This is a genomic window from Pseudomonas sp. TE21435 (assembly GCF_056279265.1).
In genome coordinates this window covers 1-113203 of sequence record NZ_JBWBQZ010000001.1, presented here as the reverse complement: position 1 = coordinate 113203, position 113203 = coordinate 1, and the positions used below count along the sequence as shown (strand labels likewise).

The following is a 113203-nucleotide window of genomic DNA, read 5'->3' as shown; positions in this document are numbered from 1 at the left end:
GTTCATGCTCGGCATTGCCGCCTGGTGCGCGATCAAGGACGCGGTGGCGAGCATCGCCGACTACCGCGTGCAGCCAAACATCGACGCGCCGTCGACGCCGGAGCGGGTGTTGTGGGGTTGCGAGCAGATGCGCAAGGCGGTGGCTGCGGCGCAGCCTGCCGAACAGCAACTGGAGCCCGTGACGCACTGACGCCGCCGCCCCTGTAGGAGCGGCTTCAGCCGCGAAGCTGACACCGCGGTGCCTGGCAGCCGCTTCGCGGCTGATCGCGGGTGAACCCGCTCCTACAAGGACCGAGTCGTTTGATAGAGGATCTGAATCATGCACCAATGGATCAACGCCCTCGCCGACCACCAAGCCCGTGGTGAGCCCTGCGTGCTGGTAACCATCATCGAGGAGCGCGGCTCCACCCCGCGCAACGCCGGCTCGAAAATGGTGGTCAGCGCCAGCGCGCTGTACGACACCATCGGCGGCGGCCACCTGGAGTTCAAGGCCCTGCACATCGCCCGGCAGATGCTCGCGGAACACCGCAGTACCCCGCACCTGGAGCGCTTCAGCCTCGGCGCCAGCCTCGGCCAGTGCTGCGGCGGCGCCACCGTGCTGCTGTTCGAGCCGATGAGTGGCGTGCATGCCGAGATCGCCGTGTTCGGCGCGGGCCATGTCGGCCGCGCTCTGGTACCCTTGCTCGCCGCGCTGCCCTGCCGGGTGCGCTGGATCGACTCGCGCGAGCAGGAGTTCCCCGCGCTCATCCCCACCGGGGTAAGCAAGATCGTCAGCGAAGAGCCGGTCGACGAAGTTGCCGACCTGCCCGCCGGCAGCTACTGCATCGTCATGACCCATAATCACCAGCTGGACCTGGAGCTGACCGCCGCGATCCTCAAGCGCAACGACTTCACCTGGTTCGGCCTGATCGGCTCGAAGACCAAGCGCGTCAAGTTCGAGCACCGCCTGCGCGAGCGCGGCTTCGACGACGCCCTGATGGCGCGCATGCGCTGCCCGATGGGCCTGGCCGAGGTCAAGGGCAAGCTGCCGATCGAGATCGCCGTGTCCATCGCCGCCGAAATCATTGCCACTTACAACGCCTGCTTCGGCCAGCACGACGCTGCCGCCAATTCAGGCCCCATCGCCCAGTTGCTGCCGTCCTCGCGACGCAGCCAGACCCTTTGACGAGAGCCCCATGAGCGCAACCCGCAAAGCCTACCGAGCCGCCATCCTGCACAGCATCGCCGACCCCGCCGAGGTCGGCCTGGAGGCGTCCTGCGAATACTATGAAGACGGCCTGCTGGTGGTCGACGACGGCCGCATCAGCGCCCTGGGCCATGCCAGCGAGCTGCTGCCGACCCTCGACGCCGACATTCCGGTGCAACACTACCAGGACGCACTGATCACCCCGGGCTTCATCGACACCCATATCCATTTCCCGCAGACCGGCATGATCGGCTCCTACGGCGAGCAGCTGCTGGACTGGCTGAACACCTACACCTTCCCCTGCGAAAAGCAGTTCGCCGACAAGGCCCATGCCGACCAGGTAGCGAAGATCTTCCTCGCCGAACTGCTGCGCAACGGCACCACCACCGCGCTGGTGTTCGGCAGCGTGCACCCCGAGTCGGTCAACGCCCTGTTCGAGGAGGCCGAGCGCCTGGACCTGCGCATGATCGCCGGCAAGGTGATGATGGACCGCAACGCCCCCGACTACCTGACCGATACCGCCGAGTCCAGCTACCGCGACAGCAAGATGCTGATCGAGCGCTGGCACGGCAAGGGCCGCCTGCACTACGCCGTCACCCCGCGCTTCGCGCCGACCAGCACGCCGGAACAGTTGAGCGTGGCCGGCCAGTTGCTCAAGGAGCACCCGGGCGTGTACATGCACACCCACCTGTCGGAGAACCTCAAGGAAATCGACTGGGTCAAGGAACTGTTCCCCGAGCAGAAAGGCTACCTCGACGTCTACGACCACTTCGAGCTGCTCGGTGAGCGCTCGGTGTTCGCCCACGGCGTGCACCTGTGCGACGACGAGTGCCAGCGCCTGGCCGAAACCGGTTCGGCCATCGCCTTCTGCCCGACCTCCAACCTGTTCCTCGGCAGCGGCCTGTTCAATCTGCCCCAGGCCGAGCGCTTCAAGGTCAACGTCGGCCTGGGCACCGATGTCGGCGCCGGCACCAGCTTCTCGCTGCTCAACACCCTGAACGAGGCGTACAAGGTGATGCAGTTGCAAGGCGCGCGCCTGCACCCGTACAAGTCGCTGTACCTGGCCACCCTCGGCGGCGCCCGCGCCCTGCGCCTGGAGGACCGCATCGGCAGCCTGCGCCCGGGCAATGACGCCGACTTCGTGGTGCTCGACTACAAGGCCACCCCGCTGCTGGACTACCGCCTGCAGCAGTCGAAAAGCATCGAGGAGACCTTGTTCGTGCTCACCACCCTGGGCGACGACCGCACCGTGCGCGAGACCTACGCCGCCGGGCGTTGCGTACACCAGCGCTAAGGTTGTTTGGCCAGGCCTCGATAGAATGCACCGCCGATCACAGCGCCGATCAGCGGTGCCAGCCAGAACAGCCAAAGTTGCTGCAGCGCCCAGCCACCGACGAACAGCGCAGGCCCGGTGCTGCGCGCCGGGTTCACCGAGGTGTTGGTGACCGGGATCGAGATCAGGTGGATCAAGGTCAACGCCAGGCCAATGGCGATCGGCGCAAACCCGGCCGGCGCCCGGGCGTCCGTGGCGCCCATGATGATCACCAGGAACATCGCGGTCATCACCACTTCGCTGACGAAGCCTGCGGCCAGGGTGTAGCCGCCGGGCGAGTGTTCGCCATAACCATTCGACGCCATGCCGTTACCCACCTCGAAACCGGCCTTGCCGGTGGCGATGAAGTAGATCACCGCCGCGGCGAGGATCGCGCCGATCACCTGGGCAATCACGTAGGGCAGCAACTCTTTTGCCGGGAATCGCCCCCCCACCACCAGCCCGAACGACACGGCGGGGTTGAGGTGACAACCGGAGATATGGCCGATGGCGAATGCCATGGTCAGGACGGTAAGGCCGAAAGCGAAGGCGACACCCAGGACACCGATGCCGACAGGCGAGCTGGCGGCCAGCACCGCGCTGCCACAGCCACCCAGGACCAACCAGAAGGTGCCGACCAGCTCGGCACCCATGCGCACACCCAGGGATGAACTCATGGAGCATTCCTCAAGTAATTGGACGCAACGACTGCGCAAGCCCAACTGCTTGATGAAGGTTTGCTGAGGAAAATCTAGCAGAGCCTTGGCCAAGGGCCAGTAAAGCCAGGGGCTGCGAAGCAGCCCCGCTCAGGCAGGCAAACGATCAACCCTTGGCAGTAGCCTTGGGCTTTTTCAGCAGGTGAGAGAACACCGCGTGCAGATCGTCCGAGGCGCTCTCCTCGTCGAGGTTGAGCTTGCTGTCGATATGGTCCATGTGATGCATCATCAGGCTTACCGCCTGCTCGGCATCACGGGCCTCGATCGCATCGATCAGCTGCATGTGCTCATCGTACGAGCAGTGCGAGCGGTTGCCGCTCTCGTACTGGGCGATGATCAGCGAAGTCTGCGACACCAGGCTGCGCTGGAAGCTCACCAGCGGTGCGTTGCCGGCGGCTTCGGCCAGCTTGAGGTGAAACTCGCCGGACAGGCGGATACCGGCGCCACGGTCGCCACGGGAGAAGCTGTCACGCTCCTCGCGGACCATCTGGCGCAGTTCGTTGAGCTGTTCGAGAGTGGCGTGCTGCACGGCCAGTTCGGTGATGGCGCGCTCGACCATGCGCCGCGAGAAGAACACCTGCCGCGCCTCCTCGACCGTGGGGCTGGCCACCACCGCACCACGGTTGGGCCGCAACAGCACCACGCTTTCATGGGCCAGGCGCGACAGGGCGCGGCGGATGATGGTGCGGCTGACGCCGAAGATCTCGCCCAGTGCTTCCTCGCTCAACTTGGTGCCCGGTGCCAGACGCTGCTCGAGGATCGCCTCGAAGATATGCGCATAGACGATGTCGTCCTGGGTACCGCTGCGGCCGGCCTTGCCAGTGCGCACAGGTTTTTTCAGAGGTTGCAGCTGTTCGTTCATGGGCTCTCGAGCACAAAGGATCTGCCAGTCGGACCGTGACTGTAATACCGGTCAGCGGGGGGATGGCAAGCCCTGGAAGAAGAAAAGGGGCCAAGGTATGGCGCCATTGTACACAGGCTGACCCGTTTCTGCAGGTGGCCTTTTACCTATATAGCCGTTGTACGGCAGTTCGTGGGAACAAAAGATAAAACATTATTTGCATTCTTTGTACACAAAAGCATAATCCTGCGAGCAACTTCCTGACCCAAAAGTCAACAAACTGGTCGGACGTCTGCCACACCCCCTCGCGAAGCCCCCCAGTGCATGGCTCAGGACCAGGCTTCGAACAACAAGAAAGACTTGAGGAGTACTCGCTGTGGAAAGCCGCAAATCCGAAGCACCTACGCTGGATCTCGTCCCACCGCTCGAAACGGGCTGGCTGGAGCGGATTTTCAAACTCAAGCAGCATGGCAGCACCGTCCGCACCGAGCTGATTGCCGGGGTGACCACCTTCATCACCATGGCCTACATCATCTTCGTCAACCCCAACATCATGGCCGACGCCGGCATCGACCACGGCGCGGCATTCGTCGCCACCTGCATCGCCGCCGCCCTCGGCTGCCTGTTGATGGGCCTGTACGCCAACTGGCCGGTCGGCCTGGCGCCGGGCATGGGGCTCAACGCCTTTTTCACCTACACCGTGGTCGGCACCATGGGCTACAACTGGGAAACGGCGCTGGGGGCGGTGTTCGTCTCGGGCGTGCTGTTCATGTTCCTGACCGTTTCGCGCGTGCGTGAGTGGCTGCTCAACAGCATCCCGCTAAGCCTGCGCCACGCCATGGGGGCCGGCGTCGGCTTGTTCCTCGGGCTGATCGGCCTGAAAACCGCCGGCATCATCGTCGACAGCCCGGCAACCCTGGTCAAGCTCGGCTCGCTGCATGAGCCCGGCCCACTGCTGGCGGCGGTGTGCTTCCTGCTGATCGCCATCCTCAGCTACAAGCGGGTGTTCGGCGCGATCCTGATAAGCATCATCGGCGTCACCCTGGCCGGCTGGGGCCTGGGCCTGGTCAAGTTCGGCGGGGTGGTGTCGATGCCACCAAGCCTGGCACCGACCTGGATGGCCATGGACGTGGTCGGCGTGTTCAACGTCAGCATGATCAGCGTGGTACTGGCGTTCCTGTTCGTGCACATGTTCGACACCGCCGGCACGCTGATGGGCGTGGCTCAGCGCGCCAATCTGGTGGCACCGGACGGGCGCATCGAGAACCTGTCGCGGGCACTGAAGGCCGACAGCACCTCCAGCGTGTTCGGCGCGGTGGTCGGCGTGCCGCCGGTGACCAGTTACGTGGAAAGTGCTGCGGGTGTGGCGGCAGGCGGGCGCACCGGTTTGACCGCCGTGGTGGTTGGCGTGCTGTTCATTGCCGCAATGTTCTTCGCCCCGCTGGCCGGAATGATTCCGGCCTATGCCACCGCCGGCGCGCTGATCTACGTGGCGATGCTGATGATGGGCAGCATGGCGCATATCGAGTGGGATGAAGCCACCGACAGCATTCCGGCGATCGTCACCGTGATCATGATGCCGCTGACCTTCTCGGTGGCAGACGGCATTGCCCTTGGCTTCATCAGCTACGTGGCGCTCAAGGCAGGTACCGGCAAGTTCAAGGAGATCTCGGCCAGCCTGTGGGTGCTGTGCGCCATCTTCATTGCGAAGTTTGTGTTCCTCTGATCTTCACAGCCTTAACAGGGGGCGCTTCGGCGCCCTTACTTGTTGATCCTGGTGATATAGTTTTTTTCCTCGCGAAAATGCCCGTCCGCGGAAGGTTGGCTGGCTTTGCGTCAGGCGGAGCCTCTTTTACAACTTCAATGACATCATAAGCCGCTGGCAGGATCGCGGTCACATCAAACGCATCCTTCTTGTAGCCTATGTCTGGCACTAAACTGACACCGGCTTTAAGAAGTACCACTAAGGTAACACCCTCTATAGCGGCTTTACGGTAGGGCTCTACATATGCTGAGTCTGGCCCGAGATAGAAAGCCTCCCCTTGAGCTTGCCTACCTGGCCTTGAATGGCCTCGGGAAACACCTTGCACCACCCCTTGTACATTAAATCCATCTGTCGCATGAAACCCAAGTACTATACGCCTCGCCGCCTTACCAAGTAACATCACAGATGATTTAACATGACCACTTGGGTCTTTGTTGTTCAGCGGATCTCCCTGACAGTAGCTGTATGCGTTCAAATCACCTTTGGCGAACGGACTCATACTGTCCGGGCTATTGAAAGTCATCAAAACCGGATTGTACGCTCTGTAACCATTACCCAAAAGGTAATGACCAGTTGCCCTTTCCACCAACTCGCCAGTGAACCCGAGGGAAACTTGACCGCGCCTATGGTAGCCATAGGGCGTGTATGCATATTGAGTGCTCATCAGGCCGGATGCTCAGCTGACTGAAAGCCCGATGGTCTCAAACGACCGACACACAGACCACTGACAAAAATGTCAGTGGCACGCCGAACCCCCACCTGAAAGAGCATATTCAGCAGACGAAAAAAAGCCCGCCAGTGTGAGAGCGGGCCAAGGACCTACGAAGAGTCTTCTAGCGACCAACTAGCTTCCACGATAGGTCGAATAGCTGTACGGCGAGATCAGCAGCGGCACATGGTAGTGCTCCTGCTGCTCGTCGATGCCGAAGCGCAGCACGACCACGTCGAGGAACGCGGTGTCCGGCAGCTTCACACCCTTGGCGCGGTAGTAGTCACCGGCGCTGAACTGCAATTGATAGACGCCGGTGCGGTAGTCGTCACCCTGCAGCAGCGGCGCGTCAACGCGGCCATCGCTGTTGGTCAGGGCGGTGTTTACCAGTTCCAGCTGCTGGCCTTCGACGCGGTACAGCTCGACCTTGATCGAGCTGCCCGGGCAGCCATGCGCGGCGTCCAGTACGTGTGTGGTCAAACGTCCCATTTGCTTGTCGCCTCTTGTCGTCTACGTGGGCAAAAAATACACGGCAACAGGCTGGCACCGTGCGGGAATGCAGCCATTAAGACAGTTTAGCGATAAATTGTACACAATTTTTTCTGCATCCCAGGTCAAGACTCCTCGAACACTCCATCAGTCGCAAAGACACGCCCGATGCCGACCCTCACGGCATTAGCTGACCAATCAGGCAGGTTTCTTGCAAGCCATTCTCAGGCGACAAATGGGAAGAAATGCGGAAAAACAGGCTTACAAAGTATTTAAGAAGTTGTATACAATCAGCCCATCCGGTGGTGCGACATCCCGACGCGGCCCGCCCACCACTCGCACATACGTACAAGAAGGAAGACTGCAGTGAGCGCTGACTACCCTCGCGACCTGATCGGTTACGCCAACAACCCACCTCATCCGCAATGGCCGGGCAATGCCCGCATTGCACTGTCCTTCGTGCTCAACTACGAAGAAGGTGGCGAGCGCAACATCCTGCACGGCGACAAAGAGTCCGAAGCGTTCCTCTCCGAAATGGTCGCCGCCCAGCCGCTGCAGGGCGCGCGCAACATGAGCATGGAGTCGCTCTACGAATACGGCAGCCGCGCCGGCGTATGGCGCCTGCTCAAGCTGTTCAAGGACAGCGGCGTGCCGCTGACCATCTTCGCCGTGGCCATGGCCGCCCAGCGCCACCCCGACGTGATCCGCGCCATGGTCGAGGCCGGCCACGAGATCTGCAGCCACGGCTACCGCTGGATCGACTACCAGTACATGGATGAAGCGCAAGAGCGCGAGCACATGCTCGAAGCCATCCGCATCCTCACCGAACTCACCGGCGAACGCCCACTGGGCTGGTATACCGGCCGCACCGGCCCGAACACCCGGCGCCTGGTCATGGAGGAAGGCGGCTTCCTCTACGACAGCGACACCTATGACGACGACCTGCCCTACTGGGAGCCGAGCAACCCGACCGGCAAGCCGCACCTGGTGATCCCCTACACCCTCGACACCAACGACATGCGCTTCACCCAGGTACAGGGCTTCAACTGCGGCGAGCAGTTCTTCCAGTACCTCAAGGACGCTTTCGACGTGCTCTACGAGGAAGGCGCCGAGGCGCCGAAGATGCTCTCCATCGGCCTGCACTGCCGCCTGGTCGGCCGCCCGGCGCGCCTGGCCGCGCTCAAGCGCTTCGTCGACTACGCCAAGAGCCACGAGCAGGTCTGGTTCGCCCGTCGCGTGGACATCGCCCGCCACTGGCACGCCACCCACCCGTACAAGAAAGAGAACGCCTGATGACCGCCTTCAAGACCCTCAAGCCCTCCACCCTGGACCGCGCCGCCTTCGTCGCGGCCTTCGCCGACATCTACGAGCACTCACCGTGGGTCGCCGAAAAAGCCTACGACCTGGGGCAACTGGCCGAGCTGGACGAGATCGAGGCGCTGCATCAGCGCATGAGCGACATCCTGCTCAGCGCCAACCACGCCGACCAGCTGGCACTGATCAACGCTCACCCGGACCTGGCCGGTAAGGCCGCCATCCAGGGCGAGCTGACCGAATCGAGCACCAACGAGCAGGCCGGCGCCGGTATTCACCAGTGCACCGCTGAAGAGTTCGCCCGCTTCACCGAACTCAACGACGCCTACAAGGCCAAGTTCCAGTTCCCGTTCATCATGGCGGTCAAGGGCAGCAACCGGCACCAGATCCTCGCCTCCTTCGAAAAACGCATCCACAACGACACCGATGCCGAGTTCAAGGAAGCCCTGGCCCAGATCAACCTGATTGCCCTGTTCCGCCTGCTTCAGCTTTGAGGGTTGAACCCCGTCCTGGCCCGAGTGCGTGACGCGTCCGCACCCAGGGCCTGGCCGGCAAGCCAACCCACCCAACAACGAATAGAAGAGATAACCGCATGCGCACCCTGATGATCGAGCCCCTGACCAAAGAAGCCTTCGCCCCCTTCGGTGACGTGATCGAAACCGACGGCAGCGACCACTTCATGATCAACAACGGCTCGACCATGCGCTTCCACAAGCTCGCCACGGTCGAGACCGCCGAGCCTGAAGACAAGGCGATCATCAGCATCTTCCGCGCCGACGCGCTGGAGATGCCGCTGACCGTGCGCATGCTGGAACGCCATCCGCTGGGCAGCCAGGCTTTCATCCCGCTGCTCGGCAACCCCTTTCTGATCGTGGTCGCGCCACTTGGCGATGCACCTGTATCAGGCTTGGTCCGCGCCTTCCGCAGCAATGGCAGGCAGGGCATCAATTACCATCGCGGCGTCTGGCACCACCCGGTGCTGACGATCGAAAAGCGGGATGACTTCCTGGTGGTTGATCGCAGTGGTTCCGGCAACAACTGCGATGAGCATTACTTCCCCGAGGAACAGATGTTGATCCTCAATCCCCACCAATAAGAAAGGGTCGGTCATCCGAGGGGCTGTACGAAATGCTTCGAGCGGCGATCAGGCAAGGCGAAAACAGGCGAGGAAGCGGAGTTTGCTCATTGCAAATGAGCATTCCGAGCCTGTTTTCAACGCAGCAGGATCGCCGCGCAGAAGTGTTTCGTGCAGTCCCTGAACGGTGACTGGCGAAAGGTATATACTGTGGAAGCACACCTTCACGAATGGCTGAACCTGAGCATTCGCTGGGTTCACATGATCACCGGCGTGGCCTGGATCGGTGCATCGTTCTACTTCGTCTGGCTGGAGAACCACCTGAACCGAAGCAACCCGCGCGATGGGTTGTCGGGTGACCTCTGGGCCATCCACGGTGGTGGTATCTACCACCTGGAAAAATACAAGCTGGCCCCGCCGAAGATGCCCGAGAACCTGCACTGGTTCAAATGGGAAGCCTACTTCACCTGGATGTCCGGGATCGCCCTGCTGTGCGTGGTGTTCTACTGGAACCCGACCCTGTACCTGCTGGCACCCGGCAGCACCCTCAGCGGTGCCGAAGGCGTGGCCATTGGTATTGGCTCGCTGATCGCCGGCTGGTTCATCTACGACTTCCTCTGCGACTCGCCCCTGGGCAAGAAGCCGGCCCTGCTCGGCGCCGTGCTGTTCGTGCTGATCATCGCCGCCTGCTGGGGCTTCAGCCTGGTGTTCAGCGGCCGCGGCGCGTACCTGCACACCGGCGCGATCATCGGCACCATCATGGTCGGCAACGTGTTCCGTATCATCATGCCGGCGCAGCGCCAGCTGGTGGCGGCCATCGAGAACAACCAGACTCCCGACCCGGTGCTGCCGGCCAAGGGCCTGCTGCGCTCGCGCCACAACAACTACTTCACCCTGCCGGTGCTGTTCATCATGATCAGCAACCACTTCCCGAGCACCTACGGCAGCCAGTACAACTGGCTGATCCTGGCCGGGATCGCGGTGGCCGCGGTATTGATCCGTCACTATTTCAACACCCGCCACGACAGCAACAAGTACGCCTGGACCCTGCCAGTCGGTGCCCTGGCGATGATCTGCCTGGCCTACGTGACCGGCCCCAAGCCGCTGCCGACCGCCCCTGAGCAAGCCGCCGCCAAGGTCGAGTACCAGCCGCTGCCGGCCACTGCCGTAGGTGGCAAGACCGCCGCCGAGCTGCGCGCCGAGGAAGCCGCCAAACCTGCGGCCCCCGCCGAGGCACCTGCCCAGGCCACCACCCAGGCTGGCGGTGAAACCTTCGACAAGATCCACACCGTCATCCAGGAACGCTGCACCGTGTGCCATTCGGCCAAGCCGACCAGCCCGCTGTTCAGCGCAGCCCCAGCCGGCGTGATGTTCGACACCCCGCAGCAGATCCAGGCCCAGGCCGCGCGCATCCAGGCGCAGGCCGTCGCCAGCCAGATCATGCCGCTGGGCAACATCACCCAGATGACCGTCGAGGAGCGCAAGCTGGTCGGCGACTGGATCGCCAAAGGCGCGCAGGTCAACTGAGACACCCCACGACTGCGTGGGAGCGGGCTTGCCCCGCAATGAGGCCGGTACTCCCGGCCTCGCTACAAGCTCTACGTAACAAGCAAGCATCGAGCGTTCGGCTTCACGCGGGAACCCCGGCCTCCTTTACCGGAGCCTGCCACGTGAAGCCGCCCGCTTGGATCCGAGAATAAAAACAAAACTCGAGGTGCTGCATGTCCGAGTCACCCAAGGCGTACATCCCTGTTGCGCCGCCACGACAGCCCCTGCCTTTGTTCCAGCTGATCCTGGTGGGTCTGCAACACGTTCTGCTGATGTACGGCGGCGCCATCGCGGTGCCGCTGATCATTGGCCAGGCGGCGGGCCTGTCCCGCGAAGAAGTCGCCTTCCTGATCAACGCCGACCTGCTGGTCGCCGGCGTTGCCACGATCATCCAATCCTTCGGTATCGGCCCGGTCGGCATTCGCATGCCGGTCATGATGGGCGCCAGCTTCGCCGCCGTCGGCAGCATGGTGGCCATGGCCGGCATGCCGGGCGTCGGCCTGCAGGGGATCTTCGGCGCGACCATCGCCGCCGGATTCTTCGGCATGCTGATCGCGCCGTTCATGTCCAAGGTCGTGCGCTTCTTCCCGCCGCTGGTGACCGGCACGGTCATCACCTCCATCGGCTTGTCGCTGTTCCCGGTAGCGGTCAACTGGGCCGGTGGCGGCCATGACGCCGAAGCCTTCGGCGCGCCGATCTACCTGATGGTCGCCGGCCTGGTGCTGGCGGTGATCCTGCTGATCAACCGCTTCATGCGCGGCTTCTGGGTCAACGTGTCGGTACTGGTGGGCATGGGCCTGGGTTACGTGCTCGCCGGTTCCATCGGCATGGTCGACCTGTCGGGCCTGAGCGAGGCACCGTGGCTGCAGGTGGTTACGCCGCTGCACTTCGGCATGCCGACCTTCAGCCTGGCGCCGATCCTGTCGATGTGCCTGGTGGTGGTGATCATCTTCGTCGAGTCGACGGGCATGTTCCTTGCCCTGGGCAAGGTGACCGACCGTGAAGTAACGCCAGGCATGCTGCGGCGCGGCCTGCTGTGCGATGCCGGCGCGTCGTTCATCGCCGGCTTCTTCAACACCTTCACCCACTCCTCGTTCGCCCAGAACATCGGCCTGGTGCAGATGACCGGGGTGCGCTGCCGCTACGTCACGGTGATGGCCGGCGCGTTGCTGATCCTGCTCAGCCTGCTGCCCAAGGCGGCCTTCCTGATCGCCTCGATCCCGCCCGCGGTACTGGGCGGCGCGTCCATCGCCATGTTCGGCATGGTCACCGCCACCGGGATCAAGATCCTCCAGGAAGCGGACATCTCCGACCGACGCAACCAGTTGCTGGTCGCCGTCAGCGTCGGCTTTGGCCTGATCCCGGTGGTGCGCCCGGAGTTCTTCGCGCAGATGCCGCAGTGGATGGAACCGATCACCCACAGTGGCATCGCCATGGCCACCCTCAGCGCCCTGGTGCTGAACCTGCTGTTCAACATCCTCGGCGGCGCCGACCGCGCCGCGCACAACGATGCCTGTCACCAGCATTGAGTGACCAGGGGCGGCGCCGTCCTGGCCGCCCCGCTTCAACCCTGTGGTAACGCAGTACCGTCGGCCCGCCGGAATGGGCCGTCCGGGGCGCCTGCGCGCCGAAAAAGCCCTTACAAAAACAATAAGTCCGGGAATCACAACATGAAGCGCATCACCACCTCCGTCCTGCTGGGCAGCAGCCTGCTGGCCACCCTCCCCGCCCATGCCGGCGAATGGCTGCAGTGGCACGGCGAAAGCCTGTCCTACCTTTACGGCAAGGACTTCAAGGTCAACCCCGACATCCAGCAGACCATCACCTTCGAACACGCCAACAAGTGGAAGTACGGCGACACCTTCCTGTTCGTCGACAAGATCTTCTACAACGGCAAGGCCGACCCCGGCAAAGGCGTGACCACCTACTACGGTGAGTTCAGCCCGCGCCTGTCGTTCGGCAAGATCTTCGAGCGCAACCTGGCCTTCGGCCCGGTCAAGGACGTGCTGCTGGCCATGACCTACGAGCGTGGCGAGGGCGACAACGAGGCCTACCTGATCGGCCCCGGCTTCGATCTGAACGTGCCCGGCTTCAACTACTTCACCCTGAATTTCTACCTGCGTAACACCGAAGGCAGCCGCCCCGGCGACAACGTCTGGCAGATCACCCCGGCCTGGTCCTACACCATCCCGGTGGGCAAGTCCGACATCCTGATCGACGGCTACATCGACTGGGTGGTCGACAACGACCAGACCCGTCGCGGCACCTACCACGCCAACCTGCAGTTCAACCCACAGGTCAAATACGACCTGGGCAAGGCCCTTAACCTGGGCGCCAAGCAGCTCTACGTCGGCTTCGAATACAGCTACTGGAAGGACAAGTACGGCATTGACAGCCGCGGCAACGTGGACAGCAACCAGAGCGTCGCCAGCGCCCTGGTGAAGGTGCATTTCTGACCGAACGGGCGCATGCCCGATGATGTGACACCGTGCTCCAGGACGGAGCACTTGAGGCCCGGCGCGCAAGTGAGTAATCTGCGCGCCCCCTCGATCGGGGCGGGAAGGATCCCGCCCGCGTTTGCTGACCGCCCAGTCAATGTTTCCGGGCGGTTTGCCAACGTGTTGCCAGCGTGAAATACCTATTTCATCCGTTCAGAAAGACGTCGAGCAGGATGGTTGTGCCCAACGTGGAAAAGTTGGCGCAGCTCTTGCCAAACAGCTGTGGCCAATTGAAAAAAGCTGACCCAAAAGACAAGAACAGCGCCCGAGCGCTGACAACAGATCCAATAAAGGGAGCGACACACGCAATGCGTACCATCAATAGCCTGATCCTCGCCGGCGGCCTGCTGGCCTGCGGCGCCAGCCAAGCCGGTGACCTGCTGCAATGGCAGAACAACAGCCTGACCTACCTGTGGGGCAAGAACTTCAAGGTCAACCCCGAGACCCAGCAGACGGTCACCTTCGAGCACGCCGATGCGTGGAAGTACGGCGACAACTTCTTCTTCTTCGACAAGATCTTCTACCAGGGCAAGAAGGACGCCAGTAACGGCCCGAACACCTACTACGGCGAGTTCAGCCCACGCCTGTCGTTCGGCAAGATCTTCGACCAGAAGCTCGAGTTCGGCCCGGTCAAGGACGTGCTGCTGGCCATGACCTACGAGTTCGGCGAGGGTGACACCGAGTCCTACCTGATCGGCCCCGGCTTCGACCTGGCGATCCCAGGCTTCGACTACTTCCAGCTGAACTTCTACCAGCGCACCACCGACGGCAGCCGCCCAGGCGACAACGTCTGGCAGATCACCCCGGTGTGGTCCTACACCATCCCTGTGGGTTCGTCCGACATTCTCATCGACGGCTTCATGGACTGGGTGGTGGACAACGACGAGAACCGTCGCGGCACCTACCAGGCGAACCTGCACTTCAACCCGCAGGTCAAGTACGACCTGGGCAAAGCGCTGCACCTGGGCGAGAAGCAGTTGTACGTGGGTATCGAGTACGACTACTGGAAGAACAAGTACGGCATCAAGGACAGCGATGCCTTCACTACCGATCAGAACACCATGAGCTTCCTGGTGAAAGTGCACTTCTGATCACACAGCGCTCAGGCTCTGTCTGACGTGGGAGCGGGCTTGCCCCGCCCCCACGTCCCTGCGCTACTCAGTGAGCAGGGCGCAGCGCCTGCCACAGCTTGCCGACGACGCTCACCACCGCCAGCACCACAGCCCCCGCAATCACCCCCGCCACACCATTGAGCAGTGCCCCGGTCAACGCCCCGCCGCGCCCCTCGGCGAACGCCTCGATGGCGTGATGCAGCGGCGCGATGCCGTGCACCAGGATCCCGCCACCGACCAGGAACATCGCCGCGGTGCCAATCACCGACAGGCTTTTCATCATGTACGGCGCTGCGCGCAGGATGCCGTTGCCCACCGCCTGGCTCAGCGCCGAGGCTTTCTTGGTCATCCACAGCCCCAGGTCATCGAGCTTGACGATGCCTGCCACCAGGCCATACACCCCCAGGGTCATAACGATGGCGATCCCCGACAGCACGATGATCTGCTGGCTCAGCGGCGCATCGGCCACGGTGCCCAGGGTGATGGCGATGATCTCGGCGGAGAGGATGAAATCGGTGCGCACCGCGCCCTTGATCTTGCTCTTCTCAAAGGCCACCAGGTCAACCTGCTCATCCGCCACGGCCGCCTTGCGCGCCTCGTGCTGCGCGTCGTCCTCGGCCTTGCTGTGCAGGAACTTGTGCGCCAGCTTCTCGAAGCCCTCGAAGCACAGGTAGGCGCCACCAACCATCAGCAGCGGAATCACCGCCCAGGGAATGAACGCGCTGATCAGCAACGCCGCCGGCACCAGGATCGCCTTGTTCACCAGCGAGCCCTTGGCCACCGCCCACACCACCGGGATCTCGCGTTCGGCGCGCACGCCGGTGACCTGCTGGGCGTTGAGCGCCAGGTCGTCGCCCAGTACCCCGGCGGTCTTCTTCGCCGCGACCTTGGTCATCAACGAGACATCGTCGAGTACCGTGGCGATATCGTCGATCAGTACCAGTAAGCTGCTTCCTGCCATGTCAAAATGTTTCCAGTAGGTTCGAATGGCCGGGATTCTAGCCCAAAGACGCTGCCTTGAGCGCCCGTCCGAGCGGGTGCTACCATGCCGGACCCCTCTTGGAGGGGCCAGACCCGAGGAAGATTCCCGACAATGAGCACCATTCGCGAGCGCAACAAGGAACTGATCCTGCGCGCAGCCAGTGAAGAATTCGCCGACAAGGGCTTCGCCGCCACCAAGACCAGCGATATCGCGGCCAAGGCCGGCCTGCCCAAGCCGAACGTGTACTACTACTTCAAGTCGAAGGAAAACCTCTACCGCGAGGTGCTCGAGAGCATCATCGCGCCGATCATGCAGGCCTCGACGCCGTTCAACGCCGACGGCGATCCGAAAGAAGTGCTCAGCGCGTACATCCGCTCGAAGATCCGCATCTCCCGCGACCTGCCCCACGCCTCCAAGGTGTTCGCCAGCGAGATCATGCATGGCGCGCCGCACCTGTCGCCGCGCCAGGTGGAGCAGCTCAACGAGCAGGCCCGCCACAACATCGAGTGCATCCAGCGCTGGATCGAGCGCGGCCAGATCGCCCACGTCGACCCGCACCACCTGATGTTCAGCATCTGGGCGGCGACGCAAACCTATGCGGATTTCGACTGGCAGATCGCCGTGGTGACCGGCAAGGCCAAGCTGGCCGACAGCGACTATGACGCGGCGGCCGAGACCATCATCCGCCTGGTGCTGAAGGGCTGCGAGCCCGAGGCAGCCTGACAGGGCCAATGGGGCTGCTGCGCAGCCCTTATCGCCGGCAAGCCGGCTCCCACAGGCCCTGCACAATTCCTGTGGGAGCCGGCTTGTCGTGGCGACGAACCGCGGCGATGGGCCGCACAGCGGCCCCAGAGAAACTGAACCTTAAGCCGCCACCCCGGCATCCGCCGTCAGCCCGACTTCCTCAATTGCATTGATTGCGCACTGCTCGTCGATATCCGACGTATCCCCGCTGATCCCCACCGCCCCCAGCACCCTGCCCTCCTGGTCACGGATCAGCACGCCCCCTGGCACCGGCACCACCGGTCGCTCGCCGAGCCCGTTCAAAGCCGCGTAGAAGGCTGGGCGCTGCTGCGAGTCCAGCGCCAGCAGGCGCGAACCCTTGCCCAACGCCACCGCACCCCAGGCCTTGCCAATGGCCACCTCGGGGCGCAGCAGGCTGGCGCCGTCCTCGCGCTGCAACGCCAGCAGATGCCCGCCGGCGTCGAGCACCGCCACGGTCAAGGGCGCAGCGTTGATCTTGCGGCCTGCGGCCAACGCGGCATTTACCACGCCCACGGCCTGTTTGAGGGTCAATGCGTTCATGAAAAGGTCCTCTTCTTGTTGTGAGAAGCCCTGAGGGCAGTTGAAAACCAATAGACACGATAGAACACAACAAAGACACTGTTTGTATACAATTTTCTGATCCAATGTCTCTAACTGCGACGAAATGCCGCCCTTTTTCGCCATGACCAGCAAGTCAAACCCGCCGACGAAAATGGATTGACCTTTTGCGCCGACCATGAATACACTCTTACGCAACGCAAGTTGTATACAATTACAAAATCGATGAGGCACAAACCATGAGCAAAATGAGAGCAATCGATGCAGCCGTTCTGGTCATGCGCCGTGAAGGTGTAGATACCGCGTTCGGCATTCCCGGCGCCGCGATCAACCCGCTGTACTCGGCCCTGAAGAAAGTCGGTGGCATCGATCACGTCCTCGCTCGCCACGTCGAAGGCGCCTCGCACATGGCCGAGGGCTACACCCGCGCCAACCCGGGCAACATCGGCGTGTGCATCGGCACCTCCGGCCCCGCCGGCACCGACATGGTCACCGGCCTGTACAGCGCCTCGGCCGACTCCATCCCGATCCTCTGCATCACCGGCCAAGCCCCGCGTGCCCGCCTGCACAAGGAAGACTTCCAGGCCGTCGACATCACCAGCATCGTCAAGCCGGTGACCAAGTGGGCGACCACCGTGCTGGAGCCGGGCCAGGTGCCTTACGCATTCCAGAAGGCCTTCTACGAAATGCGCACCGGCCGCCCAGGCCCCGTGCTGATCGACCTGCCGTTCGACGTGCAGATGGCCGAGATCGAGTTCGACATCGATGCCTACGAGCCACTGGCGATCAGCAAGCCAGCCGCCACCCGCGTCCAGGCTGAAAAAGCCCTGGCCCTGCTCAATGACGCCGAGCGCCCGCTGCTGGTAGCTGGCGGCGGCATCATCAACGCCGACGCCAGCGACAAGCTGGTCGAGTTCGCCGAGCTGACCGGCGTCCCGGTAGTGCCAACCCTGATGGGCTGGGGCACCATCCCGGACGATCACGAATTGATGGTCGGCATGGTCGGCCTGCAGACCTCGCACCGCTACGGCAACGCGACCATGCTCAAGTCCGACCTGGTGTTCGGCATCGGCAACCGCTGGGCCAACCGCCATACCGGCTCCGTCGACGTCTACACCGAAGGCCGCAAGTTCGTGCACGTGGACATCGAACCGACCCAGATCGGCCGAGTGTTCACTCCAGATTTGGGTATCGTCTCGGACGCCGGCAAGGCCCTGGACGTGTTCCTCGAAGTGGCCCGCGAATGGAAAGCCGCAGGCCTGCTCAAGTGCCGCAAGGCCTGGCTGGAAGACTGCCAGGAACGCAAGGCTACCCTGCAGCGCAAGACCAACTTCGACAACGTCCCGGTCAAGCCGCAGCGCGTGTACCAGGAAATGAACGAAGTGTTCGGCAAGGACACCACCTACGTCAGCACCATCGGCCTGTCGCAGATCGCCGGCGCGCAGTTCCTGCACGTGTACAAGCCACGCCACTGGATCAACTGCGGCCAGGCCGGCCCGCTGGGCTGGACCATCCCTGCCGCGCTGGGTGTCGTCAAGGCCGACCCGAAACGCAAGGTGGTCGCGCTGTCCGGTGACTACGACTTCCAGTTCATGATCGAAGAGCTGGCGGTGGGCGCGCAGTTCAACCTGCCGTACGTCCACGTGCTGGTGAACAACGCCTACCTCGGCCTGATCCGCCAGGCGCAGCGTGGTTTCGACATGGATTACTGTGTACAACTGGCGTTCGAGAACATCAATTCCACCGACGCCGCCACCTACGGTGTCGACCACGTCGCCGTGGTCGAGGGCCTGGGCTGCAAGGCCATCCGCGTGTTCCAACCGGCCGAGATCGCCCCTGCCCTGCTCAAGGCGCAGAAGATGGCCGAAGAGTTCCGCGTGCCGGTGGTGGTCGAAGTGATTCTCGAGCGTGTGACCAACATTTCCATGGGCACCGAGATCAACGCGGTCAACGAGTTCGAAGACCTCGCCCTGGTCGGCAACGACGCGCCGACCGCCATCTCGCTGCTGGACTGATCGCCTGACGCCCCCGCGCCGCGCGCGGGGGCAATCAACGCAAGGAGACGACTTATGCCTCGCTTCGCCGCCAACCTGTCCATGCTGTTCACCGAACAGGACTTCCTGGCTCGCTTCAAGGCCGCCGCCGACGCTGGTTTCAGCGGCGTCGAATACCTCTTCCCGTACGATTTCAGCGCCGCCGAGATCAAGCAGCAGCTCGACGCCCATGGCCTGACCCAGGTGCTGTTCAACCTGCCCGCGGGCGACTGGTCGAAAGGTGAGCGTGGCATCACCTGCCACCCCGACCGCGTCGAAGAGTTCCGCGCCGGTGTCGACAAGGCCATCGAGTACGCCAAGGTGCTGGGCAACACCCAGGTCAATGCCCTGGCCGGCATCCGCCCGCAAGGCCCGGACTGCGCCACCGTGCGCAAGACCTTCGTGGAAAACCTGCGCTACGCCGCCGACAAGCTCAAGGCCGCCGGCATCCGCCTGGTCATGGAAATGATCAACACCCGCGACATCCCGGGCTTCTACCTGAATACCACGAAACAGGCCCTGGAAATCCAGGCCGAGGTGGGCAGCGACAACCTGTTCCTGCAGTACGACATCTACCACATGCAGATCATGGAAGGTGACCTGGCGCGCACCCTGGAAACCAACCTCAAGCTGATCAACCACGTGCAGCTGGCCGACAACCCGGGCCGCCACGAGCCGGGCACCGGCGAGATCAACTACCGCTTCCTGTTCGAGCACCTGGACCGCATCGGCTACCAGGGCTGGGTGGGCGCGGAGTACAAGCCCAAGACCACCACCGAAGCCGGCCTGGGCTGGCTCAAAACTCACAACGCTATCTAAGGATTCGCTCGAAGGGGCTGCCCTGATTGGCCCCTGTGGGAGCTGGCTTGCCAGCGATAGCGTCAACACGGCCAACATCGTTTGCATATCGATCGCAATCGCTGGCAAGCCAGCTCCCACAAGGTTCGCACCGCCTGCTCCATCGAGATTCAACAATTACAACGAGGTAATCTCTCATGGCTAAAATCGGTTTCATCGGCACCGGCATCATGGGCAACCCCATGGCCCAGAACCTGCAAAAAGCAGGTCACAGCATCTTCGTTTCGACCCACCACGACGCAGCTCCGGCCAACCTGATCGCCGCTGGCGGCGTGGCCCTGGCCAACCCGAAGGAAGTGGCCCAGGAAGCTGAATTCATCATCGTCATGGTGCCCGACACCCCACAGGTCGAAAGCGTGCTGTTCGGTGAAAATGGCGTCGCCGAAGGCGTGGGCCCGAACAAGGTGGTGATCGACATGAGCTCGATCTCGCCTACCGCCACCAAAGCCTTCGCCGAGAAGATCAAGGCCACCGGCGCCGCCTACCTGGACGCCCCGGTGTCCGGCGGCGAAGTCGGCGCCAAGGCCGCGACCCTGAGCATCATGGTCGGCGGCTGCCCGAAAGCCTTCGAGCGCGCCCTGCCGCTGTTCGAAGCCATGGGCAAGAACATCACCCGCGTCGGCGGCAACGGCGATGGCCAGACCGCCAAGGTGGCCAACCAGATCATCGTCGCCCTGAACATCCAGGCCGTTGCCGAAGCCCTGCTGTTCGCCGCCAAGAACGGCGCCGACCCGGCCAAGGTGCGCGAGGCGCTGATGGGCGGCTTCGCATCGTCGAAGATCCTCGAAGTGCACGCCGAGCGCATGATCAAAGGCACCTTCGACCCAGGCTTCCGCATCAACCTGCACCAGAAGGACCTCAACCTGGCCCTGCAAGGCGCCAAGGAGCTGGGCATCAACCTGCCCAACACCTCCAATGCCCAGCAAGTGTTCAACACCTGCCAGGCCCTGGGCGGCGGCAACTGGGACCACTCGGCGCTGATCAAGGGCCTGGAGCACATGGCCAACTTCTCGATCCGCGACGACAAGTAAACCTGTACCTGCCCTTCGCGGATTCATCCGCGATGCGGCCAACACCAATGAACCTGTAACCACAGGTCCATGAGGTGACACCGAGCAACACCCGCCCCTGGTTCGGCCTGCACGGAGGCAGTTCCAGGGGCGTTTTCGATTTTGCAGAACAACAAGAATCTGGGAGCCTGCCATGTCGGTCGATCCACAAAAATTCCTGCGCGAGCTGTTCGACACAGCCATCGCCGCCGCCCACCCCCGTCAGGTCCTCGAACCCCACCTGCCCGCCGACCGTAGCGGCCGGGTCATCGTCATCGGCGCCGGCAAGGCCGCTGCCGCCATGGCCGAAGTGGTCGAGAAGAGCTGGCAGGGCGAAGTCTCTGGCCTGGTGGTCACCCGCTACGGCCATGGCGCCAGCTGCCAGAAGATCGAGGTGGTCGAAGCCGCCCACCCGGTCCCCGACGCTGCCGGCCTGGCCGTGGCCAAGCGCGTGCTCGCGCTGGTCAGCAACCTGAGCGAAGACGACCGCGTCATCTTCCTGCTCTCCGGCGGTGGCTCGGCCCTGCTGGCCCTACCCGCCGAAGGCCTGACCCTGGCCGACAAGCAGCAGATCAACAAGGCCCTGCTGAAATCCGGCGCCACCATCGGCGAGATGAACTGCGTGCGCAAGCACCTCTCGGCGATCAAGGGCGGGCGCCTGGCCAAGGCCTGCTGGCCGGCCACCGTCTACACCTACGCGATTTCCGATGTACCGGGCGACCTGGCCACGGTCATCGCCTCCGGCCCCACCGTGGCCGACCCCAGCACCTCGGCCGATGCCCTGGCGATCCTCAAGCGCTACAACATCGAAGCGCCCAAGGCCGTCATCGACTGGCTCAACAACCCGGCGTCGGAAACCGTCAAGGCCGACGACCCGGCTCTTTCGCGCAGCCACTTCCAACTGATCGCCAGGCCCCAGCAGTCGCTCGAGGCCGCCGCGGTGAAAGCCCGCCAGGCCGGCTTCAGCCCGCTGATCCTCGGTGACCTGGAAGGCGAGTCGCGCGAGGTGGCCAAGGTGCATGCCGGCATCGCCCGCCAGGTCGTCCTGCACGGCCAGCCGCTGAAGGCACCCTGCGTGATCCTCTCCGGCGGCGAGACCACCGTCACCGTGCGCGGCAATGGCCGTGGCGGGCGCAACGCCGAGTTCCTGCTCAGCCTTACCGAAAGCCTCAAGGGCCTGCCGGGGGTGTACGCATTGGCCGGCGATACCGACGGCATCGACGGCTCCGAGGACAACGCCGGCGCCTTCATGACCCCGGACAGCCACGCCCGCGCCGAAGCCCTGGGCCTGTCGGCAAGCGATGAGCTGGACAACAACAACGGCTACGGCTACTTCGCCGCGCTCGACGCGCTGATCGTCACCGAGCCGACCCGCACCAACGTCAATGACTTCCGCGCCATCCTGATCCTCGAGACCGACCCCTCATGACGCCTGATAAAAAAGTAAAAATCCTCGCCACCCTCGGGCCTGCGATCAAGGGCATCGATGACATCCGCCAGCTGGTCGAGGCCGGGGTGAACATCTTCCGCCTCAACTTCAGCCACGGCGAACACGCCGACCACGCCCTGCGCTACCAGTGGATCCGCGAAGTCGAGCAGCAGCTCAACTACCCGCTGGGCATCCTCATGGACCTGCAGGGGCCGAAGCTGCGCGTCGGCCGCTTCGCCGACGGCAAGGTGCAACTGCAACGCGGCCAGGCCCTGCGCCTGGACCTGGACAAGACCCCGGGCGACAGCCGCCGGGTGAACCTGCCGCACCCGGAGATCATCGCCGCGCTGGAGCCCGGCATGGACCTGCTGCTCGATGACGGCAAGCTGCGCCTGCGCGTCACCGCCAAGCACAGTGACGCCATCGACACCGAAGTGCTGGCCGGCGGCGAGCTGTCCGACCGCAAGGGCGTCAACGTGCCCCAGGCGGTGCTCGACCTATCCCCGCTCACCGAGAAGGACCGCCGCGACCTCACCTTCGGCCTCGAGCTGGGCGTGGACTGGGTGGCCCTGTCGTTCGTGCAGCGCCCGCAAGACATCCTCGAAGCGCGCGAGCTGATCGGCGACCGTGCCTACCTGATGGCCAAGATCGAGAAGCCCTCGGCGGTCGAGCAGCTGCAGGCCATCGCCGAGCTGTCCGACGCGATCATGGTCGCCCGTGGCGACCTGGGCGTGGAAGTGCCGGCCGAGAGCGTGCCGCAGATCCAGAAGGGCATCATCAATACCTGCCGCCAGCTGGGCAAGCCGGTGGTGGTGGCCACGCAGATGCTCGAATCCATGCGCTTCTCCCCGGCCCCGACCCGCGCCGAGGTCACCGATGTGGCCAACGCCGTGGCCGAAGGCGCCGACGCGGTGATGCTGTCGGCCGAGACCGCCTCGGGCGACTACCCGCTGGAAGCCGTGCAGATGATGAGCAAGATCATCCGCCAGGTGGAGAACGGCCCGGACTACCAGGCCCAGCTCGACGTTGGCCGGCCCAAGGCCGAAGCCACGGTGTCGGACGCCATCAGCTGCGCGATCCGCCGCATCAGCGGCATCCTGCCGGTGGCGGTGCTGGTCAACTACAGCGAATCGGGGAATTCCACCCTGCGCGCCGCCCGCGAGCGGCCACGGGCGCCGATCCTCAACCTGACGCCGAACCTGAACACCGCCCGCCGCCTGAGCGTGGCCTGGGGCGTGCACTCGGTGGTCAACGACCGCCTGCGCCAGGTCGACGAAGTGGTCTCCACGGCGCTGGAGATCGCCCAGGCCCAAGGCATGGCCAGCCGTGGCGACACGCTGCTGATCACCGCCGGTGTGCCTTTCGGCAAGCCGGGTTCGACTAATACGCTGCGGATCGAGACCTTGGTCTGAGATCGCCGGGAGGGCTTTGCCCTCCCGATACACCGAACCTGCGGAAAACCGAGGCCCGAAGAGGCCCACCGCTCCCCCACTCACCTTACCGACTGCCCATGTACACCAAGAATTTCGTCAACCCGTGCCCCGACTGGGCCACGGCCTTGCTCAACGGTTTCAGCCAGGTGCTGCTGCTGCGCAATCCCCTGTGCGGCCTGTGCTGCCTGCTGGCCATCCTGCTGACCGCGCCGAACCTGGTCGGCGGCGCCCTGCTCGGCGCCCTGGCCGGCCTGCTTACCGCCCAACGCCGCGGCTACGACCGCGCCGACCGCCAGGCCGGGCTGTACTGCTACAACGGCGTGCTGATCGGCATCCTGATCAGCGCCGTACTGCCCTGGTCGGCGATCCTGCCACCGCTGATCATCGCCGCCGGCGGCCTGTCGAGCATGCTCACCCACCAATGGCGCAAGCGCGGCGGCAAGCTGCTGATCGCCTACACCGCGCCCTTCGTGCTGCTGGGCTGGGCCGCGTTGCTGCTGACCGAGCCGTCGGCCAACGGCTATGTCGAAGCCGATCCTGTGTATGCCCTGCTGCGCGGCGTAGGGCAGATCTTTTTGCTCGACAAGCCCATGGCCGGCCTGCTGATCGTCATCGGCATGTACTTCGCCAACCCCTATGCCGCCACCTGGGCGTTGATCGGCTCGGCCATCGGCGGTGGTGTCGCGCTGCTGGCTGGAGAAACGCAGGCCGCGTGGCTGGGGCTGTATGGCTTCAACGCCGCCCTGGCAGCCCTGGCCTTCAGCCGCCAGGGTGAGAAACCCTGGATGACCTTGCTCGCCATCGCCTGCGCCCTGCTGCTGCAGCCGCTGTTCAACCTGCTGCCGATTTCCGGGCTGACCGCGCCTTTTGTGGCCGCGTGCTGGCTGATGCACCTGGGCAACCACCTGGTCCAGGTCAACCAGCGCCGCAACGCACCCCGCTTGCACAGCTGATACCCAGCCCCTAGGCTCTGCCCATCCACCTATTGGAACGAGCCCATGGACAACCCTGCGAGCCTGCGCGAGCGGCTCTACGTCATCGTCTTCCAGACCGACACCACGGCTGGCAGACGCTTCGACAAGATTCTCCTGCTGATCATCCTGGCCAGCCTGGTGACGGTGATCCTCGACAGCATCGACGACGTTCACCAGAATTACGCCGGGCTGCTGGCCGGGATCGAGTGGGGCTTCACCGCGATCTTCCTCGCCGAATACATCACCCGCCTGTACTGCTCGCCCAAGCCACTGCGCTATGCCTTCAGCTTCTACGGGCTGGTCGACCTGCTGGCGATCGTGCCGGGGATCATCGCCCTTTACTACAGCGACGCCCAGTACCTGCTGATCATCCGCGTGGTGCGCATGCTGCGGATCTTCCGCGTGCTCAAGCTCAGCCCCTACCTCAAGCAGGCCCACTACCTGCTGGCGGCGCTGCAGGGCAGCAAGCAGAAGATCATCGTGTTCCTGGTCAGCGTGTCGACCCTGGTGACCGTGTTCGGCACGTTGATGTACGTGATCGAAGGGCCGGAGCATGGCTTCACCAGCATCCCCAAGGGCATCTACTGGGCCATCGTCACCCTCACCACCGTGGGCTTCGGCGATATCGTGCCGACTACGCCGCTGGGGCAGGTGCTGTCGTCGCTGGTGATGATCACCGGTTACTCGATCATCGCCGTGCCCACCGGGATCTTCACCGCCGAACTGGCCAATGCCATGCGCGGCGAACAGTTGCAGCATGACTGCCCGACCTGTGCCAAGCACCACCACGAGCATGGCGCGGCGTTCTGTTCGCGCTGTGGCAATGCGTTGTTTCCCAAGCAATAGGCAGCATCCCCAATGCAGGGCAAGCATAAGCAAAGAGCCATTTGGTCTTTAGCCACCATAGCGCCAAACGCTATAGTCGCTGGCATATCGCCAACCCTTTGAATCAGAACAAGGAATGCCCCCAGTGAAAAAACTCTTCAGTGCCTCGCTGCTCGCCGCGGGCCTGGCCCTGGGCAACCTCGCCCAGGCCGCCCCTACCCTGCTCAATGTGTCCTACGACGTGATGCGCGACTTCTACAAGGACTACAACCCGGCGTTCCAGAAGCACTGGGAGAAGGAGCACAACGAAAAGGTCAACCTGCAGATGTCCTTCGGCGGCTCGAGCAAGCAGGCGCGCGCGGTGATCGATGGCCTGCCGGCCGACGTGATCACCATGAACATGGCCACCGACATCAACGCCCTGGCCGACAACGGCAAGCTGGTGCCGGACAACTGGGTAACGCGCCTGCCGAACAACAGCGCGCCGTTCACCTCGGCCACCGTGTTCATCGTGCGCAAGGGCAACCCCAAGGCGCTGAAGGACTGGCCGGATCTGCTGAAGGACGGCGTGCAGGTGATCGTGCCCAACCCGAAGACATCGGGTAACGGCCGCTACACCTACCTCTCGGCCTGGGGATACGTGCTCAAGCAGGGCGGTGACGAAAGCAAGGCCCGCGACTTCGTCGGCAAGCTGTTCAAGCAGGCCCCGGTACTGGACACCGGTGGCCGCGCCGCCACCACCACCTTCATGACCAACCAGATCGGCGATGTGCTGGTGACCTTCGAGAACGAGGCCGAGATGATCGCCCGCGAGTTCGGCCGCGACCAGTTCGAAGTGGTCTACCCGAGCGTGTCGGCCGAGGCCGAGCCGCCGGTGAGCGTGGTCGACAAGGTGGTGGCCAAGAAAGGTACCCAGGCCGTGGCCGAGGAATACCTGAAGTACCTGTGGTCGCCGGAGGCCCAGGAGATCGCCGCGAACAACTACCTGCGTCCGCGTGACGCCACCGTGCTGGCCAAGTACACCGACCGTTTCCCGAAAGTCGACTTCCTGTCGGTGGAGAAGACCTTCGGCGACTGGCGTACTGTGCAGAAGACCCACTTCAATGACGGTGGCGTGTTCGACCAGATCTATACCAGCCATTGATCACTGACCTGTACCGGCCTATCGCCGGCAAGCCGGCTCCCACACCGAACGCGCAAACCTCAACCCTTGCGCTATCCCTGTGGGAGCTGGCTTGCCAGCGATGAGGCCACTACAAACAACACAAGACAGTTGCTCCGACTGGGAACGCGATCTCCTGTGGGAGCCGGCTTGCCGGCGATAGGCCGGTAAGGGCTACTGATCACCCCTGGTGAAACACCAGCGCCTTCAGGCCACCCTCCGGATCCGCATCGGGAAACTCCGGCGGATTCTCCAGCCGCTCGACGAACGCCAGCCCCGGCGCCTGCTCGGCCATCCCCTCGATGAGAAACTGCGGCCCGATCCCCGGATCGTTGACGCAGGCCAATACCGTGCCGCCTTCAGTCAACAACTCCGGCAAACGCCGAAGGATCTTGGCGTAGTCCTGGGTCAGCACGAAGCTGCCGCGCTGGAAGGTCGGCGGATCGATGATGATCAGGTCGTACGGCCCGTACTTGCGCACCTTGCCCCACGACTTGAACAGCTCATGCCCCAGGTATGCGACCCGCGAGGCGTCATGGCCATTGAGCCGGTGATTGTCGCGGCCACGGGACAGCGCCGACTTGGCCATGTCCAGGTTGACCACCTGCTCGGCGCCGCCGGCAATCGCGGCCACCGAGAAACCACAGGTATAGGCGAACAGGTTGAGCACGCGCTTGCCGCCCGCCTGCTCGCGCACCCAGCGCCGGCCGTAGCGCATGTCGAGGAACAGGCCGTTGTTCTGTCGCACGCCCAGGTCGAGCAGGTACTTCAGGCCATCCTCGACCACCTCGCGCTGCTGGCACGGCGCGCCCCACAGCCACTGCCCAGGGCTGTCGGGCAGGTAGCGGTGCTGCAGCAGGATGGCCTGGCCGCTCCACTGCGGGCGCTCGGCCAACGCCATCAGCATTGCTTCAAGCTCGGCCAGCTGGCCCTCGGGCGGCTCGCGGAACAGCGCCACCAGCAACACGCCGTCGAGCCAGTCGACGGTGATCTGTTCAAGCCCCGGCCAGCAGCGGCCACGGCCATGGAACAGGCGGCGAGTCTCCTGGGGGGCAGGGTCGAGGGCGGCGAGCAGGTGCTGCTCGAGGGTGGCAATGGCTGGGCTCATGTCGGCTACGGTCAGGCAAAAGCGCCATTCTACCCGCTCGCGGCCGGGCCGGGCGGCCATCGATGAAGGGGATGAGAGGGTTTGCGGCACTTTTGTCGCTTTTTTCTTGCCGGGGCGCTGTGGATAGTGCGGCCATCCCTCCCTGAAACCGGATCACTGCCATGTCACCCCTGAAAGTCGAATTCTTCCACGATGTCGTCTGCGGCTGGTGCTTCGTCCTCGCCCCGCGCCTGAAGCAGTTGCAGGACGAACTGAACCTGGACGTGCAGCACCGCAGCTTCATCCTGCAGACCAGCCGCGAGGCGATGGTCGAGCGCTTCGGCTCGATGCCCAAGGCCAAAGAGACCATCCTCAGCCACTGGCTGTCGTGCTCGCGTGCCGAGGACGTCAAGCGCATCAACATCGAAGCCATGCGTCAGCAGGACTTCGAGTACCCCACCGGCCTGCTCGCGGGCCTGGCCTGCCAGACCGCCAAGGCCCTGGGCGGCAACGAAGGCCACGAGCGTATGTTCGACCGCCTGCAGGAAGCCCACCTGGTGCAGGCCCGCAACATCGGTGACCGCGCCACCGTGCTGGCGGTGGCCGCCGAAGCCGGTTTCGACCCGCAGGCCTTCGCCACGGCATTCGACCAGCAGGCCCCGCAGATGCTCGAGGAAGAACTGGCCCAGGGCCGGCGCCTGGGCATCAGTTCGGTGCCCAGCCTGGTGATCGACGGCCGCTACCTGGTCCCCGGCGCGCTGAGCCTCGAGCAACTGCGCCAGACCTTCATCCAGGTCCGTGCCAACCAGAACCAGGCACAAGGAGCCGCCCAATGAAAAACCGTTACTGGATCGCCGCCGGCACTTCCCTGTCGCTGCTGGCCATGGCCCTGCTGCCCGCCCCGGCGGTAGTGGCCAACGACGCCCCCGCCGCCCAGGCCAACGCCACCCCGGTGGCAATCGCCCGCGTGCAGTCGGGCCCGATGCCGCAGGTGCTCAGCGCCGTCGGCACCCTGGAGGCGGTACACCAGGTCAATGTCTCGCCCGAGGTCGGCGGGCGTATCACCGCGCTGGAGTTCACCGCCGGCAAGGCCGTGGCCGCAGGCCAGGTGCTGGTCAAGCTCAACGACGCGCCCGAACGCGGCGAGCTGGCCAAGCTGCAGGCCCAGGCCAAGAACGCCAAGCTGGCCCTGGAGCGCACGCGCAAGGTGCTGCCGCTGGCCTCCACCCAGGCCCAGCTGGATCAGGCCCAGGCCAACTACGACCAGCTGCTCGGCGAGATCGCCCAGGTCCAGGCGCAGATCGCGCAGAAGACCATCCGCGCCCCGTTCGCCGGCGTGCTGGGTATCCGCAAGGTCAACCTCGGCCAGTACGTCAGCCCCGGCGACAGCCTGGTAACCCTCACCGAGCTGTCGCGCCTGCACGTCAACTTCCCGCTGCCCGAGCAGTCCGCCGCCGCCCTGCAGGCGGGCCAAGCCATCACCCTCAAGGTCGACGCCTGGCCGCAGCAGCGCTTTGTCGCCGCGGTCACCACCCTGGAGCCGCAGATCGACCCGGGCGCCCGCTCCATGCTGGTGCAGGCAACCCTCGACAACCCCGGCCAGCAACTCAAGCCGGGCATGTTCGCCAACGTCAGCATCGAGCTGCCGAGCCACGCCGATGTGCTGAGCGTGCCGGAGACGGCGATCAGCTACAGCGCCTACGGCAACTCGCTGTACGTGCTGCGCGAGAAGGACGGCGCCCTGCGCGTGGAGCAGGTGTTCGTCAGGCTCGGCGCGCGCCGCGACGATCGCGTGGTGGTGCTCGACGCGCTGACCCCGGGCGACCGCGTGGTGGTCTCGGGGCAGATCCGCCTGAGCAACGGCATGCCGGTGCGGGTCACCGATGACACCCTGGCCGCCAGCACCCCGCGCAAGCCGGACCTGGCCCAGCAGTAATGGGTTTGCGTGCCACTGAAAAGGACCTGTAGCACCATGAAATTCACCGACCTGTTCATCCGCCGCCCGGTACTGACCCTGGTGGTCTGCGCGATGATCGTCATGCTTGGCCTGTTGGCGCTGCTGAACCTGCCGATCCGCCAGTACCCGCAGCTGGAAAGCGCGACCATCACCATCACCACCGAATACCCCGGCGCCCGCTCGCAGCTGATGCAGGGCTTCGTCACCCAGCCCATCTCGCAGGCCGTGGCCTCGGTCGACGGCGTCGACTACCTGAGCTCGACCTCGACCCAGGGCAAGAGCGTCATCAGCGTGCGCCTGAAGCTCAATGCCGACTCCAACAAGGCCCTCACCGAGATCATGGCCGCCGTCAACCAGGTCAAGTACCGCCTGCCCGAAGGCGCCTACGACTCGGTGGTGGCCAAGTCTTCCGGCGAAGGCACGGCGGTGATCTACGTCGGCTTCTCGAGCAAGGACATCGGCCTGCCGGCGATCACCGACTACATCTCCCGCGTGGTGCAGCCGCGCCTGGCGGCCATCGACGGCGTGGCCGAGGCGCAGATCCTCGGCGGCCAGAAACTGGCCATGCGCCTGTGGCTGGACCCGGCGCGCATGGCCGCGCGCAACCTGTCGGCCAGCGACGTGGCCGAGGCCATCCGCCAGAACAACTTCCAGGCCGCCCCCGGGCAGACCAAGGGCCAGTACGTCTCGGCCAACATCAACATCAACACCGACCTGACCAGCGTCGACCAGTTCCGCCAGATGGTGGTGCGCCGCGACGGCGACACGCTGATCCGCCTGAGCGACATCGGCACCGCCGAGCTCGGCGCCACCTCCTACGACACCAGCGGCATCATGGACGGCGAGCCTGCGGTGTTCATCGGCCTGCACGCCACCCCCGCCGGCAACCCGCTGACCATCGTCGGCTCAGTGCAGGAAATGATGCCGCAGATCCGCGAGACCATGCCGCCGGGCATGACCGCCAACATCGTGTTCGAGGTGGCGCGTTTCATCCAGGCGTCCATCGACGAGGTGGTCAAGACCCTGGTCGAGGCCGTGGTGATCGTCGCCGTGGTGATCTTCCTGTTCCTCGGCTCGCTGCGCAGCGTGCTGATCCCGCTGGTGACCATCCCACTGTCGCTGATCGGCGCGGCGGCGATCATGAGCCTGTTTGGGTTCAGCATCAACCTGCTGACCCTGCTGTCGATGGTCCTGGCCATCGGCCTGGTGGTGGACGACGCCATCGTCGTGGTGGAGAACGTGCACCGGCATATCGAGGAAGGCAAGACGCCGTTGCATGCGGCTTTGGTCGGCGCCCGCGAGATCGCCGGCCCGGTGATCGCCATGACCCTGACCCTGGCCGCGGTGTACGCCCCGATCGGCCTGATGGGCGGGCTGACCGGCGCGCTGTTCAAGGAGTTCGCCTTCACCCTCGCCGGCGCCGTGGTGGTGTCCGGCGTGGTGGCGCTGACCCTGTCGCCGGTGATGAGCGCCTTCCTGCTCAACCGCCAGGCCAGCGAAGGGCCGATGGCGCGTGGCGCCGAGCGTTTCTTCCACTGGCTGGGCAACGGCTATGGCCGTTTGCTTGACGTGTCCCTGCACCACCGCTGGGTCACCCTGGCCATCGCCGTGGCGGTGTTCGTCAGCCTGCCGATCCTCTACCTCGGCGCCCAGCGCGAACTGGCGCCGGTCGAGGACCAGGCCCAGGTGCTGGCGGTGGCCAAGGCCCCGCAGTACGCCAACATCGATTACACCCAGATGTACGCGCACCGCATGGACCGCCTGTTCGCCACCTTCCCGGAAACCGACATCACCTGGGTGGTCAACGGCAACGACGGCCCGCGCACCGCGTTCGGCGGCGCCAACCTGAGCACCTGGGAAAAGCGCCAGCGCAGCGCCGACCAGCTGCAAGCCGAGATCCAGAAAGCCGTGGGCGAGATCGAGGGCGTGGCCATCTTCGCCTTCCAGCTGCCGCCGCTGCCCGGCTCCACCGGCGGCCTGCCGGTGCAGATGGTGATCCAGAGCTCCCAGGACCACCGCGTGGTGTTCGACGCCATGGACAAGATCAAGCAGGCGGCCATGGCCAGCGGCCTGTTCGCCGTGGTCGACAGCGATCTGGACTTCAACAGCCCGCTGGTCAACATCAACATCGACCGCAGCAAGGCCAACGACCTGGGTATCAGCATGCAGGCCATCGGCGACGCCCTGGCGGTACTGGTGGGCGAGAACTACGTCAACCGCTTTGCCCTCGACGGCCGCTCCTACGACGTGATCCCGCAGGTGGCACGGGCCCAGCGCCTGTCGGCCGAGATGCTGGTCGGCCAGTACGTCAAGGCCGCCAACGGCGCCCAGGTGCCGCTGTCGACCCTGGTCAGCTTCGACATGTCGATCGAGCCCAACAAGCTGACCCAGTTCAACCAGCTCAACTCGGCCACCCTGCAGGCGGTGCCGGCGCCGGGCGTGAGCATCGGCGACGCGGTGCAGTTCCTCGCCGCCCAGGCCGATGCCCTGCCCACCGGCTTCAGCCATGACTGGCTGTCGGATGCCCGCCAGTTCGTCCAGGAAGGCAGCGCCCTGGTGGTGACGTTCATCTTCGCCATCCTGGTCATCTACCTGGTGCTGGCGGCGCAGTTCGAAAGCCTGCGCGACCCGTTGGTGATCCTGGTCAGCGTGCCGATGTCGGTGTGCGGCGCGCTGATCCCGCTGTACCTGGGCTATGCCACGGTGAACATCTACACGCAAATCGGCCTGGTGACCCTGGTCGGCCTGATCAGCAAGCACGGCATCCTCATGGTCGAGTTCGCCAACGAGCTGCAGCAGGCCGACCAGCTCGACCGCCGCACGGCCATCGAACGCGCCGCGCAGATCCGTCTGCGGCCGATCCTGATGACCACCGCGGCCATGGTGGTGGGCCTGGTGCCGCTGCTGCTGGCCAGCGGCGCCGGTGCCCACAGCCGCTTCAGCCTGGGCCTGGTGATCGTCATCGGCATGCTGGTCGGTACGCTGTTCACCCTGTTCATCCTGCCCACCGTGTACTCGCTGCTGGCCAAGGACCACCGTGCCAGCGAAGACCCACGCCTGCAGGAACTGGCCGCCTACACCCAGCCGGCCTGACCCCTTAGCCCGCCCTCCCCTGTGGCAGCCATGACCGGCTGCCCCTGGGAGCGGCCGGCCCGAATAAAGAGAAACGACATGCTACGTATGACCCTTCTGCCCCTGCTGCTGCTGGCGCCCCTGGCCCAGGCCGTTGCCGCCGACCGTGCGACGCTGATGTCGGTGTACGCCCAGGTGGTCGAGCACAACAGCGACATGGCCGCCGCCCGCGAGAACTACCTGGCCCGCCGCGAGGCCGTGCCCCTGGCCCGCGCCCGCCTGCTGCCGCAGGTGGCCCTGGATGCCGAGGCCGGCGACGTGCGCAGCGACCGCCGCCAGGTCGAGCAACGCAGCGGCAGCCTGTACCGCCTGAGCCTCGACCAACCGCTGTTCGACCTCAGCCGCTGGTTCGACTACAAGGCCGCGCAGTCCGAGAACGAACAGGCCGAACTGGACTTCTCGGCATTCCAGCAGCAGCTGATCCTCGACACCGCCAGCCGCTACTTCGACACCCTGCTGGCCGAGGACAATTTGGCCACCGCCAAGGCCGAGCTGCGCGCCTTCGACCGCCAGCTGCAACAGACCCGGCTAAGCTACGACGCCGGCCTGTCCGACCAGAACGACATGCTCTCGGCCCAGGCCAGCTTCGACCGCGCCAGCGCCAACCTGATCGACAGCCAGCGCCGCAGCGAGGACGCCTACCAGGCACTGATGCGCCTGACCGGCCAGGCCCAGCCGGCATTGGCCGGGATCCGTCACAGCCTGCCGGTGCAGGCGCCGGTGCCCGAGCGCGCCGAGGCCTGGGTCGAGCAGGCCATGGCGCAGAACCTGCGCCTGCGCGCCAGCCAGGCCGCCGTTAGCCAGGCCGGCCAGACCCTGCGCAGCAGCAAGGCCGATCACCTGCCGACCTTCAACCTGGCCATGGGCTACGCCGAGGGTGACAGCGACCTGATGGACTCCAGCGCGCACTTCGGCCAGCGCCCCGGCAACCAGCGCGACAGCTCGGTGATGGTGCAGATGAAGCTGCCGCTGTTCAGCGGCGGCGGCACCAGCGCGCGGGTGCGCCAGGCCACCCATGAGCTGGCGCGTACCGAGTACGGCCGCACCAGCCTCGAACGCGAGGTGCTGGAAGGGTCGCGCAACGCCTTCCGCGCGGTGGTCAGCGATGTCGAGCAGGTACGGGCGCGGCGCCAGAGCATCATCTCCAGCCAGGGCTCGTTGCGGGCCACCGAGGCGGGGTATGAGGTGGGCAGCCGCAACATCGTCGATATCCTCGATGCCCAGCGCGACCTGTACAACGCGGTGCGTGACTACAACGTCTCGCGCTATGCGTACATCGTCGACAGCCTGCGGCTCAAGCAGCAGGCTGGCAGCCTGAGCCCGGAGGACCTGCGCGAATTGGCGGGGTACCTGAAGCTGGATTACGAGCCGGAGCGGGATTTCCTGCCGAGTGATCTGCGCGGGTAAGGTATTGGCAACACCGGCCCTATCGCGGGGCAAGCCCGCTCCCACGCCTGAATGCGTTGTTTGCAAGGGCGTGGGAGCGGGCTTGCCCCGCGATAGGGCCATCGGATCAACAGCGGCGGTTCATACCAAGCTCCATGTCATCGATCAACGCCTTGGCCATGGCGCTCAACATGCGCGCTGCGCTGCCCGCCATCAGGTCGCCTTCCATCTCGGCCTCGCAGGTGAGGTGGCGAATGCAGCCAAGCAGCACCGACAACTCGCTGAAGGCATCCGCGAAGGGAACGCCCGGCTCGACCTTGAACAGGTCCATGCAACGGGTCCGGCCCGCGGTACGTGCGTTGGTCATGGCTGCACCTCTGGCTTGTGTTCGAGCAAGGCACAGGCCAGCTGGCCGAGGTAGTCGCTGGCGGCGAACAGACGGTCCTGGGCTTCGCCAGGGTCGGTCTTGAAGTAGATATCGAGGACATCGGAAATAGCCGTGGCCACTTCGACGGCGGCGGTCATGGCTTCTTCGCGGGTGAGGGTCGGGCGGATTGCGATGAAGGGGGCTAGACGGGGTGGGTCTGGGACGATCTTTTTCATAGTCAACACTCCTGCGCGGTTCAAGAATGCTGCCCTCCGGCGCCTTTCTCACGGGACAAAGGGTGGCAGCCGTGCACGGGGTGAGAAACCGAGGCGCAAGAGAAACTCGGCCAGACCGAAGTCTGCCCGGGCACGGCTGCCATAACTGGATTGCCGATAATTTACGCCTCGGGTTCTCACGCCCGGTCACCTGATATGGCGACCCAGTGAAGTTATCCGTGGGGTATTTCCCCGACAACGCAGCAGCTTCCGGCAAGCGCGTAGGATAGTTCCCAAGCTTTGCTGGCTGAAGCATTTGGTTTCAGGTTCGGAAAGATCCGACATGAGATTCTGGGGGATCTGGGGTGTTCGCCGAGAGAGATTCTGCGCCTGGGAGATCGAGCGCCGCCCGCGCGGCGCATCGCGGATGAATCCGCTCCTACATTTGTTGCAACGTGACCATGCCTGATAGGCCATGGTTGTTAGCCTCGTGTGCATGACGCGGTTTTCCGGTGGGCGCTTCTGCCGCCCCACCTGTCTCAAGCCCTGCGCCAAGGCGGGCAACCATGGCCTGACAGGTTCGGTACGTTGCAACAAATGTAGGAGCGGATTCATCCGCGATGCGCCGCGCGGGCGGCGCTCGGTCTCGTAGGCGCTGCACCACTACCGGCGAACACCTCGAATAGCGTGCGAGCAAGCCATCACCCCGGCCGATACTCCCGGCACCGCTCCCGCAGTATCTGCGCCAGCAACCGCACCTCGGGACTGTGCCGGTACTCCTCGGGATACCCCATGTACATCGGCACCTCCCGCTCCCGCTGATGCTGCAGGTTGACCCGCACCAACCGCCCTTGCGCCAACCCCTGCTGCACCCGGTGCTCCGGCAGCCAGGCAAAGCCCATCCCCCGCTCGACGAAGCTCTCGGCCGCCGCCAGGCTGCTCACCGTCCAGCGCTGCGAGGTCCCCAGCCAGCCGCTGTTCTGCGAATTGCGCGTGCCGGAATCGCGGATCACCACCTGCCGGTGGTTCTTCATGTCGTCCAGGCTCAACTCGCCCTGCGCCTCGCTGAGCGGGTGGCTGGCCCCCACCACGCAGATCAACGAGACATTCAGCAAGAACTCCTGCAGATACCCCGAGGGCAGGCTGCTGGCGATGCCCAGCTCGACCTTGCCGTCCTCGAGCAACTCGCGAGCCCCGGACAACGCCGTCTCGTACAGGCGGATACGGTGATCCTTGTACTCCAGGGCGAACTCCTGCAATGCCTGTTGCAGCAATTCGATGGGGAACAGCACATCCACCGCCAGCGCCTGCTCGGTGAACAACCCGGGTTGGTACTGGTTAGCCAGGTGCTCGAGCTTCTGCGCCGCGCCCAGCAGGTGCTTGGCCTGGGGCAATAGCGCCTTGCCCAGCGAGGTGAGCACGGCCTTGCGCCCTTCGATGATGAACAGCTCCTGGCCCAGGAGCATTTCCATGCGGTTGACCGAATGGCTGATCGCCGACTGCGACTTGTACATGTGCTCGCCGGCCTGCTGGAAACCGCCGCACTCGACCGTGCAGACGAACGCGCGCCACTGATCGAGACTGATCTTGGAAAACACCACTACCTCCTTGTGTGCCCGGAAACCGGGCGACGATTCCTTTGTCCTGCGGCGTTGTACCACAGCTGCCGCCAACACATGAAGACCGTGCCGCGATGCGCGCACTTTTTGTCACTATTCGCCCAGGCACGCTTCGTGCGACAACAACGTCCCGCACAGTGCCTGGCACTAATGGATGAATAATGGACAAGGAAGTCCCGACCATGCAGATATGCACAAGCGATACGGCATAAATATATAGCCGAAACAACAGGTCAATCAGGCGACAACACCGCCATAAAATTTTCATATTAAAACAATTGAAAATTTTAATTGCCCTATTGTTCGACAATCTGTTCATCACCCCTTTGCATAAGCCGCGTGGAATCACGGGGCGCACGCCTGCGCGCGATAAATAAAATGCAAACTTTCCGCCCCCGGAAAACCATGAACAGGCGTCATCAATCCCATCTGAATTATTCGCTTTTTTTGGCAAAAGCTTCAGCCGCAATAATTAAATGGCCAGCAGGGACTGGCACCGGAACAACAAGACCGGTTGTGTATTTTGGGATTTTTTCAACAGTGAAAAATAATTGGGCATACACATGAAAATCGGCATTGATGATATTGGGCTGTCTGTACCGCAACACTTTTTTGCACTGGAAGAACTTGCCGAACGGCATGGTATCGACCCGCAGAAGTACCTGGTCGGCATCGGCCAGGAGTTCATGGCCGTGCCGGCCCCGGACGAAGACATCGTGACCCTGGCGGCCAACGCCGCCCTGCCGCTGCTCGATGACGCCACCCGCGCCTCGATCGCCACGGTGATCCTCGCCACCGAGAGCGGCATCGACCAGTCCAAGGCCGCCGGCCTGTTCGTCCACAGCCTGCTCGGCCTGCGCGCCGACTGCCGCGTGGTGGAGTTCAAGCAGGCCTGCTACGGCGCCACCGCCGGCTTGCAGATGGCCCGTGCGCTGGTCGCCCAGCGTCCTCACGAAAAGGTGCTGGTAATCGCCACCGACATCGCCCGCTACGAGCAGAACTCCGAGGGCGAATGCACCCAGGGCGCCGGCGCCGTGGCCATGATCGTGGCCGAGAACCCGCGCCTGCTGGAGCTGCACCCGCACCAGGGCCGCTACAGCCTGGACGTCTCGGACTTCTGGCGGCCGAACCTGCGCAGCACCGCGCTGGTCGACGGCAAACTGTCGATCGAGGTCTACCTGGAGTCGCTGCGCAACGCCTGGCAGAGCTACCGCGCCGATGGCGGCCTGGGCCTGGAGGACATGAGCTTCCTGTGCTTCCACCAGCCGTTCACCAAGATGGCGAAGAAGGCCTTCTCGGTGTTCGAGGCGATCGAACCCGAAGCGGCCAAGGCCCTGGGCGAGCAGGCCTACGCCACCAGCCAGCTGTACGGCAAGGCCATCGGCAACTGCTACACCGCCTCGCTGTACATCGCCCTGCTGTCGCTGCTGGACAACAGCGACGAGGACCTGACCGGGCGCAACATCGGCCTGTTCAGCTACGGTTCGGGCAGCGTCGGCGAGTTCTTCAGCGCCACCGTGGTGCCGGGCTACCAGGCCCATTCGCGGCGCAAGGCGCATGCGCGCATGCTGGCCAGCCGCACCCGCCTGGGCCATGAGCAGTACAGCAGCTGGTTCTACGGCGACAACCACCCGGCCGTGGCCGACTACAGCACGCCGTACGTCACCGGCGGCGCCTTCCGCTACGGCGGTTGCGAGGGTTATCGCCGTCAGTACGAGAGCACCGCCCTGTCCCTGAAGATGGCGAGCTGACGACCATGAGCGACGTGCTGCTGAGCTGGCCGCAACCTGCGGTCGCCTGCCTGACCCTGAACCGTCCGCATGCCGGCAACGCCCTCGACGAGGCCCTGCTCGGGGCCTTGCACGAGCAGTTGCAGGCCCTCGTCGAGCACCCCGGGCTGCGCGCCCTGGTGCTCGACGGCGCCGGCGAGCACCTGTGCACCGGGGCGGACCTGGAGTGGATGCGCCGCAGCCGCGAGTTCGACCATGCGCGCAACCTGGAGGACGCCAGCCTGCTGGCCAACGTCCTGCAGCGCCTGGACGACTTCCCGGTGCCGGTGCTGATGCTGGCCCGCGGCGCGGTGTTCGGCGGGGCCCTGGGCCTCTTGTGCTGCGCCGACCATGTGCTGGCCGCCGAGGATGCGCGTTTCTGCTTCAGCGAGGCGCGCCTGGGCCTGGCCCCGGCCCTGATCAGCCCCTACGTGGTGCGCGCCATGGGCGTGCGCCAGGCACGGCGCTACATGCTCTCGGCCGAGGTGTTCGGCACCGAGGACGCGCTGCGCCTGCAGCTGGTCCACCGCCTGGTGCCCGCCGCCGAGCTGGAGCAGGCCCGTGACCGCTGGCTGGCCACCCTGCTGCAGACCGGCCCCCAGGCCAGTCGCGAGATCAAGCAGATGCTGGCGCGCCTGGCAGGCCGCGACCACCTGCTCGACGAGCAGGGTTGCAACCTGCAGCTGATCGCCCGCCTGCGCACCTCCAGCGAGGGCCAGCACGGTCTTGCCGCCTTCTTCGAACGCAGCCGCCCCGACTGGGCGCAATGAACCCTGGGTGCGCGGACCACGAAGCCCGCGCCGTTCCGGCGTCGCCGACGACGCCCGACCTATGAGAAAAGGATTTTGCCATGTGTGGTTTCATCGGTGTCTACCAGTCCAAACGCAACAGCATCAGCGACCAGTCGATCCTCGACGCCCTGGCCGCCATCAACCACCGCGGCCCGGACGAGCACAGCCTGTGGCGTGACCCGGGCGAGCGCGCCGTGCTTGGCCATACCCGCCTGAGCATCATCGGCCTGGACAACGGCATGCAGCCGATCGTCGCCGACGAAGGCGACCTGGCGGTGATCGTCAACGGCGAGTTCTACGACCACGAGCGCATCCGCGCCGAGCTGCAGGCCGAAGGCGCGATCTTCAAGACCGCCTCGGACAGCGAGATCGCCCTGCACCTGTACCGCCGCTCCGGCATGGCCGGGCTCAAGGAGCTGCGCGGCGAGTTCGCCATGGTCCTGTTCGACCGTCGTCGCCGCCTGATGCTGGCGGTGCGCGACCGCCTGGGCATCAAGCCGCTGTTCTACACCCAGCACGAAGGCAACTGGTACTTCGCCTCCGAGATCAAGGCCCTGCTGGCCGCCGGCGTCAACCCAACCTGGGACGAGAACGCCTATGCCAGCCGCGCCTTCTACCTGCGCGACCACACCCTGTTCGAAGGCGTGCGCAGCGTGCAGCCGGGGTGCTGGGTGATGGTCGACCACGGCGGCCTGCACAGCGGCCGTTACTGGGACATGGAATTCGCCCGCCGCGACACCCCGGCGCCGAGCGACGAGGCCGGCATGATCGAGGCCGTGCGCGCCTCCATCGAAGAAGCCGTGCGCCTGCGCCTGCGCGCCGACGTACCGATGGGCGTGTACCTGAGCGGTGGCATCGACTCCTCGGCGATGCTGGGCATGGCCACCGCCCTCAAGGGCGAGCCGCTGGACGCCTTCAACCTGTCGTTCACCGACATGGACGACTACGACGAGAACCGTTTCGCGCGCATGGCCGCCGAGCACAACGGCGCGCGCTTCCATACCATCGAGATCACCCAGGACGACCTGGCCGACAACTTCGAGCAGGCGGTGTGGCACAACGAGACGCCGTTCTTCAACGCCCACGGCGTGGCCAAGTACATCCTCAGCAAGGAAGTGCGCAAGGCCGGCCTGAAGGTGGTGCTGACCGGCGAAGGCGCCGACGAAGTGTTCGCCGGCTACCCGCACTTCCGCCGCGACATGCTGCTGTACAACAACGAACAACAAGACCCGAAAGTCATCGACCTGCTGCGCCAGCGCATCCAGGCCAACGAGCAGGGCTACACCAGCGCGCACATGCCCCACGACATCCACTGGATGGTCGACCAGCTCAAGCACGGCGTGTCGTGGCTGGACAACCAGGCCGGCTGGTTCAAGGCCCTGGAGAGCCTGTACCGCGGCGACTTCCGCGACCACTTCACCGGCGTCGACCCGTACCGCCAGTTCTTCGACCGCCTCGACCACGGCAAGCTCGCCGACCGCGACCCGGTGCACAACTCCATGTACCTGTGGGCCAAGTCGTACCTGCCGAACTTCGTCCTCACCACCCTGGGCGACCGCATGGAGATGGCCAACAGCATCGAAGGCCGCGTGCCGCTGCTCGACCACCACGTGGTCGAGCTGGCCTGCCAGCTGCCGGTGTGGATGAAGGTGCGCGGCGCCACCGAGAAGTACGTGTTCCGCGAAGCCATGCGCCCTTACCTGCCCAAGGCCCTGTACGAGCGCAAGAAGCACTACTTCCGCGCGCCGCCGGCCACCCTGCAGCAGCAAGGCCGCCTGTGGCAACTGGTGCAGGACACCCTGCACAGCCGTGACCTGGACGCGCTGCCGTTCTTCGACGCGGCCAAGGTACGCAGCCTGCTCAAGCAACTGCCGACCCTCAGCGCCCAGGAACAAGGCCTGCTCGACCCGATGCTGATGGAGCTGACCAGCCTGTGCCTGCTGCAGCGCCGCTACCGCATGAGCGGCCAGAGCTGGAACACCTTGAGCGAGGTGGCCGCATGAAGATCGCGATCATCGGCGCCGGCCTCAATGGCCTGGCCTGCGCCCTGATTCTCAAGCGCTTCGGCCTCGAGGCCACGGTGTACGAGCGGGCCCATGGCCCGCGCGACTCGGGCACCGGCATCTACGTCTGGCCCCAGGGCGTGCAGGTGCTGCGCTTCCTGTTCAACGACACCGGCTTCATCGGCCGCGGCAAGGCCATCGAGTTCCTCGACACCCATGGCCGCGACGGTCGCCTGATCCACAGCCAGCCGGTGCGCCCGGATGGCCTGGGGATCCCGGCGCCGGCGGTGATGTTCCCACGCCCCGAGCTGTTCGGCCTGCTGCGCGAACGCCTGGCGCCGGGGCAGATCCGCTACCAGATGGGTTGCGAGAAGGTGGAGAAGGTCGGCGAACAGGCGCGGGTCACCTTCAGCAACGGCGAGCAGGAAGACTTCGACCTGGTGATCGGCAGCGATGGCGTCGGTTCCACCGTGCGCCAGTGCCTGGAGCCGGGCCTGACGCCCTATGACACGGGCCTGGTGGCCAGCCGCGGCATGGTCGAGTTCGACTCGCCGCTGCTGCTGCCCGACCGTTGCCAGATCTTCGCCTCGGAGTTCTCGCGGGTGGTCACCTACCCGCTGGCGGCCGACCGCCCGTACCGCTACTGGTTCGCCGCCTACCAGCACCGCAACCAGCCGCTGCTCGACCGCGACGGCCTGGTGCGGCTGTTCGCCGACCTGCCGCCGGATGTGGTGCGGATGATGGAAGCCACCGAGCACGAGCAGATCCTCACCCACAAGATGATGGCCCTGACCGGCGCCGGCTGCTGGCAGAACGGCCGCGTGGTGATGCTCGGCGACAGCATCCACGCCATGCTGCCGACCCTCGGCTACGGCCTGACCCTGGGCCTGGAGAACGCCTTCATGCTCGCCCAGGCCCTGGTCGGCTGCTGCGACGAGCGCCTCGACAGCGCTCTGCAGCGCTACGAGATCCGCGCCGCCGAGCGTTCGCGGGTGATGCTGGAAGTGATGCGCGACATGACCGACCTGTACTACTTCGAGGAAGACAGCGCCATGACCTCGTCGCGGATCCGGCCGATCGTCGAGCGCTTCCACGACCTGGCCCTGACCACGGTGTTCTGAGGAGATCGCCATGACCGACGCATACCGCCAGCGCCTGCAGGCCTTCGTCAGCGAGCGCATCACGCCGAACGTGGCGGCCTGGGAGCAGCTCGGCGCCTACCCGGCCACGCTCAACCGCGAGGCCGGCGCCGCCGGCCTGCTCGGCCTGGGCCACGACCACCGCCAGTTGCCGGACGACCCGCGGGCCGTGGCGGTGCTGATCGAGGAGCTGACCCGCAGCGGCGCCCAGGGCATCACCATGGGCCTGGGCTCGCACTTCGTCAGCCTCAAGGCGGTGCAGGCCACCGGCCACCCGATCGTCCACGACCTGGTGCCGGCGGTGCTCGACGGCCGCCAGAGCATCGCCCTGGCGATCACCGAGCGCCAGGCCGGCTCCGACCTGCGTGCCCTGGAGTGCCGCGCCACGCGCCAGGCCGATGGCTACCGGTTGAACGGGCACAAGGCGTTCATCTGCAACGCCACCCGTGCCGATTGGCTGCTGATGGTCGGCCACTGCGAGGACGGCCTGGCGCTGTTCCTGGTCGAAGGCTCCGCCGCCGGCATCCGTCACACCCCGCGCCAGGCCCTGGGCTGGCGCTGCCTGCCGCTGGCCGACCTGGAGCTTGTGGACGTGCCAGCGCTGCGCCTGACCGGCAAGGGCGGCGTCGGCCGCCTGCTGCAAGCCAGCCTGCAGCAGGAGCGGCTGAACCTGGCGGTGATGGCCATCACCAGCGCCGACATGGCCCTGCAGGCCGCCATCGACTGGTGCAAGAGCCGCCAGGTCGGCGGCAAGCCGCTGTTCGACAAGTCGGTGATCCGCCAGCGCCTGGCCGAGCACTACGCGCAGCTGACGGTCAGCCGCCAGTTCGTCGACACCTGCGTGGCCCGCCAGGCCGAAGGCACCCTGGACGCGCACCAGGTCGCCATCGCCAAGAACAGCGCCGTGCAGACTTTGGAAACCCTGGCCCGCGACGCCGTGCAGCTGCATGGCGCCCACGGCTGCGTCGAGCCCTCGCTGGTCGAACGCATCCACCGCGACGCCCGCCTGCTGGCCATCGGCGGCGGCACCCACGAAATCATGCTGGAAATCATTGCCCGGCACCTGTGAAGGATCACACCATGAGCACCATCAGCGACCACGCCGCCGCGCACTCGCGCGCGCTGCTCGAACACGCCTACCAGCGCTACTGCGGGCTGGAAATGCTGGAACAGTCCCCCGGCCAGTGCACCTGCCGGCTGACCGTTACCGATGCCATCGACAACCTGAGCCAGACCCTGCACGGCGGGGTGATCTACTCGATGCTCGACGTCACCAGCATGCTCGCCACCCTGCCCTTGCTGGGGCCTGACGAGTACGCCCTGACCAACAGCTTCAACACCCTGCTGCTGTCGGCCACGCCGCGCGATACCGAGGTGTTGTTCCATGCCAAGGTGATCCGCGACGGCCGCAACCTGATGTTCACCCAGGCCGAGGCCTGGCGGGTCAATGCCGACGGCAGCCAGACCCGCATCGCCAGCGCGCAGCTGAGCAAGTTCAGGCTCAAGCGGGAGTGGTAAGGGCGTAATCACCCATCATGTTCATCGCGGGGCAAGCCCGCTCCCACGCGATTTGTGGGAGCAGGCTTGCCCCGCGCTCGTTCCAGCCCAGAGCCCCTGGCGATACATGACAACCTTAAGGGTAATACCCTGATTATCTGCGCTTTTCACTCCCGCCCGATTGCTCAAGACTGGCTATCACACACATCACAGAAAGGATTCGCGCAATGAATCACAAGGTCCTGGTCATCCGCTCCTCGATCAAGTCCGACGGCGGCTTCTCCGGCCAACTGGTGGACAACTTCCTCAAGCAGCTCAAAGAGGTCAACCCCGAAGCTTCGGTGGCGGTGCGCGACCTGCACGCCCAGCCCATTCCGCACCTCAATGCGGTGACCATGGACGCCCTGTTCGGCGGCGACGCCAGCAGCATCGAGGCGGCTGCGGCGCTGAAGCTGTCCAATGAGCTGATCGAAGAAATCCAGGAAGCCGACCGCGTGGTGATCGGCCTGCCGCGCTACAACTTCGGCGCACCGTCGATCCTGCACACCTGGGTCGACTACATCGTGCGCGGCGGCGTCACCTTCACCTATGTCGACGGCGCCCCGGTCGGGCTGCTCGACGACAAGCCGGTGCACGTGCTCAACGCCAGCGGCGGCGTCTACAGCCAGGGCACCGACACCCTGGCCGGCTGGCTGTCGCAGACCCTGGGCTTCGTCGGCCTGAACAGCGTCGAATTCATCTACGCCGAAGGCCTGGGCATGGGCGAAGAGAGCCTGGCCGCGGGCCTGGCCGCCGCCAACCTGAAGATCCAGCACAGCATCGCCGCCCTCGGCGAGCGCCCATGCCCAAGCCTGGCCACCGCAGTAGGGAGGTAAGATGACCCGCAGCCAAGACAACCCGTCGGTCCAGGAGCTGTTCCTCAGCGAACTGGTGGCCGAGCCCAACCGCTACCACCTGTACATCTCCCACGCCTGCCCGTTCTCGCACCGGGTGCACCTGGTGCAGAGCCTGCTGGGTCTGGAAGATGCACTGGACGTGACCTCGGTGGCGGCGCGCCGCCACGACCAGGGCTGGGAGTTCGACGAGCACGACCAGGACCCGCTGCACAAGGACGTCACCCTGCTGTCGAGCCTGTACGAGCGTTCGCGCCCGGGCTTCACCGGCAACCAGTCGGTGCCGGTGCTCTGGGACCGCCAGCAGAACCGCATCGTGCACAACGATTCGGCCGAGCTGGCGCTGCAGATGGCCACCCGCCTGCTGCCCCTGGCCAAGACCCCGATCGACCTGGTGCCCGACCGCTCCAGCTGCGACATCGTCGAGCTCAACCAGTGGCTGCACACCAACATCAACCGCATGGTCTACCACATGGGCTTCGCCCCGGACCAGGCGAGCTACGACGAGGCCTACAAGCAGTTCTTCGCGGCCATGGACACCCTCGAGCACCGGCTGCGCAAGCAGCCGTACCTGGTGGGCGGCAAGCTGAGCCTGTCGGACCTGTTCCTGCTGCCCACGCTGATCCGCTACGAGGCGGTGTACTACGTGCACTTCAAGGCCAACCACAAGACCCTGGCCGAGTACCCGGCGCTGTACCAGTACCTGGTGCGCCTGACGCAGATCCCGGCGATCTACCGCACCATCGACATGGCGCATATCAAGCTGCATTACTACTACTCGCACAACCACATCAACCCGACGCGGATCGTGCCGCAGGGGCCGGCGTTGAGTTGGTTGAACTGAGCAGCTGGCGTTTGCGGAGCAGGACCGCTTTGCGGTCCTTTCGCGGCAAAAGGCCGCTCCTACAGGAGGCCGCATCCCCCTGTACGAGCGGCCTTTTGCCGCGAAAGGGCTGCAAGGCAGTCCCGGCGGCTTAAGTCGAGAGCAAACTCCAAGCATCTTGAACGCATAACTTACAGATGAGTGCGATTAAGCATTGTACGAAAAGTAGTATGGTGTTTCAGGCCACTTCAAGATCCACCAATCCTCCAGTAGACTGCGCACTTTGGCCGGATTAACCCGCCACGCCATGAGATCTGGAAATTATGGAAAAAAGTGCACCTCAGGTAAGAAACGCTCCACGTCCGATGCTAGTCACGTATGCGGCAATCTACTGCCTGCTCATCACCTGCAAAATTGTCTATTGGTTAGTCAGCGAAGGATGGGAAATGGCAAGGGTGGGTGATTTCGCAATGATTATGCTGGTGCCTCCAGCACTGTCATGCATTCTACTCGTCACAAGCAGCGTGTTGTTGTACAGGCGCAGCGCGAAGTCCGTATGGTGCCTGCTTGGGGCACTGCTCTTTGGGCTGACGCTGATCCCGCTCATGTTCCCAGAAATTTTTCGCCTTCCGGCGAGCTTTTACCCGCAGGCTTTTTGGTACGTACTCCCGGGCACCCTACAAGCAATGCTGCTGGTTGCTGTCTGGATCTACAGCTTGCGGATGCGCCAGAACGGTTACCTCAAATAAAAATTGCCGCGTTCAAAGCCCTGCCTCGTGCGGGGCTTTATCCATTTGGAGCTGCAGGTTTCAATCCAGTCCACGCTAGACTCTAGTGATACAGAGCATAAAACTAGAACACGACTATACGATAATTAAAATAGCCATACCGGAATGGCAGCTGCTAACACTTGATCATCTAAACTCCACCTACTCTGAAATCCCTCAGCAAAAAAAGTGCATCTTTTTGAGCACGACACCGAACCCTCTTGAGACTTGAATAGTAGTACGCCATTAAGCTCACCGCATTCGGATATCTATATTTCGCAGCCATCAACTCCTTTATAACCACAGCCGTCTTCATTCGATGTACGAACAGCCGAACAACGAACTGCTTGATTGTATTACTTCCACCATCTGCAAGCAGGCTTCCAATCAACTGCACTTGATAATAAACTGGCAAGTGGACTCGAGCTGCAACATCTGCACCCAGACGAACATTAAAACTGGCCAGTACCTGCACAACTTCCATTCTTTTACTACCTGACAACGGGCGTATTTCTTTGCAGAGGGCATTCTCAGAACGACTGTTCCTATTGACAGCAAGATTAGAAACCAGGTTTTCAATTCTATCGACCAATGGTTGCTCTCTCAGCTTTTGATCACTCATTTTTAAACACCCTACAGAAGCTTAGCCACTGGCGAAGAAAAAAGAGACAGGTTGGCCTGCCGCTTCTTCTCCTTTTACATCAGACATTCTGCGTGAAGATTTCTATAAGACTTTCAAAAGCCTGACGTACAGAGCCTTGCTCTTCTGGCGAAAACAAAAAATTCATAACTTGCTCTTCAAGGACACAGTCATATATATCAACCCCAACCCAACCCTTGGACCAACATTCTACAGTTCCAAGCTTACCAAAGCCTTCCAACTCTATCCGTTCAAGATCACCAAAATCCCCATCAGAGCATGACGAATACTCCAGAGAGCACCCCTCTACAAATGGACTTATACATTCATTGAACCATGAAGCAGTCATTAGATCTCTCACTTACGGCTAAAAGGCAAAAGGAGAAAAATAGATCTATCCGCCCCTTTACAGCAAGTCAGCACAATAGCTTTCACTCTACACATTCAACCGAGAATGACGAGAAGCAGAAGGACAACTTCCCATCCTCATGCTCGCAAAACTCATAACGCACCCTATCAAAACCAGCATCAACCTTATTCACGCTCATGTGCATCAACTGCGTTAATCCGCCGCCAAGATCTCGTGAGGTAAATTGGCTTACATCAATAAAGCTGATACGTACCGCATCAGCCCCTGCATTTTCAGACGCCGCAATTAATAGAGACAAATCATAGGCCATAGCATTTTCATCAAACTGCATACTCATGGAATGCAAGCAATTATTGGCAATAAGCAACTCATTCAATTCCGAAACACCAATCATTGTTTACCCCACAAATCAAAATGGACAAATAGGTCTACCCATGACAGCGAACGACAAGAATCAACAATTAAATTGCTATGTTTTATCATCAGGAGACTGCCACATTTCTGCCAGCCCAAGCTGAGTCTCCACACTACCGTTCGATGACAATATAAATAACACAGCCTCTTCATATCTCTCCAGATCACTAGCGAGCCACGACTCTCCCTCTCTAGCAAGGTGAAACTTTACCACCACTCCAAATCCATCAACTAAAACAATTGCAGCAAGCCCTCCGCCTGCATTGGAAAAGTTTCGCCACGCCGCGAAAACCTCTGAAACAAACAGGATCGCCTGCGACACATGCCCCAAAAGCACATAGTCCTCTACATGTATAGAGTTAACAAAACACTCATACCCGACACTATCCGGAAAATCTGAAGCCGCAACGCCAACACTCAGATCGTGCAAAGACTTTAAAAAAACACACCCATCCAACATTAAGAAACCGGTCTCAATTATCTCCCCTAGCTCACGCCCAACAACCAATCCAGCCAAGTCCAGACTAGCAAGCTCACTTCGCATTGTTCTGTTCATTAAAATCATTACGACCCCAAGTATTGCTTTACCCCTCAAAAGTCAAAGTAGGGCAGATTTTGTTTCTCTGGCCCAGCCTGACTGCTCGTTCTCTTAGAAACCACAGGAATAGAAAATCGAGCAGAAAGAATAGTTCAGCCCCTTTTCAGCCGCTCAAGCTTATGAACCAATTTTCTCCCGTCTTCTATAAGCCACTCTTCCCACTTCCGAATATCCAGGCAGTCGTCCACTACCGACTAACACCTCATATCGACTTTTCAGATCTCCGCCTTGGTAGGCCGCATATTGACACATCACATCTACAACCTCATCAACATCCTCCTCATCATACTCTTCCAAGTAAAACCTAGTGACCCACTCTTCGCCCTCAAAGGATATAGCAACCATTCTAAAATTAGGGGAAACAGCACCGACCAAGGCTTGAACAAGCATCAAAACCTGATAATTCCAACGCTTGAGACTCTCACTCATTTTGCACTCCAATTCGAACCCTAAAGGAAAGAGATTGATCTGCTCTACAATAATTTTGGCCTGCCCTGCTTGACTGCTCTACCCCTCCCGCCCCTCAAGAACCGAATTTATATTAGCAAAATAGATCTGCAAACCTATAACTCATTCAGCGCGAAACTTCTTCAATCCTACCAAATGCATCTACGTAAGCTGCCTTCAACGCAAGACTAACAGCATTTAATGTCTCGGATTTCAAATAGACCAAATCCCGACCAACCAACTCCTGGCCTGCCATTTTTATTTTTACACGCGACTGCCCCGTATATTTGGTCGTTCCAACATACACCGAGAGCCTGGCCTCGCACGCATAATACTCAGGACTTCCCCAAGTCTTGACGAAAATCCGGTCAATCTCGACTCTGGTTTTTATGCTCGCATCTGCATCAGACCCGATAGACCGTTTGGTAAACTCAGACCAATCGGTGACTGGGACGTTAGCAAAACCCTCATACAAACCCGTTTTGTAGTTGGCTGCATGCCACACCACCTTACTACTCTCGGAACAGTGAGTGCAGCGCTCGTCGCCGGATACACTGGTTATCGTTGAGTGAGTAATTTTGCTTTTGATTGAAGATAGCTCTGCGTCTGTAGTGTAGGCGGCGAAATGCAGTTGATTGGTTACGCAGCCAGACAAAGAAAAAAACAAAACAAACATTACATTGAACTTCACTGCCACCTATCCTTTTCTTGCAATAACTCAAATAACGAATGGAAAATTGACAAACTTAATTTCACCACTCTAACTCCACCTACCATTAATTACTGCTCGCCCCTTCGTCCTCATCGACACCGGAATCAAAGTGGAAAAACGGTCCTTCCCGAACAGCACATGCATTTTTTTGCGCCAAACTAAACCAATCCAAACTTATCCAAGCAGTCTATGACCTCTCTGGCATCTACCAACATCACCAACCCATCTTCATTCAATTTACAAAATCCTTCAGCCTGCAAACAGGAATATACTTCCACAAATTCAGAGGAGACATCCTGAGTAAAGGGATCCTCCGTTATAAATTTCAACCCAGCCCTGACGGGAATTATAAACAATGATACATAGGCAGCCAAGGACACGCCCTCAGCCTTAGACTGCAAATAGTGATCCATCTCGTCATAGGCGTAACCAAGAGCCTGATACAATGTGAGGCCTCGTTCACTAATACCTCGTTTAAATACCATTTCCATCTCGGAGCGTATTTCTAAATAATTCACAATCACCTCAGGAATAAATCTCGAAGAAGGCAAGAAAAAAAGGAGAAAAAAGGAAAAAAAGGTGAACAAAAGGGGACAGATTTATTTTCTCTACTCTAATTTCGGCTTGCCCTGCGTGGCTGCTTTAACCCCTCGAATGCACAGCATTCGAAATTAGAGCAGGAAAAATAAATCTGCCCCCTTTTCTCACTCTTTTTTTCACTTTTACTTTAGATCTGCCCCCTTTTTTTCCTACTTAAGCAAAGAGCCCCGAGCCAAACTCAGAGACTCCAAAAAACCATCCAAAGGAACTCGCAATGTCGCATCTTTCAAATCAGCAAATATTTCCAACTCTAGATCCTCCTTTCCTTTATCTTGGTTGATCTGGGCAATTGGCTCACCTTTATATTTAATCTCTGTCGTGAGATGCTCATACCTCACATCACTAGAGCGCAGAATTTCAAAATCGCGATTTCGTTCGAGTCTCATAGTCACAGCTTCGGGTCAAGGAATGTGGAGAAGGAACGATCACTGTTATAGCGCATACCTCGACCATCAGGCACTCGAATTTCGAGCCCTCCCCGACTGAGGTTTGTGTACACAGCGTTCTGGGCAAAAAGAGGCAAAAAGGGGACAGATTTATTTCCCCTGCTCTAATCTCGCCCTACCTACATGAAGGCTGGATCCGCTCGCCGCCAGGAATCGAAATTAGAGTACGAAAAATAAATCTACCCCCTTTTTCTGCTCAATTACTTCGCCCTCAAAATCCGAAGTGAACTAAAATCCTCAAGCCTTGCCGGCTATGTATGGAGACACTAAAAAATCCTTCGCAGCAAGAGCGCACCTTCCTCCGGCACTCCAGAATCTGAAATATGCTTCCAGATTAATTTTAAATGTAAATAAAGGCTGCCCAATATACCAAGCAAGGTAATAGTCTGCAGCCAATCCATACAGAGCTTCAAATAAAGCAAATACTTGTTCAGTATCAGAAGCCCTGCTCTCTCTAATTGCATCTGCTATCTCTTCAAACAACCAATAATGGGGGATATCCTGCTGAAGCGAGCACTCCAACTCCTGCGTGGTAACAAAACGCACTTGAGAATTATGACAAATCTCAAGAATTTCGGAATCGTCAAGCACGCCACAGACTTTTTCTTGCTCTTTTAGCCACTCCCTCCCTAATTTAACAAGCTCATCTTTAGCAGCCCCATACTTAGGCAGAAGATACAAAGAACCCGCCAACTGCCCAGAGGAAATAACACTGCCAGCTCTACTAGTCAGTTCCTCTGCAAATGGAAAATAGCCAAATATACACTGAAGTTCTTCAACACTATTGTGTGCCTTTAATAGCCCCAGAAAATGGGATTTATCAAAAACTGCTTTACCTTCGCAGAAAGCGCACCAATCCGACAACAAAGAATTCATATCTATATCCCTCTCGAACTTCACAGAAAAGGGAGAAAAGGGCGGAGAAAAGGGGACAGAATTATTTTCTTTACTCTAATTTCGGCCTGCCCTGCATGGCTGCTAGATCCCTTCGCCACCAGGAGCCGGAATTAGAGCAAGAAAAATAAATCCGTCCCCTTTTCCACTCTGGTTGCTTATCACATTTCTTTTGATAATCATCAGTGCTTCCTTCCGGCAATCACATCGGCATCCTTCAGTACACCGCTACAGTTCGAGCACGCCTCGAATTTATCCCCTTGACTCTGCTTCGGTGCCAGCTTGTATCAAAAAAGGGGAAATATTTATTTTCCCTGCTCTTATCTCGCCCTACCTACATGAAGGCTAGGTCCGTTCGCCGCCAGGAACCGAAATTAGAGTAGTAAAAATAAATCTATCCCCTTTTCCTTTTTGCTCAGGATCGAAATTAGAGCAGGACAAATAAACCTGCTCTCGCCCAATCACTTCAACCCCTAAACGGATCAAACAAAACACTTTCCCCTAGTACCCTTGCCTCTAAAGCAAAAGCATCCAAAGAGCAAAAAAAACCATCCATCCCCTTTGTTGCTCTTGACATATCTTTCAACTCGATCCGCAACCGATCCAACTGCTCTCCAGAGTACAACCCATAATCATCAAGACACAGTTCCGAGAGCAGTGGATAGTCTTTAGGCTTCGCATCTAAGAGCATTGAAATGGCGCCGCTAGGAATTTTAATTACCTTCAGCATTCCATCCAACCCCGCAGCTGCCCTTTCCTTACTCCACAACAGAGCACAGTACATTCAGAATGTTTTCCCTGGAAAAGCGTTCAAAAAAGGGGACCGTTCAAAAAGGGGACAGATTTATTTTCCCTGCTCTAATCTCGCCCTACCTACATGAAGGCTAGGTCCGTTCGCCGCCAGGAACCGAAATTAGAGTAGTAAAAATAAATATGTCCCATTTTCCGCTCAAGAAAAAAAGACCGCCTCCTTTTCCCTACCCATACCCATTTCCGCTTTCACTCTACTCACATAATTCTCAACAAATCACCACAAACTAAAACCTTAAGAGCACCTTTGCTCTCAGCAGCCAAAAGTTTCAAAAAATCTAACAGATCAACACCTGCCTCTGTCACAACATCAGTATTCGAATCATAGTGATAGACAGCATCACTTAACGAGGTCTGGAGAAAGTAGTACTGCGTCTCGGATACAAGCGAAAAAACAAAAGGCTTATTCAAGAAACCGTAGTGACCTGCCTCCTGCATTTGCGAGAAGAAGTCAACCTGAAAAAGCAAATGTTCCCTCACCATCCAAGAGGTGCGATACAACTGAACCTGAGAGTCTCCGATTAACCCCCCGTCGCATTTCCCCATCCCGCTCAAGAACAACTTAAGTTGCCCCTCTATGCGAATATCGTACAAACGAGAAATCTTATCCAGCTCGCGCTCACTATAACCAACACAATTGACAACACTCTGCTCATCTTTGAACAAATCGGCTAAGAAATCTTTATTATTCATGGATTCACTCCAGAACTGCCCTCAAAGAACCTTACATTGAAAGATGGATTATTTTCCGCAAAACTTTTACTTGTAACCGTGCACCCAGAACACATACCAGGATTCGAAGCGGATGTGTTTTGTACCCCAAGCGAAACCTTCGCACTTTTCCCAGCGTACACATCTTGGAAATAGCTCATAAGCTTTTGCTCAGCGTGATTAAAGTTAGTTGAACCATTCAAACCATTTACAACGCTTTCGACCGCTTTTGAATCAACTTTTACAACCTTATACTCAACCCCAGCAAGGGTGACTACATCTGGAGCGTCGCCTCTCCAACCCTTTCCACTCACCGACAGAAAATACTGCGTTTGCCCTTCTATTTCCACAGATCCCGCTGCGATTGAAAGGCTATTTTTGTTTGCACTTCTGACGAATGGAGTCAAATTTTCACGCAGGAGAGCAGGATCAATCGCCGCATCTGGCACCTTGTCAAGCGAGTGCACGGACAGGTTCTTCGGGAAAGTACTTGCCTCGGCCATTGCAGCACTAACCCGCTTGGCCAGCAACGCCCGCAACACAGCAGGCGCCCCTGTCATCGCCAAAGCGACATCCAGGTCCACCGTTACATCCTTCACACCGCCCGTGGCAATGACCGAGATACGCTCCATCAGGTCTTTCATTTCCGCCGGGCTGCTCGAGACCTGCCCAATCTCGCGCATGTAGATCGCGGCATTCTTCTCACCAAACTGCCGCTTCCATGCCTCGGGTACAGTGTCTACTTCACCGGCCCAACTGTTGCCCGAGGCTTGTGTCCATTTCGAGTCGGTGTTGAACAAGCCATGGTCCTGCCTCTGCATTCCAGTCGCCTGGAATGCCTTCACCTCATCCCCATCTGCCATGATGGGACGGCCGTCTTTCCAGGTCAGGACGATATCCTGGGCGGCCAGTTTGGAAATGCTGTCCTGGGCGATCTGCAGGTTTTGGGCAAAATGCAGCCCCTCAGGTTTCTTCGGGTCATACATCTGCAAGAGCACCTGCAGGCGTTTGTTCTCCGTCTCGTCCACCTCAGCGTTGGCGGCCAGCAACAGCAGGTCTTCCCATGAAAGGTCGGTCCCAGGCTTGCCCAGCCGCTTTTGCAACTCGGCCGCCTCGGTCGTCAGCGCCTTCTTTTCAGCGTCATGCAAGAGACGGTTGTAAGAGGTCGCATTGCCCGCAACCCAAGACCCCGTCTGCAGGTCCTTGGCTTCGCCCCCAGCAGCAGCAGCCGTCAATATGCCGATGAGCTGCGAGTTCATCACCAACAGGCGGTTCCTATCCTCTTTCGGGATTTTGGTGTACTGATCAGCCAGTAACCCGACCACCGCTTCGTTCACCCCGGCCGACAGGGCACCAATTCTGAAATCGCCGCCAGCTGCCTCTGCGGCCAAACCGCCCATGAGGGCGTGCAGCGCGATCTTGGGTAACCCCCCATCCTTCAGGTTGAGTTTGTTTTCTCCGCTGATATCACCAACCCATTTGAATCCAGCCGCCGCAAAAGTGTTAACCAGGCTATTGCGCAAGGCATCGCTGAACGAGCTGTTACCGCCTAGTGCGCGGTCGAGCACAGCGGACGTACCGTTCTGCAACATCTGACTGCCGGCGAAACGCCCGATCCCGTCCAGCGTGGAAAGCCCACCCGGCGGCAACACGGTAGTAGCGTTGACGACGCCTCCGGTCGACCCCGCAGCAGCAACGGCGTCGGTCTTGGTTCCGGTCCAACCCTCGAACAGCCCCGCAGTCAGCCCTGCCGTGATACCCGAGACAGCGTATCCTCGCAGTGCATCCTTGGACGTCACGTCCTTGAGCACCAGGCTCAAGTTGCCCTTGTTGTTGATGGTGCTGATGGCAGCATTGCTGGTCAGGCCCATCGCGCCTGCGGTCACTATCGCATTGGCCCAACCAATGCCCTGCAAGGACGCACCTGCGCCAGCGGCCCACATGCCGCCCGCAGTGGTGGCGGCCGTAGATGCACCAGCGGCCGAAGCTCCACTGGCAACCAACCCACTGGCCGCACCTGCGGTGAAATAGGCGATCAGGATGGCGATGACCATCTGCGCCCCTGCCCCAAGCCCGGAATGGCTGTACTTGAAGGAATCATGCACCTCCTTCACCTGCCGCCAGTCCACATCCCCGCGCTTCTCGACTTCCTTCAGCCAAGCCAGCTGTGGATCGGCCGCAACCATCGCATCGATGCTCTGGCTGATGGTCGCCTGGTCGACATGTTTCACATCGACCTTCAAGCCATCCACCGCCTTGATCACCAGGTCGCCCTTGGCGGTCAGCTGGCTCTGACGCAGGGTCTCGTCGGTGCTGCCCTTGCCCTTCATGCTGTTCCAGGCAAGGTCACCCTTGGACTTCTCGTGACTCTCCTGATGCATGTCCTTGACCGCTTCGAAGGTCACCGAACCGCCGCTATCAATGGTCAGGTCCGCACCAGAGGCGAGTTTCGCGCCCTGGTACAGCTGGTCACCGCCGCTCTCGAGGGTCAGGTCGCCACCACTGGTGATCTCACTGCCCACCGCCTTGACGTCGGTCACTTCATCACGCTGGGTCTTCTTGCTCCCCCAACCACCCTTCTTGTTCATGTCATACAGCGAGTACTGGCTGTCGTTGGCGGCCAGCAGCTCGAGCTTGTCGCCGGCCACCAGGTAGGCTTCGTCGCCGGCGCTGGCCTTGCTCGCCACCATGCGCAGGTCGCGCCCGGCGTCGATGGTCAGGTCGCCGCCGGCCTTCACTTCGGCCGACTGCTGCTCGACGTCGTCTTCCTGACGCTCGTACTTGGTCTTGCCTTTCTTGCCCTTGGCGTAGCTGTGCTCCTCGTTCGCCGCGGCGGCCAGGGTCACGTCGCGCCCGGCCTGCAGGGCCAGGTCGCGGCGGGCCTCGATTTCGCTGGCGACGATGCTCAGGTCCTGGCCGGCCGTGGCGGTGAGGTTGCCGCCGGCCTTCACCTCGCTGCCGTACTGGGTGATGCTGGTGTCGTGGCCACTGACGCGGCGGCGCTGGTACTCGTGGCTGTCGACACCTTCCTGGCTGGCGATGATCAGGTCACGCCCGGCATCGAGGTCGATGTTGCCGCCGGCCTGCACGGCGCCGCCGACAATGCCAATGTCCTGCCCCGCCGTGATGGTCAGGTTGTTCGCCGCCTCGATGCGCGCGGCGGTGTCGACCAGGTCCTTGGTCACGTGCTCACCGCCCGCGCGGCCTTCCAGGCGGGTGACGCTGCGCTCGTTGATCACGTCGCCGGTCAACGCGGTAAGGCTCACTTCACGCCCGGCGATAATCCCGCCCTGGGCGTTGCGGATCGACTCGGTGGCCAGCATGTCCAGGCGCCCGCCCGCTTCCATCAACCCGGCGTTGCCGATGTTGGTGGCGCTGACGGCGAGGTTGTTGGTGGCGCGCAAGGTGCCGACGTTGACCAGTTCGCCGCCGCTGATCAGGTTGACGTCGCGGCCCTGGATCAACGCGCCGTTGGGGGCCACGCGGCCGTTGGCGTGGGCCAGGTACAGCACCGGGGCCAGCACCGTCTCGCCGTTGACCTCGATGTTTTCCATCCACACGATGTCGTGGGTCAGCGCCGCCACCTGCTCGGCGCTGAGCGACACGCCCACGCTCAGCGACAGTTTGTCCTTGCTGGCGATGGCGTTGTCCATCAGGTAGCGGAACAGCGTTTCGTCGCTGGTCATGCCGTCGATGTAGCGCTGCCCGGTACGGGCCACCACCGCCTCGCGGATCAGGCGCTGCTCGTAGAGGCCGTCGCCCAGGCGCTTGATCGCCTGGTCCGGCTTGATATTGAGCTGGCCGAGCATGTAGTCGGAGCTGAGGAACTGCTTGAGGTCGGTGAGGACCGGGTTGGTCTCTACCAGGTACTTGTGCGAGACGCTCGGCACGCTGCGTTCAGGCACGCCCTGGACCAGCTTGACGCCAGCGGCCAAACCGCCCAGCGCCACGCCGGAGCCGGCCACGGCGCCTTGGGCAGACGCCGCGCTGTCGGCACCGAGCGCCGACGCCGCGCGGCTGTCGGCGCTGGCTGCTGTGGCCAGCGGTGCGATGAAGGTGCCGCTGCCGGCTTGGGTGCGGTCAGCGGTCGCGCCCAGGGCGTCACCGCTGATGGCGGCCTGGCCGGCCTGGCTGCTGATGCGGAACAGGCCGTTGTTGCCCTGGGGCAGGCTGAAGCTGGGCAGGGTCACCGGGTTGACCTGGCGCTGGGCCAGGTCGGGCGGCAGCTGCGGGTTCAGCGCGCGCACCTGGGTCTGGGCCAGGCGCGGGTCGGCGGAGGCATCGCCACGGGCATTGATGGCGCCAGCACCGGCCTGGTTGGCGCGCACCACGCTGTTGTCGATGCGCTGGGTGGCGTTGATGGTTACCGAACCTGCCGACTGCACCACGGCAGGCGCCACCACGGCGCCGGCAATCGGCGTCTTGTTGTCGATGACGTTGTAGATGCTGTACTGCGGGTAACCCGCCGCGGCCATCACCTGGTCGAGGGTCAGCGAGCCAGGGTTCTGGTTGAACTGGTTCTTGGCCTGGATGAACGCGTTGTACTGGGCGCGGTTGCGGGTGTACATGCTCGCGCTCAGGTTGCGTTGCTCGCCGCCACCGGCACCCTTGTTCTCGAACACGGCCGTGTTGATGCCAATGTCACCGCCCGCCGACACACTGCTGTAGTGGTTGCGGAACGCGGTGCCTGCGAAGTTCAGCTTTTGCCCGGCGGTGATGAAGGCCGTGGAGCTGTCCTCATCGATAACGTCCTGCCAGCTTTCGGTGGCCGAGAAGTAAAGCTCGCAGCCTTTGCCCTTGCAGCCGTCATCGGAATAGACATTGACGTTGCCGGCCACCAGTTTCTGTTTGGAGGTGAGTTTCTCCTTGCGGTTGAGCAAGGTGTCCACGGCCAGGGTCATGTTGCCGGCACTTTCCAGGCTGCCGGAGATGTTCTCCAGCAGCACGGCGCGGGCGCTGGCGTTACCGGCCAGGTCCAGCCCGCCAAGGCTGTAGAGGTCGCCGTAGTAGTTGGTGAAGGTGCCCACGCGCAGGGTCATGTCGCTGCCGCTGAACAGCAGGCCGCGCTGGTTGCTCACTGTGTTGGCGGTGAGCTTCACCGCCGTGGCGCCGCCGAGGGTGCCACGGTTTTCCAGGGTGGCGGCGTTCACCGTGAGGCCGCCCAGGGCGGTCAGGCGGCCATCGTTGCTCAGCAGGTTGCGGGCAGTCACCACCGTGGTGCCGCCACCGGCCAGGCTGGCGGCGCTGGGCAGGCGGATATCGCTGGCCGACAGCCCCAGATCACCAAGGCTGCTCAGGCGGCCATTGCCGTCATAACTGCCACGCAGGTCCAGTTGCAGGCTGCCGTCACTGGCCAACAGGCCATGGTTGGTCCAGTCGCCGCCACGGCCCTTGAAGCTGTCGACGGCCAGCAGCTTGCCGCTGGCGGTCTGCTCAAAGCGCTCGATGTCCAGCTCCAGGCGCCGGGCCTGCAGCACGCTGCTGTTGGTCCAGTTGGCCGCAGCGATGCTCAGCAGGCCATCGGTATGCAGCACGCCACCGGCACGGGTGACTTTGTCCGAAGCCAGGCCGAAGGTGCCCTGGCCGGTATGCAGCAGTTGCCCGCCCGTGTTGCTCAGCCCACCCACCTGCAGGTCGAGGTCCTGGTTGGCAGTGGCCAGCACGCCGTTGTCGTTGAGCAGGTCGCCTGCAACGATGAAGCGGCTGGTGCCGGCCTTGCCAAGGGCGCGCAGGTTACCGTTGCGGTTGTCCAGCAGGCTGGCGCGCAGTTGCAGGTCGCTTTCGCTCTCCAGCTGGCCAAGGCCGTTGTACAGCGCACCGCTCAGGCCGAAGTCGATACGCCCGGCGCCGACTTTGCCGCCCTGGTTGAGCAGTTGCTGGCCCTGCAGGTGCAGCAGCCCGGCGGCGTACAGGCCGCCGCCCTGGTTGTCGAACTCGGCGGTGACGAGCTGATTGTCGCCACCCAGGGCCGAGAGGTAGCCGCCCTGGTTGTTCACCCGGGTGTCGGCCTTGATGTCCACCGACTGCGCCTGGGTGGTGCCGCCGCCGTTGTCGAACAGGCCGCTGAAGACGCCCTTGAACAGGCCTTTGGCCGCGCTGAGCATGCCGCTGCCGCCGTTGTCGAGGCTCGCGGCGTGCAGCTCGAGGCCGCCGGCCTGGCTCTCCAGGCGCCCGCCGTGGTTGTTCAAAGCCTTGTCCAGGCGCACTTCGATGGCGCCCTGGCTCTTCAGCGTACCGGCCTGGTTGTCCAGGGCATTGGCGTGGATGTCGAGCTTGCCGTGTTCGCTGAACAGCAGGCCATCCTGGCCGTTGAGCAGGTCACCGTCCAGGCGCAGTACCAGGTTCTGCTGGCTGGCCAGGTTGCCGCCGCGGCTGTTGTCCAGCGTCGTTGCGTCGACGCGCAACAGGCCGTGGCTGATCAGCTTGCCGCCGTTGTTGGCGACACTGCCGGCCTTGAGCAACAGGTCGGCGCCACTGACCAGGCGCGCGCCGTCGGTGTTGAGCAGCGCCTCGGCCAAGGTCAGGTCAAGCAGCGCGCGGCTGGTCAGCTGGCCCTTGGCGTTTTCCAGGCGCTTGCCAGTGACGGTGATCACCTGGCCGTTGATCTGTCCGCCCTGGTTGTCGATGACGGTACCGTCCTGGTCGAACGCCAGGTCGCCGGTGGCGGAAACGAGGCCGCCGCCGCTGTTGTCGAGCCGCTCAGCGACACTTAGGGTGATGGCCTGTTCGGAAGAAATGATGCCCTTGCGGTTGTGCAAGTTGGCTGCGGTGATCTGCTGGCTACCCTTGCTGACCAGGGCGCCGAGGTCACGGTTGTCGAGGGTACCGCCCAGGGTCACGGTGAGGTCGCCGTCCTTGCTGGACAGGGTACCTTCGCCGCTGTTGTTCAGGTCGGTCCCCTTGGCCAGCAGGCCCTGCGCGCCGGAAATCAGGCCCTTGGCGCTGTTGTCCAGCTGTGGCGCCTCCACGGTCAGCCGGCCATCGCTGAGGATGCGCCCCTGCTGGTTGTCGATGCGTTTGGCGAGCAGGTTGTAGGATTGCTGGCTGGTGATTTCGCCGGTGCTGTTGTCGAGCTTGCGCAGGTTCTGGATGTTCAGTGGGCCGTTGGCGCTGATCAGGCCGCCCTGGTTCAACAGGTCGCCGCCGTTCAGGTCAAGGTCGAGCTTCTGTTCACCGATCAGCCGCCCCTGGCGCTGGATCAACGTGCTGACGCGCAGCAGCAGGTCGCCCTTGGCGGAGATTTCGCCGCCCTGGCTGGAATCGACCTGCCCGGCCACCAGCGTCAATGCGCCATCGCTGTGGATCCGACCGCCGCGCTGCAGGGCATCGGCGCCGTTGCGCAGATCGCCGGTGGTCAGCTTCATCGCCTGCTTGCTGCTCAGGGTACCGCCACGGTTGTCGAGCTCGTGGCTGTCGACGGTCATCGCCGCCTGGCTGGTGAGCTGGCCGCCTTGATGGTTGTCCAACTGGCCGGTAGTGACGGTCACGCCGGTGTTGCCCGACAACAGGCCGCGCTCGCCGTTGAGCAAGCCGGCGCTGGTCACGGTCAGCCCGCCAACGGCGGACAGGATGCCCTCGTCATGGTTGTCGAGCTGCTCGTCGATTGTTGCCTTGAGGGCCTGGCCGCTGGCCAGGCTGCCACCACTGAAGTTGTCGAGGCTGACGGCCGCGACCTCGAGGTCGTGGCTGGCCGACAACACCCCCTTCAGGCTGTTGTCGAGGACGCCGGCGATGCGCAGGGTCAGGTCCTGGCTGCTGACCACTCGCCCACCCCGGTTGTCGAGGCGGCTGGCGACCAGGCTGAAACCATGACTGCTGGAAATCTCCCCGGCATCGCGGTTATCGACCACGCCGATCTGGCGCAACAACAGGCTGCCCGGCGAGCGCAGCAGGCCGTGGTCACGGTTCATCAACTGGCCATGCTGCAGGTCGAGGTCGATGCCGGTCGCGCTGACCAGTTGCCCGTGGTCATGCTGGTCGAGGCCGGTCAGCGTGGCGTCGATCTGGCCGGCGGCGCTGATGCGGCCATAGCCGTAGTTGTCGAGCTGGGTACCGACCAGCAGCAGGCTGCCGGCACCGATATTGCCCTTGGCGCTGTTGTCGATGGCGCCGCTGCGCAGCTCGGCGTGCTCCTGGGCGCTGATGATGCCGAGGTGGCTGTTGTCCAGGCGACCGGCCTTGAGCAGCAGCCCGGTATTGGTCACCAGGGTGCCGCCCTGGTTGTCCAGCAGCTCCTGGCTGGTCAGGTCCAGGGCCGCGATGGCCGAGACCTTGCCGCCCTGGCGATTGAGCAGCGTGCCGGCATTCAGGGTGACGCTGGCGTCACTGACGATCAGGCCGGCGTCGCTGTTGTCCAGCTTGCCGTCCAGGGTCACGTCGATGTGCTGGTGGCTGCTCAGCTTGCCGCCGTTGTTGAGCAGCTCGGTGCCGTGCAGGCTCAGGCGGTCATGGCCACTGAGCAGGCCCTTGTTCTGGTTGAGCAGGCGCTGCACGGTGAGGGCCAGGCCACGGTCGCCGATGACCTTGCCACCCTGGTTGTCCAGCAATTCGCTGGCATTCAGGATGACCTTGCCGACGCTGGAAATCTCGCCCTGCTGGTTAAGGATGCGCGCCGCGCTGATGTCGGCCACGCTGGTCGCGCCAATCTTGCCGCCCTGCTGGTTGTCGATCATGTCGGCGGTGAGCAGCAGGCTGCCCAGGCTGGTCAACTTGCCGCCTTGATGGTTCAAGGTGCCCAGGTGGGCCTCGAGGTCGCCCTTGGCGGTGATGTTGCCCAGGCGCTCGTTGTCGACCTTGCCGGCGATCAGGTCGAGGCGACCATCGCTCTGCAGGTGGCCGGCATCGCTGTTGGCCAGGCTCTCGACGTCGATAAGGGCCTTGCCCTTGGTAGTCGCCGCGCCCTTGTCACGGTTGTCGAAATGCCCGCCGGTGACGGTCAGCGAGCGGTCGGCGAGGACCAGGCCGCCGCGGTTGTCGAGGCGCTTTCCATCCAAGGTCAGGTCGCCGAGGCTCGACAGCAGGCCGTTGTCACGGTTGTCCAGGGTCGCCACCTTGACGCCCAGTGTGCCGTCGCTGCGCAGGTTGCCCTTGCCGCTGTTGTCCAGGCCCACGGCCTTGAGGTCGAGCAGGCGCTTGGCCGAAACCAGGCCGAGGCGGTTGTCGATGTCGGCGCTGGCGTTTACCAGTACATCGCCGCCGAGCAACTGGCCGCCACCGTTGAGCAGGCCGGCGGTGGTGATGTCCAGGCGGTCGGCACTGAGCTTGCCGCCGCCCTGGTTGTCCAGCAGCGCGTGGGTGGTCAGCCTGGCCCGGCCGTCGCTGCCGACCAGGCCTTGGTCACGGTTGTCCAGCCGGGTGGCGGTGACCTGCAGGCCGCCCTGGCCCACCAGGCGGCCGCCACGGTTGTCGAGGGTGGTGCCGACGTCCACCACGGCCTTGCCCTTGCCTTGCAGCAGGCCCTGGTCACGGTTGTCGATCGCGTTGGCATTGACCGTCAGGGTGTCGTCGGCCAGTGCCTGGCCTTTGCGGTTGTCCAGCTGGCCAGCCGTCAGGGTGGTGACTTGGCCCTTGAAGGTGCCGCCCTGGTTGTCGAGGGTGGTACTGCCGGTGGCCTCCAGGGTGCGGTTGGCCACCACGCTGCCACGGTTGCGCAGGGTCTGGCCGGTGAGGGTCACATCGCCGTGGGCATTGCGGGTGTTGTCCGGTTCCACGCCGGCTTCGATGATGCCCTGGTTGTCGATCCGCGCGCCGGTCACGGTGATGCTGTCCTTGGCGGCGAGGCTCTGGCCGACCGTTACCTCGTCACGCACGCGCACAGTGGCACTGCCGGCGGCGTAGGTCTTGCCGGTCAGCTCGGCGCTCTGCGCGGCGACCGTCAGGTTGCCGGCACTGGACGTCTGCGCCAGGGTCACCTTGCCGTTGGCGTCCACCTGGATGTCGCCGGTGGTGGCGGCCATGTTGCCGGCCAGCTTGACGCCCACGCCCTGCTCGGTGCCGACCAGGCGAATGGTGTTTGCATACATGCCACCCAGCGCCGAACTGTCGATGGCCAGCAGCGGTTTTTCGCCGCCCTCATCGGCACGCGGCGTGGCCTGCAGGGTGTCAGCCTTGACGTCGTTGCGCCCGGTGACGATGTTCAGCTGCTTGGCGTGCAGTTCGGTGTTGAGCTTGGCGCTGCGGGTAATCAGGTCGAACTGGTCGAGGTTGGTGGCATTGAGCGCATCGCCTTCGATGGCGATGTCGCCACCGTCCACCTGGAAGCGGTCGAGGCGCTCGCCGTCCATGATTGGCTTGCCGGTGGTGAGGGTCGCCCGCGGCGTGTTGATGAAGCCGCAGCCCTTGCAGGTGATGCCATGGGGGTTGGCGACGATGACCCGGGCCGCCTGCCCCGCCACCTCGGTGTAGCCCTGCAGGGTACTGCGGTTGCCGCCGGTGACCTGGTTGAGAATCACCTGGGCCGCCTGGCCCCTGAGGTTGGGGTTGCCGACGATGATGCCGCCCAGCTGGGTCGACTGGGTCTTGCTGGTGGCGTTGTTGAGGATCAGCCCGTTGCTGCCGACGTTGTAGTCGCGGAAGGTGTTGGTCGACAGGCCGCTGCCATTGGGCGTGGCGATATTGACGATCGGCACGCCGTTGCCGGCCTGCTTGAGGCTGGTATTGGCGTTGGCTGCCGCATCGACGGTCAACTGCGCGGCCGTGGCGACGATGGGGTTGAGGAACAGCACCCCCGCGACGATCAGGGCAATGCATTGGTTCAGTGGGGTGCGGATATCCATGTCGAACAAACTCCAGGCGCGGGCGGCGGTGTCACGGGCAAAGGGCGGGTCGGGGCTCAGAAGAACGCGTCGACACGGAAATAGATCGGGTGTTCACGGCGGGTGATGACGTCGGGGCGCTCCAGCGAACGGGCGAAGGTCGCGCTGGCGGCGAAGTACTGGCCGCGCACGTTGAACTCCAGGGCATTGCCGCTCAGGCGGCCATGGTCCTGGCCGTTACCGTGCTGGCCCTTGATCACCCCCGCGTCGTAGGCGAACGCCATGCCGTATTCGCGCAGCCAGGGCTGCAGCGGCGCCCAGGTGACCGGCCGGCGCCAGCGCAACTGGTTGCGCCAGTAGCCGCCGCTGTCGCCGGTGAGGGTCTGCTCCTTGAAACCGCGCACCGAAGTAAGCCCGCCGACGCTGATGCGCTGGCCGCTGTAGAGGGCATCCTCGCTGCGCTGGCCGGTGGCCAGGCTGTCGAAGCTGAACTGCTCGCCCCACAGCTGGAACGGCTGCAGATAGCTCAGGGTGAGGGTGTACTTGTTGTAGCGCGCCACCGGTTCGTTGCCGCGCGGATCGCCCGCTCCCTGGGCGTCGAGCGCGCCGATACCCTGCTGCCAGCCGGCATCGAGGTTGACGAAGGCATTGCCGATGCGACGACCGTGGTTGACGCCCAGCTGGCGCTCGGTGATACGGGTGCTGGAGACGTCGATCAGGGTGTCGTCCAGGTAGTTGCGCGCCCGCAGGTGGCTGACGCCGACATTGACCGCGGTCTTGCTCAGGCTGTCGCGGTGGATCACCCGTTCGGCCTGGAACTGGTGCACGCTGTTGTCGCCGTCGAGCTTGAAGGGGAAACCGCTGGAGGTGTCGCGGGTGCGGTAGTAGTTGTGGTTGTAGCTGTAGTTGAAGGTCCACCAGCCCCACGGCAGGCTGTAGTTCAGGCCATGGCTGTCGGAGTGGCGCCAGTGGTCGCTGACCACATCGCGCCCGCCACGCAGGCTCAACTGATCGGCCAGGCCCAGTGGGCTGTCCCACTCCAGGCCAAGGTTCATCTGCTGCTCGCCGCTGCTGGCGTCGCCGTTGTTGTGACGGCTGGCCGAGACCCGCCAGGGCTTGTCACGCTGGCCCTTGAGCTGCACGCGACTGCCGCCGACCTCCTGGCCGGGCACCAGCTCCACCTCGACCTGGCGCGAGGGCAAACGACCGAGCTGGTCGACCATCTGCTCCATGTCGCGCAGGTTGAGTACCTCGCCAGTCTTGCCGGGGAAGGCCATGGCCATTTCCCGGGGGCTGGCCAGGGCGGAGCCGTCCAGCCCTTCCAGGCGGCCTTCGACAATGATGATCTGCAGCACGCCGGAGCCCAGGTCCTGCTGGGGCAGGTAGGCCCGGGTGGTCAGGTAGCCACGGTTCAGGTAATGGTCGGTGATGCGCTTGAGCAGCTCGTTGAGCTGGCCGACCTGCAGGCACTTGCCTTCGTAGCCTTCGAGCAGCGCCTTGCGCTGTGGCTCGTCGAGCAGGCTGGCGCCTTGCAGGTCGATGCGCTGGATCTGGAAGCAGCGTCCTTGCTCGGTGGGCGCGACAGGCGCTGGCGCAACCTGTTTGCCAGTTAACTGCTGCAACTCTTCAAGACGCCTGCGCTGCTCTTGCAACAGGTTTTCCTGACGGTCACGGATCAGGTCACGGTCACCGGGAGACTGGAACGGAGCCGCGCTGGCAAACAGCGGCAGCAGCGCCAAGTTGACAGCCAGGGCGCGAAGAACGAGGGGCATACGAGATGGTCCATCACGTGAAAACTGATCGCATCACTGCGAAACGGCTGCGAAGGGTACAAGACCAGCCATGAGCCATCAATACGACATCAATCTGCCACCTATAGGATAATTCTTTTTCGCATATAGGATTCTTCCTGACCCCTGATTCAGCGCTGCTGGGCGGGCTTGGCGGCAGCACGAAACCACCACCCCTGCTGCATGCCCGCCGCCGCCAGCAGAATCAGCCCCACCCCAAGCCATTGCAACGGCGCCAGACGATGGTCGAACGCCACCCAGTCGACCAGGATCGCGGCAATCGGGTAGATGAACGACAACGCTCCGGTCAACGCCGTGGGCAGGCGCTGGATGGCGCTGTACAGCAGCACGTACATCAACCCGGTATGCACGATCCCCAGCGTCACCAGGCTGCCAAGCGCCGGCAGCTCACCCGACAGCCCGCCAAGCGTTACCCAGGGCGCCAGCAGCAATACGCCGGTACTTACCTGGATCAGCGCGATCAGGTGCGGCGGCGTGCCGGTCAGGCGCTTGATGATCAGCGCTGCCACGGCATACAGGAACGCGGCGCCCAGCGCCAGAAGGATACCCAGCAGGTACTCCTCGCCATTGGCCTGCCCCGCGCCATGAGCGCTGACGATGGCGAGCATGCCGAGGAACGCCACGCTCAGCCAGGTCAGCTTGGCCAGGGTGATCTTCTCGCCCAGGAACAGCGCCGCCAGCCCCACCAACATGAACGGCTGGACGTTGTACACTGCGGTACCGATGGCGATCGATGCCCGCGAGTAGGAGGCGAACAGCAGTACCCAGTTACCGACTATCGCCACCCCGCTGACCACCGCCAGCAAGAAGGTGGCGCGGGTCAGCACCCCCGGCTTGAGAAAGCCCATGGCCGCGCAGATCAGTAGCAAGGTGCCAGCACCGAACACACAGCGCCAGAACACCACCTCCAGCACCGGTTGCCCGGACACCAGCACGAACCAGCCGATGGTCCCGGAGATCAGCATGGCGGCGATCATTTCCAGCGAACCACGGCGCAACGCATTGTCCATCTCACACCTCCTGTCGACGATGGGCACAGTATGCGGAGGGTTGAAGGTGACCTTCCAGCGGATAACCAAGGCATATCTGGGCTTGCGCCTTTACTATCAAGGCAGATCTTGAAAATTGCCTAACGAGGCCGCCATGACCGATGCCATCGACCAGTTACTGATAAACGCCCTGATGGAGGACTCGCGCCGCTCGCTCAAGGCCCTGGCGCAGATCAGCGGCCTGTCGGCGCCCAGCGTCAGCGAGCGCCTGCGCCGCCTGGAGGAGCGCGGCGTGCTGCGCGGCTACACGGTAGAGGTGGACCCGCGCTGTTTCGGCTACCAGTTGCAGGCAATCGTGCGCATTCGCCCGCTGCCGGGGCAGCTGCAGGAGGTGGAACGGCAGATCGTCGCCATCCCCGAGTTCACCGAGTGCGACAAGGTGACCGGCGAGGACTGCTTCATCGCCCGCCTGCATGTGCGCTCGATGGAGGAGTTGGACACGCTGCTCGACCGACTGAATGTGCTGGCCGAGACCAACACGGCGATCATCAAGAAGACGCCGGTGAAGCGGCGGTTGCCGCCGATGGCGTGAGTGAGGTTTTGCAGTTGCAGGCCCTATCGCGGGGCAAGCCCGCTCCCACGCGACGGGATTACCAGCCATAAGGCCAAGGGCCGCGAGAAAAACATGTACACAAAAATGTCACCATAGGTGCCATTTTTGTGTGCACTTCTCACAGGTAACGCCCCATTAGGTTACACACTTCAATCAACTAGATCTGACCATTCGATCAACTAACAGACCCGACAAAAAATATAACCTGTTCATTTGGTCAGTTTATATTTCCTTTATTTCATTAACTTATCTTTCAAATACATAGATTCAAAATAATGGCAACCTGAAAGCGAGTTGATCGCTGGCATGGAACTGGCTTTTGTGTGTCCGTGTTTTGTATACAAATTCAACAAAACATAAATACACAAGAACTCGCAGCGCCGCCCCATCGGCGGCCGTTGCGCCCAGAACCCAGTGATGCCAACGCCTGCACCGACGAGATGGCGAGCCCGTGCGCCAGCGCCCGCTCATCGCAGTCACGCGCATCAGGAGCCGCCGGAATGAGTAGCAGCCTCCCCCTTGCCCCTGAACTTTCCGTTGCCAGCACCCATCCCTCGACCACCAGCCTCGAAGGCCACCCGGCCGACCTTGAACTGAGCCCACGCCTGCACAACCGCGACCTCGCCCCGACCAAACTTGCGGGCCGCCGCTGGGGCGGCTACAGCATCTTCGCGCTGTGGACCAACGATGTGCACAATATCGCCAACTACTCGTTCGCCATGGGGCTGTTCGCCCTGGGCCTGGGCGGCTGGCAGATCCTCCTGTCGCTGGCGATCGGCGCGGCGCTGGTGTACTTCTTCATGAACCTGTCCGGCTACATGGGGCAGAAGACCGGCGTGCCGTTCCCGGTAATCAGCCGTATCGCCTTCGGCATCCACGGCGCGCAGATCCCGGCGCTGATCCGCGCGGTGATCGCCATCGCCTGGTTCGGCATCCAGACCTACCTGGCCTCGGTGGTGCTGCGCGTGCTGCTGACCGCGGTGTGGCCGCAGGTGGCGGCCTTCGATCACGACAGCATTCTCGGCCTGTCGAGCCTGGGCTGGGTGTGCTTCGTGGCGATCTGGCTGGTGCAGCTGGTAATCCTCGCCTACGGCATGGAAATGGTGCGCCGCTACGAGGCGTTCGCCGGGCCGGTAATCCTGCTCACCGTGGCCAGCCTCGCCGTGTTCATGTACTTCAAGGCCGATGCGCGTATTGCCTGGTCGGTGGCCGAGCCCCTGAGCGGCTACGAGATGTGGCGCAACATCTTCGCCGGCGGCGCGCTGTGGCTGGCGATCTACGGCACCCTGGTGCTCAACTTCTGCGACTTCGCCCGCAGCTCGCCATGCCGCAAGACCATCCGCGTCGGCAACTTCTGGGGCCTGCCGGTGAACATCCTGGTGTTCGCGGCGATCACCGTGGTGCTGTGCGGCGCGCAGTTCCAGATCAACGGCCAGATCATCGACAGCCCGACGCAGATCGTCGCCAGCATCCCCAACACCGCGTTCCTGGTGCTCGGTTGCCTGGCCTTCCTGATCGTCACCGTGGCGGTGAACATCATGGCCAACTTCGTCGCCCCGGCCTTCGTGCTCAGCAACCTGGCGCCGCGGCATCTGAACTTCCGCCGCGCCGGGCTGATCAGCGCCACCCTGGCGGTGCTGATCCTGCCGTGGAACCTGTACAACAGCCCGCTGGTGATCGTGTACTTCCTCTCCGGCCTCGGCGCCCTGCTCGGCCCGCTGTACGGGGTGATCATGGCCGACTACTGGCTGCTGCGCAGGGGCCGCATCAATGTGCCCGAGCTGTACAGCGAGAACCCCGCCGGCGCCTATCACTACACCAAGGGCATCAACCTGCGCGCCGTGGCGGCATTCATCCCCGCCGCGCTGCTGGCCATCGTCCTGGCCCTGGTGCCCAACTTCCAAAGCGTCGCGCCGTTCTCGTGGCTGATCGGTGCCGGCATCGCCGCCGCCGTGTACCTGCTGATCGCGCCGCGCCACGTCCAGTACCACGACGTCAGCGGCGAATGCATCGCCGTCGACCACAGCAGCCACTGAATTCAGGAAGATCCGTCATGCGTATTCTGATCGCCAACGTCAACACCACCGCCGCCATCACCGAGGCCATTGCCGAACAGGCGCGCAGCGTGGCCGCGCCCGGCACCGAGATCGTCGGCCTGACCCCGTGGTTCGGCGCCGAGTCGGTGGAGGGCAATTTTGAAAGCTACCTGGCCGCCATCGCGGTGATGGATCGGGTGCTGGCCTATGACCAGCCCTTCGATGCAGTGATCCAGGCCGGCTATGGCGAGCATGGTCGCGAAGGCCTGCAGGAGCTGCTGGACGTGCCGGTGGTGGACATCACCGATGCCGCCGCCAGCACCGCCATGTACCTGGGCCACGCCTACTCGGTAGTGACCACGCTGGACCGCACCGTGCCGTTGATCGAGGACCGCCTGAAACTGTCCGGGCTATACGAGCGCTGCGCCTCGGTGCGCGCCAGCGGCCTGGCGGTGCTGGAACTGGAAGCCGATCCACGGCGTGCGGTGGAAGCCATCGTCGAGCAGGCCGAGCGTGCCGTGCGCGAGGACAAGGCCGAGGTGATCTGCCTGGGTTGCGGCGGCATGGCCGGGCTCGACGAGCAGATTCGCCAGCGCACCGGGGTGCCGGTGGTGGACGGCGTGAGCGCGGCGGTGACCATCGCTGAATCGCTGGTGCGGATGGGGCTGAGCACCTCCAAGGTGCGTACCTATGCCACGCCGAGGGTGAAGAAGGTGGTGGGCTGGCCGATGCGCTTCGGGCGCTGATCTGCCAGTAGCAAGCCCACTCCCCCAGCGCCAAAAGCAATCCGTGGGAGCGGCGATGCGGCGACCCGACTTGCCCCGCGATGAGGCCAACAAGGTCAGCGCAACAGCCTCGCCAGCCGCTCGCCACTGCCACACGCCAAGGTGAACCCCAGCGCGCCATGCCCCAGGTTCAGCCAAAGGTTGCGATACCGCGTGGCCTCGATGATCGGCACCCCGGTCGGCGTCGCCGGCCGCATCCCCGCCCACTCCACCGCTTGCCCGTAGTCAGCGGCCTGCGGCAGGGTCTCGCGCGCCAACCGGCGCATGCTCGCGAGCCTGCCGGCGTCCACCGCCTCGTCATAACCGACGATGTCTACCATCGCCGCCACCCGCAGTTGATCGTCCAATCGGGCATAGACAATCTTGCGTTCGTAGTCGGTGATGCTCACCTCGGGCGCCCGGTGCGTGGCACCGACCGGCGCGGTCAGGCTGTAGCCCTTCAATGGGTAGACCGGCAGCTGCAAGCCGGGCAAGGCCAGGCCGGCGCTACGGTGCCCGGCGCTGAGCACCAGGCGCTGCACCTCCAGCCTTTCACCGCCCAGCTCCAGCGCGACCACACGCTCGTCGCGCGGTATCAGCCGGGTCACCGGCCGCCCCAACAGCAACCGGCACTGTCCTGACGCCTGCAGGCGCTCGGCCAGGCGCAGGCAGAAGCGGTGGCAGTCGGCGACCTCCTCGTGCGCAGTGAACACGCCGCCCACGAAAGGGGCTTCGGCAAGCGCCGGGTCGAGCCCGCGCAGATCGGCGGCATTCAGGACCCGTTGCGTGTCGGGATCCAGCAAGTGTTGGCGGCCGTGCTCGAATGCACGCTGTGTTCGAAACGCGACCAGCTTGCCATTGCGGCGCCAGGCGAAGCCATCGAGGCCGTCCTCTTCACGCCAGCGGGCGAGAACGGCCTGGCTTTGCAAGGCCAGATCCAGCAACTGGGCGGCATTGCGCCGATTGACCCGGGTACGGCAGGCCATGACGAAGGCCGCCAGCCAGCGCCACTGCGCGGTATCCAAACGTAGCCGCAGCCGTAACGGCGAGTCGCCCCGCAACAGCCAGCCCAGCGCTTGCCATGGCACCCCGGCATCAGCCAGCGGCGCCACGTAGCGATATGACAACTGCCCACCATTGGCGAAGCTGGTCGCGCTGGCCAAGCTATCGCGAGCTTCGACCAGGTCGACCTGCCAGCCTTCGCGCACCAGTGCATAGGCCGTGGCCAGCCCGACCACGCCGCCACCGATCACCGTTACCCGCTCCATCGGCACATCCCTGCCCGGCCCAGAAAGCCAGACAGTAACAGCAGCTCAGGTCGGGCAGCCAGACTCGCCGTTATCCAGGCCCTGGCGCACGTTACGGCTGAGCAGGGTCGCCTTGCCATCGCGCCAGGTCAGCGTGAGCACGTACAGGGAGTCGAAATCGTCGCGGTGCCAGTCCTCGGTGAGCACCCGGTCTTCACCCAGGGCCTTGCCGGCCACGGTGTTGATCAGCTCCGGCAGATACCCCCGTGACCAGGCCGTGTAGACCGTCGCATTGCGGTACTTGTCACTGAGCAGTTCATCGGCCAGCGCGGCTGTGTCATTGGCGCCGTAGTCGATGTTGACCGGCAAACCGAGGCGGATGGCGGCGGGGCTGATGGTCATCAGCGGGCGGATATAACTGTAGCGCTCATCCTGGCTGCCCTCCTCGACACCTCGTGAAGGGTTGGCGGCGAAGACGTAGTCGGCATCACCGAAACGCTCGGGCAACAGGGTGGCCAGATCCAGGGCCCGGTTCAAGCCCTGGCAGTTCAACTGCCCGAGACCCTCGCCGGGTTTCTCGGCGTGACGCAGGAACACCAGGGTCTGTGTCCCGTCGACCGGTTGCGCCCGGCTTTCGACCACATCCAGGGCCAGCGGCACGGCGGCGGCGACGAGCGTCAGGCTCAACAGCAGGTGGCGGCGACGGCGAAGGAAGGCTGGCAGCTTCATACAGGGCGGGCTCTATGTGGCACTGGATATCGGGTTGCCCCGCCACATGTCCCTGTCGTGATCGCCATCCTTGGCAGCGAGTGAGGCTCAGAGTGCCTGCGGCCCGTTTGGTTCCTCCATGACTGCACATACCTTCCTTGGACAATCAGCACCTTAGCGCATCGGTGTTGCTGAAGTATTACAGGCGGTTCAGTCGTCGCGGGTCAGCACTTCCAGCAATTCGATCTCGAACGTAAGGTCCGAATTCGGCGGAATCGCACCGACCGAGCGTTCGCCATAACCCAGGTGCGCCGGTACCTGCAGCTTGCGCTTGCCACCCACGCGCATGCCCATCAGGCCCTGGTCCCAGCCCTTGATCACCCGGCCGGTACCGATGACGCACTGAAAGGGTTTGCCACGCGCCCATGAGGAATCGAACTCGCTGCCGTCGGCCAGGGTGCCGCGGTACTGGGTGGTGATCAGCGCACCCTTGACCACGGCCTTGCCGTCGCCTTCCTGTAGATCGATGACTTGCAGCTCACTGCTCATGGCAGGTTCCTCGAAGCGGTTTTTCGTGGCCGCCGTTTTCTCAGGAATGCGCAGGTTTGGCAAGACGAGCCGTGTCAGGTGGGGGCGAACTGATCGAAGACCTGTTGACCGGTGAGGTTCCTGGTCTCGTTCTTGAAGCAATACCAGGCGGGCTGTTCGTCGACGAATATCTGCTCGGTGAAGCTCCAGTCTTGCTCGCCATCCAGCAGGCCGACCGGTACGACGTACAGGTCGCTCTCTTTCAGGCGGTAGAACAGGTGCGTGCCGCACTGGCCGCAGAAGCCGCGCTGGGCCCAGGGAGAGGAGTCATAGGCGATGGGGGTCGGGCCTTCGATGGCTGGGGGCTTGGTGCATTGCACTGCCAGCAGCGGGCCGCCGGTCCATTTGCGGCACATGCTGCAATGGCAAGCGCTGACATGGTTATTCTCGAGCGTGATACGCAGTCGGGTTTTGCCGCACAGGCAACTGCCTTGCTTTTCCAGTGACATGGCCCGGGCTCCTTGCTGTTGTTCTTGGGGACTTGGAGTATAGGGTCCGGCCGGTCAAGAGCAAGAACACGCATCGATGGGGCTGGGCGGCCCCGAAAACGCCATCGTCAGGCAGCACGCCCAATCGGATAGAACGTGCCCCGGCTCCAAACCCCAAGCCACTCCTCCCCGTCGATCTCGCGCGGCACCGCCAGCTCCACCAACTGGTAGAACACGTTGCGATGGACCAACGCCTCGAGATTGCCGCGCATCAGCACATAGGGCGAAGGCTCTTGGGTGACCGGATCGAGCTCGACCCGCAGCGGATGGTCCGGCCCGGCCTCGACCTGATCCTCGACGTTGCTGGTGAAGCGCAATACCTGCTGCTCGCCACTGCCCTGCACGTCGAGCAGCACAGCCACGAACGGCGCGTCATCCACCGTGATACCGACCTTCTCCACCGGCGTGACCAGGAAGTAGTCGTCGCCATCGCGGCGAATGATGGTGGAGAACAGCCGCACCATGGGCTTGCGGCCAATCGGCGTGCCCAGGTAGTACCAGGTGCCGTCACGCGCGATGCGCATGTCGATGTCGCCGCAGAAATCCGGGTTCCACAGGTGCACCGGGGGCAGCCCCTTGTGCGCGGGGATCTGCGCCAGCAGATCGCTGGCCTTGCCGGAATCGCTCATGACTCGCTCGCTCAGTTGCTCATGCCCAGGAGGCTACGAGCGTACTCGCGCATTGGCGCGGCAAGCAAATCCTGTGGCGTGTTGTCGTGGAACGTCAACAAACCGCCGCGGCTCTTGATCCGCGCCGTATCGATCAGATAACGGGTGCTGGTCTCGATCAACATCATCTGTACCACGCCACGGTCCCAGCCCAGGCGGTCGACGGCCTGCTCGTCGTACCATTCGTCACCGTTGCCGATACGGTCGTCGGTGCGGGCGAAACGGGTGTACAGCACGTAATCGGCGCCGACCGAACGGGCCTCGGCGATTGCGTCCTCCAGCCCCAGCGGGCCTTGGGCACGGCGCACCAGCGGGAAGTATTCGACGAAACTCTTGAAGGCCTCCTCGGCCACTGCGTTCTGCCGTGGCACCGGCCCCTTGCCCGGTGGCACGAAGGCGCCCTGGCCGATGAAGATGAACGAGTCCGGCTGCAGGCGGATCGACAGGGTACGGGTGGTGTCGCTGTGATCCAGCAGGCCCGCATCACTCATGTGGTAACGGACGCCCTCGCCCATATCGCTGACATTCATGCAGCCGCCCAACGCCATCAGCGCCAGCAGCAAGACCAGGCTACGCATCTTTCCTCCAGAAACCGGTGACGAAAAACCGGCGAATAGCCGCAGGATGCAGCTTTTGCGCCAGAGTCAGCCGCCGATCACCTTCATCACCATCACATCGCCGGAAAATGCCACATCCTGCTTGTCCGCCAGGGCCTTCACCAGTAGCCGCTGCAATGCCGGAAGCGCTTGATGACGGGGCTTGTCGAGCAGGTCCCCGACAAAATGACGGTTACTCGACGACAGGCAACCATGCAGCCAGCCGGTGGACGACAGGCGCAGGCGCGAACAACTGCGGCAGAATGGCACGCTCTCGTTGGCGATCACCCCGAAATGACCTTTGCCGGGAATGCGATAGCGCAAGGCCGTGGCATCCAACGGGCGTGGCGCCTGTTCATAGGCATGGGACTGCCCGATCAGCGCCAGCAGTTGCTCCAGGCCTACGAACTGCTGCAGGAAGGCGTTGCCATCACGCGCCAGGTGGCCCATGCGCATCAGCTCGATGAAACGCAGCTCGTAGCCGCGCTCAAGGCAATAGTCGAGCAGCGGCAGCACCTGGTCGAGGTTCTGCCCGCGCATGGGCACCATGTTGACCTTGATCGCCATCCCCGCGTCACTGGCCTGGGCCATGCCCGTCAGCACGCTGGCCAGGTCGCCGCCCCGGGCGATACGGCGAAAGGCCGTGGCATCGAGGGTGTCGAGCGAGACGTTGAGCCGGCGGATACCTGCGTCGCGCAGCAGCGGGAGCTTGCGGGCGAGCAACTGGCCGTTGGTGGTCAGGCTGATGTCCTCGAGCCCCAGCCCGGCCACCGCGCCGAGGAAAGCCTCCAGGCGCGGGCTCACCAGCGGCTCGCCACCGGTGATGCGCAGCCGCTCCACTCCGGCCGCCTCGACCAGGTACGCCACGCCGCGGGCCAGGGCATCCGCCGTGAGCTCGTCCTGCGCCGCCACCAGGCGCTTGCCGTCAGGCACGCAGTAGGTGCAGGCATAGTTGCAGGCAGCAGTCAGGCTGACGCGCAGGTTGCGAAAGCGCCTGCCTTGACGATCGACGATCATGGATGACTCCGGCATGGATGAATCGGGCCGGCAAAACCTGACTCAAAAATCAGGTTTTTGCAAGCCTTCCTGTCGAAGCCTTGAAGCGAGGATGCCTGGCGAAGGTCGACAGGCATCGGGGGAATGGCTTTAGTTCGCGCCTTCCGGATCGCGCTTGCGCTTGTTGCCCATGCGCACGCCGATGTCCATGAGGAACTGGAAGAAGCCTTCCTGGTCCTCGAGCACATTGCTCCAGAACGGCGAGTGATACAGCGCCACGGCGCCATGGACCAGGGCCCAGGCCGCGCAATAATGGAAGTATGGCGGTACGTCCTCGAGCTTGCCCTCGCTGATGCGCCCCTTGATCAATTGCGTGAGGCGGTCAAAGTTGGAGGCACGGATGCTGTGCAACTGCTCGACCATTTCCGGCACCTGGTTGCCCTTGACCACCTTTTCTTCCAGGCGGTCGAACAGCCGGTAACGCTGCGGGTCACGCATGCGGAACTCGAAGTAGGCGCGCGACAGGGCTTCCTTGTCGCGGTCGACGTCAGCCGAGTGCAGCAGCGCGTTCAGGTCGCGCTCGTAGTCGAGCATCAGGCGCAGGTAGATCTCCGCCTTGGACTTGAAGTGCTTGTAGATCGTGCCTTTGCCGATGCCCACGGCGTCGGCGATCATCTCGACGGTGACGCTGTCTTCACCTTGTTCGAGAAACAGCTTGAGCGCCGTGTCGAGGATCTCTTGTTCGCGACGGCGAAACTCACGGACCTTGCGAGGTTCTTTCTGCATAAGAAGGACTGGGATGACAATCGAAGCGGATTATTATGCCTAACTGGCGGCAAAATGCACGGATCTTCCAACCATGTCTGTGTTTCTTGATGAGTTCGAGCAGGCCCCGGGCCTGTGTTACCTGAACCACGCGGCAATAGGCCCCTGGCCACGCCGGGCCGCCGAGGCCGTGGCAAGCTTCGCCCGTGACAATGTACGCCTGGGTGCCAGCGCTTATCCGGCCTGGCTGGCCACCGAGCGACGCCTGCGCGAACGCCTGGCACGCCTGCTCAATGCCCCCACCAGCGGTGATATCGCCCTGGTGGGCAATACCTCCCAGGCGCTGTCGCTGGTGGCGTTCGGCCTGGACTGGCAGCCCGGCGACCAGGTCGTCATCAGCGACGAGGAGTTCCCCTCCAACCGCGTGGTCTGGCAAGCGCTGGCCAACCATGGCGTCGAGGTGGTCGAGGCGAGTCTGGCCGGCGCCGATCCGGAAGCGGCGTTGCTCGCCGCCTGCGGTCCACGGGCGCGACTGCTCTCGGTCAGCGCCGTGCAGTTCGCCAGCGGCTTGCGCCTGGACCTGGCGCGCCTAGGCGTCGCCTGCCGCCAGCGCGGCGTGCTGTTCTGCATAGACGCGATCCAGCAGGTGGGCGCCCTACCCTTCGATGTACAGCGCTATCAGTGCGACTTCGCCATGGCCGACGGCCACAAGTGGATGCTCGGCCCAGAGGGGCTGGGCGTGTTCTATTGCCGTAGCGAACTGCGCAGGCAGTTGAAACTGCACGCCTACGGCTGGCACATGCTGGAACACCTCGGCGACTTCGAGCGCCGCGAGTGGCAACCGGCACGCAGCGCGCGGCGCTTCGAATGCGGCAGCCCGAACATGCTCGGCGCCTGCGCGCTGGAAGCGAGCCTGTCACTGCTGGAAGACGTGGGCATGGCGCTGGTCGCCGAACAGTTGGAGCTGCGGGTCGAGCAACTGCATCAAGGTTTACTGGCGATCCCCGGCGTGCAGGTGCACAGCCCTGCTGATCCTTCACGACGGGCAGGGATAGTCAACTTCAGCATTGACGGCCAGGCCAACGTCGACATTTATCGAGCCCTGAGCAATAACGGGGTAATGTGCGCCCTGCGAGGCCCTGGCGTGCGATTTTCCCCACATTTCTATACTGACCAGCGCCTGATCGACGAAGTACTGTGCCAGATCCGCCAATTGGCAATGCATTGATCGCGCAAGGCGCTGCCTACGTATTCCAAATCTGTTTAAAAAACGATCAGCAGCCGCTGGCAGCGCGCCAATCCTGGCCAATACTTGAAGTGTTGGCGCGGCACATCCCCCCCAAGTGGCGCGCCGATAAAGGTGCCCAGGGACCGTGTACCTTTGTTTTACTCCTAATGGTCTTAACCCGGATTCCCCCCCCAGAACCCGGGTTTTTTTTGTCCGGGCCTCAAGCTTGGGGGCGCTGCGCAGAAGCCTCAGGCCACTCGCGCCAGCGGGAACAAGCGCTTGAAATTCCCCGTGGTCTGCGCGGCCAATTGCTCGTAGCTCACACCGCGCAACGACGCCACGTACTCGGCCACTTCCCGCACGTACTGCGGCAGGTTCGGTTTGCCGCGGTGCGGGATCGGCGCCAGGTACGGCGAGTCGGTCTCCACCAGCAGGCGGTCCACCGGCACCTGCCGGGCCACCTCGCGCAGGGCATCGGCATTACGAAAGGTGACGATGCCGGACAACGAGATGTAATAGCCCAGGTCCAGCGCGGCCTTGGCCATCGGCCAGTCCTCGGTGAAGCAATGCAGCACGCCGGCCTGGGGCAGGCTGGCCTCGCGCAGCAGCGCCAGGGTGTCCTCACGCGCCGCACGGGTGTGCACGATGACCGGCTTGCCAGTCTGCCGGGAGGCTTCCAGGTGCAGGCGGAACGAAGCCTGCTGCAATTCGGCGGCTTCCGGCTCGTAGTGGTAGTCCAGGCCCGTTTCGCCAATGGCCACCACGTGCGGGTGGGCCAGTTCACGCAACAGCCACTCCAGGGCCGGCGTCTCACCGGGCGCCAGGTCGAGCGGGTGCACGCCCACCGAGCAATCGACATCGGCGTAACGCTCGCTCAACGCCTTGACCGCACCGGCATTCTCGGCACTGACGCCAATGCACAGGAAATGCCCCACCCCACGCTCGCGGGCCGCCTGCAGGGCGGCATCGAGGGAACCCTGGTGGGCACTGAGATCGAGACGGTCGAGGTGGCAATGGGAATCTACGAGCATGGGAACACGACACACATTAGGGGAGCGGTGGAAATCAACGCATGCCCGGCAGCTGCACCCAATGGGCGAGCAACGCTTCGAGCAGCAGTACACGATTGAGGTTGGCCTTGCCCAGCACCTTCTGGCGCTGTTCGAGAATCCACGCCTGGACCTCCAGCACCTTGGCCTGCCGGCTCTTCTGCGCCAGGTATTGCAACACCTTGCGCATGTCGGGCAAGCCTAAACCCTCTTCGTCCTGGGTCAACTGATAACGCAGGATCAAGTGCGACCAGTCGCAGAACCAGTCGAACAGCAACAACAGGGGCACCGTGTTCCAGGCTTCGGCCAGTTGGGTAGGCGACTGCTGCTGCTTGAGCAGCTTCTTCACCCCTTCGGTAACCAGCGCCCGCTGCTCACGCACGCCCTGGGCCTGCAGGCTGACCGCCATCAGCGGCGAACCCGCGGCCAAGGTCAGCAGCTCTTCGCGCTCCTGTTCGTCGCTGCCTTCGAGCGCGCCGGCCAGCCAGGCACGGCTCTGTTCCAGGCTTGGCTGCGGGCAGGCGACCTGCTGGCAGCGACTCTTGATGGTTGGCAGCAGGCGGCTGGGCTGATGGCTGACCAGCAACAGCACGGTGTCTCCGGAGGGCTCCTCCAGGCTTTTGAGCAAGGCGTTGGAGGCATTGATGTTCATTGCCTCCACCGGCTCGATCAGCACCACCTTGCGCCCGCCCTGCTGGGCGGTCTGCACCACGAACGACACCAGTTCACGCACCTGGTCGATCTTGATCGGCTTGTCGGCCTCCTCCGGCTCCAGCACGAAGTTGTCCGGGTGGCTGCCGGCCTTGAGCAACAGGCACGACTTGCACTGGCCGCAGGCATCCAGGCCCTGTGGCTGCTGGCACAACAGCCGCGCCATCAGGCGTTCGGCCAGGGCCCGCTTGCCGATGCCCTGGGGGCCGTGCAGCAGGTAGGCGTGGGCGTGTTGGGCACGCCCGGCCAGTTGCTGCCAGAGCGCCTGCTGCCAGGGGTACTGCTTACTCATGGTCGGTACGCCTGAAATGTTTTGCACATATGAATGTGCCGCGCTGGATCTTTGCAAACATCGTCTATGACAAATTAAAATCGGGCCGAAGCCTTCTATTGTACCTGCGCAATCACACTGAAGACACCGGAGCCTACGTGAGGAAAATTATCGGCCTGGCCGCCCCTGCCAGATCGGGAAAGGACACCGTCGCCGCGATGCTGCTCGCATACCCCGGCGTTGCTGCCTACGCGCTCGCCGACCCCTTGAAGATGGGCTGCCAGGCATTGTTTGGCCTGACCGACGAAGAAGCCTGGGCCGACGCGCTCAAGGAACAGAAACTCGATGACTGGGCACGCTCCCCACGCGAGTTTTTCCAGCAGGTAGGCACCGAATGGATGCGAGCCTTCAACTCGGACCACTGGCTGATGCGAGCTGAACGGGCAATCGAGCCACAACCACAATCTGCGCAACCATCGCCCCTGGCGGTGCTTTCCGAGGCGGATGCCCCAATCAGGCTTGCCGCCCAGGCATTTTTTGGTTTTACCGATCAACAGACATGGGACCCGCATTGCTCAAGGCAAATCGACCCATTCTGGCAAGTCGCGCCCCAGGATACGTTTGCGTTCATCGCGCAAAAGGCGGTTGAACTGGACCAGGATTATCTGTTCAAGCGGGCGCTGCGGCCAGTGACTCGACCAAAGCCGCTGCCTTTCCTGCCAGCGCAGATCAATACCATCATAATCAAGGACATTCGTTTCGAAAACGAAGCCCGTTTCCTGCGTAGTCACAACGGTGTCATTTGGCATGTTCGGCGACCTGACGCCCTGCGAGTGAACGCGCATAGCTCCGAGTCAGGCATAGAACTGAACGAGCAAGATACCCTGATCATCAATGATGGAACGATCGCAGACCTTGAACGCAAGGTGGCCAAGGCCTGGACTACTCAGCAGAGCGGATAAGGTGTCCTGCCAGCTCAAGACACTTGATGGGCCACTGCTTGCTCACCTACACCCAGTGACGATGGATCGCACACAATGCTGACAAACTTCCAAATCAAGTCCTCCAAACTCCACGCCTCCATTTCGCTTGGTGATGAACAACGCTTGGAACAACGCGCCTGGATTTCCGTGTTGATTGGTCAGAACGGCAGCCGAAAGAGCTACGTACTCAGGCAGCTAATGGAGTCCTCGCTGGGCAAGCGCTCTTACACAGATCTGAAAAGACGCAAGGTGGTGACCGAGACCACAGGGTGGCCACAAGACAAGCCGTCAGGTGGCACTATCTGCATATCCGGAACACCACTCGACCGCTTCTCTCGTGTCGGCAGCCCGCTGCTCGGCGCTCACACCCCCCGGCAATTCTGGTACCTGGGACAACGTGCATCCAATGGCATGGCTGGCACCGGGCAAAGCGAAAGAGCACTGATCACCGCACTGCTGGAAAATGCCGATCTGCTGCCAGAACGCCAACACTTGCTTGAAGGTGTCTTCTCGCACCTTGGGTTGAAACCGCAAATCATCATTCAGCTAAAGCTGTCAAAAGAATTCGCCAAAGCGGTCAAGAGCTACCATACGGCTACCTATTTCGCTTCTGACATCCTCGAAGAGGTCGCGAAGAAACTCAAAACGCAATATTTGGGCACTACTAGGCTCACACACCTTCATACTCGCCTGCACGCAGCTTTTGAGAAGCTCGACAGCAATGAACATTTCAGTGTGTTCAAGCTGGCAAACCGATTCGACACGTCGAAATCACCTGCCTCGCTGAAATTTGAGCACGGCACCTTTCAAATGGAAAATGGACCGTCGCAGGAGTGGGGTACAGCCGAACTCGAACTTCTGCTCCATGCGGGCTTTCTCGAAATCGATAAAACGTTTTTCACCCGCTCCTCAAAAACTGACGATCCTCGGACCCTATCCGAAGAATGCCTGGAGGGCGAAGACCTGAGCTCTGGACAATGGAGCTGGCTCTGTGGCTTTGCTGGCCTTTGTGCCACCGTGAAGCCGCATAGCCTTGTGCTCGTAGATGAACCCGAGAACAGCCTGCACCCAGCCTGGCAACTGCAATACATCCCCATGCTGAACAGCATTCTGAGAGAATTTCAGGGAACCCAGGCGGTGATCGCAACGCACTCGCCCTTGATCGCTTCTGGCGTAGCGCCTGAATGGGGGAACGTACAGACTCTGGAATACACCGAGGCGGACAAGAATGGCACTCACCGACTCAGCACTCGACCAATAGCTTCAACCTTTGGCTGGACGGCATCCGACGTCTATCAAGAGGTATTCCAACTCGACTCGGCTCGGGCACCGGCATTCACCAAGACTGCCGAGTACGCACTATCGCTTATTCGCTCCAATCAAAGCCTCGACGACAATGCATGCAAGATAATCGCCAATGACCTGTTCAAGGATGTCGACACGCTGCCTGTACATGACCCGCTGCGCAACGTTTTGCTCGACATCACCGACGAGTTGAAACTGCGTGCTGGAGACGAACGACAATGACGTGGTTCGACACCATCATTTTCACTGTCACCGACAACGCCCTACTCGCTCCGATCAGGCTGCACCAAGGAAACGAATGGGAAATCACCGCAGCGGTGAGAAACTACAGGACACGACTTCTGGAACTGCAGAACTACCGCTGCGCCTATTGCCAGAACGTCATCGAGCAGGACATGGTCGGCCATCGCGAACTTGACCATATCCTGCCAAAGTCCCCATCGAAGAAATGCGAGCAGCCAAAAGGCAGCAGTAACGTGTTCGAGGACCGCCAACACACGTTCGGTTACCCCCAGTTCACCTACGAGCCTTACAACCTCATCGTGACCTGCAAGATATGCAATTCCTACAAGAAAAACTTTGACCCGCTACGCAACCGTTCAAGCGGCTGGACCTCCGGCAGCTACCCCAGCCAAGCCGACCTGTTATGGTTCTACCCCTATAGCGAACGCTACTCAGACCACATCGAACTGAGCGACAAATGGCTGTACAGCAAACGGACCGATGAAGGTGACGCCGTCATCCGAACCTGCAAGCTCGATCAGGTGGAAAGCCTCGCTCAACGGTATTCGGCTCGTGCACTCATACGGGCCAGGCAAACGAAAAGCCTCAAGATGGCCGTGATGCACATGGCCAGTGTCGTGGAGATGAACATGCTCAGCGCCGACAGCGCGAAGCAGGCACTTGTTCTGGCATTTGACATTACTGAGCCGCAGGCGGATGAACTGCTATCACTCTTTCGGCAGGTTGGACTATCGGAAAATGGCATCCCTGCCCTGGCCAAAGCACAAATGCTCCTGGCCTCGATTGCCGAGGCAAAGAGCAGCGGTCTCGATCAAGCAGAGTCCCTTCCCACCACCACCGCTTACCTGACGCCAGCCTCGACCCGCCTACTCATTGAGGCAGAGACGGATCCGCAGGCTGAGCCTCCTGCTGCGCAGGCTCCACCGGCACTTCCGGCACCTCCTCGGAATTGACCGGAGGTGGCGCGGATGATGGTTCGTCCGTGGACTCCTTGGGCACAGGCGCAGGGCTCGAACGATAATCCGCCCGCCGCTTGATCTGGAACTCGCGCACCGCGCTGTTGTGATCGTCCAGGTCATCGGAGAACACATGGCTGCCGTCGCCACGGGCGACGAAGTACAAGCTCGAGCCATCGCTTGGGTTCAGCGCGGCGTGGATTGCCTCGCGCCCTACCATGGCGATCGGTGTCGGCGGCAGGCCGGTCATGGTGTAGGTGTTGTAGGGCGTCGGCTCACGCAGGTCGGCGCGGGTGATCTTGCCGTTGTAGCGCTCGCCCATGCCGTAGATCACGGTGGGGTCGGTCTGCAGCATCATGCCCAGGCGCATGCGCCGCACGAACACGCCGGCGATCTGCCCACGCTCCTGGGGAATGCCGGTTTCCTTCTCCACCAGCGAGGCCATGATCAGCGCCTGGTACGGGTCGCGATACGGCAGGTCGGTGCTGCGCTCGGCCCACTCCTTGGCCAGCACTTCGTCCAGGCGCATGTAGGCCTGCTGCAACAACTCGACATCGCTCATGCCGCGCACGAAGCGATAGGTGTCAGGGAAGAAACGGCCCTCGGGGAACACGCCGGTATGACCAAGCTTGTCCATCACCTCGGTATCGGACAGGCCTTCGAGGGTGTGCTTGAGCTTTTCATGCTTCGCCACCGCGGCGCGCACCTGGCGGAACGTCCAGCCCTCGACCAGGGTGAGGTTGTACTGCACCACATCGCCACGCTTCCAGGCATCGAACAACTGTCCCACGGTCATGCCCGGGGTCAGGCGGTATTCACCGGTGTGCAACGCCGTGCCGGCCATGTTGAAACGCCAGTACAGGCGCAGCCACAACGGATCGTCGAGCAGGCCTTCGCCCTGCATCCGGTAGAACATACGGTTTGGCGTCGTGCCATTGGGCACGTCGAGCATGCGCTCCTGTGCCACTTGCAGCGGCTGCTCCAGGACCGAGTTGACCTTCCAGGCGGCCCAGCCCAATGCCAGGCCGGCGAGGATCAAGCTCATTTCCAGCAGCAGCAGGAATTTGCGTCTCACGAATCAGGTATCCAGTAACGTACGGGCAACGGCCTGCAGTTTACGGGTGAGCGGCCCTGCGGGCCAGTTCAGCGCGGCGAATTCACGCACGGGCCAGACGCCATAGACACTGTTGCAGAGGAATACTTCGTCAGCCTGCTGCAGCGCCTCGAACGGAAGGTCGCGCACCTGCGTGGGAATCCCCAGCAGCGCGGCCTGTTCCAGCAATGCCGCACGCATCACCCCGGCCACGCCACAACGGCTCAGGTCGGCGGTGAACAGTACGCCATCACGCACCAGGAACAGGTTGCTGTACACCCCTTCGATCACCCGCCCTTGGGCGTCACGCATCAAGCCTTCGGCAAACGCGCTGTCCTGCCATTCGGCACGGGCCAGCACCTGCTCGAGGCGGTTGAGGTGTTTGAGCCCGGCCAGCAGCGGTTGTTCCGCAAGGCGCGTCTCACAGGGGAACAGCCGCACGCCGAACTCGGCATGCTGCGTCGGATAGGCCGGCAAGGGGCCGCCTTGCAGGATACGCCGCGCCTGCGCACCAGCCAGCGGGGCATAGCCGCGCTGGCTGTCGCCGCGGGTCAGGATCAGCTTGGCGACGCCTTCGCTCAGTTGCCGGGCGAATTGCAACAGTTCATTGCGAACCAGCGTCAGGTCGGCCTCGATCGCCAGGCGCTGGCAACCCAGCGCCAGGCGGTCGACATGCTGCGCGAGCAGGCTGGGCCTGCCGCCGCGCACGGCGATGGTCTCGAACAGACCATCACCGTAGGCCAGGCCACGGTTCTGCAGATTGACCGCAGTCGCGTCCTGGCCATCGACCCAGCTGAGCATCAGCCGGCGAACCGGCGGAACACCAGCGAACCGTTGGTCCCGCCAAAGCCGAAGGAGTTGGACAGCACCACATCGATAGGCATGCTGCGCGCCTGGTGCGGCACGAAGTCCAGGTCGCAACCTTCGTCCGGTTCGTCCAGGTTGATGGTCGGCGGCGCCATCTGGCTGTTGATCGCCAGGACGCTGAAGATCGCCTCCACCGCACCGGCAGCGCCGAGCAGGTGGCCAGTCATCGACTTGGTCGAACTCACTGCCAGCTTGTAGGCATGCTCGCCGAACACCCGCTTGATCGCAGCCACTTCGGCCACGTCGCCAGCCGGCGTCGAGGTGCCGTGGGCGTTGATATAGCTGACCTCTTGCGGCTGGATACCGGCATCGCGCAGGGCATTGGCCATGCAGCGAGCGGCGCCTTCGCCGGAATCGGGCGGCGAGGTCATGTGGTAGGCGTCACCGCTCATGCCGAAACCGACCAGCTCGGCGTAGATGGTCGCGCCACGAGCCTTGGCATGCTCCAGCTCTTCGAGCACCAGGGCGCCGGCACCATCGGACAGCACAAAGCCGTCACGCCCCTTGTCCCAGGGACGGCTGGCACGGGCCGGCTCGTCGTTGCGGGTGGACAGCGCACGGGAAGCACCGAAGCCGCCCATGCCCAGGCCGCAGGCGGCCATCTCGGCGCCACCGGCGATCATCACGTCGGCTTCGCCGTAGGCGATGTTGCGCGCGGCCATGCCGATGCAGTGGGTGCCCGTGGTGCAGGCAGTGGCGATTGCATAGTTCGGCCCCTGCAGACCCAGGTGGATCGACAGGAAGCCGGAGATCATGTTGATGATCGAGCCCGGCACGAAGAACGGCGAAATCCGCCGCGGCCCCTGCTCATGCAGGGTACGGCTGGTTTCCTCGATGTTGGTCAGCCCGCCGATCCCCGAACCCATGGCCACGCCGATGCGCTCACGGTTGGCATCGGTGACTTCCAGCCCGGCATTGCGCACCGCCTGGAAGCCGGCCGCCAGGCCGTACTGAATGAACAGGTCGAGCTTGCGGGCCTCTTTGGCCGACAGGTACTGCTCGACTTCGAAGCCCTTCACCGAGCCGCCAAAACGGGTGGAGTAGGCAGACAGATCCGTATGCTCGATCGGACCAATGCCACTGCGGCCAGCCAGAATGCCCTGCCAGGTGCTCGGTACATCGGTACCCAGTGGCGACAGCATACCCATACCAGTGACCACGACGCGTCTACGCGACACAGTACTCTCCTCATTTCCAAATAACAGAGTCTCTTGCCAGTGCACTTGCCATGGCGAATGGAATGGCAGCAAACCCCGGCTCTCGCAAAGAAAAAACCGCACGCCGGCAAAGGCAGTGCGGTTTTTCCCGACAAGAAGCGTCGACTACAGCGTCTTAGGCCTGGTGGGCGTTGACGTAGTCGATAGCAGCTTGAACGGTAGTGATCTTCTCGGCTTCTTCGTCAGGGATTTCGGTCTCGAATTCCTCTTCCAGAGCCATCACCAGCTCAACAGTGTCAAGCGAATCGGCACCCAGGTCCTCAACGAAGGAAGATTCGTTCTTGACTTCCTCAGCCTTGACGCCCAGTTGCTCGGCGACGATTTTCTTGACGCGTTCTTCGATGGTGCTCATACCTAGTTTTCACTCCTAATGGACATATGTCAGGCAGCTGGCCGGTGACCAAGTTTATAGGAAGACGCCTGCTTTTCAAGCGTAACGCGCCTTCCACCAAGTCACCGGGCCCTCTGCCCGGAATCTGGTTGCAGCTTTATAACGGATTTTAGGCTCGGAGTATGACTCTTTTTTGAAGCAATCCGTCACATTGAGTTGCGGTTTTACATGTACATCCCGCCGTTCACCGGCACGGTGGCGCCGGTGACATAGGCTGCGCCGTCGGAAGCCAGGAAGGAAACCACTTTCGCGATCTCCTCGGCCTGGCCCAGGCGGCCCAGCGGAATTTCCTTCTGCAGGGCCTCGCGCTGCGCTTCTGGCAGCTCACGGGTCATGTCGGTGTCGATGAAGCCCGGGGTCACCGAGTTGACGGTGATGCCACGCGAGCCCACTTCACGAGCCAGGGCCCGGCTGAAGCCTTCCAGGCCGGCCTTGGCGGCGGCGTAGTTGGCCTGGCCGGCGTTGCCCATGGCACCCACCACCGAACCGATGCTGATGATACGACCCCAACGCGCCTTGGTCATGCCGCGCAGCACGCCCTTGGACAGACGGTAGAGGCTGTTGAGGTTGGTGTCGATCACATCGAACCACTCATCATCCTTCATGCGCAGCATCAGGTTATCGCGGGTGATACCGGCGTTGTTGACCAGGATGGCCGGCGCGCCGAACTGCTCGCCGATGGCGCCCAGCACTGCCTCCACGGACTCGGCACTGGTGACGTTCAGCTCAAGGCCGGTGCCGTTGATGCCGTGCTCCTTCAGGGTGGCGGCGATACGCTCGGCACCAGAAGCGGTGGTGGCGGTACCGATCACGGTCGCGCCCTGGCGGCCCAGCTCGAGGGCGATGGCCTGGCCGATACCACGGCTGGCGCCGGTGACCAGTGCAACTTTACCTTGCAGGCTCATGCAAGCTTCTCCGAATTCAGGCCAGCGCCGCACGGGTGGCGGCGACAGCGTCTGGGGTGTTGAGGTTGTAGGTGGTCACGCCGTCGGCGCAACGCTTGTTCAGGCCAGCCAGGACCTTGCCCGGGCCGCATTCGACCAGGTTCACCGCACCGCGCTCGGCCAGCGCCTGCACGCACTCGACCCAGCGTACCGGCTGGTACAGCTGCGCCAGCAGGTCCTGTTTGAGGGCATCGAGGTCGGCGGCGATGGCTGCGGTGACGTTCTGCACCACCGGGATCTGCGGCGCTTTCCATTCGATGGCGTTGACGGCCTCGGCGAAACGCTCGGCGGCCGGCTTCATCAGGGCGCAGTGCGATGGCACGCTGACCGCCAATGGCAGGGCACGCTTGGCGCCCTTGGCCTTGCACAGCTCGATGGCACGATCGACCGCAGCCTTGTTGCCGGCGATGACCACCTGGCCCGGCGAGTTGAAGTTCACCGCGCTGACCACTTCGTCTTCGGCGGCTTCGGCGCAAATCTCGACCACCACGGCGTCGTCCAGGCCAAGGATGGCGGCCATGGCACCATGGCCGGCAGGTACGGCCTCCTGCATCAGTTGGCCACGGCGCTCGACCAGGCGCACGGCATCTTTCAGCGAAAGGCTGCCAGCGGCGACCAGGGCGCTGTATTCACCCAGGCTGTGCCCGGCGACGAAAGCCGGCTGCGCACCGCCCTCGTCCAGCCACAGGCGCCACAAGGCGATGGAGGCGGTCAGAATGGCCGGCTGGGTCTTGTCGGTCTGGTTGAGTTGTTCTTCCGGGCCTTCCTGGACCAGTTTCCACAGGTCGTAGCCCAGGGCCTCGGACGCTTCCTTGAAGGTCTCGACGATTACCGGTTTTTCGGCGCCCAGCTCTTTGAGCATGCCCAGCGACTGGGAACCTTGACCAGGAAAGACGAATGCGAGGGATGCAGACATTGAACAAGCCCTTATGATCTTGTCGTCGGATAGGGTGCGCCAGGCCGCGGGCCAGACGCGCAATCTGAAAGCTTGGATGGAGCGGCGGACCAAGCGGTCACATTTAAGCACTTCATGGGCGGTATGCCCAAAAGCTTTGCATTTCCAGTAATGACCTCATCGCGCAGCTCAGGGCAACAAGTCTTCAAGACGCCCGTGCAGGCGCTGCGGCAGGTTTTCCTGGATCTCGATCAGCGCTCGCTGGATCGCGCTCTGCAAACCCTGCACGCCCGCCGAGCCATGGCTCTTGATGACGATGCCCTGCAACCCCAGGAAACTCGCACCATTGTGCCGCGCAGGCGCAAGGTCGGCCTGCAGGCGCTTGAGCAGCGGCATGGCCAGGGCACCTGCGGCTCGCGCCAACACCCCGCCACGGAACAGCGCCTCGATGCGGGCACCGATCATGGTCGCCAGACCCTCGCTGGACTTGAGCAGGATATTGCCGACGAAACCATCGCACACCACCACGTCCGCCTCGCCCCGGTACAACCCGTCACCCTCGACGAAGCCGATGTAGTTCAGCCCCCGGGCGTTCTGCAACAGGCTGGCGGCCAGCTTGACCTGCTGGTTGCCCTTGATGTCCTCGGTACCGATATTGAGCAGCGCCACCCGCGGCCGATGCACGCCCAGAGCCTGGGCGGCCACCGAGCCCATCACGGCGAACTGGTAGAGGTTTTCCGCGCTGCAGTCGACGTTGGCGCCGAGGTCAAGCAGCTGGCAGTAGCCGGCCTGGGTCGGGATCGCCGCCACCATCGCCGGGCGATCTATTCCGGGCAGGGTCTTGAGCACAAAGCGCGACAAGGCCATGAGCGCGCCGGTATTGCCGGCACTTACGCAGGCCTGGGCCTTGCCATCACGCACCAGTTCGAGGGCGATGCGCATCGACGAGTCCGGCTTGCCCCGCAACGCCTGCGATGGCCGCTCGTCCATGCCGATCACTTCGCTGGCCGCGACAATCTGCAGGCGTGCGCGATCCGCAGCCGCGAGGCCGCCGACAAGATCTTCAAGGAGGGAGGGTTGACCGACGAGGGTCAGGTGCAGCGAGGGGGTAGCCGATAGGCAGGCAATGCTAGCCTGGACAATGCTGCGGGGACCGAAGTCCCCGCCCATTGCGTCGATCGCGATGATCTGAGCGGACAAGGATTACTCGTCAGCGCCCTTGTCGATCACTTTGCGACCACGGTATACGCCTTCTGGCGAAACGTGGTGACGCAGGTGTACTTCACCGGTGCTCTTCTCTACCGACAGAGCTTCTGCCGACAGGGCGTCGTGCGAACGGCGCATGTCACGGGCAGAGCGGGATTTTTTGTTCTGCTGAACAGCCATAATTGATTAACTCCTAAACGTTTGGGTCACGCTTTAACTGCGCCAATACACTGAACGGGTTGGACCGCGATACCTCGTCCTTGCTCGGCTCGGGCTCATCGAGTCCCGCCGGCTGCTGGCATTCTTCCGGATGATGAGCAGGCACGATTGGCAGGGCAAGCAAAAGCTCTTCCTCGACCAGTGCCTGCAGATCCAATGGATCTTCGCCCAGTTCCAGCACGTCATAGCCTTTCGGCAACGACTGGGTGTTCGCACCCTCCTTCACCACAGCGTACGTACATTCGCTATGGATCGGCAGGGTGACCAGCTCAAGACAACGCTGGCAAACCATCTTGACTTCGACATCCAGCGCGCTGTGGATAACCACCACGTGCTGTTCATCTCGTTCAAAATCGAACTTCGCCTGCACCGTACCGACATTGTCGGAAAGCGGGTCGCAGAGTCTTTCCAAATCAGCGAGTTGCAGCGAACCTTCGAGGGTTACGCCACGATCAGCCAATTTGCGCGGGTCAACGTGAGGTGGAATCGGGTCATTCAACATAGGCGCAGCATTCTAGGGATGCACCCCCTCCCTGTCAAAGGAAATTAGGTGCCATCTCGCATGTTAGAATTCGGGGCAATTGCCCAGGAGTCTACCATGCTTCCCTTGTTACTGGCTTCCAGCTCGCCCTACCGCCGCGAACTGCTCACCCGCCTGCGCCTGCCCTTCACCTGGGCGAGCCCCGACCTTGACGAACGGCGCCTCGATGGCGAGCCCGCCGTCGAGCTGGTGCGCCGCCTGGCCCGACAGAAGGCCGAAGCCCTGGCCGCCAGTCACCCCGATCACCTGATCATCGGCTCCGACCAGGTGGCGGTACTGGGCGAGCAGATCCTCGGCAAGCCTCACACCTTCGAACGCGCCTGCGAGCAGTTGCTGGAGGCCAGCGGACAGCAGGTCACCTTCCTCACCGGGCTGGCACTGCTGAACAGCGCCACCGGCCAGTGCCAGGTCGATTGCGTGCCGTTTACCGTGACGATGCGCGAGCTGGATCGGGAGCGCGTGGAGCGCTACGTGACGGCCGAGCAGCCACTGGACTGCGCAGGCAGCTTCAAGGCGGAGGGCTTGGGGGTCAGCCTGTTCCAGAGCACCCACGGCTGCGACGCCACGAGCCTGATCGGGCTACCGCTGATTCGGCTGGTGGACATGCTGCACAAGGAAGGCGTGCAGGCGCCTTGAGAGACTGGGGCCGCTTCGCCGCGGTTCGTCGCTACGACAAGCCGGCTCCCACAGGATGCGGCGTAATTTGTGGGAGCCGGCTTGCCGGCGAAAGGGCCGCGAAGCGGCCCCAATCGACTTCAGATCAACGCAGCGAAGGCCCCTGGAAGCCCATATACAGCGCCATGCGCTCCGCCACACTGGCACCGATGCGCTTGGAGAAACGATCGAACGGCGACTCCTGCACAGTGAAGTCCACCAGTTCCTTCTCGCCGACGATTTCGCGGGCGACATAGCTGGCACTGCCCAGCCCGTCCACCAGCCCCAGCTCCTTGGCCTGCTCGCCCGACCAGATCAGCCCGCTGAACAGCTCAGGGTGATCCTTGTCCTTCAGGCGCTCGCCACGCCCCTGCTTGACCATGGCGATGAACTGGCGGTGCGTGGTATCCAGCACACCCTGCCAGAACGCGGTTTCTTCCGGCTTCTGTGGCGAGAACGGATCAAGGAAGGCCTTGTGTTCGCCCGCCGTGTAGGTGCGCCGCTCCACGCCCAGCTTGTCCATGGCGCCGACAAAGCCGTAGCCCGCCGCAGTGACGCCGATGGAGCCGACCAGGCTGGCCTTGTCGGCATAGATCTCGTCGGCGGCGCTGGCAATGTAGTAGGCGCCGGAGGCCCCCAGGTCGGCGATCACCGCGTACAGCTTGATGGCCGGATATTCGGCGCGCAGACGGCGGATCTCGTCGTACACATAACCCGCCTGCACCGGGCTGCCGCCCGGGCTGTTGACGCGCATGACCACGGCTTTGGTCTTCGGATCCTTGAACGCCTCGCGCAGACTCTTGACGATATTGTCGGCGCTGGCAGGCTCCTGATCGGCGATCACCCCGCGCACCTCGACCAGCGCGGTATGGCTGCCGCTGCGCGAGGCAGCCTTGTCCACATCCATCAATGGCGTGAACAGGAACAGGATGCCGAACAGGTAAACGAAGGTCAGCAGCTTGAAGAAGATCCCCCAGCGCCGCGCCCGACGCTGCTCCTGGACACCCGCCAGCAAGGTCTTCTCCAGCAACTTCCAACTCTTGCGCTCCTCGCCAGCCTCATCGGCCTCGGGCGCCTTCCACTCGTCAGTCATGCTCACCTACCTTGGAAATTGATCTGCGCAGGCTCGGCCAGCCATTCGCGCAACTGGGAAAAATGCTCGATGCACACTTGCGGGCCAAATTCGGCCAGAGCCTGCAGCGACATGGCGCCATAGCCCACGGCGACCGAATGCATGCCGGCATTGCTGGCCATCTGCAGGTCGAACGCCGAATCTCCGACCATCAGCGCCCGCCCGGGTTCGACCTGGCAGTGGGCGAGAATCTCCTCGAGCATCAGCGGATGCGGTTTGCCGCGGGTTTCGTCGGCCGCCCGGGTAATGTCGAAATAGTTTTCCCAGCCATTGGCCTTGAGCACCCGATCCAGACCGCGTCGCGCCTTGCCGGTGGCCACCGCCAGACGATACCCCTCGGCACGGAACGCTGCCAGCGACTCGACCACACCGTCGAACAGTGGCGACGGCTGTTGATCCAGCGCCATGTAGACATCGGCATAATGCTGGCGGAATGTTTCCACCTGCGGCAGCTCAAGATGTGGATACAGGGTGGCGATCGCCTCCCCCAGCGCCAGACCAATGATGCCCTTGATCGCCTCGTCGCTGCTGGCGGCCTCCCCGGCACGCCCGGCGGCCACGTTCATGGCCTCGACAATGCGCCCGATGGAATCGGCCAGCGTGCCATCCCAGTCGAAGACCAGCAGGTCATAACTTTTATTCATGGCTCAGGACGCCAACCGCTCGATAGTCTTGGCCCACATCTCGTCCACCGGCGCCTCGAGCTTGAGCTCGCCGCCGTCGGGCAGCGGCACGGTCAACTGGTAGGCATGCAGGAACAGGCGCTTGCCACCCAGGTCGCGAATCTCGCGGCTGAAGTCTTCATCGCCGTACTTGCTGTCGCCGGCGATCATGTGCCCGGCATGCAAGGTGTGCACGCGGATCTGATGGGTACGGCCGGTGATCGGCCGCGCCTCGACAATCGTGGCGAATTCGCCGAAGCGGCGCAGCACGCGGAACAGCGTCAGCGCCTCCTTGCCCTCATCATTGACCTCGACCATGCGTTCGCCGGAGCGCAGGTTGCTCTTCTGCAGCGGCGCATTGACCTGCTTCTTCGAGGTCGGCCAATGGCCGCGCACCAGCGCCATGTAGCGCTTGTCCACGCCATCGCCGCGCAGTGCGGCATGCAGGTGGCGCAGCATGCTGCGCTTCTTGGCGATCATCAACAGGCCCGAGGTGTCGCGGTCCAGGCGGTGCACCAGCTCCAGCTCCTTGGCGTCGGGGCGCAACTGGCGCAGCGCCTCGATCACCCCGAAGCTCAGGCCGCTGCCGCCATGCACGGCAATGCCGGCCGGCTTGTTCATCACAATCAGCGCCTTGTCTTCATAGACGATGGCGGCTTCCAGGCGCTGCAACAGCCCCTGGGCCACGGGCGCGGGTTCGTCACGCTCGGGCAGGCGCACCGGCGGCACCCGCACGATATCGCCGGCCTGCAGCTTGTACTCAGGCTTGATCCGGCCCTTGTTGACCCGCACCTCGCCCTTGCGCAGGATGCGGTAGACCAGCGTCTTGGGCACGCCCTTGAGCGCGGTGATGAGGAAATTGTCGATGCGTTGGCCGGCAAGCTCCGGCGCGACTTCGATCAGCTGAACGCCGGAAGTCGGAGGGGTATTGGTCGTCATGGCGGGATCATAACAATTTTTTATGGAATTGAAGCACTTAATCATAACTGCTATAGTCGCGAACGCCGCCAAAAGCGGCAGGCCAGCGGCATCAGGCTCTACGCCGGCCCTGACCATCGCAATTCCGAGGACGCGAGGCCGTCCTACGGAGCGTTCGCCAGTTTAACTAAATGCCTGGAATCGCCACCAGCGCTGTGTAGAGAAGACCGGAAAAAAACGACAAGTGCGGTGTTTCACCTGCTTACCCGCTTCTTTTCGCCGTACCTCTGCCCGCCACCGTCGTTTCCGCGCATTCGGGCGAATGCTTCGGAAATACCTGCCTTGGATATGTCATGGCGCCAGCCCGGTACCGGGCTGGCGAAAAATGCAACCCGTTGCGGATTCAGCGCGCGGCAGCACCGAATTTTCAGGGATACGTGCAGGGTGGAGATGCACAGCCTTCGGACCGTGTGGCACCGAACCCGACCCACCGCCCCACTCAACGGGCGATGAGCGGGCAAGGTCCTGAACAGACGCCCTCGTGGCATCCACGGACGACCGGTTGATTCCTCCTCCTGACTGAGTGCACCAGGCCCGCTCGATTGATTCGGATAACCTTCGAAAAGCTCGACAGGTCTTTTGGCACCGCAAAACAGGACGCGTCGTCGCGACAACGGCAGGCTGGGCAACCGGCTGGTGCCGAACGTCGTCAGACACGGGGGTGGTTCGCCACCCTTTGCGCACCTTGGCACCGATCATGAAAAGTCGTGTGTGCCGAACGCCGTTTCCGGCAGCCCGGAAACCGACGGTACAACATGAAAAGAATGCTGATTAACGCAACTCAACCCGAAGAGTTGCGTGTAGCCCTGGTGGACGGCCAACGCCTCTACGACCTGGACATCGAGTCCGGTGCCCGTGAGCAGAAAAAGGCCAACATCTACAAAGGCAAGATCACCCGGATCGAGCCCAGCCTTGAAGCCGCCTTCGTCGACTTCGGCTCCGAACGTCACGGCTTCCTGCCGCTGAAGGAAATCTCCCGCGAATACTTCAAGAAAGCCCCTGAAGGCCGGGTCAACATCAAGGAAGTCCTGAGCGAAGGCCAGGAAGTCATCGTCCAGGTCGAGAAGGAAGAGCGCGGCAACAAAGGCGCCGCCCTGACCACCTTCATCAGCCTGGCCGGCCGCTACCTGGTGCTGATGCCCAACAACCCGCGCGCCGGCGGCATCTCCCGCCGCATCGAAGGCGAAGAGCGCAACGAGCTGCGTGAAGCACTGAACGGCCTGACCGTTCCGGGCGACATGGGCCTCATCGTGCGCACCGCGGGCCTTGGCCGCAGCAGCGAAGAAATGCAGTGGGACCTCGACTACCTGCTGCAGCTGTGGACCGCCATCAAGGAAGCCTCGCTGGACCGTACCGCGCCGTTCCTGATCTACCAGGAAAGCAACGTCATCATCCGCGCCATCCGCGACTACCTGCGCCAGGACATCGGCGAAGTACTGATCGACAGCATCGACGCCCAGGAAGAAGCCCTGACCTTCATCCGCCAGGTGATGCCGCAGTACGCCAGCAAGGTCAAGCTGTACGAAGACAGCGTGCCGCTGTTCAACCGCTTCCAGATCGAAAGCCAGATCGAGACCGCCTTCCAGCGCGTCGTCGACCTGCCGTCCGGCGGCTCGATCGTGATCGACCCGACCGAAGCCCTGGTCTCCATCGACATCAACTCGGCGCGCGCCACCAAGGGCAGCGACATCGAGGAAACCGCCCTGCAGACCAACCTCGAAGCGGCCGAAGAGATCGCCCGCCAGCTGCGCCTGCGTGACATCGGCGGCCTGATCGTCATCGACTTCATCGACATGACCCCGGCGAAGAACCAGCGCGCCGTCGAAGAACGCGTGCGCGAATGCCTCGAGGCCGACCGCGCCCGTGTGCAGGTCGGCCGCATCTCGCGCTTCGGCCTGCTGGAAATGTCCCGCCAGCGCCTGCGTCCATCGCTGGGTGAGAGCAGCGGCATCGTCTGCCCGCGCTGCTCGGGTACCGGCATCATCCGTGACGTCGAGTCGCTGTCGCTGGCGATCCTGCGCCTGATCGAGGAAGAAGCCCTGAAGGACCGCACCGCCGAGGTGCGCGCCCAGGTGCCGATCCCGGTGGCCGCCTTCCTGCTCAACGAGAAACGCAACTCGATCACCAAGATCGAACTGCGCACTCGCGCGCGCATCATCATCCTGCCGAACGACCACCTGGAAACCCCGCACTTCGAAGTCCAGCGCCTGCGCGACGACAACCCGGACGTGCTGAACAACCAGTCCAGCTACGAAATCGCCTCGACCGAGACCGAAGAAGCGCCGCTGCCGACCGCTACTCGCACCCTGGTACGCCAGGAAGCCGCGGTGAAGACCGCGCCGGCCCGCGCCAACGCACCGGTACCGGCTGCCGTCGAAGAGCAGCCAGCCGCACCCGCGGCGCCTGCGCCGAGCGTACCGGAGCCAAGCCTGTTCAAGGGCCTGGTCAAGTCGCTGGTCAGCCTGTTCGCCGGCAAGGAAGAGCCTGCCGCCGCACCGGCCGTCACCACCGAAAAACCGGCCACCGAGCGCTCGCCACGCAACGAAGAGCGCCGCAACGGTCGCCAGCAGAGCCGCAACCGCAATGGCCGCCGCGAGGAAGACCGCAAGCCGCGTGAAGAACGCAGCGAGCGCGCCCCGCGTGAAGAGCGTCAGCCACGCGAAGAACGTGCACCGCGTGAAGAACGCGCCCCACGCGAAGAGCGTCAGCGCCAGCCGCGCGAAGACCGCCGTGGCAACCGCGAAGAGCGCGTGCGCGAATTGCGCGAGCCGCTGGACGCCGCACCGGCCCCGGCCGCCCGTGAAGAACGCGCCCCACGTGAAGAGCGTGCGCCACGCGAGGAACGTGTAGCCCGTGAAGAGCGTGCACCACGTGAAGAACGTGCCCCTCGCGAAGAGCGCGCGCCGCGTGAAGAACGTGCACCACGTGAAGAGCGTGCCCCGCGTGAAGAACGCGCACCACGTGAAGAGCGTGCACCGCGTGAAGAACGCGCCCCTCGTGAAGAGCGTGCGCCACGTGAAGAACGCGCTCCGCGTGAAGAGCGCCAGCTGCGCCCTGAGGCGCAGGCCGTCGAACAGGCCGCCGAGCTCGCCGAAGAGCAACTGCCGAACGACGAACTGCTGCAGGACGAGCAGGAAGGCACCGATGGCGAGCGTCCGCGCCGCCGCTCCCGTGGCCAGCGTCGTCGCAGCAACCGTCGTGAGCGCCAGCGCAACGCCAATGGCGAGCTGATCGAAGGCGACGAAGACGCCGGCGAAGAGCAGCAGCCACAACAGCACCAGGCCACCGAGCTGGGCGCTGAACTGGCCGCCGGCACTGCCGTCATCGCCGCCGTGGCCACCAGCAACATCAGCGCCGATGCCGAAGCCCAAGCCAACCAGCAGGCCGAGCGTGCCAGCGCCGCTGTCGCCGAAACCCAGGTGGAAATCACCGAGGTCGTGGCCGAACAGGTCGCCATCGCCCCGGTGGTCGAGCAACCGGTCAGCGAGCCAGTGGTCGCCGTTGAGCCGAGCATCGAACCGGTAGTCGAAGTAGCGCCGCAGCCAGTGGTCGAAGAAGCCCCTGCCGAGCAGCCTGCCGTCGTCGCCGAGGCGGTGCAAGCCCCTGCCGTGGAAGCCGGTGAAATCGAGCAGCCGCAGGTAGTCGAAGCCACCGTGGTCGAAGCCCCGGTAGCCGAGCAGCCTGTAGCGGTCGTCGAGCCAGTGGTCGAGGCCCAGCCGGAAGTGGCTGAAGCACCTGCCGCCGAGCCTGCGCCGATCGTTGCCGAGCAGGCGCCCGTGGAAGCACCGGCCCCGGTCGAAGCGCCTTCGGCGATGCTGGCCAACGGCCGCGCCCCGAACGACCCACGTGAAGTGCGTCGCCGTAAGCGCGAAGCCGAAGCTGCAGCCGCCGCTGCCGCCCAGGCCGCTGCCGAAGCCGCCCCTGCTGAAGCGCTGGAAACCGCCGATGAGCACAAGCCTCATCACGGTTGATAGCCTCGGCTGAATGAAAAAGCCCCGCCAGTGCGAACTGGCGGGGCTTTTTCTTTGCCGGTGTATCGCAGCGGCTCTACTGGTGATCCGGGCGGTGCGGCCGCTCCCACGCCACCATCCTACGCCTGAGCAGGCATGTGATTATGGCGTGGGAGCGGGCTTGCCCCGCGATTGGGCCGGCGTAGGCCAGCCCATCAGTACAGGTTCGGCTCCATCTCCAGCTCGACCCCAAAGCGCTCAAGGATATCCGCCTGGATCCGCCGAGCCAGCCCATGCAACTGCGCCCCGCTCGCCTGGCCGTAGTTCACCAGCACCAGCGATTGCAAACGGTGCACACCGGCATCGCCATCGCGATAGCCCTTCCACCCCGCCTGCTCGATCAACCAGCCGGCGGCCAGCTTCACCTGGCCATCGGCCTGCGGATACGCCACCACACCAGGATGCTCGGCACGAATGCGCTCGACCAACGCAGCAGGCACCACAGGATTCTTGAAGAAGCTCCCGGCGTTACCCAGCGCAGCCGGGTCCGGCAGCTTTTCCCGACGGATACTGCAGATCGCATCGCTGATCGCCTGCGCGGTGGGCTGCTCGATACCCTGCTCCGCCAGGCGCTGACGCACCGGGCCGTAGTCCAGGTGCGCCTGCAACGACCGGCTCAGCGCAAAGCGCACGCGCAGGATCAGCCAACGGCTCGAATCGCGCTTGAACAAGCTGTCGCGATAACCAAACGCGCACTCAGCCAGCGAGAAGTCACGCAGCTCGCCGGTTTCGCGGTCCAGCGCGGTCAAGCCGGCGAACACGTCCTTGATCTCCACGCCATAGGCGCCGACGTTCTGCATCGGCGCGGCGCCGACTGTGCCGGGGATCAGGCTGAGGTTCTCCAGCCCGCACAGGCCCTGGTCGAGACTCCACTGCACGAACGGATGCCAGGGCTCGCCGGCCTCGGCTTCGACCACCACGCGCTCACCGTCATCGCTGAGCAGGCGCCGCCCACGGCTGGCCATGTGCAGCACCAGGGCGTCGACATCGCGGGACAGCAGCAAGTTGCTGCCACCACCAATGACCAGCACCGGCACCTGCCGCTCGGCGGCCTGGGCCAGTGCCTGGCGGGCCTCGTCGTCGTCATGGGCCTGGGTGAAGTAGCGGGCACTGACATCGATGCCGAAAGTGTTGTAGGGCTTGAGCGACACGCGCTCCTGCCAGTGCGCCGTCATAACCGCCCCTTGATTTCCACGACCAGCTCACGGCACGCCGCCTCGATCAGGTCCAGGACCTGCTCGAAGCCTTCGGCACCGCCGTAGTAAGGGTCCGGCACTTCGTCCAGGGCCGCGCCATAGCGGCGCAGGAACAGGTCGAGCTCGCCCTTGGCGTTGTGTGGGCGCAACGCCTGCAAATTGCCGAGGTTGCTCTTGTCCATGGCCAGGACCAGGTCGTACTCGGCGAAATGCGCCGCCTTGACCTGCTGGGCGCGCTGGCGCGACAGGTCGTAACCGCGGGCCAGCGCGGCCTTGCAGGTACGGCTGTCGGGCGCCTTGCCGACATGCCAGTCGCCGGTACCGGCGGAGGCCACGTGCACCACGTCACCGAGGCCTGCGGCCTCGAGCTGATGGCGCAGCACGCCTTCGGCAGTCGGCGAGCGACAGATATTGCCGAGGCAGACGAACAGAACGCGCATCAGGCCTCCAGCAAGCGCCGTACGCGCTCCAGGTCTTCAGGGGTGTCCACGCCCACGGCCGGGGCCTCGATGGCATCGGCAACGTGGATGCACACGCCGTGCCACAGGGCACGTAGCTGCTCCAGCGACTCGGTCTGCTCCAGCCAGCATGGGCCCCAGGCGACGAAGTCCTGAAGGAAACCCACGCGGTAGGCGTACATGCCGATATGGCGGCGGTACGGCACGCTTTCGGGCATGCGCTCACGGTCCTTGGCAAACGCATCGCGGGCCCAGGGCAATGGGGCGCGGCTGAAGGTCAGGGCCAGGCCGTTCTTGTCGCTGACCACCTTCACCGCGTTAGGGTTGAAGATGGTTTCCGGCGCGTGGATCGGCTCGGCCAGGGTGGCGATGCCGGCCTCGGGGTGCGCGGCGAGGTTGGCCGCCACCTGGTCGATGATCACCGGCGGAATCAGCGGTTCGTCACCCTGCACGTTGACCACGATGGCATCGGCGGCCAGGCCCAGCTGGGCAGCCACTTCGGCCAGGCGGTCGGTGCCCGACTCGTGGTCGGCGCGGGTCAGCAGCACTTCGGCGCCGAACGCCTGGCAGGCCTCGACGATGCTGGCATCGTCGGTGGCAATGACCACGCGGCTGGCGCCGCTCTTGCGCGCCTGCTCCCACACATGCTGGACCATCGGCTTGCCGGCGATCGCCAGCAGCGGCTTGCCCGGCAGGCGCGTGGAGCGCAGCCGGGCGGGGATCACCACGGTGAAGTCCAGGCTCATTTGTCCAGGCGCTCATCGTCGGTCAGGGTGCGCGCCTCGCTTTCCAGCATCACCGGGATGCCATCGCGAATCGGATAGGCCAGGCCCGCGCCCTTGCTGATCAGCTCGGTCTTGTCGGCGCTGAGCTTGAGCGGGCCCTTGGTGATCGGGCAGGCCAGGATATCGAGCAGTTTGGTGTCCATGGGAGCTTCCTTGAAACGGAAATTGAAAAAGGCTCAGGGCCTGGGGCGGCCAGGCAGCAGGCGATCGAGCTCGGCGTCGAACCAGGCGACGAACGCCTGCGAGGGTACGGCGTCGACCGCCAGGTACCACCAGTCGTCGGCAGCGAACGGCCGACATTTCACCGCATCCTTCTCGGTCATCACCAACGGCAGCGGCGGGCTGAACGACAGCACTTCGCGGCTATACGGCGCATGGTCGGCAAAGGGGTGCGGCACCGGCTGCCAGTTTAGCCGCAGCAGGGTGTTGAAGAAACGTTGCGGGTTGCCAATGCCGGCCACGGCGTGCAGCGCCTGGCCAGCGGGAAACAAGTCGAGCTCGCGGCGCTCGCCGCTGCGCAGGTTGATCAGCGCCGACGGCTGCAGGCGGAAGGCAAAGCCGCCGTCGCGGTCAGCCTCGGCGCCATTGAACAACACCGCGTCGGCCTCGGCCAGGCGCTCGGCGGGCTCGCGCAACGGACCGGCCGGCAGGCAGCGACGGTTGCCCAGGCCACGGGCGGCGTCGATCAGGACCAGCTCCAGGTCACGGGCCAGGCGGTAATGCTGCATGCCGTCGTCGCACAGGATCAGGTCTGGCGCATCGCTGGCCAGCAGCGCCTGCACGGCGCGGGAGCGGTCGGGGTCGATCACCAGCGGCACGCCGGTGCGCTGGACGATCAGCAAAGGCTCGTCGCCGGCCTGATCGGCGAGCTGGTCGGCGGCGACACGCCAGGGATACTGCGGCGGCTTGGCGCCGTAGCCACGGCTGACCACGCCGACCTTCAGCCCCTGCCGGCGGCAGTGCTCGATCAGCCAGAGGATCATCGGTGTCTTGCCGGTACCGCCCACGGTGATATTGCCCACCACGATCACGGGCACCGGGGCGCGGTAGCTGGGGCTGATGCCGCTGAGGAAGCGCGCACGCTTGCGCGTCACCACACGACGATACAAAGCCTCCAGCGGACGCAACAAGGCCAGCGCCGGGTGCCCGGCATACCAGGCGGCGAGCAGACGGTCGGCGAAGGCCATCAGGGATTGCCCTGCGCGGCCTCGACGGTGGTCATGCGCAACTTGCTGAAGCCGAGCTTGCCGGCCGCATCCATTGCGGTGATCACCGCCTGGTGCGGGGTCTTGCCATCGGCGCTGATCGCCAGCGGCAGGGTGATGTCACCGCCGGATTCCTTCTCGATGGCTTCGGTCAGGGTGGCCAGGTCGCTCTTGGGCAGCAGGTGGTTGTTGACCGAATACACGCCGTCGGCACTGATGGTGACTTCGATCAGCTTGCCATCATCGGGCTGCGCGGGCGCGGCACTGCTTGCTTCGGGCAGCTCGACACGCAGCTGGGTCTCGCGGGTGAAGGTGGTGGTGACCACGAAGAACAGCAGCAGCACGAACACCACGTCGATCAACGACGCCAGGTTGATGTCGACGTTCTCGCGCTGGCGATTGCGCCGGAACTTCACGCCTTGCCTCCGGCCACTTCCACTTCGCGGTCACCCTGCAGCACCTCGACCAGCTTGATCGCCTCCTGCTCCATGCCCACCACCAGCTCATCGATGCGGCGCAGCAGGAAGCGGTGGAAGAACACCGCCGGGATACCAACCATCAGGCCGGCCGCGGTAGTGACCAGGGCCTTGGAGATACCGCCGGCCAGTACCGCGGCGTTGGCGGTCATCTGCGAGCCCATGAAGGCGCTGAAGATGTCGATCATGCCCAGCACGGTGCCCAGCAGGCCCAGCAGCGGGGCCATGGCGGCGATGGTGCCGAGGGTGCTGATGTAACGCTCCAGCTCGTGGATGACGCGCGAGGCGGCCTCCTCGATGCACTCTTTCATGATCTCGCGGCCATGGCGCGAGTTGGCCAGGCCCGCGGCGAGGATCTCGCCCAGCGGCGAATCGGCGCGCAGCGCCTTGAGCTTGTCACTGGTGAGTTGCTTGTCCTTGATCCACATCCATACCTGGCCCAGCAGGTGCGGCGGGGTGACACGGCTGGCGCGCAAGGTCCACAGGCGCTCGCCGACGATTGCCATGGCAGCGATGGAGCTCAGGATGATCGGCAGCATCATCCAGCCACCGGACTTGACCAATTCCCACACAGTAAGCATCCCCTCGGAAAAAGGCCGCCACTCTACCATAGGACCGCCTGGGGCTCATCTGCCGGAGGTCAGGGAATTGCTGGGCTTGGCTTGGAAGCTGTGGGGTGGCGCTCGATTTGCGCGTCGAAGAAAAACTCACGACATGCCCCCAAAGCCCTTCCTAATCCCACCAGTCCCGCCGCTCAGTCCGCAAACCCTCCACCTCACCCTGACTCCCCAGCATCAACCGCAACGCCCCCGCCAGCGCCGTGTCATGCACCTGCACCCCATGCCGCAGATAGCGCTCGATCACCGGCGCATGCGGATGCCCGAAGCCGTTGCTGCGCCCCCGCGAAATCATCACCCCGCGTGGCGCCAGCGCCTTGATGAACGGTTCGGTGGACGACGTGCGGCTGCCGTGGTGCGGCGCCTGCAGCCAGTCGACACGCGAATCCTCGCTGGCCGCCAGCCAAGCCCGCTCCGCCCCGGCCTCCATGTCGCCGGCCAGCAGCAGGCGCTCGCCATTGGCCACCACCCGCAGCACGCAGGAGCGGTCATTGCTGGAGGCGCCCTGCGGCCAATGCCACAGCTCGAAATCGACCCCATCCCAGCGCCAGCGCTCACCACTGTCGCACAGCGCGGCAGGCGCAAGCCCGGCAACCTCCCCCGCCAGCACCCGCGTCACCGGCAGCCCCCGACGCACTGCCGACGCCCCGCCGGCATGATCGGCGTGGCCATGGCTGACCAGCATCAGGTCCAGGTGCCTCACCCCCAGCCTGCGCAAGGTTGGCAGCACCACGCTCTCGCCCAGGTCACTGTCGCCGTGGGCAGGCCCGGCGTCGTACAACAATGCGTGGTGACGGGTGCGCAGCAGTACCGCCAGGCCCTGGCCGACATCCAGCTGCCACACCTGCACCTGGCCGTGGGGCACCTGCTCGCGCGGCGCCCACAAGGCCACCAGCATCACCGCGCCCGGCAAGCGCAACGGCACGCCCCGAGGCAGCAGCAACAACAGCGCGCCCAGCGCGACCAACAGCCAGGCCCACGGCGGCAACGGTTCGGGCAGCCATGCCGGCCACTGCCCCGCAAGCTGCGCGAGCAGGTGAAACAGCCCATCCAGCGAAAGCCCCGCCAGCCACAACAGCCCCTCCCCTACCCCTGGCAGCGGCAACGCCGCCGTGCCAAGCAGGGCCAGCGGCAACACCGCGAAACTGATCCAGGGCACCGCCAGCAGGTTGGCCAGCGGCGCCGTCAGGCTGACCGGCAGCCCCAGCGCCAGCAGCACCGGCAACAGGCCCACGGCGATCACCCACTGGGCTCGGCTCCAGGCCTGCCAGGGTCGCCAGGCGCCGAGCCGGGCAGAGAAGCACAGCATCAGCACGCCAACCGCGGCAAACGACAGCCAGAAACCCGGCAGCAGGCTGGCCAATGGATTGATCAGCAACACCCCCGACAACGCCAACAGCAGCGGCAAGGCTGCCCCCAGGTGCCTGAAGCGCAGGCGCCAGAGCAACACCACCGCCAGCATCAGACAGGCCCGTTGCACCGGCACGCCGAAGCCGGCCAGCCAGCCGTAGCCCAATGCCGCGGCCATGGCCAGGCCACAAGCCCAGGGCAGCCATGGCCAGCGCGATGGCCAGGCACCCAGCCGCGCCAGGCCCGCGACCAGGCCGTACACCAGCCCGGCCAACAGCCCGATATGCTGGCCGGAGATCACCAGCAGGTGCACCGTGCCGGTGGCCTGCAGGGTCTGCCAGTCCTCGCGGGCCAGCCCGGCGCCGTCGCCCAGCACCAGGGCCGTCAGCGCCGCCTCGCGGCCGTGGGCATCCACATTCATCAGCCGCTGGCGCACGGCATCGCGCCAGTCCGCTGCTTCCTGGCCGACCAGCTCGCCGGCCTTGACTGAGCCGGTGGCGCCGATACCCCGGGCCAACAACAGTGCTTCGCGGTCCGGGCCATGGGGGTTGAGCAGCCCATGGGGCTGGCGCAGATTCACCGCCAGGCGCCAGCGCTCACCGGCGCGCAATTCAGGCCCGGCAAACCAGCTCAGTTGCAGGCGCCTGGGCAATTGCGCCCGGCGCGATTCAGGATGCTCCAGCTCGAAACGCACGCCGCGCTCCGTGCGGGTCGGCAGCCCCACCACCCTCCCCTCCAACCACAGCGTGCGGCCATCCAGCGCCGGGGCCAGGCGATCATCCAGCGCCTGCTGCGCCGACCAGCAGGCCCAGCAGCCACCCAGCACAAACCAGCCCAGCGGCCAGGCCCGCGTACGCAGGCAGGCCAATGCCAGCAACAGCAATGGAATCAGCCACCCGACCGGTGGCAAGGCAGGTAACAAACGCAGGCTCAACAGCCCGAGCACCAGCGCCAGCATCCCTGTGCGCATGAGATAGAGCTCCAGAAGCGATCACGACCCCTGAGGCTTAGCCGATTGGCGGGAAAACCCTGCTAATCAATTGTCACAAACTCTGAACGAGGCTGCGTTTCAATCAGGGCATACTGACGCCCTTCAACCCTGCCGGGAGCCCACATGCCGCGCCGTCTGTTCAAACGCTACATGCCGGACCCGACCAGCATCCGCGAACACAAGTCCTTACGCTTTTTCGGCAAGCTGCTGCACGACCCCAACCTCTGGCACCTGAATCGCCATTCGGTGGCGCGGGCCATGGGCGTCGGCTTGTTCGCCGCGCTCATTCCCATCCCCATGCAGATGCTGCTGGCCGCCGCGCTGGCCATTCCCGTGCGTGGCAACCTGCCGATCGCGGTGAGCCTGGTGTGGCTGACCAACCCGCTGACCATGCCGCCGGTGTTCTTCGTCACCTACATGACCGGTGCCTGGCTGCTGCAGGTGCCGCCACGCACGCTGCCCGAGTCGATCACCGTCGACTGGGTCACCGAGCAGCTGGCGACGATCTGGCAACCGTTCCTGCTCGGCTCGGTGGTGTGCGGGGTGGTGCTGGGCGTGCTCGCCTACTTCACCACCATGGGCTACTGGCGCTGGTGGGTGGGCCGGCAGTGGCGCCAGCGCCAGTGTCGCTGCGCTGCCAACCCCAACCAGGGCTCAGGCGCGCATGCCGCGACCGCTGACCAGCAGGCGCACGCACAGCAGGTAGAGCACCGCGGTGGCCACCAGCATGAAGCTGATCGCCGTGCCAATACTGATATCCGACACCCCTAGGATGCCGTAGCGGAACGAGTTGACCATGTGCAGCACCGGGTTTGCCAGCGACACGGTCTGCCAGAACGGCGGCAGCAGGTTGATCGAGTAGAACACCCCGCCCAGGTAGGTCAGCGGTGTCAGCACGAAGGTCGGGATGATCGAGATATCGTCGAAGTTGCGGGCGAACACCGCGTTGACGAAGCCCAGCAGCGAGAAGATGGTCGCGGTCAGCAGCACCACGATGACCGTCACCCCCAGGTGGTGCACCTGCAGATGGGTGAAGAACAGCGACAGGAAGGTCACGATCACCCCCACCGCCAAGCCGCGCAACACGCCACCCAGCACATAGCCGACCAGGATGGTGTGCGGCGACACCGGCGACACCATCAGCTCCTCGATGGAGCGCTGGAACTTGCTGCCGAAGAAGCTCGATACCACGTTGCCATAGGAGTTGGTGATCACCGACATCATGATCAGCCCCGGCACGATGTACTCCATGTAGGTGAAGCCGCCCATATCGCCGATCTGCCGGCCGATCAGGTTACCGAAGATCACGAAGTACAGGACCATGGTGATCGCCGGCGGCAGCAGGGTCTGCGGCCAGATACGCAGGAAGCGCCGCACTTCGCGGTAGACGATGGTGTTCAGGGCGACCCAGTTGGTGCGCAGTTCCACACTCATACGGCCACCTTCGACAGGTTCTTTTCCACCAGGGACACGAACAGCTCCTCGAGTCGGTTGGTCTTGTTGCGCAAGCTCTGCACCTCGATGTTCTTCAGCGCCAACTGGCCGAACAGCGCGGTGATGCCGATGTCCTTGTCCACCTGCACCTCCAGCGTGTGCGGGGTGATCAGCCGGCACGGGTAGCCCTGCAGCTCAGGCGCGGCGGGCAGGTCGTGGCGCAGGTCAAGGACGAAGGTCTCGACATGCAGCTTGCCCAGCAGCTGGCGCATGCTGGTGTTCTCGACGATGGTGCCGTGGTCGATGATGCCGATGTTGCGGCACAGCTGCTCGGCCTCTTCGAGGTAGTGGGTGGTGAGAATGATGGTGATGCCTTTCTGGTTGAGCTCGGTGAGGAAGCTCCACATCGAACGGCGCAGTTCGATGTCCACCCCCGCAGTCGGCTCGTCGAGGATCAGCAGGCGCGGCTCGTGGATCAGCGCCCGGGCGATCATCAGCCGGCGCTTCATGCCGCCGGACAGCGAGCGCGAAGGCACGTCGCGCTTGTCCCACAGGCCCAGCTGCGTGAGGTACTGCTCGGCGCGCTCCTTGGCCACCTTGGGCGGGATGCCGTAGTAGCCGGCCTGGGTGACGACGATGTCGAAGGTCTTCTCGAACTGGTTGAAGTTGAACTCCTGGGGCACCACGCCCAGGCAGCGCTTGAGCGCCGCGGGCGAGCGGTCCAGGTCGTTGCCGAACACGTTGACCGTGCCGCTGGTCTTGTTCACCAGGGTCGAGAGAATGCCGATGGTGGTGGACTTGCCAGCGCCGTTGGGGCCGAGCAAGGCGAAGAAGTCGCCTTCGGCAACATCCAGGTCGATGCCCTTGAGGGCCTGGAAGCCGTTGCCGTAGGTCTTGGTCAGCTGTCGAATGGACAGGGCGGAACTCATGGCGGGTCAGGTACCGATGAAAAAGGTTCGGGACACGCCAGGTAAAGACACTGGCGCAGTGAGTGCGGCCATGGTGCAAGGCGCGGCCGCACAAGTACAGTCACATGTATCGATAGTGACTATCGAAGTGGCGTCACGTCAGGGCGGTCATCACCGCCGCCTGGTAGGCCGGGCGTTGCTTGAGGCGCTCGTACCAGGCTTCGAGGTGATACATGGCCGGGCGTTCAATCGGCATTTCGAACCAGGCGTAGATGAAGCTGCCCAGGGGGATGTCGCCCATGCCGATCTGCTCGCCCGAGAGGTACGGCTGCTTGGCCAGGGTCTCGTCGGCGATGGCCAGCAACTGGGCGCATTGCTTGTGCGCGGCGTTGATCGCCACCCAGTCGCGCTGGTCCTCGGGGGTGCGCAGCAGGCCCCAGAACAGCGGGCGGAAGGGGCCGGCGAAGGACGAGGTGGTCCAGTCCATCCACTTGTCCGCCAGGGCGCGCTGGCGCGGGTCGTCCAGGTACCAACCCTGCTCTTCACCGTACTCGGCGCACAGGTAGCGCACGATGGTGTTGGACTCCCACAGCACCAGGTCACCGTCTTCAAGCATGGGCACCAGGCCGTTGGGGTTCAGGGCCCGGTAGTGCGGTTCGTTGACCACGCCGAAGGCGCCGCCGGCATCGATGGACTCGAAGTCCAGGCCCAGCTCGTGGGCGATCCACAACGCCTTGCGCACATTGCTCGAATTCTTGCGGCCCCAGATCTTCAGCATGGCAACGTCCTTATGAATGCGGGAGGTGGGACAGTCTACTTCAAGTTCGACGACAGGTTTGTAGCGTGTTCGAGATCGAGCGCCGCCCGCGCGGCGCATCGCGGATGAATCCGCTCCTACATTTGTTGCAACGTGGCCACGCCTGATAGGCCATGGTTGTTAGCCTTGTGCGCTCGACGCGATGTTTCGGTGGGCATTGCCGCCGTCTCATAGCTTTTGAGCCCTGCGCCACGGCTGGCAACCATGGCCTGACAGGTTCGGTACGTTGCAACAAATGTAGGAGCGGATTCATCCGCGATGCGCCGCGCGGGCGGCGCTCGATCTCCCAGGCGCAGAGTTTCTCTCGGCGAACACCCCAGAGCCCCCATAACCCCATGTCAGATATTTCCGAACCTGAAACCAAATGCTTCAGCCTGCAAAGCTTGGGAACTATCCTACGCGCTTGCCGGAAGCCGCCGCGTTGTCGGGGAAATACCCCGGGGATACCTTCACCGGGTCGCCACATTTGGTGACCGGGTGTGAGAAACCCGACTACATATGACAACCAGCGGCTTCGTCATGGTGGCCGTGTGCGGGCAGACTTCGGTCTGACCGGGTTTGTCCTATGTCCCGGTTTTCTCACCTCGTACACGGCCGCCACCCTGACCTCGTGAGAAAGGACCTGAATGGCGGTTTCAATGACCGCATAGGACTCTCTACCATGAAAAAAATCGTCCCAGACCCACCCCGCCTCGCCCCCTTCATCAGCATCCGCCCCACCCTCACCCGCGAAGAAGCCATGTCCGCCGCCGTCGAAGTGGCCACCGCCATTTCCGACGTCCTCGACATCTACTTCCAGACCGAGCCCGGCGAAACCCAGGACCGCCTGTTCACCGCCAGCGACTACCTCGGCCAGCTCGCCTGCGCCCTGCTCGAACACAAGCCACAGGTGCAGCCATGAGCCGCGGCCATACCGCAGGCCGCACCACCTGCCTGGACCTGTTCAAGATCGAGCCTGGCGTTACCTTCGAGGATGCCTTCAGCGAGCTGTCGGTGCTGCTCGGCTGCATTCGCCACCTGACCTGCGAGGCGGAAATGGAGGGCGACCTGCTGGCCGGCAGCTCGGCGCGCATCCTCAGCGCCATGGCCAAGGCGCTGATCGACGACATGGAGCTGGGGTTGAACAGCAGTAAATGATCCTGGGGGGCCGCTTTGCGGCCCTTTCGCCGCGGTTCGTCGCCACGACAAGCCGGCTCCCACAAAGAGCAGGCCAGCGTAGCCCCTGTGGGAGCCGGCTTGCCGGCGAAAAGGGCTGTGCAGCAGCCCCAGGATCCATCAACCACCACCGAACTCCCGCTACAGAACCCGGTCAGTCTTCTAAGCAGGCCATCCACCCCAGCGCGTCTAAGCTCTGTGGGTCGGCCTAACGCCCGCTTCCAAGGAGGAAGAATCATGTTGCTGTTGTGGTTGCTGGTCCTGGTGCTTGGCGCCGCGTATCTCCTGCACCGGCGCCTGGCGCCCCTGCAGATCCTCGCGGCCATCGCCGCCTATACCCTGCTGATGGGCATCTTCAGCACCGCGCCAGGCTGGCTGCTGGCGCTGATCTGGGTGGTGATCGCCGCCAAGGCGGCCTTCTTCGCCCTGCCGGAGCTGCGCCGCAAACTGTTCACCACGCCGATGTTCAGCTGGTTCCAGCGGACCCTGCCGCCGATGTCGCCCACCGAGCGCGAAGCCATCGATGCCGGCACCGTGTGGTGGGACGGCCACCTGTTCAGCGGCCGCCCCGACTGGGACACCCTGCTCGACTACCCCGCGCCCAAGCTCAGTGAGGAAGAACAGGCCTTCATCGATGGCCCCACCGAGCAACTGTGCGCGATGGTCAGCGACTGGCAGATCGGCCAGGACCTCGACCTGCCGCCGCAGGCCTGGGATTTCATCAAGCAGCACGGCTTCTTCGCCCTGATCATCCCCAAGGAATACGGCGGCAAGGGTTTCTCGGCCTACGCCCACTCGCAGGTGGCGATGAAACTGGCCACCCGCAGCGGCGACCTGGCCTCCACGGTGATGGTGCCCAACTCCCTGGGCCCGGCCGAGCTGCTGCTGCACTACGGCACCGAGGCGCAACGCAACCACTACCTGCCGCGCCTGGCCCGTGGCGACGATATCCCCTGCTTCGCCCTCACAGGCCCCTTGGCCGGCTCCGACGCCGGCGCCATGCCCGATACCGGCGTCATCTGCAAAGGCCAGTGGCAAGGCGAGGAAGTCATCGGCCTGCGCCTGAACTGGGAGAAGCGCTACATCACCCTCGGCCCGGTGGCCACCCTGCTGGGCCTGGCTTTCAAGGCCTACGACCCCGAGCACCTGCTGGGTGAGCAGGCCGAGCTGGGCATCAGCCTGGCGTTGATCCCCACCGACCTGCCGGGCGTGGAGATCGGCCAACGCCACCTGCCCCTGGGCGCGGCGTTCATGAACGGGCCCAACAGCGGCAAGGACGTGTTCGTGCCGCTGGACTGCCTGATCGGCGGCCAGGAAATGCTCGGCAAGGGCTGGATGATGTTGATGAACTGCCTGTCGGTGGGCCGCTCCATCTCCCTGCCCGCAGTCGGCACCGGCGCGGCCAAGTACACCAGCCTGGTCACCGGCCAGTACGCCCGCGTACGCGAACAGTTCAACGTGCCACTGGCCGCCTTCGAGGGCATCCAGGAGTCGCTGGCGCGCATCGGCGGCAACGCCTGGCTGATGGACAGCGCCCGCCTGCTCACCGCCCAGGCCGTGGACCTGGGCGAAAAACCCTCGGTGTTGTCGGCGATCCTCAAGTACCACCTCACCGAGCGCGGCCGCGAATGCATCCAGCACGCCATGGACGTGCACGGCGGCAAGGGCATCATCATGGGCCCGAACAACTACCTGGGCCGCAGCTGGCAAGGCGCGCCGATCTTCATCACCGTCGAGGGCGCCAACATTCTCTCGCGCAACCTGATGATCTTCGGCCAGGGCGCCATCCGCTGCCACCCGTTCGTGCTCAGGGAAATGGCCCTGGCCGGGCGCGAGGACCATGACCAGGCGCTGAAAGAATTCGACGACCTGCTGATGCAGCACATCCTGTTCGCCGCCGGCAACGCCGCCAGCACCCTGGTGCTGGGTCTGGGCCTGGGGCATTTCGAGAAGGTCCCGGGCGACGCCCTGAGCCAAGGCTACTTCCGCGCCCTCAACCGCCAGGCGGCGGCCTTCGCCCTGCTGGCCGACCTGTCGATGATGCTGCTGGGCGGTGCGCTCAAGCGCCGCGAGCGTCTGAGCGCCCGGCTGGGCGATGTGCTCAGCTACCTGTACCTGTCCAGCGCCGCGCTCAAGCGCTACCACGACCTGGGCTCGCCCGAACACCTGCGCCCGTTGTTGCGCTGGGCAATGGAGGAAAACCTGGGCCAGGCGGAAAAGGCGCTCGCCGCGCTGCTCGACAACTTCCCCAACCGCTTCATCGGCTGCGCCCTGCGCGTGCTGGTGTTCCCATTTGGCCGCAGGCATACCGGACCAAGCGATGAGCTGGATGCCGAGGTGGCGGCGCTGATCGGCCGGGGCAAAGGCGACCCGGCGCTGGAAGCAGTGCTGGAGGGCTGCTTCAGGCCTCAGGCCGAGGGCGATCCGGTGGCCGCGCTGCAGACGGCCTGTGACCTGCTGGACGATGCCGCCCCCTTGCACAAGGCGCTGCATCAGGCGGTCAAGGAAGGCAAGGTGCAGGCGGCAGCCGGGCAATCGGTGATCGACGCCGCCATCGAAGCGGGTGTGCTGCAGGCGGAGGAAGGCCAACGCCTGCATCAAGCCGAGCAGGCACGCCGGGTGGTGATCGATGTGGATGCGTTCGACAAGGCGCAACTGGAGCCTGTGACAGGCAAGATTCGCTGATAGGACGACGGGGCCGCTGTGCGGCCCTTTCGCCGCGGTTCGTCGCCACGACGAGCCGGCTCCCACACCGGTCACGTCGGTTTCAAGGCCTGCGCAGTACCTGTGGGAGCCGGCTTGCCGGCGATAAGGCCGGTACCAGCAACACAAGTGCCCTGACGATCAACGCCGGGTGCCTCCCTCGCCCAACCGGCGTATACTCCGCCCCCCGTTTCAACCACCGAGGAGCGCCGCCATGGCCAACCCCCACCTGGAATACCACCTGCAACTGCTTCACCACCTGCGCACTATCCTGGCCGCGCTGGGTGAAGCCGAACAGGTCCCGGAGGAAAGCCACGCCCTGTTCCTCGAGCGCTTCGACGAACTGCTCACCCTGCTACCGCAAGACCCGCTGCAAAGCCAGTACCTGGGCCAGGACCTGATCTGCCAGGTGATCCAGCGCTATCCGCAGATCGCCCACCTGGTGCCGCGCGACCTGCTGTGGTTCTTTGCCGGCGACTGCCTGCACTTCATGCCGGATGAAGAGCTGGAGCTTTACCAGACGCTAGAAGAGCGCCGGTACGAAGCAGAGCAGAACGGCGAAGCGTTTGATTGGCATCAAGAAAAGCAACTGCTAGCCAAGCCTGCTCAGAGTGATATTCACTGATCTGGTATAGATGCATCCCGGCCTCATCTGGGCCGGGAACCCAAATCGCCAGAGCGGGGCAAGTGAACTCACTCTGACAAATCACGATCTAGCAAGTCAGGGGGAATACCAGCCTTGCCCCTAAAAAAATGATGCGCCGAAGAAAATAAGAACTCGGCTTCCAGTCGAAGTCGCTCTACCTGCGAAGGGGGGTGCTGCCCTTTACTTTCTTCATAACGCCTCCAAGCATCGACCGCCCGTTTACATATCTCCAGCTGGACTTCCAAATCCGTCTTTTCGATCGTCACGGTCATTGCTCCTTCCTTGTTCAAGACAGAATGGAGTGAAATCAGGTGCGCCCAACATTCTCCCCCGACAGAGTAATAACTGATGGAACGAGTACGAACATCGGGCTCGTAACGAGTAGCGCCATGCCGTTGTACGCCCCCAGACGACATTAGCCAACTAGTAAAATTGATAGGTGTGCCGAGCCAGCTCGCCCCAAGAACCAATCATTCGAGCAAAAAAAAACGCCACTTCAAACGAAGTGGCGTTTTCAATTTGGAGCGGGAAACGAGACTCGAACTCGCGACCCCGACCTTGGCAAGGTCGTGCTCTACCAACTGAGCTATTCCCGCAGGGTGAAGCTTTACCGCATGTGGCGTGAAGCGCCTTGAAGACCTTCACCACCGGCACCGCCGAAACGATGCATTGAAACTGGAGCGGGAAACGAGACTCGAACTCGCGACCCCGACCTTGGCAAGGTCGTGCTCTACCAACTGAGCTATTCCCGCAATATGGCGTCCCCTAGGGGACTCGAACCCCTGTTACCGCCGTGAAAGGGCGGTGTCCTAGGCCACTAGACGAAGGGGACTAAGCCGACGCTTTTCAGCGCACCAGAACATGAACCTCACGATTCAGCCTGGATTTTCTTTTCCTGCCCTGCCGAAGCAGTGCCGGAGAAACTGGAGCGGGAAACGAGACTCGAACTCGCGACCCCGACCTTGGCAAGGTCGTGCTCTACCAACTGAGCTATTCCCGCAATGTGGCGTCCCCTAGGGGACTCGAACCCCTGTTACCGCCGTGAAAGGGCGGTGTCCTAGGCCACTAGACGAAGGGGACACGCTGCTCGCACTACCTATTAAGTACTGCTTGCTTTCACTCCCTGCCGCGTTTCGCTGTGTGCTTTACGCTGCAAGTGGCGCG

General features: G+C 63.2%; 103 protein-coding genes, 5 tRNA genes and 1 pseudogene (1 of these 109 cut by a window edge). 47 read left to right on the top strand and 62 right to left on the bottom strand.

What is annotated here, in order from left to right:
* The 3 genes from xdhB to guaD all read left to right on the top strand — a co-directional run.
* Positions 1–190 carry the final stretch of a xanthine dehydrogenase molybdopterin binding subunit gene (gene xdhB, locus ACZ9C1_RS00545; RefSeq protein WP_476253381.1) on the top strand. It extends 2210 nt beyond the left edge of the window, so the window shows 190 of its 2400 coding nt (coding positions 2211–2400); the start codon falls outside the window, past its left edge; it ends in the stop codon at positions 188–190.
* 129 nt (positions 191–319) lie between these two features.
* Positions 320–1165 carry a xanthine dehydrogenase accessory protein XdhC gene (xdhC, locus tag ACZ9C1_RS00540; RefSeq protein ID WP_476253380.1) on the top strand — a complete coding sequence of 282 codons (846 nt, stop codon included), beginning with the start codon at positions 320–322 and terminating at the stop codon, positions 1163–1165.
* A 10-nt stretch (positions 1166–1175) separates the two neighbouring features.
* Entirely contained in the window at positions 1176–2480 is a 1305-nt protein-coding gene (guaD, locus tag ACZ9C1_RS00535) for a guanine deaminase (protein ID WP_476253379.1), read from the top strand.
* On the opposite strand, the gene aqpZ is transcribed toward guaD, so the two are convergent.
* Positions 2477–3175, bottom strand: coding sequence for an aquaporin Z (gene aqpZ / locus ACZ9C1_RS00530; protein ID WP_457378285.1), 699 nt, complete (start codon positions 3173–3175; stop codon positions 2477–2479). The genes guaD and aqpZ overlap by 4 nt on opposite strands.
* 145 nt (positions 3176–3320) lie before the next feature.
* Complete coding sequence (locus ACZ9C1_RS00525) at positions 3321–4076, bottom strand: GntR family transcriptional regulator (RefSeq protein ID WP_038705701.1); 756 nt, start codon at positions 4074–4076, stop codon at positions 3321–3323.
* 355 nt (positions 4077–4431) lie between these two features.
* On the opposite strand from ACZ9C1_RS00525, the gene ACZ9C1_RS00520 reads away from it, so the two are divergent.
* Positions 4432–5781, top strand: a complete 1350-nt coding sequence (locus tag ACZ9C1_RS00520; RefSeq protein WP_258598671.1) for an NCS2 family permease — start codon at positions 4432–4434, stop codon at positions 5779–5781.
* Positions 5782–6235: 454 nt separating this feature from the next.
* Here ACZ9C1_RS00520 and ACZ9C1_RS00515 read toward each other — a convergent pair.
* Together ACZ9C1_RS00515 and uraH are read right to left on the bottom strand one after the other, a co-directional pair.
* Positions 6236–6481 (bottom strand): annotated as a pseudogene (locus ACZ9C1_RS00515) (RHS repeat-associated core domain-containing protein); the annotation flags it as partial.
* 183 nt (positions 6482–6664) lie between these two features.
* Positions 6665–7018, bottom strand: coding sequence for a hydroxyisourate hydrolase (gene uraH / locus ACZ9C1_RS00510; RefSeq protein ID WP_028692847.1), 354 nt, complete (start codon positions 7016–7018; stop codon positions 6665–6667).
* A 366-nt stretch (positions 7019–7384) separates the two neighbouring features.
* Here uraH and puuE point away from each other — a divergent pair, with 366 nt between their 5' ends.
* The 7 genes from puuE to ACZ9C1_RS00475 all read left to right on the top strand — a co-directional run bounded on the left by puuE (position 7385) and on the right by ACZ9C1_RS00475 (position 14544).
* Positions 7385–8311, top strand: a complete 927-nt coding sequence (puuE, locus tag ACZ9C1_RS00505) for an allantoinase PuuE (protein ID WP_102684653.1) — start codon at positions 7385–7387, stop codon at positions 8309–8311.
* Positions 8311–8826, top strand: coding sequence for a 2-oxo-4-hydroxy-4-carboxy-5-ureidoimidazoline decarboxylase (uraD, locus tag ACZ9C1_RS00500; protein WP_102684652.1), 516 nt, complete (start codon positions 8311–8313; stop codon positions 8824–8826). The genes puuE and uraD overlap by 1 nt, the downstream gene beginning before the upstream one ends.
* Positions 8827–8924: 98 nt before the next feature.
* Positions 8925–9428, top strand: a complete 504-nt coding sequence (locus ACZ9C1_RS00495) for an ureidoglycolate lyase (RefSeq protein ID WP_023631381.1) — start codon at positions 8925–8927, stop codon at positions 9426–9428.
* A 189-nt stretch (positions 9429–9617) separates the two neighbouring features.
* The gene (locus ACZ9C1_RS00490; RefSeq protein ID WP_277503278.1) at positions 9618–10934 is read left to right on the top strand and encodes a urate hydroxylase PuuD; all 1317 of its coding nucleotides are present in this window, start codon (positions 9618–9620) and stop codon (positions 10932–10934) included.
* Positions 10935–11128: 194 nt separating this feature from the next.
* Complete coding sequence (locus ACZ9C1_RS00485) at positions 11129–12484, top strand: nucleobase:cation symporter-2 family protein (protein ID WP_046856489.1); 1356 nt, start codon at positions 11129–11131, stop codon at positions 12482–12484.
* A gap of 141 nt (positions 12485–12625) precedes the next feature.
* Positions 12626–13411, top strand: coding sequence for an outer membrane protein OmpK (locus ACZ9C1_RS00480; RefSeq protein ID WP_139672561.1), 786 nt, complete (start codon positions 12626–12628; stop codon positions 13409–13411).
* 350 nt (positions 13412–13761) lie between these two features.
* Complete coding sequence (locus tag ACZ9C1_RS00475) at positions 13762–14544, top strand: outer membrane protein OmpK (protein WP_102684649.1); 783 nt, start codon at positions 13762–13764, stop codon at positions 14542–14544.
* A 67-nt stretch (positions 14545–14611) separates the two neighbouring features.
* Here ACZ9C1_RS00475 and ACZ9C1_RS00470 read toward each other — a convergent pair whose 3' ends face one another.
* Positions 14612–15526, bottom strand: a complete 915-nt coding sequence (locus tag ACZ9C1_RS00470; RefSeq protein WP_277503276.1) for a DUF808 domain-containing protein — start codon at positions 15524–15526, stop codon at positions 14612–14614.
* A 132-nt stretch (positions 15527–15658) separates the two neighbouring features.
* Between ACZ9C1_RS00470 and ACZ9C1_RS00465 the strand changes: the two genes are divergently transcribed.
* Positions 15659–16270 (top strand): TetR/AcrR family transcriptional regulator, encoded by a 612-nt coding sequence (locus ACZ9C1_RS00465; protein WP_028692838.1) that lies wholly within the window; start codon positions 15659–15661, stop codon positions 16268–16270.
* Positions 16271–16411: 141 nt separating this feature from the next.
* Here the strand turns inward: ACZ9C1_RS00465 and ACZ9C1_RS00460 are convergent, their stop codons facing one another.
* The gene (locus ACZ9C1_RS00460; protein WP_139672567.1) at positions 16412–16852 is read right to left on the bottom strand and encodes a GlcG/HbpS family heme-binding protein; all 441 of its coding nucleotides are present in this window, start codon (positions 16850–16852) and stop codon (positions 16412–16414) included.
* A gap of 257 nt (positions 16853–17109) precedes the next feature.
* Between ACZ9C1_RS00460 and gcl the strand changes: the two genes are divergently transcribed.
* From gcl to ACZ9C1_RS00420, 8 genes are all read left to right on the top strand, one after another.
* Positions 17110–18885: a glyoxylate carboligase gene (gene gcl / locus ACZ9C1_RS00455; protein ID WP_102684645.1), complete on the top strand. Its 1776-nt coding sequence runs from the start codon at positions 17110–17112 to the stop codon at positions 18883–18885.
* A 54-nt stretch (positions 18886–18939) separates the two neighbouring features.
* Positions 18940–19722, top strand: coding sequence for a hydroxypyruvate isomerase (gene hyi / locus ACZ9C1_RS00450; RefSeq protein WP_046856495.1), 783 nt, complete (start codon positions 18940–18942; stop codon positions 19720–19722).
* Between the two features lie 176 nt (positions 19723–19898).
* The gene (locus ACZ9C1_RS00445) at positions 19899–20792 is read left to right on the top strand and encodes a 2-hydroxy-3-oxopropionate reductase (RefSeq protein WP_023631172.1); all 894 of its coding nucleotides are present in this window, start codon (positions 19899–19901) and stop codon (positions 20790–20792) included.
* A 172-nt stretch (positions 20793–20964) separates the two neighbouring features.
* Positions 20965–22239: a glycerate kinase type-2 family protein gene (locus ACZ9C1_RS00440; RefSeq protein ID WP_198753822.1), complete on the top strand. Its 1275-nt coding sequence runs from the start codon at positions 20965–20967 to the stop codon at positions 22237–22239.
* Positions 22236–23651, top strand: a complete 1416-nt coding sequence (gene pyk / locus ACZ9C1_RS00435; RefSeq protein WP_110605504.1) for a pyruvate kinase — start codon at positions 22236–22238, stop codon at positions 23649–23651. Before ACZ9C1_RS00440 ends, pyk begins: the two co-directional genes overlap by 4 nt.
* A gap of 98 nt (positions 23652–23749) precedes the next feature.
* Positions 23750–24625 (top strand): urea transporter, encoded by an 876-nt coding sequence (locus ACZ9C1_RS00430; protein ID WP_139672574.1) that lies wholly within the window; start codon positions 23750–23752, stop codon positions 24623–24625.
* 45 nt (positions 24626–24670) lie between these two features.
* Positions 24671–25492: an ion transporter gene (locus tag ACZ9C1_RS00425; protein WP_102683547.1), complete on the top strand. Its 822-nt coding sequence runs from the start codon at positions 24671–24673 to the stop codon at positions 25490–25492.
* A 124-nt stretch (positions 25493–25616) separates the two neighbouring features.
* On the top strand, positions 25617–26615 hold the full coding sequence (locus ACZ9C1_RS00420; RefSeq protein ID WP_102683548.1) for a sulfate ABC transporter substrate-binding protein: 999 nt from the start codon (positions 25617–25619) through the stop codon (positions 26613–26615).
* Positions 26616–26814: 199 nt separating this feature from the next.
* Here ACZ9C1_RS00420 and ACZ9C1_RS00415 read toward each other — a convergent pair whose 3' ends face one another.
* Complete coding sequence (locus ACZ9C1_RS00415; protein WP_476253378.1) at positions 26815–27741, bottom strand: class I SAM-dependent methyltransferase; 927 nt, start codon at positions 27739–27741, stop codon at positions 26815–26817.
* Between the two features lie 161 nt (positions 27742–27902).
* Here ACZ9C1_RS00415 and ACZ9C1_RS00410 point away from each other — a divergent pair, with 161 nt between their 5' ends.
* The 4 genes from ACZ9C1_RS00410 (at position 27903) to ACZ9C1_RS00395 (ending at position 34216) form a co-directional block, all read left to right on the top strand.
* Positions 27903–28556 carry a DsbA family oxidoreductase gene (locus ACZ9C1_RS00410; RefSeq protein ID WP_046856501.1) on the top strand — a complete coding sequence of 218 codons (654 nt, stop codon included), beginning with the start codon at positions 27903–27905 and terminating at the stop codon, positions 28554–28556.
* Positions 28553–29656, top strand: a complete 1104-nt coding sequence (locus ACZ9C1_RS00405) for an efflux RND transporter periplasmic adaptor subunit (RefSeq protein WP_457378289.1) — start codon at positions 28553–28555, stop codon at positions 29654–29656. The genes ACZ9C1_RS00410 and ACZ9C1_RS00405 overlap by 4 nt, the downstream gene beginning before the upstream one ends.
* Positions 29657–29692: 36 nt before the next feature.
* Positions 29693–32770: a MexW/MexI family multidrug efflux RND transporter permease subunit gene (locus ACZ9C1_RS00400; RefSeq protein WP_277503271.1), complete on the top strand. Its 3078-nt coding sequence runs from the start codon at positions 29693–29695 to the stop codon at positions 32768–32770.
* An 87-nt stretch (positions 32771–32857) separates the two neighbouring features.
* Positions 32858–34216 carry a TolC family outer membrane protein gene (locus ACZ9C1_RS00395; protein WP_476253377.1) on the top strand — a complete coding sequence of 453 codons (1359 nt, stop codon included), beginning with the start codon at positions 32858–32860 and terminating at the stop codon, positions 34214–34216.
* A gap of 106 nt (positions 34217–34322) precedes the next feature.
* Here ACZ9C1_RS00395 and ACZ9C1_RS00390 read toward each other — a convergent pair whose 3' ends face one another.
* The 3 genes from ACZ9C1_RS00390 to ACZ9C1_RS00380 form a co-directional block, all read right to left on the bottom strand.
* Positions 34323–34562 (bottom strand): DUF3077 domain-containing protein, encoded by a 240-nt coding sequence (locus tag ACZ9C1_RS00390; protein ID WP_476253376.1) that lies wholly within the window; start codon positions 34560–34562, stop codon positions 34323–34325.
* Entirely contained in the window at positions 34559–34798 is a 240-nt protein-coding gene (locus ACZ9C1_RS00385) for a hypothetical protein (RefSeq protein WP_110704541.1), read from the bottom strand. Before ACZ9C1_RS00385 ends, ACZ9C1_RS00390 begins: the two co-directional genes overlap by 4 nt.
* Positions 34799–35478: 680 nt before the next feature.
* A complete protein-coding gene (locus ACZ9C1_RS00380) occupies positions 35479–36375 on the bottom strand; it encodes a LysR family transcriptional regulator (protein ID WP_046856506.1) in 897 nt (298 codons plus the stop codon).
* A gap of 584 nt (positions 36376–36959) precedes the next feature.
* On the opposite strand from ACZ9C1_RS00380, the gene ACZ9C1_RS00375 reads away from it, so the two are divergent.
* The 9 genes from ACZ9C1_RS00375 to ACZ9C1_RS00335 all read left to right on the top strand — a co-directional run bounded on the left by ACZ9C1_RS00375 (position 36960) and on the right by ACZ9C1_RS00335 (position 46060).
* On the top strand, positions 36960–38147 hold the full coding sequence (locus tag ACZ9C1_RS00375; protein WP_476253375.1) for a hydroxymethylglutaryl-CoA synthase: 1188 nt from the start codon (positions 36960–36962) through the stop codon (positions 38145–38147).
* Between the two features lie 5 nt (positions 38148–38152).
* Entirely contained in the window at positions 38153–38935 is a 783-nt protein-coding gene (locus ACZ9C1_RS00370) for an enoyl-CoA hydratase-related protein (RefSeq protein ID WP_102683556.1), read from the top strand.
* Between the two features lie 80 nt (positions 38936–39015).
* On the top strand, positions 39016–40959 hold the full coding sequence (gene asnB / locus ACZ9C1_RS00365; RefSeq protein WP_476253374.1) for an asparagine synthase (glutamine-hydrolyzing): 1944 nt from the start codon (positions 39016–39018) through the stop codon (positions 40957–40959).
* The gene (locus ACZ9C1_RS00360) at positions 40956–42080 is read left to right on the top strand and encodes an FAD-dependent oxidoreductase (protein ID WP_038705689.1); all 1125 of its coding nucleotides are present in this window, start codon (positions 40956–40958) and stop codon (positions 42078–42080) included. The genes asnB and ACZ9C1_RS00360 overlap by 4 nt, the downstream gene beginning before the upstream one ends.
* A 10-nt stretch (positions 42081–42090) precedes the next feature.
* Complete coding sequence (locus ACZ9C1_RS00355; protein ID WP_062360728.1) at positions 42091–43167, top strand: acyl-CoA dehydrogenase family protein; 1077 nt, start codon at positions 42091–42093, stop codon at positions 43165–43167.
* 11 nt (positions 43168–43178) lie between these two features.
* Positions 43179–43616 carry a PaaI family thioesterase gene (locus ACZ9C1_RS00350; RefSeq protein ID WP_028692820.1) on the top strand — a complete coding sequence of 146 codons (438 nt, stop codon included), beginning with the start codon at positions 43179–43181 and terminating at the stop codon, positions 43614–43616.
* A 206-nt stretch (positions 43617–43822) separates the two neighbouring features.
* Complete coding sequence (locus ACZ9C1_RS00345; RefSeq protein WP_023629104.1) at positions 43823–44470, top strand: FMN-dependent NADH-azoreductase; 648 nt, start codon at positions 43823–43825, stop codon at positions 44468–44470.
* A 1-nt stretch (position 44471) separates the two neighbouring features.
* Positions 44472–45332, top strand: coding sequence for a glutathione S-transferase C-terminal domain-containing protein (locus ACZ9C1_RS00340; RefSeq protein ID WP_023629105.1), 861 nt, complete (start codon positions 44472–44474; stop codon positions 45330–45332).
* A 344-nt stretch (positions 45333–45676) separates the two neighbouring features.
* Complete coding sequence (locus ACZ9C1_RS00335; RefSeq protein WP_476253373.1) at positions 45677–46060, top strand: hypothetical protein; 384 nt, start codon at positions 45677–45679, stop codon at positions 46058–46060.
* Positions 46061–46229: 169 nt separating this feature from the next.
* Here ACZ9C1_RS00335 and ACZ9C1_RS00330 read toward each other — a convergent pair whose 3' ends face one another.
* The 13 genes from ACZ9C1_RS00330 to ACZ9C1_RS00270 all read right to left on the bottom strand — a co-directional run bounded on the left by ACZ9C1_RS00330 (position 46230) and on the right by ACZ9C1_RS00270 (position 66295).
* Positions 46230–46700 (bottom strand): hypothetical protein, encoded by a 471-nt coding sequence (locus ACZ9C1_RS00330; RefSeq protein ID WP_476253372.1) that lies wholly within the window; start codon positions 46698–46700, stop codon positions 46230–46232.
* A gap of 79 nt (positions 46701–46779) precedes the next feature.
* On the bottom strand, positions 46780–47067 hold the full coding sequence (locus ACZ9C1_RS00325; protein WP_476253371.1) for a hypothetical protein: 288 nt from the start codon (positions 47065–47067) through the stop codon (positions 46780–46782).
* Positions 47068–47149: 82 nt separating this feature from the next.
* Positions 47150–47482 (bottom strand): hypothetical protein, encoded by a 333-nt coding sequence (locus tag ACZ9C1_RS00320; protein WP_476253370.1) that lies wholly within the window; start codon positions 47480–47482, stop codon positions 47150–47152.
* Positions 47483–47557: 75 nt separating this feature from the next.
* Positions 47558–48046, bottom strand: coding sequence for a hypothetical protein (locus ACZ9C1_RS00315; protein ID WP_476253369.1), 489 nt, complete (start codon positions 48044–48046; stop codon positions 47558–47560).
* 171 nt (positions 48047–48217) lie between these two features.
* On the bottom strand, positions 48218–48529 hold the full coding sequence (locus tag ACZ9C1_RS00310) for a MafI2 family immunity protein (protein WP_476253368.1): 312 nt from the start codon (positions 48527–48529) through the stop codon (positions 48218–48220).
* Between the two features lie 145 nt (positions 48530–48674).
* A complete protein-coding gene (locus ACZ9C1_RS00305) occupies positions 48675–49238 on the bottom strand; it encodes a hypothetical protein (RefSeq protein ID WP_476253367.1) in 564 nt (187 codons plus the stop codon).
* Between the two features lie 770 nt (positions 49239–50008).
* Complete coding sequence (locus ACZ9C1_RS00300; protein WP_476253366.1) at positions 50009–50245, bottom strand: hypothetical protein; 237 nt, start codon at positions 50243–50245, stop codon at positions 50009–50011.
* A 297-nt stretch (positions 50246–50542) separates the two neighbouring features.
* Positions 50543–51181 (bottom strand): hypothetical protein, encoded by a 639-nt coding sequence (locus ACZ9C1_RS00295; RefSeq protein WP_476253365.1) that lies wholly within the window; start codon positions 51179–51181, stop codon positions 50543–50545.
* Between the two features lie 484 nt (positions 51182–51665).
* The gene (locus tag ACZ9C1_RS00290) at positions 51666–51983 is read right to left on the bottom strand and encodes a hypothetical protein (protein WP_476253364.1); all 318 of its coding nucleotides are present in this window, start codon (positions 51981–51983) and stop codon (positions 51666–51668) included.
* Between the two features lie 224 nt (positions 51984–52207).
* Positions 52208–52702, bottom strand: a complete 495-nt coding sequence (locus ACZ9C1_RS00285; RefSeq protein WP_110704628.1) for an SMI1/KNR4 family protein — start codon at positions 52700–52702, stop codon at positions 52208–52210.
* The gene (locus ACZ9C1_RS00280; protein ID WP_476253363.1) at positions 52699–63495 is read right to left on the bottom strand and encodes a two-partner secretion domain-containing protein; all 10797 of its coding nucleotides are present in this window, start codon (positions 63493–63495) and stop codon (positions 52699–52701) included. The genes ACZ9C1_RS00285 and ACZ9C1_RS00280 overlap by 4 nt, the downstream gene beginning before the upstream one ends.
* A gap of 56 nt (positions 63496–63551) precedes the next feature.
* The gene (locus ACZ9C1_RS00275; RefSeq protein WP_277503260.1) at positions 63552–65246 is read right to left on the bottom strand and encodes a ShlB/FhaC/HecB family hemolysin secretion/activation protein; all 1695 of its coding nucleotides are present in this window, start codon (positions 65244–65246) and stop codon (positions 63552–63554) included.
* A 149-nt stretch (positions 65247–65395) separates the two neighbouring features.
* Complete coding sequence (locus tag ACZ9C1_RS00270; protein ID WP_476253362.1) at positions 65396–66295, bottom strand: DMT family transporter; 900 nt, start codon at positions 66293–66295, stop codon at positions 65396–65398.
* A gap of 133 nt (positions 66296–66428) precedes the next feature.
* On the opposite strand from ACZ9C1_RS00270, the gene ACZ9C1_RS00265 reads away from it, so the two are divergent.
* From ACZ9C1_RS00265 to ACZ9C1_RS00255, 3 genes are all read left to right on the top strand, one after another.
* The gene (locus tag ACZ9C1_RS00265; protein ID WP_476253361.1) at positions 66429–66866 is read left to right on the top strand and encodes an Lrp/AsnC family transcriptional regulator; all 438 of its coding nucleotides are present in this window, start codon (positions 66429–66431) and stop codon (positions 66864–66866) included.
* A 521-nt stretch (positions 66867–67387) separates the two neighbouring features.
* Positions 67388–68923 carry an NCS1 family nucleobase:cation symporter-1 gene (locus ACZ9C1_RS00260; RefSeq protein WP_102683572.1) on the top strand — a complete coding sequence of 512 codons (1536 nt, stop codon included), beginning with the start codon at positions 67388–67390 and terminating at the stop codon, positions 68921–68923.
* Between the two features lie 17 nt (positions 68924–68940).
* On the top strand, positions 68941–69669 hold the full coding sequence (locus ACZ9C1_RS00255; protein WP_277503251.1) for an aspartate/glutamate racemase family protein: 729 nt from the start codon (positions 68941–68943) through the stop codon (positions 69667–69669).
* A 95-nt stretch (positions 69670–69764) separates the two neighbouring features.
* Here the strand turns inward: ACZ9C1_RS00255 and ACZ9C1_RS00250 are convergent, their stop codons facing one another.
* From ACZ9C1_RS00250 to ACZ9C1_RS00215, 8 genes are all read right to left on the bottom strand, one after another.
* The gene (locus ACZ9C1_RS00250) at positions 69765–70955 is read right to left on the bottom strand and encodes a D-amino acid dehydrogenase (protein WP_277503250.1); all 1191 of its coding nucleotides are present in this window, start codon (positions 70953–70955) and stop codon (positions 69765–69767) included.
* A gap of 45 nt (positions 70956–71000) precedes the next feature.
* Positions 71001–71663 carry a histidine phosphatase family protein gene (locus ACZ9C1_RS00245; protein WP_102683575.1) on the bottom strand — a complete coding sequence of 221 codons (663 nt, stop codon included), beginning with the start codon at positions 71661–71663 and terminating at the stop codon, positions 71001–71003.
* 189 nt (positions 71664–71852) lie between these two features.
* Positions 71853–72191: an FKBP-type peptidyl-prolyl cis-trans isomerase gene (locus ACZ9C1_RS00240; protein WP_023629100.1), complete on the bottom strand. Its 339-nt coding sequence runs from the start codon at positions 72189–72191 to the stop codon at positions 71853–71855.
* 74 nt (positions 72192–72265) lie between these two features.
* Positions 72266–72679 carry a GFA family protein gene (locus ACZ9C1_RS00235; RefSeq protein WP_277503249.1) on the bottom strand — a complete coding sequence of 138 codons (414 nt, stop codon included), beginning with the start codon at positions 72677–72679 and terminating at the stop codon, positions 72266–72268.
* A 107-nt stretch (positions 72680–72786) separates the two neighbouring features.
* A complete protein-coding gene (locus tag ACZ9C1_RS00230; RefSeq protein WP_111532699.1) occupies positions 72787–73347 on the bottom strand; it encodes a DUF1285 domain-containing protein in 561 nt (186 codons plus the stop codon).
* Between the two features lie 11 nt (positions 73348–73358).
* Positions 73359–73964, bottom strand: a complete 606-nt coding sequence (locus tag ACZ9C1_RS00225) for a DUF4823 domain-containing protein (RefSeq protein ID WP_023629097.1) — start codon at positions 73962–73964, stop codon at positions 73359–73361.
* 66 nt (positions 73965–74030) lie between these two features.
* Positions 74031–74999: a GTP 3',8-cyclase MoaA gene (locus ACZ9C1_RS00220; protein ID WP_139672613.1), complete on the bottom strand. Its 969-nt coding sequence runs from the start codon at positions 74997–74999 to the stop codon at positions 74031–74033.
* A 129-nt stretch (positions 75000–75128) separates the two neighbouring features.
* A complete protein-coding gene (locus ACZ9C1_RS00215) occupies positions 75129–75764 on the bottom strand; it encodes a TetR/AcrR family transcriptional regulator (RefSeq protein WP_023630645.1) in 636 nt (211 codons plus the stop codon).
* A 73-nt stretch (positions 75765–75837) separates the two neighbouring features.
* Between ACZ9C1_RS00215 and ACZ9C1_RS00210 the strand changes: the two genes are divergently transcribed.
* Entirely contained in the window at positions 75838–76971 is a 1134-nt protein-coding gene (locus ACZ9C1_RS00210) for an aminotransferase class V-fold PLP-dependent enzyme (RefSeq protein WP_277503248.1), read from the top strand.
* 248 nt (positions 76972–77219) lie between these two features.
* On the opposite strand, the gene ACZ9C1_RS00205 is transcribed toward ACZ9C1_RS00210, so the two are convergent.
* A complete protein-coding gene (locus ACZ9C1_RS00205) occupies positions 77220–78002 on the bottom strand; it encodes a TatD family hydrolase (RefSeq protein WP_102683581.1) in 783 nt (260 codons plus the stop codon).
* A 34-nt stretch (positions 78003–78036) separates the two neighbouring features.
* Positions 78037–79023 (bottom strand): DNA polymerase III subunit delta', encoded by a 987-nt coding sequence (locus ACZ9C1_RS00200; protein WP_277503247.1) that lies wholly within the window; start codon positions 79021–79023, stop codon positions 78037–78039.
* A gap of 29 nt (positions 79024–79052) precedes the next feature.
* Here ACZ9C1_RS00200 and ACZ9C1_RS00195 point away from each other — a divergent pair, with 29 nt between their 5' ends.
* The 3 genes from ACZ9C1_RS00195 (at position 79053) to ACZ9C1_RS00185 (ending at position 82486) form a co-directional block, all read left to right on the top strand.
* Positions 79053–79964, top strand: coding sequence for a deoxynucleotide monophosphate kinase family protein (locus ACZ9C1_RS00195; RefSeq protein WP_256582683.1), 912 nt, complete (start codon positions 79053–79055; stop codon positions 79962–79964).
* Between the two features lie 75 nt (positions 79965–80039).
* On the top strand, positions 80040–81512 hold the full coding sequence (locus tag ACZ9C1_RS00190; protein WP_277503246.1) for an AAA family ATPase: 1473 nt from the start codon (positions 80040–80042) through the stop codon (positions 81510–81512).
* Positions 81509–82486, top strand: a complete 978-nt coding sequence (locus tag ACZ9C1_RS00185) for an HNH endonuclease (RefSeq protein WP_476253360.1) — start codon at positions 81509–81511, stop codon at positions 82484–82486. Before ACZ9C1_RS00190 ends, ACZ9C1_RS00185 begins: the two co-directional genes overlap by 4 nt.
* On the opposite strand, the gene mltG is transcribed toward ACZ9C1_RS00185, so the two are convergent.
* The 9 genes from mltG to ACZ9C1_RS00140 form a co-directional block, all read right to left on the bottom strand.
* On the bottom strand, positions 82404–83564 hold the full coding sequence (gene mltG / locus ACZ9C1_RS00180) for an endolytic transglycosylase MltG (protein ID WP_277503244.1): 1161 nt from the start codon (positions 83562–83564) through the stop codon (positions 82404–82406). The genes ACZ9C1_RS00185 and mltG overlap by 83 nt on opposite strands.
* A 3-nt stretch (positions 83565–83567) precedes the next feature.
* Positions 83568–84383 carry an aminodeoxychorismate lyase gene (gene pabC / locus ACZ9C1_RS00175; protein WP_102683586.1) on the bottom strand — a complete coding sequence of 272 codons (816 nt, stop codon included), beginning with the start codon at positions 84381–84383 and terminating at the stop codon, positions 83568–83570.
* Positions 84383–85627 carry a beta-ketoacyl-ACP synthase II gene (gene fabF, locus ACZ9C1_RS00170; protein ID WP_277503242.1) on the bottom strand — a complete coding sequence of 415 codons (1245 nt, stop codon included), beginning with the start codon at positions 85625–85627 and terminating at the stop codon, positions 84383–84385. Before fabF ends, pabC begins: the two co-directional genes overlap by 1 nt.
* 154 nt (positions 85628–85781) lie before the next feature.
* Positions 85782–86018, bottom strand: coding sequence for an acyl carrier protein (gene acpP, locus ACZ9C1_RS00165; RefSeq protein ID WP_046856533.1), 237 nt, complete (start codon positions 86016–86018; stop codon positions 85782–85784).
* Positions 86019–86221: 203 nt separating this feature from the next.
* Positions 86222–86962: a 3-oxoacyl-ACP reductase FabG gene (gene fabG, locus ACZ9C1_RS00160; protein WP_203647546.1), complete on the bottom strand. Its 741-nt coding sequence runs from the start codon at positions 86960–86962 to the stop codon at positions 86222–86224.
* A gap of 16 nt (positions 86963–86978) precedes the next feature.
* Positions 86979–87917, bottom strand: coding sequence for an ACP S-malonyltransferase (fabD, locus tag ACZ9C1_RS00155; RefSeq protein WP_102683588.1), 939 nt, complete (start codon positions 87915–87917; stop codon positions 86979–86981).
* Between the two features lie 168 nt (positions 87918–88085).
* Complete coding sequence (gene plsX / locus ACZ9C1_RS00150; RefSeq protein ID WP_102683589.1) at positions 88086–89096, bottom strand: phosphate acyltransferase PlsX; 1011 nt, start codon at positions 89094–89096, stop codon at positions 88086–88088.
* Positions 89097–89099: 3 nt separating this feature from the next.
* On the bottom strand, positions 89100–89282 hold the full coding sequence (rpmF, locus tag ACZ9C1_RS00145; protein ID WP_028690987.1) for a 50S ribosomal protein L32: 183 nt from the start codon (positions 89280–89282) through the stop codon (positions 89100–89102).
* A 13-nt stretch (positions 89283–89295) separates the two neighbouring features.
* A complete protein-coding gene (locus ACZ9C1_RS00140; RefSeq protein WP_023630499.1) occupies positions 89296–89823 on the bottom strand; it encodes a YceD family protein in 528 nt (175 codons plus the stop codon).
* A gap of 96 nt (positions 89824–89919) precedes the next feature.
* Between ACZ9C1_RS00140 and ACZ9C1_RS00135 the strand changes: the two genes are divergently transcribed.
* Positions 89920–90498 (top strand): Maf family protein, encoded by a 579-nt coding sequence (locus ACZ9C1_RS00135; protein ID WP_277503236.1) that lies wholly within the window; start codon positions 89920–89922, stop codon positions 90496–90498.
* Between the two features lie 124 nt (positions 90499–90622).
* Here the strand turns inward: ACZ9C1_RS00135 and ACZ9C1_RS00130 are convergent, their stop codons facing one another.
* Genes ACZ9C1_RS00130 through rluC form a run of 3 tightly spaced genes read right to left on the bottom strand, consistent with a single transcriptional unit; the run spans position 90623 to position 93249 of the window.
* Positions 90623–91609 carry a S49 family peptidase gene (locus ACZ9C1_RS00130; RefSeq protein ID WP_102683591.1) on the bottom strand — a complete coding sequence of 329 codons (987 nt, stop codon included), beginning with the start codon at positions 91607–91609 and terminating at the stop codon, positions 90623–90625.
* Between the two features lie 2 nt (positions 91610–91611).
* Entirely contained in the window at positions 91612–92292 is a 681-nt protein-coding gene (locus ACZ9C1_RS00125) for an HAD family hydrolase (RefSeq protein ID WP_277503235.1), read from the bottom strand.
* A gap of 3 nt (positions 92293–92295) precedes the next feature.
* Positions 92296–93249 carry a 23S rRNA pseudouridine(955/2504/2580) synthase RluC gene (gene rluC, locus ACZ9C1_RS00120; protein ID WP_102683593.1) on the bottom strand — a complete coding sequence of 318 codons (954 nt, stop codon included), beginning with the start codon at positions 93247–93249 and terminating at the stop codon, positions 92296–92298.
* A gap of 794 nt (positions 93250–94043) precedes the next feature.
* Between rluC and rne the strand changes: the two genes are divergently transcribed.
* A complete protein-coding gene (gene rne, locus ACZ9C1_RS00115) occupies positions 94044–97259 on the top strand; it encodes a ribonuclease E (protein WP_277503234.1) in 3216 nt (1071 codons plus the stop codon).
* A 194-nt stretch (positions 97260–97453) separates the two neighbouring features.
* On the opposite strand, the gene murB is transcribed toward rne, so the two are convergent.
* The 8 genes from murB to ACZ9C1_RS00075 form a co-directional block, all read right to left on the bottom strand.
* Positions 97454–98473, bottom strand: a complete 1020-nt coding sequence (gene murB, locus ACZ9C1_RS00110) for a UDP-N-acetylmuramate dehydrogenase (RefSeq protein ID WP_277503233.1) — start codon at positions 98471–98473, stop codon at positions 97454–97456.
* A complete protein-coding gene (locus ACZ9C1_RS00105; RefSeq protein WP_111532688.1) occupies positions 98470–98934 on the bottom strand; it encodes a low molecular weight protein-tyrosine-phosphatase in 465 nt (154 codons plus the stop codon). The genes murB and ACZ9C1_RS00105 overlap by 4 nt, the downstream gene beginning before the upstream one ends.
* A complete protein-coding gene (gene kdsB, locus ACZ9C1_RS00100; RefSeq protein WP_457378298.1) occupies positions 98934–99698 on the bottom strand; it encodes a 3-deoxy-manno-octulosonate cytidylyltransferase in 765 nt (254 codons plus the stop codon). The genes ACZ9C1_RS00105 and kdsB overlap by 1 nt, the downstream gene beginning before the upstream one ends.
* Positions 99695–99880, bottom strand: coding sequence for a Trm112 family protein (locus ACZ9C1_RS00095; RefSeq protein ID WP_003247142.1), 186 nt, complete (start codon positions 99878–99880; stop codon positions 99695–99697). Before ACZ9C1_RS00095 ends, kdsB begins: the two co-directional genes overlap by 4 nt.
* 33 nt (positions 99881–99913) lie before the next feature.
* Positions 99914–100924, bottom strand: coding sequence for a tetraacyldisaccharide 4'-kinase (gene lpxK / locus ACZ9C1_RS00090; protein ID WP_277503231.1), 1011 nt, complete (start codon positions 100922–100924; stop codon positions 99914–99916).
* Entirely contained in the window at positions 100924–101358 is a 435-nt protein-coding gene (locus ACZ9C1_RS00085; protein ID WP_023632003.1) for an ExbD/TolR family protein, read from the bottom strand. Before ACZ9C1_RS00085 ends, lpxK begins: the two co-directional genes overlap by 1 nt.
* The gene (locus tag ACZ9C1_RS00080) at positions 101355–101990 is read right to left on the bottom strand and encodes a MotA/TolQ/ExbB proton channel family protein (RefSeq protein WP_110703965.1); all 636 of its coding nucleotides are present in this window, start codon (positions 101988–101990) and stop codon (positions 101355–101357) included. Before ACZ9C1_RS00080 ends, ACZ9C1_RS00085 begins: the two co-directional genes overlap by 4 nt.
* Before the next feature lie 160 nt (positions 101991–102150).
* Positions 102151–104355, bottom strand: a complete 2205-nt coding sequence (locus ACZ9C1_RS00075; RefSeq protein ID WP_476253359.1) for a DNA internalization-related competence protein ComEC/Rec2 — start codon at positions 104353–104355, stop codon at positions 102151–102153.
* Between the two features lie 144 nt (positions 104356–104499).
* On the opposite strand from ACZ9C1_RS00075, the gene ACZ9C1_RS00070 reads away from it, so the two are divergent.
* Positions 104500–105147, top strand: coding sequence for a DUF2062 domain-containing protein (locus ACZ9C1_RS00070; protein WP_457378299.1), 648 nt, complete (start codon positions 104500–104502; stop codon positions 105145–105147).
* Here the strand turns inward: ACZ9C1_RS00070 and ACZ9C1_RS00065 are convergent.
* From ACZ9C1_RS00065 to ACZ9C1_RS00055, 3 genes are all read right to left on the bottom strand, one after another.
* On the bottom strand, positions 105031–105810 hold the full coding sequence (locus ACZ9C1_RS00065; RefSeq protein ID WP_046856545.1) for an ABC transporter permease: 780 nt from the start codon (positions 105808–105810) through the stop codon (positions 105031–105033). The two genes, ACZ9C1_RS00070 and ACZ9C1_RS00065, sit on opposite strands and share 117 nt — an antisense overlap.
* Entirely contained in the window at positions 105807–106739 is a 933-nt protein-coding gene (locus tag ACZ9C1_RS00060) for an ABC transporter ATP-binding protein (RefSeq protein ID WP_046856546.1), read from the bottom strand. The genes ACZ9C1_RS00065 and ACZ9C1_RS00060 overlap by 4 nt, the downstream gene beginning before the upstream one ends.
* 133 nt (positions 106740–106872) lie before the next feature.
* On the bottom strand, positions 106873–107496 hold the full coding sequence (locus ACZ9C1_RS00055; RefSeq protein ID WP_457378300.1) for a glutathione S-transferase: 624 nt from the start codon (positions 107494–107496) through the stop codon (positions 106873–106875).
* Positions 107497–108196: 700 nt separating this feature from the next.
* On the opposite strand from ACZ9C1_RS00055, the gene ACZ9C1_RS00050 reads away from it, so the two are divergent.
* The 4 genes from ACZ9C1_RS00050 (at position 108197) to ACZ9C1_RS00035 (ending at position 112018) form a co-directional block, all read left to right on the top strand.
* On the top strand, positions 108197–108436 hold the full coding sequence (locus ACZ9C1_RS00050; protein ID WP_476253358.1) for a hypothetical protein: 240 nt from the start codon (positions 108197–108199) through the stop codon (positions 108434–108436).
* Positions 108433–108672: a DUF3077 domain-containing protein gene (locus ACZ9C1_RS00045; RefSeq protein WP_476253357.1), complete on the top strand. Its 240-nt coding sequence runs from the start codon at positions 108433–108435 to the stop codon at positions 108670–108672. Before ACZ9C1_RS00050 ends, ACZ9C1_RS00045 begins: the two co-directional genes overlap by 4 nt.
* A 255-nt stretch (positions 108673–108927) precedes the next feature.
* Complete coding sequence (locus ACZ9C1_RS00040) at positions 108928–111375, top strand: acyl-CoA dehydrogenase (protein ID WP_277503225.1); 2448 nt, start codon at positions 108928–108930, stop codon at positions 111373–111375.
* Positions 111376–111607: 232 nt separating this feature from the next.
* Positions 111608–112018 carry a PA2817 family protein gene (locus ACZ9C1_RS00035; RefSeq protein ID WP_110698185.1) on the top strand — a complete coding sequence of 137 codons (411 nt, stop codon included), beginning with the start codon at positions 111608–111610 and terminating at the stop codon, positions 112016–112018.
* A 68-nt stretch (positions 112019–112086) separates the two neighbouring features.
* On the opposite strand, the gene ACZ9C1_RS00030 is transcribed toward ACZ9C1_RS00035, so the two are convergent.
* The 6 genes from ACZ9C1_RS00030 to ACZ9C1_RS00005 form a co-directional block, all read right to left on the bottom strand.
* Positions 112087–112311: a hypothetical protein gene (locus ACZ9C1_RS00030; RefSeq protein WP_110698183.1), complete on the bottom strand. Its 225-nt coding sequence runs from the start codon at positions 112309–112311 to the stop codon at positions 112087–112089.
* 248 nt (positions 112312–112559) lie between these two features.
* Positions 112560–112635: transfer RNA gene (locus ACZ9C1_RS00025), tRNA-Gly, on the bottom strand.
* Between the two features lie 80 nt (positions 112636–112715).
* Positions 112716–112791 (bottom strand) — tRNA-Gly (locus ACZ9C1_RS00020).
* A 4-nt stretch (positions 112792–112795) separates the two neighbouring features.
* Positions 112796–112871, bottom strand: a tRNA-Glu gene (locus ACZ9C1_RS00015).
* 92 nt (positions 112872–112963) lie between these two features.
* A tRNA-Gly gene (locus tag ACZ9C1_RS00010) sits at positions 112964–113039 on the bottom strand.
* A 4-nt stretch (positions 113040–113043) separates the two neighbouring features.
* Positions 113044–113119: transfer RNA gene (locus tag ACZ9C1_RS00005), tRNA-Glu, on the bottom strand.
* Positions 113120–113203 lie beyond the last annotated feature (84 nt).

What these genes read in the sequence shown, in the direction of transcription:
- ACZ9C1_RS00035 (WP_110698185.1), top strand. Translation starts at nt 111,608, where the DNA reads ATGGCCAACCCCCACCTGGAATACCACCTGCAACTGCTTCACCACCTG.
- ACZ9C1_RS00220 (WP_139672613.1), bottom strand. Translation starts at nt 74,999, where the DNA reads ATGATCGTCGATCGTCAAGGCAGGCGCTTTCGCAACCTGCGCGTCAGC.
- ACZ9C1_RS00065 (WP_046856545.1), bottom strand. Translation starts at nt 105,810, where the DNA reads ATGAGTGTGGAACTGCGCACCAACTGGGTCGCCCTGAACACCATCGTC.
- ACZ9C1_RS00210 (WP_277503248.1), top strand. Translation starts at nt 75,838, where the DNA reads ATGTCTGTGTTTCTTGATGAGTTCGAGCAGGCCCCGGGCCTGTGTTAC.
- ACZ9C1_RS00275 (WP_277503260.1), bottom strand. Translation starts at nt 65,246, where the DNA reads ATGCCCCTCGTTCTTCGCGCCCTGGCTGTCAACTTGGCGCTGCTGCCG.
- ACZ9C1_RS00445 (WP_023631172.1), top strand. Translation starts at nt 19,899, where the DNA reads ATGGCTAAAATCGGTTTCATCGGCACCGGCATCATGGGCAACCCCATG.
- ACZ9C1_RS00310 (WP_476253368.1), bottom strand. Translation starts at nt 48,529, where the DNA reads ATGAGTGAGAGTCTCAAGCGTTGGAATTATCAGGTTTTGATGCTTGTT.
- ACZ9C1_RS00400 (WP_277503271.1), top strand. Translation starts at nt 29,693, where the DNA reads ATGAAATTCACCGACCTGTTCATCCGCCGCCCGGTACTGACCCTGGTG.
- ACZ9C1_RS00405 (WP_457378289.1), top strand. Translation starts at nt 28,553, where the DNA reads ATGAAAAACCGTTACTGGATCGCCGCCGGCACTTCCCTGTCGCTGCTG.
- ACZ9C1_RS00245 (WP_102683575.1), bottom strand. Translation starts at nt 71,663, where the DNA reads ATGAAGCTGCCAGCCTTCCTTCGCCGTCGCCGCCACCTGCTGTTGAGC.
- ACZ9C1_RS00295 (WP_476253365.1), bottom strand. Translation starts at nt 51,181, where the DNA reads ATGAATTCTTTGTTGTCGGATTGGTGCGCTTTCTGCGAAGGTAAAGCA.
- ACZ9C1_RS00465 (WP_028692838.1), top strand. Translation starts at nt 15,659, where the DNA reads ATGAGCACCATTCGCGAGCGCAACAAGGAACTGATCCTGCGCGCAGCC.
- ACZ9C1_RS00250 (WP_277503250.1), bottom strand. Translation starts at nt 70,955, where the DNA reads ATGGAGCGGGTAACGGTGATCGGTGGCGGCGTGGTCGGGCTGGCCACG.
- ACZ9C1_RS00270 (WP_476253362.1), bottom strand. Translation starts at nt 66,295, where the DNA reads ATGGACAATGCGTTGCGCCGTGGTTCGCTGGAAATGATCGCCGCCATG.
- gcl (WP_102684645.1), top strand. Translation starts at nt 17,110, where the DNA reads ATGAGCAAAATGAGAGCAATCGATGCAGCCGTTCTGGTCATGCGCCGT.
- uraH (WP_028692847.1), bottom strand. Translation starts at nt 7,018, where the DNA reads ATGGGACGTTTGACCACACACGTACTGGACGCCGCGCATGGCTGCCCG.
- ACZ9C1_RS00525 (WP_038705701.1), bottom strand. Translation starts at nt 4,076, where the DNA reads ATGAACGAACAGCTGCAACCTCTGAAAAAACCTGTGCGCACTGGCAAG.
- kdsB (WP_457378298.1), bottom strand. Translation starts at nt 99,698, where the DNA reads ATGAGCCTGGACTTCACCGTGGTGATCCCCGCCCGGCTGCGCTCCACG.
- ACZ9C1_RS00330 (WP_476253372.1), bottom strand. Translation starts at nt 46,700, where the DNA reads ATGAGTGATCAAAAGCTGAGAGAGCAACCATTGGTCGATAGAATTGAA.
- ACZ9C1_RS00335 (WP_476253373.1), top strand. Translation starts at nt 45,677, where the DNA reads ATGCTAGTCACGTATGCGGCAATCTACTGCCTGCTCATCACCTGCAAA.
- ACZ9C1_RS00395 (WP_476253377.1), top strand. Translation starts at nt 32,858, where the DNA reads ATGACCCTTCTGCCCCTGCTGCTGCTGGCGCCCCTGGCCCAGGCCGTT.
- ACZ9C1_RS00300 (WP_476253366.1), bottom strand. Translation starts at nt 50,245, where the DNA reads ATGAGACTCGAACGAAATCGCGATTTTGAAATTCTGCGCTCTAGTGAT.
- ACZ9C1_RS00495 (WP_023631381.1), top strand. Translation starts at nt 8,925, where the DNA reads ATGCGCACCCTGATGATCGAGCCCCTGACCAAAGAAGCCTTCGCCCCC.
- ACZ9C1_RS00095 (WP_003247142.1), bottom strand. Translation starts at nt 99,880, where the DNA reads ATGGACACCAAACTGCTCGATATCCTGGCCTGCCCGATCACCAAGGGC.
- ACZ9C1_RS00185 (WP_476253360.1), top strand. Translation starts at nt 81,509, where the DNA reads ATGACGTGGTTCGACACCATCATTTTCACTGTCACCGACAACGCCCTA.
- ACZ9C1_RS00195 (WP_256582683.1), top strand. Translation starts at nt 79,053, where the DNA reads ATGAATGTGCCGCGCTGGATCTTTGCAAACATCGTCTATGACAAATTA.
- ACZ9C1_RS00390 (WP_476253376.1), bottom strand. Translation starts at nt 34,562, where the DNA reads ATGACCAACGCACGTACCGCGGGCCGGACCCGTTGCATGGACCTGTTC.
- ACZ9C1_RS00215 (WP_023630645.1), bottom strand. Translation starts at nt 75,764, where the DNA reads ATGCAGAAAGAACCTCGCAAGGTCCGTGAGTTTCGCCGTCGCGAACAA.
- murB (WP_277503233.1), bottom strand. Translation starts at nt 98,473, where the DNA reads ATGACGGCGCACTGGCAGGAGCGCGTGTCGCTCAAGCCCTACAACACT.
- ACZ9C1_RS00360 (WP_038705689.1), top strand. Translation starts at nt 40,956, where the DNA reads ATGAAGATCGCGATCATCGGCGCCGGCCTCAATGGCCTGGCCTGCGCC.
- guaD (WP_476253379.1), top strand. Translation starts at nt 1,176, where the DNA reads ATGAGCGCAACCCGCAAAGCCTACCGAGCCGCCATCCTGCACAGCATC.
- ACZ9C1_RS00475 (WP_102684649.1), top strand. Translation starts at nt 13,762, where the DNA reads ATGCGTACCATCAATAGCCTGATCCTCGCCGGCGGCCTGCTGGCCTGC.
- rluC (WP_102683593.1), bottom strand. Translation starts at nt 93,249, where the DNA reads ATGACGACCAATACCCCTCCGACTTCCGGCGTTCAGCTGATCGAAGTC.
- ACZ9C1_RS00235 (WP_277503249.1), bottom strand. Translation starts at nt 72,679, where the DNA reads ATGTCACTGGAAAAGCAAGGCAGTTGCCTGTGCGGCAAAACCCGACTG.
- ACZ9C1_RS00070 (WP_457378299.1), top strand. Translation starts at nt 104,500, where the DNA reads ATGCCGCGCCGTCTGTTCAAACGCTACATGCCGGACCCGACCAGCATC.
- ACZ9C1_RS00375 (WP_476253375.1), top strand. Translation starts at nt 36,960, where the DNA reads ATGAAAATCGGCATTGATGATATTGGGCTGTCTGTACCGCAACACTTT.
- ACZ9C1_RS00200 (WP_277503247.1), bottom strand. Translation starts at nt 79,023, where the DNA reads ATGAGTAAGCAGTACCCCTGGCAGCAGGCGCTCTGGCAGCAACTGGCC.
- ACZ9C1_RS00385 (WP_110704541.1), bottom strand. Translation starts at nt 34,798, where the DNA reads ATGAAAAAGATCGTCCCAGACCCACCCCGTCTAGCCCCCTTCATCGCA.
- ACZ9C1_RS00350 (WP_028692820.1), top strand. Translation starts at nt 43,179, where the DNA reads ATGAGCACCATCAGCGACCACGCCGCCGCGCACTCGCGCGCGCTGCTC.
- ACZ9C1_RS00055 (WP_457378300.1), bottom strand. Translation starts at nt 107,496, where the DNA reads ATGCTGAAGATCTGGGGCCGCAAGAATTCGAGCAATGTGCGCAAGGCG.
- lpxK (WP_277503231.1), bottom strand. Translation starts at nt 100,924, where the DNA reads ATGGCCTTCGCCGACCGTCTGCTCGCCGCCTGGTATGCCGGGCACCCG.
- ACZ9C1_RS00130 (WP_102683591.1), bottom strand. Translation starts at nt 91,609, where the DNA reads ATGACTGACGAGTGGAAGGCGCCCGAGGCCGATGAGGCTGGCGAGGAG.
- asnB (WP_476253374.1), top strand. Translation starts at nt 39,016, where the DNA reads ATGTGTGGTTTCATCGGTGTCTACCAGTCCAAACGCAACAGCATCAGC.
- ACZ9C1_RS00415 (WP_476253378.1), bottom strand. Translation starts at nt 27,741, where the DNA reads ATGAGCCCAGCCATTGCCACCCTCGAGCAGCACCTGCTCGCCGCCCTC.
- ACZ9C1_RS00345 (WP_023629104.1), top strand. Translation starts at nt 43,823, where the DNA reads ATGAATCACAAGGTCCTGGTCATCCGCTCCTCGATCAAGTCCGACGGC.
- ACZ9C1_RS00060 (WP_046856546.1), bottom strand. Translation starts at nt 106,739, where the DNA reads ATGAGTTCCGCCCTGTCCATTCGACAGCTGACCAAGACCTACGGCAAC.
- pabC (WP_102683586.1), bottom strand. Translation starts at nt 84,383, where the DNA reads ATGCTCAGCTGGGTCGATGGCCAGGACGCGACTGCGGTCAATCTGCAG.
- ACZ9C1_RS00190 (WP_277503246.1), top strand. Translation starts at nt 80,040, where the DNA reads ATGCTGACAAACTTCCAAATCAAGTCCTCCAAACTCCACGCCTCCATT.
- ACZ9C1_RS00205 (WP_102683581.1), bottom strand. Translation starts at nt 78,002, where the DNA reads ATGCTCGTAGATTCCCATTGCCACCTCGACCGTCTCGATCTCAGTGCC.
- ACZ9C1_RS00125 (WP_277503235.1), bottom strand. Translation starts at nt 92,292, where the DNA reads ATGAATAAAAGTTATGACCTGCTGGTCTTCGACTGGGATGGCACGCTG.
- ACZ9C1_RS00470 (WP_277503276.1), bottom strand. Translation starts at nt 15,526, where the DNA reads ATGGCAGGAAGCAGCTTACTGGTACTGATCGACGATATCGCCACGGTA.
- ACZ9C1_RS00325 (WP_476253371.1), bottom strand. Translation starts at nt 47,067, where the DNA reads ATGACTGCTTCATGGTTCAATGAATGTATAAGTCCATTTGTAGAGGGG.
- ACZ9C1_RS00135 (WP_277503236.1), top strand. Translation starts at nt 89,920, where the DNA reads ATGCTTCCCTTGTTACTGGCTTCCAGCTCGCCCTACCGCCGCGAACTG.
- ACZ9C1_RS00320 (WP_476253370.1), bottom strand. Translation starts at nt 47,482, where the DNA reads ATGATTGGTGTTTCGGAATTGAATGAGTTGCTTATTGCCAATAATTGC.
- ACZ9C1_RS00285 (WP_110704628.1), bottom strand. Translation starts at nt 52,702, where the DNA reads ATGAATAATAAAGATTTCTTAGCCGATTTGTTCAAAGATGAGCAGAGT.
- ACZ9C1_RS00105 (WP_111532688.1), bottom strand. Translation starts at nt 98,934, where the DNA reads ATGCGCGTTCTGTTCGTCTGCCTCGGCAATATCTGTCGCTCGCCGACT.
- ACZ9C1_RS00340 (WP_023629105.1), top strand. Translation starts at nt 44,472, where the DNA reads ATGACCCGCAGCCAAGACAACCCGTCGGTCCAGGAGCTGTTCCTCAGC.
- uraD (WP_102684652.1), top strand. Translation starts at nt 8,311, where the DNA reads ATGACCGCCTTCAAGACCCTCAAGCCCTCCACCCTGGACCGCGCCGCC.
- rpmF (WP_028690987.1), bottom strand. Translation starts at nt 89,282, where the DNA reads ATGGCTGTTCAGCAGAACAAAAAATCCCGCTCTGCCCGTGACATGCGC.
- ACZ9C1_RS00410 (WP_046856501.1), top strand. Translation starts at nt 27,903, where the DNA reads ATGTCACCCCTGAAAGTCGAATTCTTCCACGATGTCGTCTGCGGCTGG.
- ACZ9C1_RS00075 (WP_476253359.1), bottom strand. Translation starts at nt 104,355, where the DNA reads ATGCGCACAGGGATGCTGGCGCTGGTGCTCGGGCTGTTGAGCCTGCGT.
- ACZ9C1_RS00370 (WP_102683556.1), top strand. Translation starts at nt 38,153, where the DNA reads ATGAGCGACGTGCTGCTGAGCTGGCCGCAACCTGCGGTCGCCTGCCTG.
- ACZ9C1_RS00230 (WP_111532699.1), bottom strand. Translation starts at nt 73,347, where the DNA reads ATGAGCGATTCCGGCAAGGCCAGCGATCTGCTGGCGCAGATCCCCGCG.
- ACZ9C1_RS00265 (WP_476253361.1), top strand. Translation starts at nt 66,429, where the DNA reads ATGACCGATGCCATCGACCAGTTACTGATAAACGCCCTGATGGAGGAC.
- ACZ9C1_RS00485 (WP_046856489.1), top strand. Translation starts at nt 11,129, where the DNA reads ATGTCCGAGTCACCCAAGGCGTACATCCCTGTTGCGCCGCCACGACAG.
- ACZ9C1_RS00140 (WP_023630499.1), bottom strand. Translation starts at nt 89,823, where the DNA reads ATGTTGAATGACCCGATTCCACCTCACGTTGACCCGCGCAAATTGGCT.
- fabD (WP_102683588.1), bottom strand. Translation starts at nt 87,917, where the DNA reads ATGTCTGCATCCCTCGCATTCGTCTTTCCTGGTCAAGGTTCCCAGTCG.
- acpP (WP_046856533.1), bottom strand. Translation starts at nt 86,018, where the DNA reads ATGAGCACCATCGAAGAACGCGTCAAGAAAATCGTCGCCGAGCAACTG.
- hyi (WP_046856495.1), top strand. Translation starts at nt 18,940, where the DNA reads ATGCCTCGCTTCGCCGCCAACCTGTCCATGCTGTTCACCGAACAGGAC.
- ACZ9C1_RS00045 (WP_476253357.1), top strand. Translation starts at nt 108,433, where the DNA reads ATGAGCCGCGGCCATACCGCAGGCCGCACCACCTGCCTGGACCTGTTC.
- ACZ9C1_RS00480 (WP_139672561.1), top strand. Translation starts at nt 12,626, where the DNA reads ATGAAGCGCATCACCACCTCCGTCCTGCTGGGCAGCAGCCTGCTGGCC.
- ACZ9C1_RS00355 (WP_062360728.1), top strand. Translation starts at nt 42,091, where the DNA reads ATGACCGACGCATACCGCCAGCGCCTGCAGGCCTTCGTCAGCGAGCGC.
- ACZ9C1_RS00255 (WP_277503251.1), top strand. Translation starts at nt 68,941, where the DNA reads ATGCGTATTCTGATCGCCAACGTCAACACCACCGCCGCCATCACCGAG.
- fabG (WP_203647546.1), bottom strand. Translation starts at nt 86,962, where the DNA reads ATGAGCCTGCAAGGTAAAGTTGCACTGGTCACCGGCGCCAGCCGTGGT.
- rne (WP_277503234.1), top strand. Translation starts at nt 94,044, where the DNA reads ATGAAAAGAATGCTGATTAACGCAACTCAACCCGAAGAGTTGCGTGTA.
- ACZ9C1_RS00315 (WP_476253369.1), bottom strand. Translation starts at nt 48,046, where the DNA reads ATGCGAAGTGAGCTTGCTAGTCTGGACTTGGCTGGATTGGTTGTTGGG.
- xdhC (WP_476253380.1), top strand. Translation starts at nt 320, where the DNA reads ATGCACCAATGGATCAACGCCCTCGCCGACCACCAAGCCCGTGGTGAG.
- ACZ9C1_RS00460 (WP_139672567.1), bottom strand. Translation starts at nt 16,852, where the DNA reads ATGAACGCATTGACCCTCAAACAGGCCGTGGGCGTGGTAAATGCCGCG.
- ACZ9C1_RS00040 (WP_277503225.1), top strand. Translation starts at nt 108,928, where the DNA reads ATGTTGCTGTTGTGGTTGCTGGTCCTGGTGCTTGGCGCCGCGTATCTC.
- pyk (WP_110605504.1), top strand. Translation starts at nt 22,236, where the DNA reads ATGACGCCTGATAAAAAAGTAAAAATCCTCGCCACCCTCGGGCCTGCG.
- ACZ9C1_RS00425 (WP_102683547.1), top strand. Translation starts at nt 24,671, where the DNA reads ATGGACAACCCTGCGAGCCTGCGCGAGCGGCTCTACGTCATCGTCTTC.
- ACZ9C1_RS00290 (WP_476253364.1), bottom strand. Translation starts at nt 51,983, where the DNA reads ATGTACTGTGCTCTGTTGTGGAGTAAGGAAAGGGCAGCTGCGGGGTTG.
- ACZ9C1_RS00440 (WP_198753822.1), top strand. Translation starts at nt 20,965, where the DNA reads ATGTCGGTCGATCCACAAAAATTCCTGCGCGAGCTGTTCGACACAGCC.
- ACZ9C1_RS00050 (WP_476253358.1), top strand. Translation starts at nt 108,197, where the DNA reads ATGAAAAAAATCGTCCCAGACCCACCCCGCCTCGCCCCCTTCATCAGC.
- ACZ9C1_RS00280 (WP_476253363.1), bottom strand. Translation starts at nt 63,495, where the DNA reads ATGGATATCCGCACCCCACTGAACCAATGCATTGCCCTGATCGTCGCG.
- ACZ9C1_RS00030 (WP_110698183.1), bottom strand. Translation starts at nt 112,311, where the DNA reads ATGACCGTGACGATCGAAAAGACGGATTTGGAAGTCCAGCTGGAGATA.
- aqpZ (WP_457378285.1), bottom strand. Translation starts at nt 3,175, where the DNA reads ATGAGTTCATCCCTGGGTGTGCGCATGGGTGCCGAGCTGGTCGGCACC.
- ACZ9C1_RS00240 (WP_023629100.1), bottom strand. Translation starts at nt 72,191, where the DNA reads ATGAGCAGTGAGCTGCAAGTCATCGATCTACAGGAAGGCGACGGCAAG.
- ACZ9C1_RS00225 (WP_023629097.1), bottom strand. Translation starts at nt 73,964, where the DNA reads ATGCGTAGCCTGGTCTTGCTGCTGGCGCTGATGGCGTTGGGCGGCTGC.
- ACZ9C1_RS00430 (WP_139672574.1), top strand. Translation starts at nt 23,750, where the DNA reads ATGTACACCAAGAATTTCGTCAACCCGTGCCCCGACTGGGCCACGGCC.
- ACZ9C1_RS00260 (WP_102683572.1), top strand. Translation starts at nt 67,388, where the DNA reads ATGAGTAGCAGCCTCCCCCTTGCCCCTGAACTTTCCGTTGCCAGCACC.